The organism is Streptomyces sp. WP-1, from assembly GCF_030450125.1.
Lineage (GTDB): Bacteria > Actinomycetota > Actinomycetes > Streptomycetales > Streptomycetaceae > Streptomyces > Streptomyces incarnatus.
The window spans coordinates 4,005,093-4,119,000 of the sequence record NZ_CP123923.1 but is presented as its reverse complement, the minus strand read 5'-3'; the positions used below and the strand labels follow the sequence as shown (position 1 = coordinate 4,119,000).

Annotated in this window: 102 protein-coding genes, 3 tRNA genes, 1 pseudogene and 1 riboswitch (1 of these 107 running past the window's edge); of the genes and pseudogenes, 64 read left to right on the top strand and 42 right to left on the bottom strand. The window is 71.0% G+C overall.

Annotation, left to right across the window (positions count from 1 at the left end):
* Positions 1-180: 180 nt before the first annotated feature.
* Positions 181-882 (top strand): hypothetical protein, encoded by a 702-nt coding sequence (locus QHG49_RS17880; RefSeq protein ID WP_301490333.1) that lies wholly within the window; start codon positions 181-183, stop codon positions 880-882.
* 81 nt (positions 883-963) lie between these two features.
* Here the strand turns inward: QHG49_RS17880 and thiC are convergent, their stop codons facing one another.
* Positions 964-2,748, bottom strand: coding sequence for a phosphomethylpyrimidine synthase ThiC (thiC, locus tag QHG49_RS17875; RefSeq protein WP_145488747.1), 1,785 nt, complete (start codon positions 2,746-2,748; stop codon positions 964-966).
* Positions 2,741-2,918: riboswitch (TPP riboswitch) on the bottom strand. Its footprint overlaps the gene before it by 8 nt.
* Positions 2,919-2,990: 72 nt before the next feature.
* Here thiC and QHG49_RS17870 point away from each other — a divergent pair.
* Complete coding sequence (locus QHG49_RS17870; RefSeq protein ID WP_301490332.1) at positions 2,991-4,499, top strand: YibE/F family protein; 1,509 nt, start codon at positions 2,991-2,993, stop codon at positions 4,497-4,499.
* Between the two features lie 118 nt (positions 4,500-4,617).
* Here QHG49_RS17870 and QHG49_RS17865 read toward each other — a convergent pair whose 3' ends face one another.
* From QHG49_RS17865 to QHG49_RS17850, 4 genes are all read right to left on the bottom strand, one after another.
* Complete coding sequence (locus QHG49_RS17865) at positions 4,618-5,055, bottom strand: SsgA family sporulation/cell division regulator (RefSeq protein WP_145488751.1); 438 nt, start codon at positions 5,053-5,055, stop codon at positions 4,618-4,620.
* A gap of 98 nt (positions 5,056-5,153) precedes the next feature.
* Complete coding sequence (locus QHG49_RS17860) at positions 5,154-6,014, bottom strand: IclR family transcriptional regulator (protein ID WP_186337917.1); 861 nt, start codon at positions 6,012-6,014, stop codon at positions 5,154-5,156.
* A 199-nt stretch (positions 6,015-6,213) separates the two neighbouring features.
* A complete protein-coding gene (locus QHG49_RS17855; RefSeq protein WP_111585727.1) occupies positions 6,214-6,426 on the bottom strand; it encodes a DUF5326 family protein in 213 nt (70 codons plus the stop codon).
* 152 nt (positions 6,427-6,578) lie between these two features.
* Positions 6,579-6,896, bottom strand: a complete 318-nt coding sequence (locus QHG49_RS17850; RefSeq protein WP_159703016.1) for a cupin domain-containing protein — start codon at positions 6,894-6,896, stop codon at positions 6,579-6,581.
* A 59-nt stretch (positions 6,897-6,955) separates the two neighbouring features.
* Between QHG49_RS17850 and QHG49_RS17845 the strand changes: the two genes are divergently transcribed.
* The 6 genes and pseudogenes from QHG49_RS17845 (at position 6,956) to QHG49_RS17820 (ending at position 11,714) form a co-directional block, all read left to right on the top strand.
* Positions 6,956-7,333, top strand: coding sequence for a phage holin family protein (locus QHG49_RS17845; protein ID WP_301490331.1), 378 nt, complete (start codon positions 6,956-6,958; stop codon positions 7,331-7,333).
* Between the two features lie 7 nt (positions 7,334-7,340).
* Positions 7,341-7,862 carry a low molecular weight protein-tyrosine-phosphatase gene (locus tag QHG49_RS17840; RefSeq protein ID WP_145488757.1) on the top strand — a complete coding sequence of 174 codons (522 nt, stop codon included), beginning with the start codon at positions 7,341-7,343 and terminating at the stop codon, positions 7,860-7,862.
* The gene (locus QHG49_RS17835) at positions 7,859-9,052 is read left to right on the top strand and encodes a cystathionine gamma-lyase (protein WP_301490330.1); all 1,194 of its coding nucleotides are present in this window, start codon (positions 7,859-7,861) and stop codon (positions 9,050-9,052) included. Before QHG49_RS17840 ends, QHG49_RS17835 begins: the two co-directional genes overlap by 4 nt.
* Positions 9,053-9,291: 239 nt before the next feature.
* Positions 9,292-10,196 (top strand): annotated as a pseudogene (locus QHG49_RS17830) (LysR family transcriptional regulator).
* 80 nt (positions 10,197-10,276) lie between these two features.
* Entirely contained in the window at positions 10,277-10,759 is a 483-nt protein-coding gene (locus tag QHG49_RS17825) for an NUDIX domain-containing protein (RefSeq protein WP_037650478.1), read from the top strand.
* 88 nt (positions 10,760-10,847) lie between these two features.
* Positions 10,848-11,714 carry a GNAT family N-acetyltransferase gene (locus QHG49_RS17820; protein ID WP_301490329.1) on the top strand — a complete coding sequence of 289 codons (867 nt, stop codon included), beginning with the start codon at positions 10,848-10,850 and terminating at the stop codon, positions 11,712-11,714.
* A gap of 123 nt (positions 11,715-11,837) precedes the next feature.
* Here QHG49_RS17820 and QHG49_RS17815 read toward each other — a convergent pair whose 3' ends face one another.
* On the bottom strand, positions 11,838-12,257 hold the full coding sequence (locus QHG49_RS17815; protein WP_159703034.1) for a heme-binding protein: 420 nt from the start codon (positions 12,255-12,257) through the stop codon (positions 11,838-11,840).
* A gap of 107 nt (positions 12,258-12,364) precedes the next feature.
* Positions 12,365-13,576, bottom strand: coding sequence for an MFS transporter (locus tag QHG49_RS17810; RefSeq protein WP_301490328.1), 1,212 nt, complete (start codon positions 13,574-13,576; stop codon positions 12,365-12,367).
* 144 nt (positions 13,577-13,720) lie between these two features.
* Between QHG49_RS17810 and QHG49_RS17805 the strand changes: the two genes are divergently transcribed.
* Together QHG49_RS17805 and QHG49_RS17800 are read left to right on the top strand one after the other, a co-directional pair.
* Positions 13,721-14,179, top strand: a complete 459-nt coding sequence (locus QHG49_RS17805) for a MarR family winged helix-turn-helix transcriptional regulator (protein WP_145488768.1) — start codon at positions 13,721-13,723, stop codon at positions 14,177-14,179.
* 9 nt (positions 14,180-14,188) lie between these two features.
* Entirely contained in the window at positions 14,189-14,641 is a 453-nt protein-coding gene (locus QHG49_RS17800) for a GNAT family N-acetyltransferase (protein WP_159703040.1), read from the top strand.
* Between the two features lie 95 nt (positions 14,642-14,736).
* Here the strand turns inward: QHG49_RS17800 and QHG49_RS17795 are convergent, their stop codons facing one another.
* The 3 genes from QHG49_RS17795 to QHG49_RS17785 all read right to left on the bottom strand — a co-directional run bounded on the left by QHG49_RS17795 (position 14,737) and on the right by QHG49_RS17785 (position 17,265).
* Positions 14,737-16,122 carry a serine hydrolase gene (locus tag QHG49_RS17795; protein ID WP_159703043.1) on the bottom strand — a complete coding sequence of 462 codons (1,386 nt, stop codon included), beginning with the start codon at positions 16,120-16,122 and terminating at the stop codon, positions 14,737-14,739.
* Between the two features lie 142 nt (positions 16,123-16,264).
* Positions 16,265-16,459: a DNA/RNA helicase domain-containing protein gene (locus QHG49_RS17790; RefSeq protein ID WP_301490327.1), complete on the bottom strand. Its 195-nt coding sequence runs from the start codon at positions 16,457-16,459 to the stop codon at positions 16,265-16,267.
* A 95-nt stretch (positions 16,460-16,554) separates the two neighbouring features.
* Positions 16,555-17,265 carry a TetR/AcrR family transcriptional regulator gene (locus tag QHG49_RS17785; RefSeq protein WP_301490326.1) on the bottom strand — a complete coding sequence of 237 codons (711 nt, stop codon included), beginning with the start codon at positions 17,263-17,265 and terminating at the stop codon, positions 16,555-16,557.
* A gap of 70 nt (positions 17,266-17,335) precedes the next feature.
* Here QHG49_RS17785 and QHG49_RS17780 point away from each other — a divergent pair, with 70 nt between their 5' ends.
* Positions 17,336-18,451 carry an NAD(P)/FAD-dependent oxidoreductase gene (locus tag QHG49_RS17780; protein ID WP_301490325.1) on the top strand — a complete coding sequence of 372 codons (1,116 nt, stop codon included), beginning with the start codon at positions 17,336-17,338 and terminating at the stop codon, positions 18,449-18,451.
* A 24-nt stretch (positions 18,452-18,475) separates the two neighbouring features.
* Here QHG49_RS17780 and dnaB read toward each other — a convergent pair whose 3' ends face one another.
* Positions 18,476-19,954: a replicative DNA helicase gene (gene dnaB / locus QHG49_RS17775; RefSeq protein ID WP_111585712.1), complete on the bottom strand. Its 1,479-nt coding sequence runs from the start codon at positions 19,952-19,954 to the stop codon at positions 18,476-18,478.
* A gap of 482 nt (positions 19,955-20,436) precedes the next feature.
* Here dnaB and QHG49_RS17770 point away from each other — a divergent pair, with 482 nt between their 5' ends.
* On the top strand, positions 20,437-21,774 hold the full coding sequence (locus QHG49_RS17770; RefSeq protein WP_301490324.1) for an MATE family efflux transporter: 1,338 nt from the start codon (positions 20,437-20,439) through the stop codon (positions 21,772-21,774).
* Positions 21,775-21,903: 129 nt separating this feature from the next.
* Here the strand turns inward: QHG49_RS17770 and rplI are convergent, their stop codons facing one another.
* From rplI to rpsF, 4 genes are all read right to left on the bottom strand, one after another.
* Entirely contained in the window at positions 21,904-22,350 is a 447-nt protein-coding gene (gene rplI / locus QHG49_RS17765; protein WP_037650447.1) for a 50S ribosomal protein L9, read from the bottom strand.
* Between the two features lie 18 nt (positions 22,351-22,368).
* Positions 22,369-22,605: a 30S ribosomal protein S18 gene (gene rpsR / locus QHG49_RS17760; RefSeq protein WP_003949403.1), complete on the bottom strand. Its 237-nt coding sequence runs from the start codon at positions 22,603-22,605 to the stop codon at positions 22,369-22,371.
* A gap of 41 nt (positions 22,606-22,646) precedes the next feature.
* Entirely contained in the window at positions 22,647-23,240 is a 594-nt protein-coding gene (locus tag QHG49_RS17755) for a single-stranded DNA-binding protein (RefSeq protein WP_145488778.1), read from the bottom strand.
* 73 nt (positions 23,241-23,313) lie between these two features.
* Positions 23,314-23,604, bottom strand: a complete 291-nt coding sequence (rpsF, locus tag QHG49_RS17750; RefSeq protein WP_037650441.1) for a 30S ribosomal protein S6 — start codon at positions 23,602-23,604, stop codon at positions 23,314-23,316.
* A gap of 282 nt (positions 23,605-23,886) precedes the next feature.
* On the opposite strand from rpsF, the gene QHG49_RS17745 reads away from it, so the two are divergent.
* The 3 genes from QHG49_RS17745 to QHG49_RS17735 all read left to right on the top strand — a co-directional run bounded on the left by QHG49_RS17745 (position 23,887) and on the right by QHG49_RS17735 (position 26,612).
* Positions 23,887-24,198 carry a hypothetical protein gene (locus QHG49_RS17745; protein WP_145488779.1) on the top strand — a complete coding sequence of 104 codons (312 nt, stop codon included), beginning with the start codon at positions 23,887-23,889 and terminating at the stop codon, positions 24,196-24,198.
* Between the two features lie 177 nt (positions 24,199-24,375).
* Positions 24,376-25,497, top strand: coding sequence for a peptidoglycan bridge formation glycyltransferase FemA/FemB family protein (locus QHG49_RS17740; protein ID WP_145488781.1), 1,122 nt, complete (start codon positions 24,376-24,378; stop codon positions 25,495-25,497).
* 83 nt (positions 25,498-25,580) lie between these two features.
* A complete protein-coding gene (locus QHG49_RS17735; RefSeq protein WP_111585707.1) occupies positions 25,581-26,612 on the top strand; it encodes an alanine racemase in 1,032 nt (343 codons plus the stop codon).
* Between the two features lie 185 nt (positions 26,613-26,797).
* Here the strand turns inward: QHG49_RS17735 and QHG49_RS17730 are convergent, their stop codons facing one another.
* Together QHG49_RS17730 and QHG49_RS17725 are read right to left on the bottom strand one after the other, a co-directional pair.
* The gene (locus QHG49_RS17730) at positions 26,798-28,342 is read right to left on the bottom strand and encodes a glycosyltransferase family 87 protein (protein ID WP_301490321.1); all 1,545 of its coding nucleotides are present in this window, start codon (positions 28,340-28,342) and stop codon (positions 26,798-26,800) included.
* 130 nt (positions 28,343-28,472) lie between these two features.
* Positions 28,473-31,187 carry a transglycosylase domain-containing protein gene (locus tag QHG49_RS17725; RefSeq protein ID WP_301490320.1) on the bottom strand — a complete coding sequence of 905 codons (2,715 nt, stop codon included), beginning with the start codon at positions 31,185-31,187 and terminating at the stop codon, positions 28,473-28,475.
* Positions 31,188-31,582: 395 nt separating this feature from the next.
* Here QHG49_RS17725 and QHG49_RS17720 point away from each other — a divergent pair, with 395 nt between their 5' ends.
* The 3 genes from QHG49_RS17720 to QHG49_RS17710 all read left to right on the top strand — a co-directional run bounded on the left by QHG49_RS17720 (position 31,583) and on the right by QHG49_RS17710 (position 34,788).
* A complete protein-coding gene (locus tag QHG49_RS17720; RefSeq protein ID WP_301490319.1) occupies positions 31,583-32,266 on the top strand; it encodes a PadR family transcriptional regulator in 684 nt (227 codons plus the stop codon).
* 43 nt (positions 32,267-32,309) lie between these two features.
* Positions 32,310-33,392: an inositol-3-phosphate synthase gene (locus tag QHG49_RS17715; RefSeq protein ID WP_145488788.1), complete on the top strand. Its 1,083-nt coding sequence runs from the start codon at positions 32,310-32,312 to the stop codon at positions 33,390-33,392.
* 91 nt (positions 33,393-33,483) lie between these two features.
* A complete protein-coding gene (locus tag QHG49_RS17710; protein ID WP_159703058.1) occupies positions 33,484-34,788 on the top strand; it encodes an MFS transporter in 1,305 nt (434 codons plus the stop codon).
* Between the two features lie 66 nt (positions 34,789-34,854).
* Here the strand turns inward: QHG49_RS17710 and QHG49_RS17705 are convergent, their stop codons facing one another.
* Positions 34,855-36,321: a CCA tRNA nucleotidyltransferase gene (locus tag QHG49_RS17705; RefSeq protein WP_145488791.1), complete on the bottom strand. Its 1,467-nt coding sequence runs from the start codon at positions 36,319-36,321 to the stop codon at positions 34,855-34,857.
* A 279-nt stretch (positions 36,322-36,600) separates the two neighbouring features.
* Here QHG49_RS17705 and QHG49_RS17700 point away from each other — a divergent pair, with 279 nt between their 5' ends.
* The 7 genes from QHG49_RS17700 (at position 36,601) to trxA (ending at position 46,512) form a co-directional block, all read left to right on the top strand.
* A complete protein-coding gene (locus QHG49_RS17700) occupies positions 36,601-38,973 on the top strand; it encodes a DUF6049 family protein (RefSeq protein WP_301490317.1) in 2,373 nt (790 codons plus the stop codon).
* A gap of 46 nt (positions 38,974-39,019) precedes the next feature.
* The gene (gene murJ / locus QHG49_RS17695) at positions 39,020-41,413 is read left to right on the top strand and encodes a murein biosynthesis integral membrane protein MurJ (protein ID WP_159703064.1); all 2,394 of its coding nucleotides are present in this window, start codon (positions 39,020-39,022) and stop codon (positions 41,411-41,413) included.
* A 118-nt stretch (positions 41,414-41,531) separates the two neighbouring features.
* A complete protein-coding gene (locus tag QHG49_RS17690) occupies positions 41,532-43,247 on the top strand; it encodes a protein kinase family protein (protein ID WP_301490315.1) in 1,716 nt (571 codons plus the stop codon).
* 26 nt (positions 43,248-43,273) lie between these two features.
* A complete protein-coding gene (gene sigM / locus QHG49_RS17685; protein WP_301490314.1) occupies positions 43,274-44,047 on the top strand; it encodes an RNA polymerase sigma factor SigM in 774 nt (257 codons plus the stop codon).
* Positions 44,044-45,009: an anti-sigma factor gene (locus QHG49_RS17680; protein WP_301490313.1), complete on the top strand. Its 966-nt coding sequence runs from the start codon at positions 44,044-44,046 to the stop codon at positions 45,007-45,009. Before sigM ends, QHG49_RS17680 begins: the two co-directional genes overlap by 4 nt.
* 146 nt (positions 45,010-45,155) lie before the next feature.
* Positions 45,156-46,127, top strand: coding sequence for a thioredoxin-disulfide reductase (trxB, locus tag QHG49_RS17675; RefSeq protein ID WP_301490311.1), 972 nt, complete (start codon positions 45,156-45,158; stop codon positions 46,125-46,127).
* A gap of 55 nt (positions 46,128-46,182) precedes the next feature.
* Positions 46,183-46,512, top strand: coding sequence for a thioredoxin (trxA, locus tag QHG49_RS17670; RefSeq protein WP_037650402.1), 330 nt, complete (start codon positions 46,183-46,185; stop codon positions 46,510-46,512).
* 60 nt (positions 46,513-46,572) lie between these two features.
* Here trxA and QHG49_RS17665 read toward each other — a convergent pair whose 3' ends face one another.
* The 9 genes from QHG49_RS17665 to rpmH all read right to left on the bottom strand — a co-directional run bounded on the left by QHG49_RS17665 (position 46,573) and on the right by rpmH (position 53,449).
* Positions 46,573-47,190, bottom strand: a complete 618-nt coding sequence (locus QHG49_RS17665) for a GNAT family N-acetyltransferase (RefSeq protein ID WP_159703079.1) — start codon at positions 47,188-47,190, stop codon at positions 46,573-46,575.
* A gap of 197 nt (positions 47,191-47,387) precedes the next feature.
* On the bottom strand, positions 47,388-48,488 hold the full coding sequence (locus QHG49_RS17660) for a ParB/RepB/Spo0J family partition protein (protein ID WP_145488807.1): 1,101 nt from the start codon (positions 48,486-48,488) through the stop codon (positions 47,388-47,390).
* On the bottom strand, positions 48,485-49,558 hold the full coding sequence (locus QHG49_RS17655) for a ParA family protein (RefSeq protein ID WP_301492819.1): 1,074 nt from the start codon (positions 49,556-49,558) through the stop codon (positions 48,485-48,487). Before QHG49_RS17655 ends, QHG49_RS17660 begins: the two co-directional genes overlap by 4 nt.
* 295 nt (positions 49,559-49,853) lie before the next feature.
* Positions 49,854-50,570, bottom strand: a complete 717-nt coding sequence (gene rsmG, locus QHG49_RS17650) for a 16S rRNA (guanine(527)-N(7))-methyltransferase RsmG (RefSeq protein WP_145488808.1) — start codon at positions 50,568-50,570, stop codon at positions 49,854-49,856.
* A gap of 117 nt (positions 50,571-50,687) precedes the next feature.
* Positions 50,688-51,200 carry a R3H domain-containing nucleic acid-binding protein gene (locus tag QHG49_RS17645; RefSeq protein WP_145488810.1) on the bottom strand — a complete coding sequence of 171 codons (513 nt, stop codon included), beginning with the start codon at positions 51,198-51,200 and terminating at the stop codon, positions 50,688-50,690.
* A gap of 15 nt (positions 51,201-51,215) precedes the next feature.
* On the bottom strand, positions 51,216-52,544 hold the full coding sequence (yidC, locus tag QHG49_RS17640; protein WP_145488811.1) for a membrane protein insertase YidC: 1,329 nt from the start codon (positions 52,542-52,544) through the stop codon (positions 51,216-51,218).
* A gap of 3 nt (positions 52,545-52,547) precedes the next feature.
* Positions 52,548-52,922 (bottom strand): membrane protein insertion efficiency factor YidD, encoded by a 375-nt coding sequence (gene yidD / locus QHG49_RS17635; RefSeq protein WP_145488813.1) that lies wholly within the window; start codon positions 52,920-52,922, stop codon positions 52,548-52,550.
* Entirely contained in the window at positions 52,919-53,290 is a 372-nt protein-coding gene (gene rnpA / locus QHG49_RS17630; RefSeq protein WP_111583366.1) for a ribonuclease P protein component, read from the bottom strand. Before rnpA ends, yidD begins: the two co-directional genes overlap by 4 nt.
* A gap of 21 nt (positions 53,291-53,311) precedes the next feature.
* A complete protein-coding gene (rpmH, locus tag QHG49_RS17625) occupies positions 53,312-53,449 on the bottom strand; it encodes a 50S ribosomal protein L34 (protein ID WP_003956500.1) in 138 nt (45 codons plus the stop codon).
* 362 nt (positions 53,450-53,811) lie between these two features.
* Here rpmH and dnaA point away from each other — a divergent pair, with 362 nt between their 5' ends.
* The 9 genes from dnaA (at position 53,812) to QHG49_RS17580 (ending at position 66,855) form a co-directional block, all read left to right on the top strand.
* Complete coding sequence (dnaA, locus tag QHG49_RS17620; RefSeq protein WP_301490294.1) at positions 53,812-55,815, top strand: chromosomal replication initiator protein DnaA; 2,004 nt, start codon at positions 53,812-53,814, stop codon at positions 55,813-55,815.
* A gap of 1,093 nt (positions 55,816-56,908) precedes the next feature.
* Positions 56,909-58,039: a DNA polymerase III subunit beta gene (dnaN, locus tag QHG49_RS17615; RefSeq protein WP_145488817.1), complete on the top strand. Its 1,131-nt coding sequence runs from the start codon at positions 56,909-56,911 to the stop codon at positions 58,037-58,039.
* A gap of 183 nt (positions 58,040-58,222) precedes the next feature.
* Entirely contained in the window at positions 58,223-59,101 is an 879-nt protein-coding gene (gene gnd, locus QHG49_RS17610) for a phosphogluconate dehydrogenase (NAD(+)-dependent, decarboxylating) (RefSeq protein WP_145488819.1), read from the top strand.
* A gap of 81 nt (positions 59,102-59,182) precedes the next feature.
* Positions 59,183-60,304, top strand: coding sequence for a DNA replication/repair protein RecF (recF, locus tag QHG49_RS17605; protein WP_301490292.1), 1,122 nt, complete (start codon positions 59,183-59,185; stop codon positions 60,302-60,304).
* A complete protein-coding gene (locus tag QHG49_RS17600; protein ID WP_145488822.1) occupies positions 60,301-60,837 on the top strand; it encodes a DUF721 domain-containing protein in 537 nt (178 codons plus the stop codon). Before recF ends, QHG49_RS17600 begins: the two co-directional genes overlap by 4 nt.
* Before the next feature lie 422 nt (positions 60,838-61,259).
* Positions 61,260-63,308 carry a DNA topoisomerase (ATP-hydrolyzing) subunit B gene (gene gyrB / locus QHG49_RS17595; protein WP_145488824.1) on the top strand — a complete coding sequence of 683 codons (2,049 nt, stop codon included), beginning with the start codon at positions 61,260-61,262 and terminating at the stop codon, positions 63,306-63,308.
* 42 nt (positions 63,309-63,350) lie between these two features.
* Positions 63,351-65,945, top strand: a complete 2,595-nt coding sequence (gene gyrA, locus QHG49_RS17590) for a DNA gyrase subunit A (RefSeq protein WP_301490290.1) — start codon at positions 63,351-63,353, stop codon at positions 65,943-65,945.
* An 18-nt stretch (positions 65,946-65,963) separates the two neighbouring features.
* Positions 65,964-66,689 carry a DUF3566 domain-containing protein gene (locus QHG49_RS17585; RefSeq protein ID WP_145488827.1) on the top strand — a complete coding sequence of 242 codons (726 nt, stop codon included), beginning with the start codon at positions 65,964-65,966 and terminating at the stop codon, positions 66,687-66,689.
* An 89-nt stretch (positions 66,690-66,778) separates the two neighbouring features.
* Positions 66,779-66,855: transfer RNA gene (locus tag QHG49_RS17580), tRNA-Ile, on the top strand.
* Positions 66,856-67,794: 939 nt separating this feature from the next.
* Here the strand turns inward: QHG49_RS17580 and QHG49_RS17570 are convergent.
* Entirely contained in the window at positions 67,795-71,877 is a 4,083-nt protein-coding gene (locus QHG49_RS17570) for an AAA family ATPase (protein WP_301490289.1), read from the bottom strand.
* Between the two features lie 956 nt (positions 71,878-72,833).
* On the opposite strand from QHG49_RS17570, the gene QHG49_RS17565 reads away from it, so the two are divergent.
* Together QHG49_RS17565 and QHG49_RS17560 are read left to right on the top strand one after the other, a co-directional pair.
* The gene (locus QHG49_RS17565) at positions 72,834-73,010 is read left to right on the top strand and encodes a hypothetical protein (RefSeq protein WP_301490288.1); all 177 of its coding nucleotides are present in this window, start codon (positions 72,834-72,836) and stop codon (positions 73,008-73,010) included.
* Between the two features lie 60 nt (positions 73,011-73,070).
* A complete protein-coding gene (locus QHG49_RS17560; protein ID WP_301490287.1) occupies positions 73,071-73,259 on the top strand; it encodes a ferredoxin in 189 nt (62 codons plus the stop codon).
* A gap of 27 nt (positions 73,260-73,286) precedes the next feature.
* Here QHG49_RS17560 and QHG49_RS17555 read toward each other — a convergent pair whose 3' ends face one another.
* Positions 73,287-74,063, bottom strand: a complete 777-nt coding sequence (locus tag QHG49_RS17555) for a glycosyltransferase (protein ID WP_301490286.1) — start codon at positions 74,061-74,063, stop codon at positions 73,287-73,289.
* A 262-nt stretch (positions 74,064-74,325) separates the two neighbouring features.
* The gene (locus tag QHG49_RS17550) at positions 74,326-74,715 is read right to left on the bottom strand and encodes a DUF6344 domain-containing protein (protein WP_301490285.1); all 390 of its coding nucleotides are present in this window, start codon (positions 74,713-74,715) and stop codon (positions 74,326-74,328) included.
* A 349-nt stretch (positions 74,716-75,064) separates the two neighbouring features.
* Here QHG49_RS17550 and QHG49_RS17545 point away from each other — a divergent pair, with 349 nt between their 5' ends.
* Positions 75,065-75,193, top strand: coding sequence for a DLW-39 family protein (locus QHG49_RS17545; RefSeq protein ID WP_003999697.1), 129 nt, complete (start codon positions 75,065-75,067; stop codon positions 75,191-75,193).
* A gap of 148 nt (positions 75,194-75,341) precedes the next feature.
* The gene (locus QHG49_RS17540) at positions 75,342-76,751 is read left to right on the top strand and encodes a hypothetical protein (RefSeq protein ID WP_370530479.1); all 1,410 of its coding nucleotides are present in this window, start codon (positions 75,342-75,344) and stop codon (positions 76,749-76,751) included.
* Here QHG49_RS17540 and QHG49_RS17535 read toward each other — a convergent pair.
* Entirely contained in the window at positions 76,715-78,073 is a 1,359-nt protein-coding gene (locus QHG49_RS17535; protein ID WP_301490274.1) for a serine/threonine-protein kinase, read from the bottom strand. The two genes, QHG49_RS17540 and QHG49_RS17535, sit on opposite strands and share 37 nt — an antisense overlap.
* 66 nt (positions 78,074-78,139) lie before the next feature.
* The gene (locus QHG49_RS17530) at positions 78,140-78,688 is read right to left on the bottom strand and encodes a DNA-binding protein (protein ID WP_145488836.1); all 549 of its coding nucleotides are present in this window, start codon (positions 78,686-78,688) and stop codon (positions 78,140-78,142) included.
* 180 nt (positions 78,689-78,868) lie between these two features.
* Between QHG49_RS17530 and QHG49_RS17525 the strand changes: the two genes are divergently transcribed.
* Positions 78,869-78,941, top strand: a tRNA-Ala gene (locus tag QHG49_RS17525).
* An 83-nt stretch (positions 78,942-79,024) separates the two neighbouring features.
* Here the strand turns inward: QHG49_RS17525 and QHG49_RS17520 are convergent.
* On the bottom strand, positions 79,025-79,879 hold the full coding sequence (locus tag QHG49_RS17520; protein WP_236576362.1) for a LysR family transcriptional regulator: 855 nt from the start codon (positions 79,877-79,879) through the stop codon (positions 79,025-79,027).
* Between the two features lie 576 nt (positions 79,880-80,455).
* On the opposite strand from QHG49_RS17520, the gene QHG49_RS17515 reads away from it, so the two are divergent.
* The 10 genes from QHG49_RS17515 (at position 80,456) to QHG49_RS17470 (ending at position 89,397) form a co-directional block, all read left to right on the top strand.
* Positions 80,456-81,238, top strand: coding sequence for an alpha/beta fold hydrolase (locus QHG49_RS17515; protein ID WP_167532368.1), 783 nt, complete (start codon positions 80,456-80,458; stop codon positions 81,236-81,238).
* Complete coding sequence (locus QHG49_RS17510) at positions 81,235-82,806, top strand: amino acid adenylation domain-containing protein (RefSeq protein WP_301490273.1); 1,572 nt, start codon at positions 81,235-81,237, stop codon at positions 82,804-82,806. The genes QHG49_RS17515 and QHG49_RS17510 overlap by 4 nt, the downstream gene beginning before the upstream one ends.
* Positions 82,803-83,066, top strand: a complete 264-nt coding sequence (locus QHG49_RS17505) for an acyl carrier protein (protein ID WP_159703115.1) — start codon at positions 82,803-82,805, stop codon at positions 83,064-83,066. The genes QHG49_RS17510 and QHG49_RS17505 overlap by 4 nt, the downstream gene beginning before the upstream one ends.
* Positions 83,063-84,223 carry an acyl-CoA dehydrogenase family protein gene (locus QHG49_RS17500; protein ID WP_301490272.1) on the top strand — a complete coding sequence of 387 codons (1,161 nt, stop codon included), beginning with the start codon at positions 83,063-83,065 and terminating at the stop codon, positions 84,221-84,223. Before QHG49_RS17505 ends, QHG49_RS17500 begins: the two co-directional genes overlap by 4 nt.
* A gap of 235 nt (positions 84,224-84,458) precedes the next feature.
* Positions 84,459-85,649 (top strand): acyl-CoA dehydrogenase family protein, encoded by a 1,191-nt coding sequence (locus tag QHG49_RS17495; protein ID WP_145488845.1) that lies wholly within the window; start codon positions 84,459-84,461, stop codon positions 85,647-85,649.
* The gene (locus tag QHG49_RS17490) at positions 85,643-86,176 is read left to right on the top strand and encodes a flavin reductase family protein (protein ID WP_159703121.1); all 534 of its coding nucleotides are present in this window, start codon (positions 85,643-85,645) and stop codon (positions 86,174-86,176) included. The genes QHG49_RS17495 and QHG49_RS17490 overlap by 7 nt, the downstream gene beginning before the upstream one ends.
* Positions 86,177-86,233: 57 nt before the next feature.
* Positions 86,234-86,650: an aspartate 1-decarboxylase gene (gene panD, locus QHG49_RS17485; protein ID WP_145488848.1), complete on the top strand. Its 417-nt coding sequence runs from the start codon at positions 86,234-86,236 to the stop codon at positions 86,648-86,650.
* 31 nt (positions 86,651-86,681) lie between these two features.
* Positions 86,682-87,416, top strand: a complete 735-nt coding sequence (locus tag QHG49_RS17480; protein WP_301490271.1) for an SDR family NAD(P)-dependent oxidoreductase — start codon at positions 86,682-86,684, stop codon at positions 87,414-87,416.
* A gap of 65 nt (positions 87,417-87,481) precedes the next feature.
* Entirely contained in the window at positions 87,482-88,294 is an 813-nt protein-coding gene (locus tag QHG49_RS17475; protein ID WP_301490270.1) for a phytanoyl-CoA dioxygenase family protein, read from the top strand.
* A complete protein-coding gene (locus tag QHG49_RS17470; protein WP_301490269.1) occupies positions 88,291-89,397 on the top strand; it encodes an alcohol dehydrogenase catalytic domain-containing protein in 1,107 nt (368 codons plus the stop codon). Before QHG49_RS17475 ends, QHG49_RS17470 begins: the two co-directional genes overlap by 4 nt.
* Before the next feature lie 140 nt (positions 89,398-89,537).
* On the opposite strand, the gene QHG49_RS17465 is transcribed toward QHG49_RS17470, so the two are convergent.
* Positions 89,538-90,359, bottom strand: coding sequence for a helix-turn-helix domain-containing protein (locus tag QHG49_RS17465; protein WP_159703130.1), 822 nt, complete (start codon positions 90,357-90,359; stop codon positions 89,538-89,540).
* 130 nt (positions 90,360-90,489) lie between these two features.
* Between QHG49_RS17465 and QHG49_RS17460 the strand changes: the two genes are divergently transcribed.
* Entirely contained in the window at positions 90,490-91,704 is a 1,215-nt protein-coding gene (locus QHG49_RS17460) for an MFS transporter (RefSeq protein WP_301490266.1), read from the top strand.
* A 121-nt stretch (positions 91,705-91,825) separates the two neighbouring features.
* Positions 91,826-92,500, top strand: coding sequence for a beta/gamma crystallin domain-containing protein (locus QHG49_RS17455; RefSeq protein ID WP_301490264.1), 675 nt, complete (start codon positions 91,826-91,828; stop codon positions 92,498-92,500).
* Between the two features lie 150 nt (positions 92,501-92,650).
* Here QHG49_RS17455 and QHG49_RS17450 read toward each other — a convergent pair whose 3' ends face one another.
* Complete coding sequence (locus QHG49_RS17450; RefSeq protein WP_145488859.1) at positions 92,651-93,298, bottom strand: DUF5324 family protein; 648 nt, start codon at positions 93,296-93,298, stop codon at positions 92,651-92,653.
* A 202-nt stretch (positions 93,299-93,500) separates the two neighbouring features.
* Between QHG49_RS17450 and QHG49_RS17445 the strand changes: the two genes are divergently transcribed.
* On the top strand, positions 93,501-94,031 hold the full coding sequence (locus QHG49_RS17445; RefSeq protein WP_145488860.1) for a peptidylprolyl isomerase: 531 nt from the start codon (positions 93,501-93,503) through the stop codon (positions 94,029-94,031).
* 95 nt (positions 94,032-94,126) lie between these two features.
* A complete protein-coding gene (locus tag QHG49_RS17440) occupies positions 94,127-95,044 on the top strand; it encodes a rhomboid family intramembrane serine protease (protein WP_301490261.1) in 918 nt (305 codons plus the stop codon).
* 235 nt (positions 95,045-95,279) lie between these two features.
* Here the strand turns inward: QHG49_RS17440 and crgA are convergent, their stop codons facing one another.
* The gene (gene crgA / locus QHG49_RS17435; protein ID WP_046423655.1) at positions 95,280-95,534 is read right to left on the bottom strand and encodes a cell division protein CrgA; all 255 of its coding nucleotides are present in this window, start codon (positions 95,532-95,534) and stop codon (positions 95,280-95,282) included.
* Positions 95,535-95,685: 151 nt separating this feature from the next.
* Here crgA and QHG49_RS17430 point away from each other — a divergent pair, with 151 nt between their 5' ends.
* The 6 genes from QHG49_RS17430 (at position 95,686) to QHG49_RS17405 (ending at position 99,863) form a co-directional block, all read left to right on the top strand.
* Positions 95,686-96,474 carry a DUF881 domain-containing protein gene (locus tag QHG49_RS17430; protein ID WP_145488863.1) on the top strand — a complete coding sequence of 263 codons (789 nt, stop codon included), beginning with the start codon at positions 95,686-95,688 and terminating at the stop codon, positions 96,472-96,474.
* Positions 96,475-96,495: 21 nt separating this feature from the next.
* Positions 96,496-97,194: a class E sortase gene (locus QHG49_RS17425; RefSeq protein ID WP_301490260.1), complete on the top strand. Its 699-nt coding sequence runs from the start codon at positions 96,496-96,498 to the stop codon at positions 97,192-97,194.
* 61 nt (positions 97,195-97,255) lie between these two features.
* Entirely contained in the window at positions 97,256-97,417 is a 162-nt protein-coding gene (locus tag QHG49_RS17420) for a hypothetical protein (protein WP_046423650.1), read from the top strand.
* Positions 97,414-98,052 (top strand): aminodeoxychorismate/anthranilate synthase component II, encoded by a 639-nt coding sequence (locus QHG49_RS17415; protein WP_086809121.1) that lies wholly within the window; start codon positions 97,414-97,416, stop codon positions 98,050-98,052. The genes QHG49_RS17420 and QHG49_RS17415 overlap by 4 nt, the downstream gene beginning before the upstream one ends.
* On the top strand, positions 98,049-99,101 hold the full coding sequence (locus QHG49_RS17410; protein WP_370530478.1) for a class E sortase: 1,053 nt from the start codon (positions 98,049-98,051) through the stop codon (positions 99,099-99,101). The genes QHG49_RS17415 and QHG49_RS17410 overlap by 4 nt, the downstream gene beginning before the upstream one ends.
* Positions 99,102-99,116: 15 nt before the next feature.
* Positions 99,117-99,863, top strand: coding sequence for a class E sortase (locus tag QHG49_RS17405; protein ID WP_159703151.1), 747 nt, complete (start codon positions 99,117-99,119; stop codon positions 99,861-99,863).
* A 73-nt stretch (positions 99,864-99,936) separates the two neighbouring features.
* On the opposite strand, the gene pknB is transcribed toward QHG49_RS17405, so the two are convergent.
* From pknB to QHG49_RS17375, 6 genes are all read right to left on the bottom strand, one after another.
* Positions 99,937-101,925 (bottom strand): Stk1 family PASTA domain-containing Ser/Thr kinase, encoded by a 1,989-nt coding sequence (gene pknB, locus QHG49_RS17400; protein ID WP_145488871.1) that lies wholly within the window; start codon positions 101,923-101,925, stop codon positions 99,937-99,939.
* Between the two features lie 195 nt (positions 101,926-102,120).
* Positions 102,121-103,596, bottom strand: coding sequence for a penicillin-binding protein 2 (locus QHG49_RS17395; RefSeq protein WP_159703154.1), 1,476 nt, complete (start codon positions 103,594-103,596; stop codon positions 102,121-102,123).
* On the bottom strand, positions 103,593-105,032 hold the full coding sequence (locus QHG49_RS17390; protein WP_159703157.1) for an FtsW/RodA/SpoVE family cell cycle protein: 1,440 nt from the start codon (positions 105,030-105,032) through the stop codon (positions 103,593-103,595). Before QHG49_RS17390 ends, QHG49_RS17395 begins: the two co-directional genes overlap by 4 nt.
* A gap of 27 nt (positions 105,033-105,059) precedes the next feature.
* The gene (locus tag QHG49_RS17385) at positions 105,060-106,622 is read right to left on the bottom strand and encodes a Stp1/IreP family PP2C-type Ser/Thr phosphatase (RefSeq protein WP_186337915.1); all 1,563 of its coding nucleotides are present in this window, start codon (positions 106,620-106,622) and stop codon (positions 105,060-105,062) included.
* Positions 106,623-106,762: 140 nt separating this feature from the next.
* Complete coding sequence (locus QHG49_RS17380; RefSeq protein ID WP_301490249.1) at positions 106,763-107,305, bottom strand: FHA domain-containing protein; 543 nt, start codon at positions 107,303-107,305, stop codon at positions 106,763-106,765.
* 10 nt (positions 107,306-107,315) lie between these two features.
* Positions 107,316-108,191, bottom strand: coding sequence for a DUF3662 and FHA domain-containing protein (locus QHG49_RS17375; RefSeq protein WP_159703160.1), 876 nt, complete (start codon positions 108,189-108,191; stop codon positions 107,316-107,318).
* A 714-nt stretch (positions 108,192-108,905) separates the two neighbouring features.
* On the opposite strand from QHG49_RS17375, the gene QHG49_RS17370 reads away from it, so the two are divergent.
* The 5 genes from QHG49_RS17370 to QHG49_RS17350 form a co-directional block, all read left to right on the top strand.
* Positions 108,906-108,989: transfer RNA gene (locus QHG49_RS17370), tRNA-Leu, on the top strand.
* Between the two features lie 450 nt (positions 108,990-109,439).
* Complete coding sequence (locus tag QHG49_RS17365; protein ID WP_301490248.1) at positions 109,440-110,912, top strand: MFS transporter; 1,473 nt, start codon at positions 109,440-109,442, stop codon at positions 110,910-110,912.
* A 249-nt stretch (positions 110,913-111,161) separates the two neighbouring features.
* Complete coding sequence (locus tag QHG49_RS17360) at positions 111,162-111,695, top strand: MarR family winged helix-turn-helix transcriptional regulator (RefSeq protein WP_301490247.1); 534 nt, start codon at positions 111,162-111,164, stop codon at positions 111,693-111,695.
* Positions 111,696-111,920: 225 nt separating this feature from the next.
* Entirely contained in the window at positions 111,921-113,423 is a 1,503-nt protein-coding gene (locus QHG49_RS17355) for a DUF2252 domain-containing protein (protein WP_159708367.1), read from the top strand.
* Between the two features lie 246 nt (positions 113,424-113,669).
* A protein-coding gene (locus QHG49_RS17350; RefSeq protein ID WP_159703166.1) for a hypothetical protein crosses the window boundary here: on the top strand, positions 113,670-113,908 show its 5' end (the start). It continues 574 nt past the right edge of the window; only the first 239 of its 813 coding nucleotides appear in the window; the start codon lies at positions 113,670-113,672; its stop codon lies off the right edge, out of view.

The window sequence follows — 113,908 nt, the reverse complement described above, 5'->3', positions numbered from 1 at the left end:
GGCGGCCCCCGGCGCACCGGAGTACACACAGGCCGGGACGCAATTTCCGGCAATCCCCTGTCACCACGCGCCGTCACGGCTCTACCATCGGCTTATCCGTAGCAGGCTCCCCTCCGTTTCTGCCCGACGGCTCGCCGCTGCGCGAGCCCCAAGCCCTACGGAGCATCGGGGGATGCACACATGAACAGCCTTCCGCAGCACCTGCGGAGCGAGGACCACCGGGAGTTCGAGCGGCTCCTCGACGAGGTTCTGCGCTCCGCACCGCACCGACCGGAACTGGCCGCCGTGGGACAGCGGCTCAACCCCGCGCAACTGCGCACCATGGCCATCGCCGCGTCCGCGCTCATCACGGCGGCCGCGGCCGTCGAGTACCAGCGCTATGTGCGCGTTCGCGACGAACTGCGCCACCCGGAACAGGCCCTGGGCGCGGCCGATGCCGCCCCCGCCGAGCCGGATCCGGCCGCGACGGATCTCGCCGCCGCACACGGCGCGGGCGCGGTCGCGGTCGTCGCCGTCCTGGCACCGCTGCTGTCCGCGACCGCGGCGGTGATATTCCTGCTCATCGGCTACATCCTGAGAACCCTGGACCCCGGACAGTCCTTCGCCGGCACCATGCTCACCGCCGGCTGGGTGTTCGGGGCCCTGACCGTGGCCGCGCTCCTCGTCGCCGCCGTCGGACTGCTCCTGACCGCCCTGCGCAACGGCTCCTCCCCCGAATCCCGGGCCCGCGACGCCGCCACCGAGGAGGTCGCCAGAGCCAGAACCGCCTGGGAGACCGCCCTTAGGGAACGCGGCATCCTCCCCTTCCTCCAGGAAGCCCTCGCCGACCACCCCGACCACACCGGCTCGGAACACGCCGACCCGGAACACCAGCCGGACTGACCCCACCGGGCGGGGTCCTTCGGCCCGACGAAGCGCCGCTCCGCGGCCGGTGGCCCGGCCGGAGCGGCGCTCACGTCCCCGTCAGTCCGCGATCGGCAGGTACACCCGGTTCCCCGCCTCGGCGAACTCCTTCGACTTCTGGGCCATGCCCTCCTCGATCTCGGTCCGGTTGCCGCCGTGCTCGCGCCGGATGTCCTGCGAGATCTTCATGCTGCAGAACTTCGGGCCGCACATGGAGCAGAAGTGGGCCGTCTTGGCGGGCTCGGCCGGAAGGGTCTCGTCGTGGAACTCGCGGGCCGTGACCGGGTCGAGGGCCAGGTTGAACTGGTCCTCCCAGCGGAACTCGAAGCGCGCGTCCGAGAGGGCGTCGTCCCAGTCCTGCGCGCCCGGGTGCCCCTTGGCGAGGTCGGCCGCGTGGGCGGCGATCTTGTAAGTGATGACGCCGGTCTTGACGTCGTCCCGGTTGGGCAGGCCCAGGTGTTCCTTCGGCGTGACGTAGCAGAGCATCGCCGTGCCCCACCAGGCGATCATCGCGGCGCCGATGCCGGAGGTGATGTGGTCGTACGCCGGTGCGATGTCCGTGGTCAGCGGGCCGAGCGTGTAGAACGGGGCCTCGTCGCAGATCTCCTGCTGGAGATCGATGTTCTCCTTGATCTTGTGCATCGGGACGTGCCCGGGGCCCTCGATCATCGTCTGTACGTTCAACCGGCGGGCGATCCGGCCGAGTTCCCCGAGCGTGCGCAGCTCCGCGAACTGGGCCTCGTCATTGGCGTCCGCGATGGACCCGGGCCGCAGCCCGTCGCCCAGCGAGTACGTGACGTCGTAGGCGGCGAGAATCTCGCACAGCTCCTCGAAGTTCTCGTACAGGAACGAGTCCTTGTGGTGCGCCAGGCACCACGCGGCCATGATGGAGCCGCCCCGCGAGACGATGCCGGTCTTGCGATTGGCCGTGAGCGGTACGAACGGCAGCCGCACGCCCGCGTGGACCGTCATGTAGTCCACGCCCTGCTCGGCCTGTTCGATGACGGTGTCCTTGTAGATCTCCCAGGTCAGCTCCTCCGCCCTGCCGTCGACCTTCTCCAGCGCCTGGTAGAGCGGCACCGTGCCGATCGGGACGGGGGAGTTGCGCAGCACCCACTCGCGGGTGGTGTGGATGTTGCGGCCGGTGGAGAGGTCCATGACCGTGTCGGCACCCCAGCGGGTCGCCCAGGTCATCTTCTCGACCTCCTCCTCGATGGAGGACGTCACCGCGGAGTTGCCGATGTTGGCGTTCACCTTCACCAGGAACCGCTTGCCGATGATCATCGGCTCGATCTCCGGGTGGTTGACGTTGACCGGCAGCACCGCCCGGCCCGCCGCGATCTCCTCGCGGACCACCTCGGGCGAGACGTTCTCCCGGAGGGCCACGAACTCCATCTCGGGCGTGATCTCGCCCCGGCGCGCGTACGCGAGCTGTGTCACCGCCTGCCCGCCCCGGCCCCGGCGCGGCTGACGCGGACGACCCGGGAAGACCGCGTCCAGGTTGCGCAGCCCGCCGCGCGGCGAGGTGTGCTTGATGCCGTCGTCCTCGGGACGGACGGGACGGCCCGCGTACTCCTCGGTGTCGCCGCGGGCGATGATCCAGTTCTCCCGCAGCGGCGACAGCCCCCGGCGGACGTCGGTGTCGACGAGTTGATCGGTGTACGGGCCCGACGTGTCGTACAGCGTGACCGACTGCCCGTTGGTGAGGTGCACCTGACGGACCGGCACGCGCAGGTCGGGGCGCGAGCCCTCGACATACGCCTTGTGCCAGCCGATGGACTTCCCGGCCTCCGAGGACATCTCGTCCTGGACGGAGGCAGGCGTGCGTACGTCCTTGTTGGTCATGAGACCTACTCCCTACGCCGGCATTACCCGGTAACAGGTTCGGCGGTCGACGCAGCGGCTTCCGTCGTCCGAGGTCTCCCGGGGAACATCGCATGTTCCACGTGAAACATCGCTTCTACGGAGGTCAGCGCCCTCTCAGCCCGGTGCTCCGAGCTCCCGCGTGTGCAAAGGTGTCTCCACGCTAGCGTCATCCGTGACGCGATGAACAGTGGGCCCTCCCCGCTTCTTGCGATGATCTGGCGATGACCCGGATGGACCAGCACCCGTACCAGCCGCCCGGCCCGCGTCGGCACGACGGCTCGGAGCCCCCGAGCCAGGGCCAGAACCAGGGCCAGGGGCACCGCCACGGCCATGGCCACGCCCAGGCTCCGGCACCGGCCCAGCCCCCGGTTTCCGCCCGGGCCCACGACCACGGGCGCGGACACGGCCACGGCACGGACCACGGACACGGCTCCGGCCACGGGCACGGTCACAGCCATGGCCCCGCCGCGCCCGTCTCCCGGCATCTGCGCAAGGTGATCGCGGCGATCCTCGTCCCGTTCACCGCGGCGGTCGTGGCCGGTCTGGTGGTGCTCTGGCCCGGCGGCGCCCCCTCGCACAAGCACAGCGGGGTCGGCTTCGACCGGCAGACCCAGCAGGCCACCGTGACCCGGTTGGTCGAGGTGAGCTGCGCCTCGGTGAACGCCGGCGGCGGGGCACCCGGCGGTGTTGCCGCCGGCGGTGCCTCGGCGGGTCAGTCGTCCGGCGGCACCTGCAAGAGGGCGACCGTCCGGGTCGACACCGGCAAGGACAAGGGCCGTACGTTCACCGAGATCGTGCAGCCCGACCAGCCCCGGCAGCTGCACCAGGGCGAGCAGGTGGTCGCCGCCTACGAGCCCACCGCTCCGAAGGACCTCCAGTACTCGGTCGCCGATGTGAACCGCAAGTTCCCCATGGCACTGCTCGCGGGCATCTTCGCGCTCGCCGTCGTGGTGGTGGGCCGGCTGCGCGGGGTCATGGCCCTCGTGGCGCTGGCGGTGAGCTTCCTGGTGCTGAACCAGTTCATCCTGCCCGCGATCCTCCAGGGCTCCAATCCCCTGCTGGTGGCGGTGATCGGGTCGAGCGCCATCATGCTGATCGCCCTGTACATGTGCCACGGCCTGTCGGCCCGTACGTCGGTGGCGGTGCTCGGCACGCTGATCTCGCTGACCCTGATCGGTCTGCTCGGCTCCGTGTTCATCGGCTGGGCCGCCCTGACCGGCAACACGGACGACAGCACCGGTCTGATCCACGGGCTGTACCCGAAGATCGACATGAGCGGTCTGCTGCTGGCCGGCGTCATCATCGGATCGCTCGGTGTCCTGGACGATGTGACGGTCACCCAGACCTCCGCCGTGTGGGAGCTGCACGAGGCCAACCCCACGATGGGCCCGCGCGGTCTGTACCGGGCGGCCATCCGCATCGGCCGCGACCACATCGCGTCCGTCGTCAACACCCTCGTGCTCGCCTACGCCGGTGCCGCGCTGCCGCTGCTGCTGCTGTTCTCCATCGCGCAGAGCAGCGTGGGGACGGTGGCCAACAGCGAACTGGTGGCCGAGGAGATCGTGCGCACCCTGGTCGGCTCCATCGGGCTGGTCGCCTCGGTGCCGGTCACCACCGCGCTCGCCGCCCTGGTGGTGGCGGCCGACCGGAGCGCCCCGGGTGCGGGAGCCTCGACCGGCACCCAGCCCCTGCCGGCCCGTGGCGGCCGGGGGCGGCGCCGGAAGCGGTGAGGCGGAGCGGGCCGCTCGGCAGGGAACCGGTCCTTCTGAGGACCGGGCCGTCTGAAGAAGCGTTACTGCACGGCCCCGTGGCACCGGGCGGAGCGTCCGCGCCCCGTCCCTCGGCGTCTCAGCCCGCGCTCTGCTCCTCGGCGAGAATGCGGTCCAGCGCCTCGTCCAGATGCGCGTCGAAGTCGGCGAGCGCGCCTTCCTGTCCGAGCGGCACCAGCTTGTCCGTGCGATCGAGGAAGGCCACGAGCGGCGCCGCCGACGAGCGGAACAGGGCCTGGTCGCTGCCGACCTGAAGCCTGATCAGCACCTCGCCCAGCACCTCGGCCTCGACGGGGGAGATCCGCACATCCCCCTCCCCGCACGGCCGGCCGACGCCGTCGATCAGCAGTTCCCGACCGAAGACCCAGGTCACCGGGGCATCGCCGGGCAGATGGAAGGTGAGCCGCACGGCGTAGGGATCGCCGGTCTCGTAGCGCAACTCCACCGGAATGCGGAAGGAGAGCTCCTCCGAGACGAGAAAGCTCATCATGACCTCTGCCTGTACGGACTCGCGCATCGCCTACCCCGTCATATGACATCGACTGGCCGGGTTTGATCCCTCTGACCGTGGTAAATCTTGCTGAAAGTACACGGTGGATCACAAGGAGTAAGTTTTCAGATACTGATAGAGAGGGTCAGGGATCCCAGATTCCGCCCGATCTCCGTTTGCAGCCGCTGTACCGCGGGCAACAGCCGGTCGGCCTGATGGACCGGGAGGGAGAGGGCCATGGTGGCCGCGGTCGCGCCGGCCGTGATGGGGACCGCGGCGCAGACCGTGCCGAGCGCGTACTCCTGGCGCTCCGTCACCGGTTCCATGCGCCGCACCCGGGCCAGCCGCCTCAGCAGGGCGTCGCTGTCCCGCACGGTGTAGGGCGTGAGGGCCTGCACCGGATAGCGGGCGAGGTACTCGCGCCGGGCTTCCTCGTCCAGCTGGGAGAGCAGGCACTGCCCGATGGCGTGCGCGTGCCCGGTCTCGCGGAAGTCGGCCCACTCCTCGGCTGCGGGGGACTCACGGGAGTCGGCGACGCAGAGAACCTCGATCTCGCCGTCCCGGTACATCGCGTAGTACATCGGGGCGCCGATGGAATCGCGCCAGTGCGCGAGGGTGTCCGCGACTCTGCCGCGACGTTTCTCCCGCGCCCCGCTGCTGCTCAGCCGCTCGGCCGCGTCGCCGAGGAAGAAGAGACCCTTGTCCCGGCGCAGATAGCCCTCGTGCACCAGGGTGCGCAGCAGGTGGTAGGTGGTGGGCAGGGCCAGGCCGGTCGCGCGGGCGAGCTGCTTGGCCGGGGCGCCGTAGGGATGGGCCGCGACGGTCTCCAGCAGCCGCATGGCGCGCTGCACGGAGCCGATGAGGGTCGCGGGGGCCGGCTGCGGCGGGACGGCCATCCCGGACGGCCGCCGGGCCGGTGGGGTGCGGGGGCGTGGCTGGGCGGGGAGTGCGGGGGTTTTCGCCGGTGCGGTGTCGACCGTGGCCAAGGGTTACTCCGGGAGCGCGTGGGGGCAGCCCGTGCGGGGGCGGGGAGCACGGATGGGTTTCTGCGCCACCCACGGGGCCGCACCCCGTGGGAGTTCCGGACTCTAACCGCCCGCCACCGTGTGCGGCCGGGCTCACGGGGAAACTTCCCTCCCCCGAGGGAACCGGCACCCCCTTACCGGTCACCGGCTCCCGTGCGGCTCACCAGTCGCCGTGCGAGGAGGAGCTGGACATGAACTTGCGCACGATGTAGATCAGTCCGCCGACCAGGGCCACGAAGACCAGCGCCTTGAACAGCAGGCCGATCACGAAGCCGACCACGCTCGCTATCAGGCCGCCGAACACGACCAGGGCGATGACCGGCACCGCGACCCACTTCACCCACCACGGCAGTCCCGCGAAGATCCCTCGCATGGCCCTCGTCCTTCTCGTCTCGTGCGTACGTGTACGTCGCGTACGGTCCCGATGTCCTGCACCCGATGCTAGAGCCGGGGGAGGGTCCGGCGGGGGCCTCGCAGCCCTTGTCCTCCCCTGAGCCGTCCCCTAGGGAATCCGGAGGCCGACCCTCACGCCTCGGGTGGAGAGAAGACGACGAGAACCCTCAGATCCTCGCTGATGTGGTGGAACTTGTGGGCGACACCGGCGGGCACGTACACCACGCTGCCCCGCGCCACCTCGGTCGTCTCCAGGCCGACGGTGATCGACGCCCGGCCGCTGACGACGAAGTACACCTCGTCCTGCTTGTGCGGCTGCTGCGGGTCGTGCGCGCCCGCGTCGAGGGCGTAGAGGCCGACCGACATGTTCCGCTCCCGCAGGAACTGAAGGTAGGCACCCTCGTTGGCGGCGCGCTCCGCCTCCAGGTCATCCAGCCGGAATGCCTTCATCCGCTTCGTCGCCCTCGCCTCGCTGCTCGCTTCCGATCGGGTCTGCCACGATCGGACACATGAAGAACTTCGTAGTCAAGACGATCGTGAACGCGGGCGCCCTTGCGGTAGCCGTCTGGCTTCTCGACAAGATCACCCTGACCGGTGCCGGCACTGCCAAGAAGGCCAGCACGCTGATCGTCGTAGCGCTGATCTTCGGCCTGGTGAACTCGCTGGTCAAGCCGATCCTGAAGGTGCTCACCTTCCCGCTGTTCATCCTGACCCTGGGTCTGATCACCCTGATCGTCAACGCGCTGATGCTGCTGCTGACGTCCTGGGTGTGCGGCAAGCTCCAGTTGAGCTTCCATGTGGAGGGGTTCTGGACGGCCGTGCTCGGCGGTCTGATCATCTCGGTCGTCTCCTGGGCCCTGCACATGATCCTTCCGGACGAGGACTGAGCACCCCATGACCTACCGCGTCTGCTTCGTGTGCACCGGCAACATCTGCCGTTCCCCGATGGCCGAGTACGTCTTCCGCGCGCGGGTGGCGGAGGCCGGACTGGCGGACCGGGTGGAGATCGACAGCGCGGGCACCGGCGGCTGGCACGAGGGCGAGGCCGCCGACCCGCGCACCGTCGCCGTCCTCCGGGACGGCGGCTACGACTGCGACCATGTCGCACGCCGGTTCCAGCCGTCCTGGTTCGCCCGCCGCGACCTCGTGATCGCCCTCGACGCCGGCCATCTGAGGGACCTGCGCCGCCTCGCGCCCACCGAGGACGACGCGCGCAAGGTCCGCCTGCTGCGCGCGTACGCCCGCCGCTCGCCCGGCGCCCTCGCGCCGGACGAGTCCCTGGGCGACGACCTCGACGTGCCGGACCCGTACTACGGAGGCCCGGACGGTTTCGTGGAATGCCTTGAGATGGTGGAGGAGGCGAGCGCCGGACTGCTCGCCGCCGTACGGGAACACCTGGAGGGACGGGCCGCATGAGCGACGCAACCGTGGGCGAGGGGCCCGTGGGCGAGGGGCCCGTGGGCGAGGGGCCCGTGGGCGAGGGGCCCGTGGGTGACGGCACGCGCGCGGTCAGGGCCGGGCTGCCCGAGCCGGTCAAGCACGAGCCGACGCTGCCGGGGCCCGTCTTCGCCGCGCACTTCCATCTGCCGGGCGACGTGGCGGGACCGTACTCCTACGGCCGTGACGACAATCCGACCTGGACGCTGCTGGAGAACGCCATCGGCGAGCTGGAGGCGCCCGGGCGGGCGGACGTCGAGACGCTGGTGTTCGCCTCCGGCATGGCCGCGATCTCCGCCGTGCTGTTCTCCCAGCTGCGCGCCGGGGACGCGGTGGTGCTGCCGTCCGACGGCTACCAGGCGCTGCCGCTGGTCCGCGCCCAGCTGGAGGCGTACGGCGTCGAGGTGCGCACCGCCCCCACCGGCGGAGACGCCCAGCTGGAGGTCCTGGAGGGGGCCCGGCTGCTGTGGATCGAGTCCCCGTCGAACCCGGGTCTCGATGTGTGCGACATCCGGCGGCTGGCGGTCGCGGCACACGCCCAGGGCACCCTGGTGGCCGTCGACAACACCCTCGCCACCCCGCTCGGCCAGCGCCCGCTGGCCCTGGGCGCCGACTTCGCCGTGGCCAGCGGCACCAAGCAGCTCACCGGGCACGGCGACATCCTGCTCGGGTACGTGACCGGCCGCGACGCCGGGGCGATGGCGGCCGTACGCCGCTGGCGCAAGATCGTCGGGGCGATCCCCGGGCCGATGGAGGCGTGGCTCGCGCACCGCTCCCTCGCCACGCTCCAGCTGCGCGTCGACCGGCAGAACGCCACCGCGCTCGCCGTCGCCGAGGCCCTGCGGCAGCGGCCGGAGATCACCGGGCTGCGCCATCCGGGGCTGCCGGACGACCCCGCGCACAAGATCGCCTCACGGCAGATGCGCCGCTACGGCTGCGTCGTGTCGTTCACGCTGCCCACGCGGGCGCGCGCCGAGCGTTTTCTCGCCGCCCTGCGCCTGGTGGAGGACGCCACGAGCTTCGGCGGGGTGCGCTCCACGGCCGAGCGCCGGGGCCGCTGGGGCGGGGACGCGGTCCCGGAGGGCTTCATCCGGATGTCCGTCGGCGCCGAGGATCCCGAGGACCTGGCGGCGGACATCCTGCGCGCCCTGGACGAGTCGGCGGAGTAACCCCGGCCTCTTTGCCGGGGCGCTCCGCAAGGCACCGTACGGCCCGATCTCGTACGACGGTCCGAGCCTCCCCCCTCGTGGCTCGGACCGTCTCCGGTTCCGCTTGCGAAGAACCGTGCGACCAAGGCTAGTTGACTCTCTGTCAGTGTCCAATCACGCTAGCGACAGGGGGCTATCGACATATTTATAGTTGACGCCTGCCGGGGCCGGACGAGGGCGAGGGCAGGGGAGGGCATGCCATGGATCTGGCCTTGCTGCGCACCTTCGTCACCGTGCACCGGGCCGGTTCCTTCACCCGCGCCGCGGCACTGCTCGGCCTCTCCCAGCCCGCCGTCACCTCGCAGATCCGCACCCTGGAACGCCAGCTGGGCAAGCCCCTCTTCCTGCGCCAGGCGCGTGGGGTCACCCCGACCACATCGGCGACGAACTCGCCCACAAGGCCGCACCCCACCTCGACGCGCTGGTGGAGATAGCCGAGGGCCGGGCGGACGACGAGTCCTCGCCGACGACTCTGCACCTGGCCGGGCCGCCGGAGTTCACCGCCGAACGCGCCCTGCCCGCCCTCGCGGAGCTGGCTGGGGAAGGCCGCCGGGGCTTCGCGCTGCGCGCCTCCTTCGGCACCCCGGAGGAGGTTCTGGAGGGACTCGCGGCCGGTCACCACGATCTGGCGATCAGCACCGCCCGGCCGCGCGGCGCCCTGTTCACCGCGACGGCGCTGTGCGACGAGGAGCATGTACTGGTCGCCGCTCCTTGCTGGGCGGGACGCCTCGACCCGGACGCGCTGCGGCTGAAGGGGGCGTCCGCCCTCCAGGATCTGCCCGTGGTCGACGTCCATGAGTCGCTGCCCTTCGTCTCCCGCTACTGGGCCTCCGTCTTCGACGCCCGCCCCACCGCCCCCGGCACGGTCGTCGCCCCCGATCTGCGGGCCGTCCTCGCCTGTGCGAGCGCGGGCGCGGGTCTGGCGGTACTGCCCGGCTATCTCTGCGCGCCGGCCCTCGGCCGGGGCACGGTCGTGGCCCTGCACGAGCCGGTGGTGCCGCCGCTGCGCACCTATTTCCTGGTGGTCCGCACGGGCACGCTCGCCCTGCCGACCGTGGCCCGCGCCCATGAGGGGCTGCTGCGGGCGGCCGCGAGCTGGGGCTGACGACCCGGCACCACACAGCGCGTTCAACCGGTTCCGCTTTGCGATGTTTCACGTGGAACCAGCCGGGCCACATTTCTCCCATGACCGTCCGACCCGTGGTCAAGCGCACCGCCCGTGCCGTTCTGCTGGACGGCGACGACCTGATCCTGATCAAGCGCACCAAGCCCGGCGTGGATCCCTACTGGGTGACCCCCGGAGGCGGGGTCGATCCCGAGGACTCGACCGTCGTGGACGCCCTGCACCGGGAGGTGTACGAGGAACTGGGCGCCAAGATCAGCGATGTGGTGCCGTGTTTCGTGGACACCGTGGAGCACATCGGCGAGGACGGCGGCGCGACCGGCGTGAAGGTGCAGCACTTCTTCGTCTGCCGACTGGCGTCCATGGACCCGTCCCTGCGCCATGGCCCGGAGGTGGAGGAGCCGGCGGGCGAGTACGAGATCGTCCGCGTCCCGTTCACCCGCGTCGGCATCGCGTCCGTCCATCTCGTCCCGCTGTCGCTGCGGCACTATCTGGACGGCAACATCGAGGGGGTACGCGCCATGCACGCCCCCGACCTGGGATAGCAGGCGTGTTCGGCCGGGTGGCCGACGGAGCGATGTTTCACGTGAAACGGGTGGACGGCGGGGGTCTGCTTCGGACAGCCTGACGTGCGTGCCAACTCCTTCCCTCGACGCACTGCCCATCCGTCGTCTGACGCTGCGCGATCTCACCGCCTGCGCCGACCTGTCCGAGGACCGGGGGTGGCCACGCGAGGAACACAAGTGGGGCTTCCTCCTCACCGCCGGGCGCGGCTTCGGCATCGACGACCCTCAGGGCGGTCTCGTCGCCGCGTGCGTCATCACCGAGTACGGCTCCTGGGGACAACCGGAACTCGGCGCCGTCGGCATGGTCCTGGTCGCCGAACGCCACGCCCGCCGGGGTGTAGGCCGTCGCTTGATGCGGCATGTGGTGTCCACGATGGACGGCACCCCGCTGACCCTGTACGCCACGGAGAACGGCCGCCCCCTGTACGAGGAGCTGGGCTTCAAGGTGACCGGCCGGGCGGAGATGCTCAGGGGCCGTTTCACTCCCGGCGGCCCGGACGTCGGGGTCAGGACGCGGGCCGCGACCGCCGAGGATCTTCCCCGGATGCTGCGTGTGGACGAGGAGGTGTTCGGCGCCGACCGGACACCGCTCATCGCCCGGCTGCCGGCCTTCGCGGACCAACTGCGGGTGGCCGAGGAGGACGGCCGGATCATCGGGTACGCGGCCGCGTGGCCCAATATGGACAACCATGTCGTCGGCCCGCTGATCGCCCGGGACACGGAGACCGCCCAGGCGCTGATCGCCTCGCTGGCGGCCGGCACGGACCGCCCGCTGCGCACCGACATCGACGTACGCCACGAGGAGTTGCGGGCCTGGGCCAAGGCCCGGGGGCTGGCCTCGGTGACGTACAACTCCGTGATGGCGTACCGCATCGCGGAGCTGCCGGGCGACTGGACCCGCCGGTTCGCCCCGCTGACGGTGGCCGCCGGCTGAGGCGTCGTACGACGCCGTGTGCGGTCGTACGACCGTGCCACCCGTACGACCGCGCCGCCGTACGACGCCGACAGGCCCCGTCACTCGAAGCGGCGGGGCCTGTGTCCGGTGCGGGCCGGTTGATCAGGCGAGGGCCTGTACGGCAGCGGTGGCGAAGCCGTGGTCCTGCTCCGGGGCGCCGCCACCGACGCCGACCGCGCCGATCAGCCGGCCGTCGCGGTGGACGGGGACGCCGCCCGCGATGAACAGCAGCGGCCGGTCGAGAGCCGTGGGCAGCGTGTGGAAGAGACCGCCCGGCTGGACGGCGTCGACCAGGTCGGCGGTGGGGGCGTTCAGCTGGAGCGCGGTGTAGGCCTTGCGGGTGCTGGTCTCGCCGGAGATCAGCACCGCCCGGTCGTCCCGGCGGAAGGCGAGCAGATGACCGCCGGCGTCCAGGACGGTGACGCTGACGGTGACTCCCGCCTGCTCGGCCGCCCGGCGGGCCGTGGCGACGAGCAGTTCGGCGTCCTCGGTGGTGAGCGGGGCGACGGCGGTGGTGCTCATGGAAGGTTCTCCTCGGGTGTTGCGGTGAGGGGTGTCGCTGTGCGGGAGCCGCATCGTGGTTCGGTGCGGGTGGCCGCGGGCCGCGAGTGGCTGCGGCCCGCGGGGGCTCAGTGGTGGACTGCGGCGGGCCGGTCGGCGGGCGCGGCGGAGGCGGGCGCGGTGGCGCCGTGCGGGGCCTCGCGGCGCTCCAGGGCGGCCGAGAGGACGGCGAGGACCAGGGCGGCCGCGGCGAGCGCGGCACCGACCCAGTTGGGGGCCGTGTAGCCGAGGCCGGCCGAGATCACCAGGCCGCCGAGCCAGGCGGAGAGGGCGTTGCCCAGGTTGAAGGCGCCGATGTTCACGGCCGAGGCGAGCGTCGGCGCGCCGTGGGCGTGGTCGAGGACGCGCTTCTGCAGCGGCGGGACGGTGGCGAAGCCGAGGGCGCCGATCAGGGCGATGGTCACGGCGGCCGCGATCTTGTTGTGGGCGGTCAGCGTGAAGAGGGCGAGGACGACGGCCAGGGCGCCGAGCGAGAGGTAGAGCATCGGCATCAGGGCGCGGTCGGCGAACCTGCCGCCGACGAGGTTGCCGCCGACCATGCCGAGGCCGAACAGGACCAGCAGCCAGGTGACCGAGCCGTCGGCGAAGCCGGCGACATGGGTCATCATCGGCGCGATGTAGGTGACCGCCGCGAAGACGCCGCCGAAGCCGAGGACGGTCATCGCCATGGCGAGCAGGACCTGGGCGTTCTTGAAGGCGGCCAGCTCATGACGCAGGTGCACGCCCTCGGGCCGGGGCAGGTCGGGCACCAGCTTGGCGATACCGGCGAGCCCGAGCACGCCGAGCCCGGCGACGACCGCGAAGGTGACGCGCCAGCCGACGTGCTGGCCGATCAGCGTGCCCAGCGGGACGCCGACGACATTGGCGACCGTCAGGCCGGTGAACATCATGGCGATGGCGCCGGCCTTCTTCTGGGGCGCGACCAGCTCGGCGGCGACGACCGAACCGATGCCGAAGAAGGCACCGTGGGCGAGCGAGGCGATCACCCGTCCGATCACCATGACCGCGAAGGCGGGGGCGAGGGCGGAGAGCAGGTTCCCGGCGATGAAGAGACCCATCAGCAGCATCAGCATCCGCTTGCGCGGGATCCTGGTGCCGAGCACGGTCATCAGCGGGGCGCCGATCACCACGCCGAGGGCGTAGCCGGTCACGAGCAGGCCGGCCGTGGGGATGGAGACGCCGAAGTCGCCCGCGACCTCGGGCAGCAAGCCCATGATCACGAACTCCGTGGTGCCGATTCCGAAGGCCCCGATCGCGAGGGCCAGAAGCGCGAGAGGCATGTGGGGGTACACCTTCCCAGAAGATTGCATGAGCGCTTTGCGTGCCCTGACAATACTTGCAGACGCGCTTTAAATGCAAGAGCTGTCTATTGCGGGCAGTGGTCTACCCTGGGAACAACCACTCCGAGACGGAGGAGAACGCCCATGACTGCGACGGACCCCGCGCTCACCGCCCTCGCCCAGGGCTGGTGCGCCCTCTCTGCGCTGCACGGCCGGATCGAGGCGCACATCGAGCGCGCCCTCCAGGCCGGGCACGACCTCAGCGTGCGTGAGTACTCACTGCTCGACGTGCTGAGCCGGCAGCACGACGGCGAGGGCGGGCATCTGCAGATGAAGCAGGTCGCCGAGGCGGTCGTCCTCAGCCAGAGCGCCACCACGCGCCTGGTGACCCGCCTGGAGGACCGCGGTCTGCTGGAGCGCTATCTGTGCCCCACCGACCGGCGCGGCATCTACACCAACGTCACCGAGGCGGGCCTGCGGCTCCTCGAAGAGGCACGCCCCACCAATGACGGCGCCCTGCGCGAGGCCCTGGACAGTGCTTCCCAGAACCCCGAACTGGCGCCGCTGGTACGGGCGGTGGAGTCGCTGAACGTCCCCGCATAGGGTGCGGTCATGGGAGATCTTGAAATACGGGCCGCGGCCGAGGACGACCTTCCGGCGATCGTCGCGATGCTCGCCGACGATCCACTGGGCGCGCAGCGGGAGTCTCCCGGCGACCTGGCCCCGTACCGGGCGGCGCTGAAGCGGCTGGAGACGGATCCGAACCAGCACCTCGTCGTCGCCGTGCGCGACGGCCGGGTGATCGGCACCCTCCAGCTCACGATCATCCCCGGGCTGTCCCACCGGGGCGCGACCCGCGCGCTGATCGAGGCCGTGCGCATCCACGCGGACGAGCGGGGCAGCGGGCTGGGCACCGAGCTGATCCAGTGGGCCGTCGACACGGCCCGGCGGCTCGACTGCGTGCTGGTGCAGCTGACGTCCGACAAGAAGCGTCCGGACGCCCACCGCTTCTACGAGCGGCTGGGGTTCACCGCGTCGCACGAGGGCTTCAAGCTGCGCCTCTGACGAACTCCGCTCCCACGACGGGGAGCGGACGACGAGAAAGGGGTGCATCGGGTGTTTCACGTGAAACACCCGATGCACCCCCTTCCGCCTTCGGACTAGTCGACGCCCCGCCAGCCCTGCGGGTCCACGCCGCCCGGCACCGGCGCCTCGGGGTCGTACGGCTGCCGGGTGAACACGAACGAGCCGAGGTCGAGGTGGCTCAGGGAGCCGTCCGGCCGCCGTACGGGCCGCAGCAGCTCCCCGGCGTAGTAGTCCTCCAGACCCGTCCAGGTGCCGTCGCCGTTCGGCCGGAAGCGGGACCCACGGCCGCCGCCGGTCAGCGGGCCGAGCGAGAGGTGACCGTCGGCCGTCACCCGCAGGCCGAAGGCACCGGTCCCCCAGTACCACTGCCCGGCCAGCTCCAGCACCGCCGGGTCGACCGCACGCAGCGGGCGCCAGGGCTCGGGGATACGGGGTTCCGCCTCGGCGACGATCCGTACGAGGTCGTCGCCCACCGCGCCCAGGGACGGCCCGCTGGTGCAGTTGGTGAGCACCACCGCGGCCACGTCGTCCTCCAGGCTGATGGTGAGGTTCGCCAGGAAGCCGGGCAGCGAACCGGAGTGGCCGAACAGCAGGTGTCCGTCACGGGCGTGGAGCTGCAAGCCGAGGCCATAGGTGACACCGTCCACCACATCGGCGGCCTCGGCAGGCGCGGCCGGGGTCCGCATCTCGCGCACCGACTCCGCGCCGAGCACCCGCTCGTCGCCGTGGGCCAGGAACACCGCGAACTTCGCCAGGTCCCCCGTGGTCGACCACAGTTGGCCGGCGGACGCCATCCGGCCGAGGTCCTCCACCGGTTCCGGCAGCAGGGCGTCGGCCCACGGGTGCACCGCCCAGCCGCCCGCGTGCGGGGCCTCCGGCCGGGCGGTGGTGCGGTGCAGGCCGAGCGGTTCGAGGATCTCCCGGCGCAGCACTTCCTCCCAGGGGGCGCCGCGCAGTTCCTCCACCAGCGCGCCGAGCACCGTGTAGCCGGTGTTGGAGTAGTGGTGCAGACGGCCCGCGGGGTGCAGCAGGGGCTGTTCGCCGAGCACATCGGCGAGTTCGGGCCGCAGGGAGCCCGGTGTCCGCTCCCACCAGGGCCCGGGCGACTCGGCCGCCACCCCGGAGGTGTGCGCGAGCAGTTCGGCGATCGTGGCCTCCCCCACGCCGGTGCCCGGCAGATGCTTGTCCAGCGGATCGCCGAGGTCGAGGACGCCCTCGTCGCGCAGCCGCATCACCAGTACGGCCGTGAAGGTCTTGGTGATCGAGCCGATCCGGTACTGCACGTTCTCGTCCGGCGCGTGCCCGTCCACCGAACTACGCGCCCCGTGCCACACGGTCTGCCCGCCACGCACCACGGCGGCGACCAACGACGGCGCCCGCCCCTCGCTCTGCGCGACGGCGATCCTGTGCAGCAGCGCGCGCTGGGTCCCCGGGAGCAGCGCATCCTGTGAAGTCGTCATTCCCCCAGTCCACCTGCTGGAACGCCGTGCGTCGAATCCATTTCCGACGCCTGCGACAGGTCGGGCGGGCCCTGCGACAGGCATCGCACCGTACGCCCGCCCGTCTCCTTCACAACCTCACGGCTCGGCCGAAGAGCCCACCTCACGGTCGTGCCGTGTACCGGTCGAACGCCTCACGCACCTGGACCGCCATGCCGGACGGATCAGTGCGGCGAGTGGTGTCCACCGTGTGGACCTCGGACAGCATCGGGAAACGGAGTTCTGCCGACAGCGGTAGCGCCAGGGTGGTCTTCCCGGCCCCGGGCGCCCCGGAGACGAGCACGATGCGACGGGGCACCCGACCGAAGATGCAGGGGCCCACGGCCTTCCGTGACACTCTCTCAGTTTCGGCGCACCTAGGTCAGGTTGTGTGGCATCAAATGCTCTCGCCGACTATGGCCGGTCCGGCTCCTCGGCCGCACGTCGCCTTGAGACGCGGGCCTCGATGCCGTCGAGCAGGAAGTCGAGGCCGATCCGGAAGGTGTGATCGGCGTCCAGGTGGGCGGCGTCGCGCACCACCGTGGCCAGCGAGGGGAACCGGCCGGTGGCGAAGGTCCGCTTCAGGTAGGGCCCGAGTGAGGCCTGCCAGCGCCTCTCGTCCATCCCGCCGGCCCGCTCGGCTCGCCGCTCGGCGATCTCCCGCCGCACCGCGCCGATCACATACGCGTTGACCGCGGCGACCACCGGCATGGCGTCGTCCAGGTCGAAGCCGTCGAGCTGGGCCACCACGGTCTCGCCGTTGGCCAGCGCGTGTGGGCCGAGCTGCGGTCGGCCGCCGAGCAGATCGGCGAGCCATTCGTGCGCGTGGGCGACCTGCCGGGTGGTTTCGGCAAGAGAGCGCAGCATCTCCCGCCAGCCGTCTCCCGTCGGCCGGATCTCGGCATAGGCCGCGTCGACCATCAGGTCGAGCAGCTCCTCCTTGCCCGCGATGTAGCTGTACAGCCGCATCGGCCCGACACCCAGCGCGGTGGCGACCTTGCGCAGCGACACCGCGTCCAGGCCGTCCGCGTCGGCCAGCCGGATCGCCGTTCGCACGATGCGTTCCCGGTTCAGCGGGGCCGGCACCGGTCGGTCCGGCGGCTCCGGCCTCTCCCACACCAACATGCCGCCAACGATACATAGCATCGCTCGATACAGTGTATCGACCAGTACGCCGTATCGGGGAGAGGCAACCATGACCATCGCCATCGTCGGAGCCAGCCTCGGCGGCCTGGCTCTCGCCCGCGTGCTGCACGTGCACGGCATGGACTCCGTCGTGTACGAACGCGAGCCGTCACGCGGCGCGCGCGGTCAGGGCGGCATGCTCGACATCCACTCCGGCCAGCGGGCGCTGCGCGAGGCCGGTCTCCTCGACCGGTTCCACGCGATCGCCCGGGGCGAGGGCCAGGACATGCGCCTCCTCGAACCGGACGGCACCCTCCTGCTCCAGGAGGACACACCCGACGACGCCCCGCTCGACCGGCCCGAGGTCGACCGCGCCGACCTGCGCGATCTGCTGCTGGACCCCCTCCCCGACGACACGGTCCGCTGGGGTCACGCGTTCACCTCCGCCGGCAACGGCCGGCTGGACCTCGCCGACGGCGGCAGTGCCACGTACGACCTGCTGGTCGGCGCGGACGGCGCGAACTCCCGGGTCCGCGCGCTGCTCACCGACGCCCGCCCGGCGCACATCGGCCAGAACGTCGTCGAGGTCGGCATCCCCGACGTCGACCGCACACACCCCGGCCTCGCGGCGATGGTCGGACGCGGCAACTACTGGGTGCTCGGCGACGGGATATCCCTGGCGGCGCAGCGCAACGGCGACGGCCGCGTGCGCATCGGCATCAGCTTCCACAACACCGCCGAGGACTGGTTCGCCACCAGCGGGATCCCGTTCGACGACCCGGCCGCCGCCCGGGCACGGCTGACCGGCCTGCTCTCCGGCTGGGACGCACGGTTCACCGCGCTGATCGCGGCGTGCGACGACGTGATCGTGCCGCGCTCGATCACCGCCCTCCCGGTCGGCCTGACCTGGCCGGCGGCGCCGGACGTCACCCTGCTCGGCGATGCCGCGCATCTGATGCCACCGGTGGGCCAGGGCGCCAACATGGCCCTGCTCGACGGCGCCCTGCTCGGTCTCGCCCTGGCCGCGCACCCCGACGACTTCCCCGCCGCCGTCGCGGAATACGAACGCGAGATGTTCGAACGCACCGGCGCCGCCGCCCGGATGTCCGCGAGGATGCAGGACATGCTGGCGTCGCCGGGCGCCGCCCGGAAGATGCTCGCGTTCTTCCAGCCCGACGGCGCCTGAAACCCTGCGCGTCTCTCGCGTCGGTCAGGTCTGCGCCATGTCCACGAAGCGCGAGTAGTGGCCCTGGAAGGCGACCGTGATGGTGGCCGTGGGGCCGTTACGGTGCTTGGCGACGATCAGGTCGGCCTCGCCCGCGCGGGGGGACTCCTTCTCGTAGGCGTCCTCGCGGTGCAGCAGGATGACCATGTCGGCGTCCTGCTCGATCGAGCCGGACTCACGCAGGTCGGAGACCATCGGCTTCTTGTCGGTGCGCTGTTCGGGGCCACGGTTGAGCTGGGACAGCGCGATGACCGGGATCTCCAGCTCCTTGGCGAGGAGCTTGAGGTTACGGGACATGTCCGAGACCTCCTGCTGGCGGCTCTCGGCGCGCTTGGAGCCGCCGGACTGCATCAGCTGGAGGTAGTCGATGACGACGAGTTTCAGGTCATTGCGCTGCTTGAGGCGGCGGCACTTGGCCCGGATCTCCATCATCGACAGGTTCGGGGAGTCGTCGATGTAGAGCGGGGCGGCCGAGACGTCCGGCATCCGGCGGGCGAGCCGCGTCCAGTCCTCGTCGGTCATCGTGCCGGAGCGCATGTGGTGCAGGGCAACGCGGGCCTCGGCGGACAGCAGACGCATCGCGATCTCGTTGCGCCCCATTTCGAGCGAGAAGATGACGCTCGGCAGGTTGTTCTTGATCGACGCGGCCCGCGCGAAGTCCAGCGCCAGTGTCGACTTACCCATGGCGGGACGGGCCGCGATGACGATCATCTGACCGGGGTGCAGTCCGTTGGTGAGCGAGTCGAAGTCGGTGAACCCGGTGGGCACACCGGTCATCTCGCCGCTGCGCGAGCCGATCGCCTCGATCTCGTCGAGGGCACCCTCCATGATGTCGCCCAGCGGCAGATAGTCCTCGCTGGTGCGCTGCTCGGTGACGGCGTAGATCTCGGCCTGGGCGCTGTTGACGATCTCGTCGACGTCGCCGTCGGCCGCGTATCCCATCTGCGTGATCCGGGTACCGGCCTCGACCAGGCGGCGCAGTACGGCCCGCTCGTGGACGATCTCCGCGTAGTACTCGGCGTTGGCCGCCGTCGGCACGGTCTGGACCAGGCTGTGCAGATACGCCGCGCCGCCGACCTTGTTGATCTCGCCGCGCTTGGTGAGTTCCGCGGCGATGGTGATCGGGTCGGCCGGCTCGCCCTTGGCGTAGATGTCCAGGATCGCCTGGTAGATCGTCTCGTGCGCGGGCTTGTAGAAGTCGTGGCCCTTGAGGATCTCGACGACGTCGGCGATGGCGTCCTTGGACAGCAGCATGCCGCCGAGCACCGACTGCTCGGCGTCGAGGTCCTGCGGGGGCACCCGCTCGAAGGACGAACCGCCGCCGTCCCAGCCGGTGTTGTCCCGGCCCCGGTCGTGCTGCTCGTCACGGCCCCGGCCGCCCTCGGGTCGCCGACGGGAGGCCGGCAGACGATCACTGGGCCCGCTGTCGGCCCACGGATCGTCCAAGGGCTCGGAAATGCTCACCGAGCCACCTCCTCCCGTCGCACGGCGGACCTCGCCGTGTCCTCTTTTGTACGGCACGACACTGACAAATCGAGGGGCCCAACTCCGCTCAAGGCGCGTCGGTTTTGTGCCGTTTCCCGAGCCTCGGAGGCATCGCCTGCCGGGGCCCGGAGAAGGAGCGGGCGCCGGACCACGGTAGGCCCGTCGGCACCGTCAGCCAATCTGGTTATCCACAGGCCATGTGGACGACGACCCCAATGCTGTGGAGAACTCGCCGAAACCTGTGCACGACCCGGTGGACAGCCCTGTGAACAAGCCCTCGATCCCTTCCAGGGCACGTCTCTGACCTGCGGTTTCGGCGTCCACCGGCTGTGCAGAAGAAAAACTTTCCCGGTCGGACCAAGATCGGTTCGAACGGTGCGCGAGCGGACGGCGTCCAGGATCGCAAGTAAGGGTCACAACACAATTGCATCTCTTACCTGTGGACGATTACATTAGCGCCCATGACCCAGGCTCCCGAGATCCCCGAGGCCACCCGCCGGAGGCACGACCGAGAGATCGTCGCGCTGGCCGTCCCGGCCTTCGGCGCGCTCGTCGCCGAGCCTCTCTTCGTCATGGCGGACAGTGCCATTGTCGGCCACCTCGGCACCGCCCAGCTCGCCGGTCTCGGCGTCGCCTCCGCCCTCCTGACCACCGCCGTGAGCGTGTTCGTCTTCCTCGCCTACGCCACCACGGCCGCCGTGGCCCGCCGGGTCGGCGCGGGCGATCGTCCGGGTGCCATCCGCCAGGGCATGGACGGCATCTGGCTGGCGCTGCTGCTCGGGTCCGCCGTCATCGCCGTCGTTCTCCCGCTGGCACCCGGCATCGTGGACCTCTTCGGCGCGTCCACCACGGCCGCTCCCTACGCCACGACCTATCTGCGCATCTCTTCCCTCGGCATCCCGGCCATGCTCATGGTGCTCGCCGCGACCGGGGTGCTCCGCGGTCTCCAGGACACCAGGACGCCGCTCTATGTCGCCGTCGGCGGTTTCATCGCCAACGCCGTCCTCAATCTGACCCTGGTCTACGGGGTCGGACTGGGCATCGCCGGCTCGGCCTGGGGCACGGTGATCGCACAGTGCGCCATGGCGGCCGTCTATCTGGCCGTGGTCGTACGCGGCGCCCGTCGGCACGGCGCGTCCCTGCGTCCGGACGCGGCCGGGATCCGCGCCTCGGCGCAGGCCGGTGTCCCGCTTCTGGTCCGCACCCTGTCGCTGCGCGCGATCCTCATGATCGCCACCGCCGTCGCGGCCCGTCTCGGTGACGCCGACATAGCCGCCCACCAGATCATCCTGTCGCTGTGGAGCCTGCTGGCCTTCGCGCTCGACGCCATCGCGATCGCGGGGCAGGCCATCATCGGCCGCTACCTCGGAGCGGCCGACACCGAGGGCGCCCGCGCAGCCTGCCGACGGATGGTCCAGTGGGGCATCGCCACCGGTGTCGTACTCGGACTGCTGGTCGTCGCGGCCCGGCCGCTCTTCCTGCCGCTGTTCACCGGCGACCCGGTGGTCAAGGACGCGGCGCTGCCCGCGCTGCTGATCGTGGCCTTGTCCCAGCCGATCTGCGGGATCGTCTTCGTCCTGGACGGCGTCCTGATGGGCGCGGGCGACGGACCGTATCTGGCCGGGGCGATGCTGGTGACCCTGGCGGTGTTCGTCCCGGCGGCCCTGCTCGTCCCGGTGTTCGGCGGCGGGCTGACCGCGCTCTGGGCCGCGATGACACTGATGATGACCGTCCGCATGGCCACCCTGTGGTGGCGCAGCCGCTCGGGCCGCTGGCTGGTGACGGGCGCGACCCGCTGACCGTTTCACGTGAAACATCGCCGAGGCACCCCTTCCGGCACGCACCGACAACGGAGGAGGCAACGGAAGAGGGACCGTACCCGCGATGGGTACGGCCCCTCTTCTCAGCTGCTCAGACCGAGCGCTGGGTCACGCGGAGACGACCTCGATGGCGACCTTGGCGGCCACCTCGGGGTGCAGACGCACGGACGTCTCGTGGGAGCCCAGGGTCTTGATCGGGGCGCCCAGCTCGATGCGGCGCTTGTCGACCTCGGGGCCACCGGAAGCCTTGATCGCGGACGCGACGTCGGCCGGGGTGACGGAACCGAAGAGACGACCGGCGTCGCCGGAGCGAACGGCCAGACGGACCTTCACGCCCTCGAGCTGGGCCTTGACCTGGTTGGCCTGCTCGATGGTCTGGATCTCGTGGATCTTGCGCGCACGACGGATCTGCGCGACGTCCTTCTCGCCACCCTTGGTCCAGCGGATAGCGAACTTCCGCGGGATCAGGTAGTTGCGAGCGTAGCCGTCCTTGACGTCGACAACGTCGCCGGCGGCACCGAGGCCGGAGACCTCGTGGGTGAGGATGATCTTCATGAGTCGGTCACCCTTCCCTTATCGCGCGGTGGACGTGTAGGGCAGCAGCGCCATCTCACGGCTGTTCTTCACGGCCGTGGCGACGTCACGCTGGTGCTGCGTGCAGTTGCCGGTCACGCGGCGGGCACGGATCTTGCCGCGGTCGGAAATGAACTTCCGCAGCATGTTCGTGTCCTTGTAGTCCACGTACGTGACCTTGTCCTTGCAGAAAGCGCAGACCTTCTTCTTAGGCTTGCGCACAGGCGGCTTCGCCATGGTGTTTCTCCTGTGTGATCAAGAAGTGTGGGATACGAGCCCTAGAAAGGAGGCTCGTCCGAGTAGCCGCCGCCCTGGTTGCCACCGGAGCCGCCGCCCCAGCCGCCGCCACCCTGGTTGCCACCGGCGGGAGCGCCGGTCGCCCACGGGTCGTCGGCCGGAGCGCCGCCACCCTGCTGGCCGCCACCGGAGCCACCGCCCCAGCCGCCGCCACCCTGGCCGCCACCGCTGCCGCCGCCGTAACCACCCTGGCCACCGCGACCGGCGCCACCGGAGGTCTTGGTGACCTTGGCCGTGGCATTGCGCAGGCTGGGGCCGACCTCGTCGACGTCCAGCTCGTAGACCGTGCGCTTGACGCCCTCACGGTCCTCGTAGGACCGCTGCTTCAGCCGGCCCTGCACGAGCACGCGCATGCCTCGCTGGAGCGACTCGGCGACGTTCTCCGCCGCCTGACGCCAGACCGAGCAGGTCAGGAACAGGCTCTCGCCGTCCTTCCACTCGTTGGTCTGGCGGTCGAAGGTGCGGGGAGTGGACGCGATACGGAACTTCGCGACCGCCGCACCGGACGGGGTGAAGCGCAGCTCGGGGTCGTCGACAAGATTGCCGATGACCGTGATGACGGTCTCGCCTGCCATGGGGGAACCTCTCGGCGGGTTTGCTGCTGGCTGCTTGCTGCTACTCGAATCCCGGGATCAGCTGAGCCGAGGCTCAGTGCATCTCGGGACGGAGGACCTTGGTCCGGAGGACCGACTCGTTCAGGTTCATCTGGCGGTCGAGCTCCTTGACGACCGCAGGCTCGGCCTGCAGGTCGATGACCGAGTAGATGCCCTCGGGCTTCTTCTTGATCTCGTAGGCGAGACGACGACGGCCCCAGGTGTCGACCTTCTCCACCTTGCCGCCGCCATCACGGACGACGGACATGAAGTTCTCGATCAGCGGGGAGACAGCACGCTCCTCGAGATCGGGGTCGAGGATGACCATCACCTCGTAGTGACGCATGTGGAACCCACCTCCTTTGGACTCAGCGGCCACGGTCGTTCCGTGGCAGGAGGGTCTAATGCGTTCGCAACGGTATCGGCCGGCACTGACAATCAGGGGTTTCCACTGACGATCAGGGCTCCGCGAGGATTCCCCGCCGCGGATCCGGGCAGACACCGGTGCAGACGGTACAGACTACCCGCACACCCGCTTCCGGTTGAAATCCGGCCGTGAGGGCCGACAATCTGTACACGTCGGGTGTGTACGGCGCTACGACGCGCCGCCTTCCGCAGGAGGTGCCCCATGGCACAGGCTTTGCAGCCCAACACCGCCGGATCGCTCTTCGCCACCGACGGCAAGTCCCATCCGCTCCCGGACATCCTGATGGCCGTGACGCTGTTCCTGGGACTGCTGTCCTTCATCACCGCGTTCTTCCCCGGCCTGCACCTGCTCACGTCCTGGGCCGGTCTGGTCGGCATCCTCACCGGCGCGTACGGGCAGTGGGTCTCGGTGACCACGCGCGAGCGCTTCGGGCTGATCCTGGGCCTCGGCGCCTCCGGGGTCGGCCTGCTGATCGGCATGTCGCACGGCGGGCTGTTCGGCGGCCTCTTCTGAGGCGTCCCCACCCGGGGCCCCCGCCGCGAAGACGATCTCCGCGGCGGCGGCCCCGCGCGGGCGGGCCCTTCTGAGCCGTCCGCCCCATCGGGGTGCTCACGGGGCGCAGTAGGCTTCGGCGCGAGAGCCGGAGCCCCTGAACCCATGGGGACACACCAGCCCGAGGAGCGCCCCGACATGAGCCTGACCCTGAGGACCATCAGCCGAGAGCAGCATCTGGCATTCATCCAGAGCCTGCCGTCGGCGAGCCACATGCAGGTCCCGGCCTGGGCCGACGTGAAGGCGGAGTGGCGCTCGGAGAGCCTCGGCTGGTTCGACGAGCGCACCGGTCAGCTGGTCGGCGTGGGCCTGGTTCTCTACCGCCAGCTGCCCAAGATCAAGCGCTACCTCGCCTATCTGCCCGAGGGCCCGGTCATCAACTGGTACGCGCCGAACCTGGACGACTGGATCCAGCCGATGCTCGCGCACCTGAAGCAGCAGGGCGCCTTCTCCGTGAAGATGGGCCCGCCGGTGATCATCCGGCGCTGGAACGCCGAGACGATCAAGAAGGGCATCCAGGACCAGGACGTCAAGCGCCTGCGCGACCTGGAGGCCGACTACATCGAGCCGCGCGCCTTCGAGGTCGCCGACAAGCTGCGCCGCATGGGCTGGCAGCAGGGCGAGGACGGCGGCGCGGGCTTCGGCGACGTCCAGCCGCGCTACGTCTACCAGGTGCCGCTGGCGAACCGCTCCCTGGAAGAGGTCCACAAGAACTTCAACCAGCTGTGGCGCCGCAACATCAAGAAGGCCGAGAAGGCCGGCGTCGAGGTCGTCCAGGGCGGCTACCAGGACCTCGCCGAGTGGCAGCGGCTGTACGAGATCACGGCCGTGCGCGACCACTTCCGGCCGCGCCCGCTGTCGTACTTCCAGCGCATGTGGACGGCCCTCAACACCGAGGACCCCAACCGCATGCGGCTGTACTTCGCCCGGCACAACGGCGTGAACCTGTCCGCGGCCACCATGCTGATCGTCGGCGGCCACGTCTGGTACTCCTACGGCGCCTCCGACAACATCGGCCGCGAGGTCCGGCCCTCGAACGCGATGCAGTGGCGCATGCTGCGTGACGCCTACGCGCTCGGGGCGACCGTCTACGACCTGCGCGGCATCTCCGACTCGCTGGACGAGTCGGACCACCTGTTCGGCCTGATCCAGTTCAAGGTCGGCACGGGCGGACAGGCCGCCGAGTACCTCGGCGAATGGGACTTCCCGCTGAACAAGCTGCTCCACAAGGCGCTCGACATCTACATGTCGCGCCGCTGAGCAGCCGGCGTTTGATTCCATAGGGTTCACAGCACTCACACCCCCGTTACACCTCAGCCACGAGAAAGGGTCCGGGTCCGGCCATGGCGCTCACGCTCTACGTCGACACCGCGCGCTGGCGGGCGCACCACAAGCACGTGCAGGAGCAGTTCCCGGGCCTGGTCCCGGTCTGCAAGGGCAACGGCTACGGCTTCGGGCACGAACGGCTCTCCGAGGAGGCCACCCGGCTCGGCTCGGATCTCCTCGCCGTCGGCACCACGTACGAGGCCGCGCGCATCAAGGACTACTTCGGCGGCGACCTGCTGGTGCTGACGCCCTACCGGCGCGGCGAGGAGCCGGTGCCGCTGCCCGACCGGGTGGTCCGTTCGGTCTCCTCGATCGACGGCGTGTACGGCCTGGTGGGCGCGCGTGTCGTCATCGAGGTGATGTCCTCGATGAAGCGGCACGGCATCAGCGAGCAGGACCTGCCGCAGCTGCACCAGGCCATAGAGAACGTCCGCCTGGAGGGCTTCGCCATCCATCTGCCGCTGGACCGCACCGACGGCTCGGACGCCGTCGAGGAGGTCATCGGCTGGATGGACCGGCTGCGCGCGGCCCGGCTGCCGCTGCACACGATGTTCGTCAGCCACCTCAAGGCCGACGAACTCGTCCGGCTCCAGCAGCAGTTCCCGCAGACCCGGTTCCGCGCCCGCATCGGCACGCGGCTGTGGCTGGGGGACCACGAGGCCACCCAGTACCGCGGTGCCGTCCTGGACGTCACCCGGGTGACCAAGGGCGACCGGTTCGGCTACCGGCAGCAGAAGGCGGCCTCCGACGGCTTCCTGGTGGTCGTGGCGGGCGGTACGTCGCACGGGGTGGGCCTGGAGGCCCCGAAGGCCCTGCACGGCGTCATGCCGCGCGCCAAGGGCGTCGCCCGCGCCGGTCTCGCCACGGTCAACCGGAATCTCTCCCCGTTCGTCTGGGACGGCAAGCAGCGCTGGTTCGCCGAGCCGCCGCACATGCAGGTGTCGATCCTGTTCGTGCCCGCGGACGCCGCGGAACCCAAGGTCGGCGACGAACTGGTGGCCCATCTGCGGCACACCACCACGCAGTTCGACCGCATCGTGGACTGCTGACCGGCCGGGCACTACCGGTCCGGGACAACGGAAAGGCCGTACACGGAACTCCGTGTACGGCCTTCCTCATGTCCTCGTTCGCCCTCATGTCCTCGTCGCGGTCGCCCTCATGTCCGCGGTCATGGCCGCGGACAAGAGGCGGTGGGCCGAGGCGGCGGCGTGGGCCGTTCAGCCGAGCCGTTCGCTCACAGCGAACGATGCTGCGGGGGCGCCGTCTCCGGCCTGCCCCACTCCACCTGCGGCGTCCCGTGCGGGGCGGCGTGCCGCGGCGGATGGTCCACCGCGGCGAAGGCGAAGACGTCCTCCGCCCCGTCGAGCACCCCGCCCGAGGGATCGTCGTCCCCGGACCGGCGCACCACGTCCCGCTCCGGCATCAGGATGTCGCGTACGACGACGGCGCACAGGTACAGCGTGCCCAGCAGGTGCAGCGCGATCGCCCACTGGTAGCCGTGCGTCGGCAGTCCCTTGTGGGCGTCTCCGCTGGTCGTGTAGGCGAGGTACATCCAGATGCCGAGGAAGTACGCCACCTCGCACGCCTGCCAGATCAGGAAGTCCCGCCACTTGGGCCGGGCGAGGGCCGCCAGCGGCACCAGCCAGAGCACGTACTGCGGCGAGTAGACCTTGTTGGTGAGGACGAAGACCGCCACGATCAGGAAGGCCAGCTGGGCGAAGCGCGGCCGGCGCGGGGCGGTGAACGTGAGCACGGCGATGCCGAGGGAGCACAGCACCATCAGCACGGTGGCGGCGGTGTTCACGAAGTCGGTGCTGGGCGGGTGGTTCGAGTTCTGGGACCAGATCAGCCAGAACGAGCCGAAGTCGACGCCCCGGTCATGGCTGAACGAGTAGAACTTCGACCAGCCCGGGAAGGCGAACAGCATCACCGGCACGTTCACCACCAGCCAGGCGACCGCCGTTCCCGCCGCCGCCTGTCCGAACTCCCGCCATCTGCCGGCCCGCCAGCACAGCACGAGCAGCGGGCCGAGCAGGAGCACGGGGTAGAGCTTGGCGGCCGTGGCGAGCCCCAGGAGGACGCCGAAGGCGACCGGGCGGCTGCGGGCCCACATCAGCATCGCGGCGGCCGTCAGCGCCACCGCCAGCAGGTCCCAGTTGATGGTGGCGGTCAGCGCCGCCGCGGGCGCCAGAGCGACCAGCAGGCCGTCCCAGGGGCGCCGGCGGTGGGTGCGGGCCGCGCAGACGGCGAGTACGGCCGTGCAGAGCATCAGCATCGCGGCGTTGACGAACCAGTACCACTGCTCCTGGTGCTGGATGCCGCCGCTGTGCGGGGTCAGCCAGGAGGCCACCTGCATGAACACTCCGGTCAGCACCGGGTACTCGAGATAGCCCATGCCGCCGGAGAGGGCGTCCGGGAGCTTGTCGAAGTAGGGCACGAGGTGGTCGGCGAATCCGCGGCCCTGGTAGAGGTGCGGAATGTCCGAGTAGCAGGCCTTCGTGTACTGGGAGCTGGCGCCGAAGAACCAGGCGCTGTGGTAGCACGGCGCCTTCTGGACCAGGCCCAGGGCGAACATGCCGATCGCGACGAGCGCGACGATCCGCACGGGCGTCCACCAGGAGGTTCCGAGCAGGGCGTACCGCCCGATCGGGCCGCCGACCAGCTCACTGCCGGCCGCCGCCACCTCGTCCTCCCTGGTCGGCCGCACCGGCTCCGGCGGGGCGGACCGCTCCGGCTCGGGCTCGTACACGCCCGGGGGTGTCATCTCTGCACTGGGCATGGGCCACATCCTGCCGTACCTCCCCATGAAAACGCGGAGGGCCGCCGCACCTGGTGGGTGCGGCGGCCGATGTTCCACGTGAAACAGGCATGGCGGGCGATATGGCCGCCAACCGGTCGGACCGAGCGGGCTAGCCTTCCGGTCCCCAGATGGTTCCTCCGTTGCCGTTGCCGTTGCCATTGCCCCGGGTGCCGCCGTCGGTGTTGGGATCGGTGGCCGTCGTCGAGGGCGTCGGCCCGCCGTCCGCGCCTCCGGCGCCGTCCCCTCCGGGACCGTTGCCGTTGGCACCGCCGTTGTCGTTGCCCCCGTCGGTGCAGCCGAAGAAGCCGCAGGTCTGGCTGTTCGACGGGCTCGGGGACACGCTGGTGCTCGGCGACGGGCTCGTGGACGGGCTCGTGGACGGGCTCGGCGAGGTCGACGGGGTCGGCGTCGGGCTCGGCTCGGGGTTCAGCGCGACGCCGATGGGCTCGGGCGTCGGGAACGTCAGCGCGGGCTGACCCTCGAGTGCCTGGGTCATGTAGTCGTGGAAGATCTCCGACGGGAACGAGGCGCCGTGGATCTGCTTCTGGCCGCCCGTTCCGTACATCTCCAGGAACGTGCGCTGCTTGTTGTTCGCGTTGTCGTCCAGGCGGAACATGCTGATCGCGGTGGACAGCTGCGGGGTGTAGCCGACGAACCAGGCCGACTTGTTGCCGTCGGTGGTACCGGTCTTGCCGGCCACCTCGCGTCCGGGCAGCCGGGCGTTGGTACCCGTGCCCTTGTCGACCACCGTCCGCAGGACGTCGGTGACGTTGTTCGCCACGTTCGCCGGGTAGGCGTCCTTCGACTTCACCTCGTGGGTGTAGACGACACCGTCCTTGCTCTCGACCTTGTCGACCGAGTACGGGTCGTTCTGCTGCCCCTCGTTGGCGAAGGTGCCGTAGGCCCCGGCCATGCGGATGGCGCTCGGGTCGGAGGTACCGATCGAGAAGGACGGGTAGTTGGAGCTGGCCAGGCTGCTCTTCAGCAGGCCCGCGTCCAGCGCGGACTGCTCGACCTTGTCCAGGCCCACGTCCATGCCGAGCTGCACATAGGCGGAGTTGACCGAGAACTGCATCGCCGTACGCAGGTCGATCTTGTAGTCCGGCGCGTCGCCGGTGGACTCGTCGCCGTCGTTGGTCTGGAGCCACTCCTTGCCGTCCTTGTCCGTCCAGACGGTGTGGTCGTATTTCTCGATCTTGAGCTGGTTCTTGCCGCTGTACAGGCTCTTGGGCGAGGCGATCGTGCGCTGGTCCGGGCCCTGGTCCGCCGGTCCGTGCGGGTCGCGCACCCCCCACTTCATCGAGGCGGCCAGCACGAAGGGCTTGAACGTCGAACCCACCTGGGCGCCGGTCGAGTCGGCGTTGTCGGTGAAGTGCTTGGTCGCGTCCTCACCGCCGTAGATGGCCCTGATGGCGCCCGTCTTCGGCTCGACCGAGGCCCCGCCGAACTGGACGTAGGTGTCGTACTTCGGACGTTCCTTGGGCTTGATGTTCGCCTTCTGGACCTTCTTGATGGCGGCTTCCAGCGCGTTGACCTTCTTCTTGTCGAAGGTCGTGTGGATCCGGTAGCCGCCCTTCTGGAGGTCGTCCGCGGTGACATGGGTCTTGTCACTGTTGTTGATCAGGTAGGACTTGGCGAGGTCGACCAGATAACCGACCTGGCCGCTGAGCCGGCTGTTCGACCGCGGGTTCTGCGAGTGGGGGAGCGTGGTGTACTTGGCACGCTCGGTGGCGCTCAGATGGCCGTACTCGACCATCTTGTCGAGGGTGTCCTGCATCTGCCCCAGGGCGCGCTTCTTGTTCGCCTCGGCCGTGGCGTTGGGGTCGAGGGAGGTCGCGCCGGCCGGGTCGTAGTAGGTGGCGCCCTTCAGCATCGCCGCGAGGAAGGCGCACTGGCCGGGATTGAGCTGCTTGGCGTCGATGTTGAAGTACGCGCGCGAGGCCGCCTGGATGCCGTAGGCGCCGCGGCCGAAGTACGCCGAGTTCAGGTAACCGGCCATGATCTTCGGCTTGGACACCGTGGTGCCCACCTTGATCGCGACGAAGATCTCCTTGAACTTGCGGGAGAGGGTCTGCGACTGGTCGTCGAGCATGGCGTTCTTGACGTACTGCTGGGTGATCGTCGAACCACCCTGGGTCTGGCCGCCCCGGGCCATGTTGAAGACCGCTCGGGCGATACCCGACGGGTCCACGCCGCTGTCGGTCTCGAAGGTCTTGTTCTCCTGGGAGATGACGGCGTACCGCATCTCCTTGGGGATGTCCTCGTAGTTGATGATCTGCCGGTTGGTCTCGCCGCCGGTCGCGACCATCACCGATCCGTCGGACCAGTAGTAGACGTTGTTCTGCGCCTGCGCGGTCTTGGCCACGTCGGGGACGCTCACCATCGCGTACCCGAGGCCGGCGACGGCCACGATGCAGCCGACGAAGCCGATGAACATGCCCGACACGAGCTTCCAGGACGGCACCCACCGGTGCCACCCGTACTTGTCCGCGCGGGGATAGTCGATGATCCGCTTCTTGCCGGGCGGGGCCGTACGCCCCCGACCGCGTCCGGGTCCGGACGGACCGCCGGGACCGCCGGGACCACCGCGGCGGCCGACCGCGGGCTCGGCTCTGCGGCGTCCACCGCCGCTCTTCTGGGCCGCGCGCCGGGCCTCGGCGCGACCGCCGAGCGGCCGCCCCTCGTCTCCCGGAGAGTCGGCAGGCGATCCGCTGGCGCCTCGCGGTGCCGCGCGGCGGCCGGGGGACGAACCGGGCTGGCCGCGTCGGGCCGCGGCACGTCCGCCTCCCTGCGGCTGCGGCGGTTTGCGACGGTGCTCGCTCATCGAACGATTACTCCTCGGGCAGGCGCACCCTTGCGCGCCTGGACTGGCGGCTGGTTTCCGGGCCCCCCGACGTACGGATGTGGTCGGTCGCGCATTCACCCGTACTGCACCGGGGACGACGACGCCCCCCAGGCGTCGCATGGTTCCCGGTGGTCTGCATGCCGCACAGACTACGCACCGCCAAAACCCGCCGAGCCCCGAAGTTCACCCCAAACCAGGCAAGTTGCCTCCTACGAATCGGTTATGTGATCCCGTTCACCACCGTCCCTCTTGTCGCACGCGTGACGCCGTTCTATCGTCTTGATGTATCGAGTCGATACATCAGCGCGAGATAAAGACGCTGAGAAGGCACTGGGAGACCTGCGGTGGGAGCCGCGGGCCGGGAGGAGGCGACGATGAGCCGGCGCTCCGGCATCCTCGAGTTCGCCGTGCTCGGCCTGCTGCGCGAGTCCCCTATGCACGGTTACGAGCTGCGTAAACGACTCAACACGTCCCTGGGTGTGTTCCGCGCTTTCAGCTACGGGACCCTGTATCCCTGCCTCAAGACGCTGGTCGCGAGCGGCTGGTTGACCGAGGAGCCGGGCAACACCCACGAGGACGCCCTCGCCGCTCCCCTCGCCGGACGCCGCGCCAAGATCGTCTACCGGTTGACGGCGGAAGGTAAGGAGCACTTCGAGGAACTGCTCTCGCAGACCGGTCCCGACGCGTACGAGGACGAGCACTTCGCCGCACGGTTCGCTTTCTTCGGGCAGACCTCGCGCGATGTGCGCATGCGCGTGCTGGAGGGCCGGCGCAGCCGGCTGGAGGAGCGCCTGGAGAAGATGCGCGCCTCCCTGACCCGGACGCGGGAGCGCCTGGACGACTACACACTCGAGCTCCAGCGCCACGGGATGGAATCCGTGGAGCGCGAAGTGCGCTGGCTGAACGAGCTCATCGAGAGCGAGCGAGCCGGACGGGACCTGAGAAGGCCCGCGTCCGGGGGGCCCGCTCAACAGGACAACACCACTGGATCGACGGGCGGCCTGCCCCGTCCCGGGAGCACCTCCCGGACGGATCCGCCCGGCGACACCGCCACGTGAGTCCCAGTCAGGGCCTCACTCGTACACACAGGGAGCAACCGGAATGGGTTCGGTTCGCGTAGCCATCGTCGGCGTGGGCAACTGCGCCGCGTCGCTGGTGCAGGGAGTCGAGTACTACAAGGACGCCGACGCGGCGGCCAAGGTCCCCGGCCTGATGCACGTGCAGTTCGGTGAGTACCACGTACGCGACATCGAGTTCGTGGCCGCGTTCGACGTGGACGCCAAGAAGGTCGGCCTCGACCTCGCGGACGCGATCGGCGCCTCCGAGAACAACACCATCAAGATCTGCGACGTCCCGAACAGCGGCGTCACCGTGCAGCGCGGCCACACCCTCGACGGTCTGGGCAAGTACTACCGCCAGACCATCGAGGAGTCGGAGGCCGAGCCGGTCGACGTCGTCCAGATCCTGAAGGACAAGCAGGTCGACGTTCTGGTCTGCTACCTGCCGGTCGGCTCCGAGGCCGCGGCGAAGTTCTATGCCCAGTGCGCCATCGACGCCAAGGTCGCCTTCGTCAACGCCCTCCCGGTCTTCATCGCCGGTACCAAGGAGTGGGCGGACAAGTTCACCGAGGCCGGTGTGCCGATCGTCGGTGACGACATCAAGTCCCAGGTCGGCGCCACCATCACGCACCGCGTCATGGCGAAGCTGTTCGAGGACCGCGGTGTCATCCTGGACCGCACGATGCAGCTGAACGTCGGCGGCAACATGGACTTCAAGAACATGCTCGAGCGCGAGCGCCTGGAGTCCAAGAAGATCTCCAAGACGCAGGCCGTCACCTCCCAGATCCCCGACCGGGACCTCGGCGAGAAGAACGTCCACATCGGCCCGTCCGACTACGTGGCCTGGCTGGACGACCGCAAGTGGGCCTACGTCCGCCTCGAGGGCCGTGCCTTCGGCGACGTCCCGCTGAACCTGGAGTACAAGCTCGAGGTCTGGGACTCCCCGAACTCCGCCGGTGTCATCATCGACGCCCTGCGTGCCGCGAAGATCGCCAAGGACCGCGGCATCGGCGGCCCGATCCTCTCCGCGTCCTCGTACTTCATGAAGTCCCCGCCGGTGCAGTACTTCGACGACGAGGCCCGCGAGAACGTCGAGAAGTTCATCCGTGGTGACGTCGAGCGCTGACTCGACACGGAAATCGCTCCTGCCAGGGCTGTGAAGTGAAGGTCCCCGGGTCCCGACCCGGGGACCTTCCGCATATGTGAGGCTGTGCCCCATGCCCGTCGTCCGTGATCTGCGCGCCCTGTTGCGCCTGCGGTACTTCCGGCGCCTGCTGTACGTCCGTCTGCTGTCCCAGGGCGCCGACGGCGTCTACCAGGTCGCGCTCGCCGCCTACGTCGTCTTCTCCCCGGAGAAACAGACCTCGGCGGCCGCGATCGCCTCGGCGATGGCGGTGCTGCTGCTCCCCTACTCGCTCGTCGGCCCCTTCGCGGGCGTCCTGCTGGACCGCTGGCGGCGCCGTCAGGTGTTCGTCCACGGCAATCTGCTGCGCGCCCTGCTGGCCGTCGGCACCGCCGCGCTGATGGCGGGCGATGTCCCGGCCTGGCTCTTCTACGTCTCCGCGCTGTGTGTCACGGCCGTCAACCGCTTCATCCTCGCCGGGCTCTCCGCGGCTCTGCCCCGCGTGGTCGACGCCGAACGCCTGGTGATCGCCAACTCCCTGTCCCCGACCGCCGGCACGCTCGCCGCCACCGCCGGGGGTGGGCTCGCCTTCGGGGTACGGCTGCTGTCCTCGGGCTCCGACGCCGCGGTGGTGCTGCTGGGCGCCCTGCTCTATCTGTGCGCGGGCCTGGTCTCCCTGAGCATGGCGCCCGCCCTCCTCGGCCCCGACCGGCAGCAGCTGCAACCGCATCTGACGACCGCGCTCGCCGACACGGCACGCGATCTGCTCGCCGCCATCCGGCATCTGGCCGCACCCCGGCGCCGGGAGGCGGCCTGGGCGCTGGCCTCGATGACGCTGATGCGCTTCTGCTACGGCGCGCTCCTCGTCCTGCTGCTCATGCTGTGCCGCTACACGCTCTCGTCCGGCCCCGAGGAAGGGCTGCGGCTCCTCGGTCTGGCGCTGGCCCTGTCCGGTGCCGGGTTCTTCGCGGCGGCCGCCGTGACGCCCTGGACGGCGGGACGGCTGGGGCCGCTGCGCTGGATCGTGGTGTGCTCGGCGGCGGCCGCGTTACTGGAACCCGCGCTCGGCCTGCCGTTCACCACCGCACCGCTGCTCGCCGCCGCCTTCGTGCTGGGGCTGATCACCCAGGGCGCCAAGATCGCGACCGACACCATCGTCCAGTCCCATGTGGACGACGGCTTTCGCGGGCGGATCTTCTCCGTCTACGACGTCCTCTTCAATGTGGCCTTCGTCGGCGCGGCCGGGGTGGCGGCCCTGATGCTCCCGCCGGACGGCAGATCGCCCCTGCTGGTCGTCCTGGTCGCCGTGATCTACGCGTTCGTCGCCGTGCTGCTGGCGTACTTCGAACGGCTGCTGCGGGAAGCCGGAAAAGAGAAAGAGGGTCGATGTTTCACGTGAAACATCGACCCTCGGCACGGTCGGCCCGGCGGATGTTTCACGTGAAACAACGGCCGGGCCGCACCCTCACTCCTGTCCGGCCCACCACTCCTTGAGCGCGGCCACCGCGGCCTCGTGCTCCATCGGCCCGTTCTCCAGGCGCAGCTCCAGCAGGTGCTTGTACGCCTTGCCGATCACCGGGCCGGGAGTGACGCCCAGGATCTCCATGATCTGGTTGCCGTCGAGGTCCGGGCGGATCGAGTCCAGCTCCTCCTGCTCCTGAAGCTGGGCGATGCGCTCCTCCAGGCCGTCGTAGGCCCGGGACAGCGTGGCCGCCTTCCGCTTGTTGCGGGTCGTGCAATCGGAGCGGGTCAGCTTGTGCAGACGGTCCAGCAGCGGGCCCGCGTCACGGACGTAGCGGCGGACCGCCGAGTCCGTCCACTCCCCGGTGCCGTAGCCGTGGAAGCGCAGATGGAGTTCGACCAGCCGTGAGACGTCCTTCACCAGCTCGTTGGAGTACTTCAGGGCGGTCATGCGCTTCTTGGTCATCTTGGCGCCGACCACCTCGTGGTGGTGGAAGGAGACCCGGCCGTCCTTCTCGAAGCGGCGGGTGCGCGGCTTGCCGATGTCGTGCAGCAGCGCGGACAGCCGCAGCGCGAGATCGGGACCGTTCTCCTCCAGCGCCATCGCCTGTTCCAGAACGATCAGCGTGTGCTCGTAGACGTCCTTGTGCCGGTGGTGCTCGTCGCTCTCCAGGCGCAGCGCCGGCAGCTCGGGCAGCACATGGGCGGCGAGCCCGGTGTCCACGAGCAGGGTCAGCCCCTTGCGCGGGTGGTCGGAGAGGATCAGCTTGTTCAGCTCGTCCCGGACTCGCTCCGCCGAGACGATCTCGATGCGCCCGGCCATGTCCGTCATGGCGGCGACGACCTCGGGAGCGACCTCGAAGTCCAGCTGGGCGGCGAACCGGGCGGCCCGCATCATCCGCAGCGGATCGTCCGAGAAGGAATCCTCCGGCGTGCCCGGCGTCCGCAGCACCCGGGCCGCGAGGTCCACCAGACCGCCGTACGGATCGATGAACTCCTTCTCCGGCAGGGCCACGGCCATCGCGTTGACCGTGAAGTCCCGGCGGACCAGATCCTGCTCGATGGAGTCGCCGTAGGAGACCTCGGGCTTGCGCGAGGTGCGGTCGTACGCCTCCGACCGGTAGGTCGTGATCTCGATCTGGAAGGTCATGTCGGTGTCCCCGACCCGGGCGCCCTTGTGCGCGCCGACGGTGCCGAAGGCGATCCCCACCTCCCAGACCGCGTCGGCCCAGGGCCGGACGATCTTCAGCACGTCCTCAGGACGGGCATCGGTGGTGAAGTCCAGATCGTTGCCGAGCCGGCCGAGCAGTGCGTCGCGCACCGAGCCGCCGACCAGGGCGAGGGAGAACCCCGCCTCCTGGAATCGGCGGGCGAGATCGTCGGCGACCGGCGCCACCCGCAGCAGCTCGGTGACCGCGCGCTGCTGGGCCTGGCTCAGGGCGGAGGGAGTGTCTTCGTTGGGGTTCGGCACAACAGAAGAGGGTACGTGCCCCGGGCGCTCCGGGGCGCCCCCATTCGGCCCGGGACCCGGCCCGCAGCGGGCCGCGGACGGCTTCCGGCATACCCGTGCAAGCCCAGCTCTTGCGGCGTACGGCGCCTCTCCCCTCGATACTGGATATAGAGGACGGGCCGTCTCCGTCCAGCGATCTTGTGACCTGGTCCGCGGCACTTCCGCTCGGCGCACATCGTTACCATGCGGGGACGCACATTCCGACGACCACTGAGACGACGACGAGGGACGGGCGAGCGCGTGGCCGAGGCGGCTGACTTCCAGGGGACCAGTGCCTCACCCGCGCGCCGATGGCTGCGGCGCACCGGAGCCCTGCTCGCCGGGGCGCCTCTGCTGGCCGGGCTGCTCCAGCTGCCCGCCGCCGCGCCGGCCGCCGCCGCCTCCGGGGACCCGGTGTCCGTCTCCGTGGACTCGATGAGTCCCAACGCCCCCACGGACGGCGACACCCTCACCGTCTCCGGCACGGTGACCAACAACGGCAAGCAGGCCGTCACCGGTGCCCATGTGGGTCTGCGGGTCGGCCCGATACTGAACACCCGCTCCGGGATCAGCGACGTGGCCCAGCACCCCGACGAGCTCCAGGGGATCAGCGGCTCCGAGGTCGGTGACAAGTACGCGCAGAAGTTCGCCGAGCTGGCGCCGGGCGTCGCCGAGCACTTCAGCATCTCCGTGCCGGTGGACAAGCTCGACCTCGGTGCGGACGGTGTCTACGAGTTCGGGGTCGCCCTGTCCGGGCAGACCTCCGCCCAGCCCTGGCAGCAGGTGCTCGGCGTGCAGCGGACGTTCCTGCCCTGGCAGCCGTCCGACGCCGACACCAAGACCAGGACGACGGTCCTGTGGCCGCTGCTGTCCACCGTCCACATGACGGCCAAGACGGGCGCCGGCGAGCTGCAGACGCCGGTGTTCTCCAACGACGAGCTGGCCAAGGAGCTCGCGCCGGGCGGCCGGCTCGACCAGATGGTCGGCCTCGGCAAGGACCTGGACGTCACCTGGGTGATCGACCCCGACCTGCTGGCCTCCGTGGACGCCATGGCATCGGGCAACTACCGGCTCCAGGGGGACGGCGACACCACGGTCGCGGGTCCCAAGGAGCACCAGGCGCTCGCCAAGCAGTGGCTGGCGAACCTCCAGAAGGCGGTGGTGGGCAAGGAGGTCGTCGCGCTGCCCTTCGCCGACCCCGACCTGGCCTCCCTCGCGCACCGCGGCACCAGCGTCACCGGCTCCCTCAGCCACCTCAAGGACGCCACCGACGTCGCCGCCACCACCGTGAAGACCGTGCTCCACGTCACACCGAGCACGGATTACGCGTGGCCGGTGAACGGCGCCGTGGACCCGTCGATCATGAGGGTCGCGACCTCAGCGGGCGCGGACCGGGTGATCGCCCGCAGCGACAGCCTCCAGGAGACGGCCGGGCTGTCGTACACGCCCTCCGCCGCGCGCCCGGTCGGCGGGGGCACCACGGCGGTCGTGGCCGACGCCAAGCTGTCCACGGCCTTCGAGGACGATCTGACGAAGGCGGGCTCTTCCACGCTCGCCGTGCAGGAGTTCCTGGCCCAGAGCCTTGAGATCAACGCGCAGACGGACCAGCAGCGCAGCATCGTGGTCGCCCCGCAGCGCCTGCCCACGGCGGCCCAGGCGAAGGCGATGGCCGCGGCCGTGCGGGCGCTCCAGGGCGGCACCTGGTCCCAGGCGCAGGACCTGACGGCGGCGGCCAAGGCCAAGCCCGACCCGGACGCCACCACGCGCATCCCGTCGACCTCGGCCTACCCGTCGTACCTGCGCCGCCAGGAGCTGCCGGCCTTGGCCTTCCAGCAGATCGCCCGGACCCAGGACAAGCTCGACGACTTCCAGGTGATCCTCTCCGACCAGTCCCGTGTGGTCACCCCGTTCGGGCGGGCCATAAACCGCGGGATGTCCACGTCGTGGCGGGGCCAGAGCGGGGACGGGGACGGCTTCCGCAGCGGCGTCGAGGCGTGGCTGGACGATCTGGCCGGGCAGGTCAAACTGATCGACAAGTCCGAGACCAAGCTGTCCGGACGCAGCGCGACCATCCCGGTGACCGTCCAGAACAACCTCGTACAGCCGGTCGGCCATCTGGTGCTGCGGCTCACCTCGACCCAGCCGACCCGACTGAAGATCGGCGGCAAGGCGTACTACGAGCAGTCCGTCGACATCGCCGGCGGTCACGCCCAGTCCGTGAAGTTCAGCACCTCGGCCAACGCCAACGGCCGGGCCACGGTGATCGCCCAGCTGTACACCGAGGACGGCCAGGAGTACGGCGCCCCCGTCAGCTTCGATGTGAAGGTCACCGAGGTCACCCCCACGGTGATGCTGGTCATCGGCGGCGGTGTGCTGCTCCTCGTCCTCGCCGGCTTCCGGATGTACACCCAGCGCAAGCGGGCGGCCGCCCGCCAGGCCGGAGAGGGCGGCTCGGGCGCGGCGGGGGAGCACTCCGACGAGCCCGGGAACCCCGACGCCCCCGGGGATCGTCTCCCGGGGGAGCCCGACTCCGCCGCGGGGGCAGACGACCCGGAGCAGCCGAGTGACCCTGCGCCGGACACCGCACCGGAAAGCACCGACCCGTCCGGGACGGGTGAGAGAGTGGACCGTTGAGCGATGTCGTGGCCGGTGGGCCCGGGACGATGAGGTGGGGTAAGGCATGAACGCGCCGTACGACGGTGACCGCGGCCAGGGCGCGGCCGGCTCGGGCTACCCCGAGACGCCGCCCGAGCCCGGCCAGGTGCCGCCGCAGCAAGCGGCGGACATGTACCTCCAGGACGCCTACGACCAGGATCCCTACCGGGCACACGATCTGACCGCCCAGGACCCCGTCGCCGAGGCGCTCTACGACCGTGCCGCGCACCCCCCGCCACCCCCGGGCACCTACGAGCAGCCGCTGTACGGGCAGCCCGCCCAGTCGCCGTACGCGCCCGACCCGCGGGTGTGGGCGCAGACCCCGGCGCCCGAGCCGGACGGCGCGGCGCCCTACATGCCCTACGGCGACGACCCGCGCACTACCCAGTTCGTGGGCGTGGACGACCTGGTCTCGAACTCCGGCGAGGAGTACCACGAGCCGGACGCGTTCGCGCATCTCTTCAAGGACCAGCAGCAGAGCCGCGGGCACGCGCCGGTGGACTCCCCGGGCGTCCCGGGACCGGCCGCCGCGCCGAGCACGGGCGCCGCGCCCGGCGGTCAGTACCCGCCGGCCTACGGCCGGCAGCCGCAGCAGCAGAATCCGTACGCCGGGCAGGGGCACCCGGCCGCGCCCGCCGCGCCCTACGCCTCCGCCCAGAACCCGACGCAGCCCCCGGTGTCCGCACCGGTCGGGGCCCCGGTTCCCGGCGTCCCGTCCGGGTCCGGCCCGGCCGAGACCGTCATGGCGCCCGTGGCCTCGGTGGCGACCGCCCCGCCCGCCAAGAAGGGCGGCAAGGTCGGCGGGCTGATGAAGTCCAGCGCCGTCATGGCGGCCGGCACCCTGGTCTCCCGGCTCACCGGCTTCGTCCGCTCCGCGCTGATCGTCTCCGCGCTCGGCCTCGGCTTCCTCGGCGACTCCTTCCAGGTCGCCTACCAGCTGCCGACCATGATCTACATCCTCACCGTCGGCGGCGGCCTCAACTCGGTGTTCGTGCCGCAGCTGGTCCGCTCGATGAAGGAGGACGAGGACGGCGGCGAGGCCTTCGCCAACCGCCTGCTGACCCTCGTGATGGTGGCGCTGGCGGCGCTGACCGCTCTCGCGATGTTCGCGGCGCCCCTGCTGGTCCGCCTGATCTCCAACCCGGTCGCCAGCAACCCGGCGGCCAACGAGGTCGCGGTCACCTTCACCCGCTACTTCCTGCCCTCGATCTTCTTCATGGGCATCCATGTGGTGATGGGTCAGGTCCTCAACGCGCGCGGCAAGTTCGGCGCGATGATGTGGACCCCGGTCCTGAACAACATCGTCATCATCGTGACGCTGGGCATGTTCATCTGGGTCTACGGCACCGCCGCCCACTCCCACATGACGGTCACGAACATCCCGCCGCAGGGTCAGCGCCTGCTCGGCGTCGGTGTGCTGCTCGGCCTGGTCGTGCAGGCGCTGGCGATGATCCCCTATCTGCGCGAGACCGGGTTCCGGATCCGGCCGCGGTTCGACTGGCGCGGCCACGGCCTGGGCAAGGCGGCGGCGCTCGCCAAGTGGACGTTCCTGTTCGTCCTCGCCAACCAGGCCGGCGCCATGATCGTCACCCAGCTCTCCACGGCGGCCGGCAAGGACTCCAACGTCTCGGGCACCGGTTTCGCCGCCTACGCCAACGCCCAGCTGATCTGGGGCCTGCCGCAGGCCATCATCACGGTCTCCCTGATGGCCGCCCTGCTGCCGCGCATCTCCCGCTCGGCCTCCGAGGGCGACGGCGGCGCCGTACGCGACGACATCTCCCAGGGCCTGCGGACCACGGCGGTCGCCATCGTGCCGGTCGCCTTCGGCTTCGTGGCGCTGGGCATCCCGGTGTGCACCCTGATCTTCGGCAGCTCGGGCACCAGCTCGGCCACCAACATGGGCTACATGCTGATGGCCTTCGGCCTCGGCCTGATCCCGTTCTCGGTGCAGTACGTCGTCCTGCGCGCCTTCTACGCCTATGAGGACACCCGCACCCCCTTCTACAACACGGTCATCGTCGCCGCGGTCAACGCGGGCGCCTCGGCCCTGTGCTACGTCCTGCTGCCGGCCCGCTGGGCGGTCGCCGGTATGGCGGCCGCGTACGGTATCGCCTACGCCATCGGCGTCGTCGTCGCCTGGCGGCGGCTGCGCAAGCGCCTCGGCGGCGACCTGGACGGCGCCCGGGTGCTGCGGACGTACGCCCGGCTGTGCATCGCCTCGGTACCGGCGGCCCTGCTCAGCGGTGCGGCCTGCTACGGCATCGGGCACACTCTCGGCCAGGGCGTCATCGGCTCCTTCGCGGCGCTGGTCGCCGGCGGGGCCGTACTGCTCGGTGTCTTCTTCGTCGCCGCCCGCCGGATGCGGATCGACGAGCTCAACTCGCTCGTGGGGATGGTGCGCGGGCGTCTGGGCCGTTGAGGCGGGGGTAAGCGCACAACCATCGTCCGCCGCCGTGTGTCGTGCATAGCGGCAGACTGTGGGCACAATTGGGTTCGGCGTCGGACAGCGTGCAACGGATGGGGAGGCAGGGACGACGGTGGCGGAACGGAGCACGGCTGCCGTCGACGTGGCAGACAACAGCGGCGAGCAGCCGCTGACCGCGAAGGCGGACCAGTCCACGGCCGACGGGGTGGCCAAGAGCCCGGAGCGGGACACGGACGGCAGTGAGGGGCAGGGGAACGGCGCGGAGGGTTCGCTCAAGCAGGCCTCGCCGCCCGAACTGCACAGCGGTCACAAACTCGCCAGACGCTACCGGCTGGAGGAGTGCGTCACCCGACTGGACGGATTCAGCAGCTGGCGTGCGGTCGACGAGAAACTGCGCCGCGCCGTCGGCGTCCACGTACTGCCGGCGGACCACGCACGGGCCCGTTCGGTCCTCGCCGCGGCCCGGTCCTCCGCGCTGCTCGGCGACCCGCGCTTCGTCCAGGTCCTCGACGCCGTCGAGGAGAACGACCTCGTCTACGTCGTCCACGAATGGCTGCCCGACGCCACCGAGCTGACGACGCTGCTCACGGCCGGTCCGCTGGAGCCGCACGACGCGTACCAGATGGTCAGTCAGGTGGCCTCCGCCATGGCCGCCGCGCACCGCGAGGGCCTCGCCCATCTGCGGCTGAACCCCAACGCGGTGCTGCGCACCTCGACCGGCCAGTGGCGCATCCGCGGCCTCGCGGTGAACGCCGCGCTGCGCGGCATCAGCTCCGAGACCCCGCAGCGCGCCGACACCGAGGCGATCGGCGCCCTGCTGTACGCGGCGCTGACCCAGCGCTGGCCCTACGAGGACGACGCGTACGGCCTGTCGGGCCTCCCCAAGGACGTCGGCCTCGTCGCACCGGACCAGGTGCGGGCCGGCATCCACCGCGGCCTGTCCGAGCTGGCCATGCGGGCGCTCGCCAACGACGGGGCCACCGCGTCCCGGCACGAGGCGCCGTGCACCACGCCGGAGGAGCTGGTGAAGGCGATCGGCGAGATGCCGCGCATCCGCCCGCCGGAGCCCGCGTTCACCACGCCGCCCGAGTACCAGCGCACGACCTACCAGCAGGGCACCTACGGCCGTCCGGCGCCGCACCCCGGCGCCGCCCAGCCGATCGCGGCTCCGCCGCCCCCGTTGCAGAGCCGCACCGGCAAGGCGCTGAAGTGGGCGGTCTCCGCCCTTCTCATCGCCGCTCTCGGCCTGGGCAGCTGGCAGTTGGCGGACGCCCTGATGGACCAGGGCGGCAAGTCCAACGACACCAACAAGAGCCGCACCACGGACGGCGGCGACAAGACCGCCAAGCAGCCGGCGGCACCGATAAAGATCCAGGGCAGCCAGGAGTTCGTCGCCGAGGGCGATCCCCAGAGCGCCGCCAACGTCGCCAAGACGTACGACGGCAATCCGTCGACCTACTGGAAGACCAAGTCCTTCAACGAGGGCCCGCCCATCGCGCCGCTGAAGCCGGGCGTCGGCATCGTCTACGACCTCGGCTCGGCCACCCAGCTCGACAAGGCCACGCTCAGCCTGCGCTACGGCGGCGACCACACCACGGTCGAGCTGTACGCCGCGGACTCGCTGACCCCGCCGTCGCTGGACTCGATGACCCGGATCGGCACGGTCACCACCACCGGCACCACCGCTACCGTGAAGGTCACCAAGCAGCTGAAGACGCGGTACGTCCTCGTCTGGCTGACCGCGCTGCCGAACTCCGGCTATGACTCCACGCTCTACTCCAGAGCGGGATACAAGCAGGCCATCGGCGAAGTGCAGTTCACGGGCTGACGTCTCACCCGGACCGGAGGGGACAGATGGCGGAGGACGCCGGATACGACGGGGTGAGCGACCAGGAGCTGCTCACCCGCCATGTGCAGGGTGACACCGACGCCTTCGGAGAGCTCGTACGGCGGCATCGGGACCGGCTCTGGGCGGTCGCGATGCGCACGCTGGGGGACCGCGAGGAAGCCGCCGACGCGGTACAGGACGCCCTGGTGTCGGCCTACCGGGCCGCGCACACCTTCCGGGGCCAGTCGGCGGTGACGACCTGGCTGCACCGGATCACGGTGAACGCCTGCCTGGACCGCGCCCGCAAGGCGGCCTCCCGCAAGACCGCCCCGGTGGACGACACCGAGCGGCTGGAACAGCTGCTGGAGCCGCACGAGTCCGCGTCCGCGCCGGCCGAGCGCAATGATCTGCACCGCCAGCTCATCGAGGCGATGGGCACCCTGGCGCCGGAGCAGCGGGCCGCGCTGGTCCTCGTGGACATGCAGGGCTACCCGGTCGCCGAGGCGGCCCGGATCCTCGATGTACCGACGGGCACGGTGAAGAGCCGGTGCGCCCGGGGCAGAGCCCGGCTGCTGCCCCTGCTCGCCCATCTGCGCCCCGGCCGCGGCACGGAAGGGAGCCGGGGCACCGAAGAGGACCGGGGCGCGGGTGCGGGCCGTGGGACGGAAGAAATCAGTTCTGGCCGGAACCGGGTGGAAGGGACATCCGTCCCATCGGCAGCGGGGGCTTCCGATGCGAGCCTCCCGTACGCGGGACCGACCGATTCAGCCGTAGCGAAGGGCGGAGGTGGGCGAGCGTGACATCGACGACGGACACGGCCGGGCACCCGGACGTCACCGAGATCTCCGACCTCGCCGAGGGACTTCTCCCGCCCGAGCGCGGTACGGACGTACGACGCCATCTGGGCGCCTGCGAGGTGTGCGCGGACGTCTACGCCTCCCTGGAGGAGATCCGGGGGCTGCTGGGATCCGCGCGGGCGCCGGAGCCCATGCCGGTCGACGTGGCCCAGCGCATCGACGCCGCCCTGGCCGCCGAGGCGCTGCTCAACGCTTCCGGGCCGGACTCCACGGACCATGTTTCACGTGAAACATCGACGCCCGGCGAGCACGGAACCGCCGCTCCGGCCGATCGCCCCGCCGGTCCCCCTATCGGCCGTCCCGCCGGCCGTCCCGGCGATCCCTCCGTCGGCCGTCCCGTCGGCCGCTCGCAGGCCGCGACCGGGCCGGGCCGGAAGAAGAGCGGGCCCGGCCGTCGCCGCAGGGCCCTCGTGCTGGGCGGCGTACTGACCGCCGCCGTCCTCGGTGCCGGTGCGCTGGTGCTCCAGTCGCTCGGCGGCAACACCTCCTCCACGACGGCCAAGGCGAAGCCGAGCGCGTCGGCCGTCGCCTTCTCCGGGAGCAGCGTCCAGAACCAGGTACGGGACCTGCTGTCCACGAAGAGCCCGCAGCGGGAGGACGGCCAGCGGTCGCGTTCCGGGGACAGCTCCGGGCAGAACACCCCGCAGACGGGCGAGAGCGCGAACACGCTCCTCCAGCACCAGGTCGCGGTTCCCGACTGCGTCCGACGGGCGGTCCCCCGGGGCGGGCAGGCCCTGGCCGCGAAGGCCGGTACCTACGCCGGGAAGAGCGCCTATCTCGTCATCCTCCCCGACCCCCAGGACCGTGCGCGTGTCACGGCCTATGTGGTCGACGCCGCCTGTGTCGGACAGCAGCCGGTCTCCGCCGGAAAGGTTCTGCTGAAGCAGCCCGTCGCCCGTCCCTGAGGCCGGGTCCCGGTCGGCCTCCCCTGCACGCGTGTGCCCGGACACAACGGGAATGCGCGCCCCGTAGGATCCGTTGGGTGGGGTGGGAGTCCCGAAAGGGACTTTCACCGGTCGACTGACGCAGACCAGAGACGAGGAATCTAGCCGTGAGCGATGTCCGTAATGTGATCATCATCGGCTCCGGGCCCGCAGGCTATACGTCGGCGCTGTACACCGCCCGCGCATCGCTGAAGCCCCTGGTGTTCGAGGGCGCCGTCACCGCCGGTGGCGCGCTGATGAACACCACCGAGGTGGAGAACTTCCCGGGCTTCCGTGACGGCATCATGGGCCCCGACCTCATGGACAACATGCGGGCGCAGGCCGAGCGCTTCGGAGCCGAGCTGATCCCGGACGACATCGTCTCGGTCGACCTCACCGGGGAGATCAAGACCGTCACCGACACCGCGGGCACGGTCCACAAGGCCAAGGCCGTCATCGTCACCACCGGCTCCCAGCACCGCAAGCTCGGCCTCCCGAACGAGGACGCGCTGTCCGGCCGCGGTGTCTCCTGGTGCGCCACCTGTGACGGGTTCTTCTTCAAGGACCAGGACATCGCCGTGATCGGCGGCGGCGACACCGCGATGGAGGAGGCCACCTTCCTCTCGCGCTTCGCCAAGTCCGTGACGATCGTCCACCGCCGGGACACGCTGCGCGCCTCCAAGGCGATGCAGGAGCGTGCCTTCGGCGACCCGAAGATCAAGTTCGTGTGGGACAGCGAGGTCGCCGAGATCCAGGGCGAGCAGAAGCTCTCCGGCCTGAAGCTGCGCAACCTCAAGACCGGCGAGCTGTCCGAGCTGCCGGTGACGGGCCTGTTCATCGCGATCGGCCACGACCCGCGCACCGAGCTGTTCAAGGGTCAGCTGGACCTCGACGAGGAGGGCTACCTCAAGGTCGCCTCCCCCTCGACCCGCACCAATGTGACCGGTGTCTTCGCCGCCGGTGACGTGGTCGACCACACCTACCGTCAGGCGATCACCGCGGCCGGCACCGGCTGCTCCGCCGCCCTGGACGCCGAGCGCTTCCTCGCCGCTCTCGCGGACGAGGACCAGGCCGAGCCCGAGAAGACCGCCGCGCTCTGACGCTCCTTCTCAGCTTTCTCCCCCTCCCGCCCCACGATCAGTTAAGGAGCCCAGCGTGGCCGCCCTGAAGAACGTGACCGACGCCTCCTTCGACGAGGACGTCCTCAAGAACGACAAGCCCGTCCTGGTGGACTTCTGGGCCGCTTGGTGCGGTCCGTGCCGTCAGATCGCCCCCTCCCTGGAGGCGATCGCGGCCGAGCACGGCGACAAGATCGAGATCGTCAAGCTCAACATCGACGAGAACCCGGCCACGGCCGCCAAGTACGGCGTCATGTCCATCCCGACCCTGAACGTCTACCAGGGTGGCGAGGTCGCCAAGACCATCGTCGGCGCCAAGCCCAAGGCCGCGATCGTCCGCGACCTCGAGGACTTCATCGCCGAGTGATGTTTCACGTGAAACATGAAGGGGCCGACCTCCACGGGTCGGCCCCTTCGTCTGTGCCCGCTACAGCGGCCGCAGCGCCGGTTCCTTCTGGACCGCGCCCAGCAGCCGGTCGATCGCCATCTCGACGTCCTCCTTCCAGGAGAGCGTCGATCGCAGCTCCAGCCGCAGCCGGGGATGCACGGGATGCTGCCGTACCGTCTTGAAGCCCACAGCCAGGAGATGGTCCGCCGGCAGCAGACAGGCGGGCTCCTTCCAGCGGGCGTCCCCGAATGCCTCTATGGCCCTGAAGCCCCGGCGCAGCAGATCCTTGGCCACCGTCTGCACCAGCACCCGGCCGAGCCCCTGACCCTGATAGCCGGGCTTGATGAAGGCCGTGATCAGCTGGACGGCGTCCGGTGAGACCGGGCTCGTGGGGAAGGCGGCCGAGCGCGGGACATAGGCGGGAGGGGCGTAGAGCACATGGCCCACCGGTGCGTCATCGACGTAGACCACACGGCCGCAGGAGCCCCAGTCGAGCAGGACGGCGGAGATCCAGGATTCCTTCTCCTCGGCGGCCGTGCCGCCTTTCACCGCCGCCTCACCGCTGACGGGGTCCAGCTCCCAGAAGACACATGAGCGGCAGCGTTGGGGCAGGTCCTGAAGGTTGTCCAGCGTGAGCGGCACCAGCCGACGCCCCATGAAGGCCCTTCCTCGCTTCCCTCACCGGCCGCCGCGGCGCGAGCGGCCGTTCGAGCACTGCGCTCCCTGAGCACTGGCATCGTATCCACCCTGCGATTCGCTCGATACTGCCGCAAAGCAAAGAGCGGGCCGTGTTCCGGTACCCACCGGACACGCCCGCTCCTCGCATGATCCCGGGGGATCGAAGCGTCCAGGGATCAGTCGTCCTGGTCCTCTTCGCCGTCTTCCCGGAGGTCGCTCGGCAGGACCCGGCCCTCGCCCGGGGCGAGAGTGCCCAGGATCCGCTGGAGGTCGTCCATGGAGGCGAACTCCACGGTGATCTTGCCCTTCTTCTGCCCGAGGTCGACCTTCACCCGGGTCTCGAAGCGGTCCGACAGCCGGGTCGCCAGCTCGTTCAGCGCCGGGGAGAGCCGGGAGCCGGCCCGCGGTCCCTTGGGGCGCTGCGGCTTCTGCGGCCGGGAGCCCATGAGGGTCACGATCTCCTCGACGGCCCGCACCGACAGCCCCTCGGCCACGATGCGATGGGCCAGCCGGTCCTGCTCCTCCGAGTCCGCCACGGACAGCAGCGCCCGCGCGTGTCCGGCGGAGAGCACCCCGGCGGCGACCCTCTTCTGCACGGTCGGCGAGAGCTTCAGCAGCCGCAGGGTGTTGGAGACCTGCGGACGGGAGCGCCCGATCCGGTCGGCCAGCTGGTCGTGCGTGCAGTTGAAGTCCTTGAGCAGCTGGTCGTAGGCGGCGGCCTCTTCCAGCGGGTTCAGCTGTGCGCGGTGCAGGTTCTCCAGCAGCGCGTCCAGGAGGAGCTTCTCGTCGTCCGTGGCCCGGACGATCGCCGGGATGGCCTCCAGACCGGCCTCACGGCAGGCGCGCCAACGGCGCTCGCCCATGATCAGCTCATAGCGGCCGGGGCCCAGCTGCCGTACGACGACCGGCTGGAGCAGGCCGACCTCCTGGATGGAGGTGATCAGTTCGTGCAGAGCGTCCTCATCGAAGACCTCGCGCGGCTGGCGCGGGTTCGGCGTGATCGCGTCTAGGGGGATCTCGGCGAAGTGGGCGCCCACCGGAGGCGCAGGCGTCTCCGCGGCCGGGGCCGCCGATCGCTCCTCGGTCTCCTGGGCGGGCGACGGCAGCGTGGCCACCTTCGCCGCGGCCACCCCGCGCTCCGCCGTCAGGACCGGAACGCCCCCGGGAGAGGCGGACGCACCGCCGCCCAGCGCGGCCGGTACCGGGTTCTTCTCGACCGGGGCAGGAGGGATCAACGCGCCCAGTCCTCGGCCCAACCCCCTCCGTCGCTCACTCACTGGATCCCCTCCACCATGCTCGGGTCGCTCTGGGCGCCGATGTGGGCCTGGCTCGCGTCATAGCTGATGCCAACGCCCCTCAGCGCGATTTCTCGGGCCGCCTCAAGATACGAGAGGGCGCCGCTCGATCCAGGATCGTAAGTCAGCACCGTCTGCCCGTAGCTCGGCGCCTCGGAGATACGGACCGAGCGGGGAATGCTCGTCCGCAGCACCTCCTCGCCGAAGTGGCTGCGCACCTCTTCCGCGACCTGGGAGGCGAGACGCGTCCGGCCGTCGTACATGGTGAGCAGGATGGTCGATACATGCAGGGCGGGGTTGAGGTGCCCCCGCACCAGATCGACATTGCGCAGCAGCTGGCCCAGGCCCTCCAGCGCGTAGTACTCGCACTGGATCGGGATCAGGACCTCTTGGCCCGCGACCAGCGCATTGACCGTCAACAGGCCGAGCGAGGGCGGGCAGTCGATGAGGATGTAGTCCAACGGCTGCTCATACGCCTGGATCGCGCGGTCCAGCCGGCTTTCGCGAGCCACCAGGGACACCAGCTCGATCTCCGCACCGGCGAGATCGATGGTGGCCGGGGCGCAGAAGAGTCCTTCGACGTCCGGTACCGGCTGGACGACCTCGGCGAGCGGCATGCTCTCCACCAACACGTCGTAGATCGACGGAACTTCGGCGTGATGGTCGATCCCGAGGGCCGTGGACGCGTTGCCCTGGGGGTCCAGGTCGATCACCAGCACACGGGCACCGTGCAGAGCCAGCGAGGCGGCAAGATTGACGGTCGTCGTCGTCTTGCCCACGCCACCCTTCTGGTTGGCGACCACCATGACGCGGGTCTGCTCCGGTCGCGGCAGACCTTCGCCGGCGCGCCCGAGAGCCTCCACGGCCAGTTGGGCCGCACGACCGATGGGGGTGTCGTCCATCGGGGGCGGTGTTTCACGTGAAACATCCGCCCCCGTCGACTCGGTTCGGGGACCGGGGACCGGATCGGTCATCGGTCCCGCGATGTTGGCGTCGGACCGCAAGGATTCACTCTCCTCGACTTCAGGCTCGCAATGAACAGAGCCTCCCATGCCTTCGGGGTCGTGAACCAGTGAGGCCGGGTCTTCTGTGGAGAAATCCACCTCTGTGGACAACTCCGTGCCCTCTGCGGGGGACGGAGTCGGCCGGACGGAGGGGACCGAGCCTCCTTTGAGGGAACCGAGAGGCTTCCGGTCGCGGGGTTCGGCCGCGCGGCCGCGACTGATGATGCCGTGCAACAGTGAGCGACGTTTCACGTGAAACAACGATGCACAGCACCGGCGACCGGGGCCTTGCGACACTCCGTCGTGCGTGGGCGGGCAGCTGGTGGGAGTACGGCCAGTCGGCTCAGCGGCGCCGGCGGGCGCGTCCCGTGCGCGCGGCCTTCGCCCGCTTGGCGGCGAAGCGCACACCGCCGGGGCTCTCCCCGACCTCGACCCGGACCACCGTCGACAGCGGGTCCACGATGCCCTCGCCCACATGGAGGATCGAGGTCTCCACCGCACCGAGCTTGCTCAGCGCGGTGGCGGATGCCTTCAGCTCCTCCTCGGCGGTGTCGCCCTTGAGGGCCAGCATCTCGCCGTACGGGCGCAGCAGCGGGATCCCCCAGGTGGCCAGGCGGTCCAGCGGGGCCACGGCGCGGGCGGTCACCACATGGACCGGCGTCAGCTTGCCCAGGACCTCCTCGGCACGTCCCCGCACGACGGTGACATGGTCGAGGCCGAGCAGTTCGACGACCTCGGTGAGGAAGTTGGTGCGCCGCAGCAGCGGCTCCAGCAGGGTGATGTTGAGATCCTCGCGGACCAGGGCCAGCGGGATGCCCGGCAGCCCGGCACCGGAGCCCACGTCGCAGACCGTCACGCCCTCGGGGACGGCCTCGGAGAGCACCGCGCAGTTCAGGATGTGCCGCTCCCACAGGCGGGGCACTTCCCGCGGGCCGATCAGGCCACGCTGCACACCCGCCTCCGCGAGCAGCTCCGCGTAGCGCACCGCATCGGCGAAGCGATCACCGAATACTTCGCGCGCCTGCTCGGGCGCGGGGGGAAGCTCCGCTGCCTCCGTCACGGGGACCGTCCTTCCGTACAGCGCCGGCGCTTCGCGCACCGGCCACCAGAACTACCAGGCTGACAAAGTTCGGCCCCGTCTGCTCAACAGACGGGGCCGGTGGAACAAGGGGGCCGATCAGGCGGGCAGCACGACGACGAACCGCTGCGGTTCCTCGCCCTCGGACTCGCTGCGCAGCCCGGCGGCCTTGACCGCGTCGTGCACGACCTTGCGCTCGAAGGGGGTCATCGGCCGCAGCTTCACGGGCTCGCCGGAGCTCTTCACATCGGCGGCAGCCTTGGCGCCCAGCTCGGACAGCTCGGTCCGCTTCTTGGCCCGGTACCCGGCGATGTCCAGCATCAGCCGGCTGCGGTCACCGGTCTCTCGGTGCACGGCCAGACGCGTCAGCTCCTGAAGCGCCTCCAGCACCTCGCCGTCACGGCCGACCAGCTTCTGCAGATCCCGGCCGCCGCTGTCGCTGATGATCGACACGGCGGCCCGATCGGCCTCGACATCCATGTCGATGTCGCCGTCGAGGTCGGCGATGTCCAGCAGACCCTCCAGGTAGTCCGCCGCGATCTCGCCCTCCTGCTCCAGGCGGGAGAGGGTGTCTGCCCCCTCGGCAGCGGCGGAGGTGGTGCCTTCCGTCACGGGCTGGGCTCCTTCTTACTTCTTGGACGGGGACTTGGGACGCTGCGAACCGCCCTTGCGCTGGCCGCTCTGGGCCTTGCTGCGGGCGCCCGTGCCGGGCTTCGAGCCCTGCTGGGCAGCGGCGGGCTTGCTGTCCTGCGGCTGGTCGGTCTTCTCCAACGAGGTGGGCTGCTCGGAGGAGTCGGAGGTCTCAGCGGAGTCGGTCTTCTCCAGGGACGGAGAGTCGCCGGTCTGCTTGGTCCCGCCGGACTGACGCTGGGCCTTGCTCTGGCGCTTGGGCTGCTGGCGCCGCGCTGCTGCGGTACCGGCGGCGGTGGTCACACCGTCCTCGGTCCCCGCCTCGGCCTCGGTCGCCACGCTCTTCACCACGGTGCCGTCCGCCTGGGCGGCGAGGCCGGCCTTGTTCAGGGAGTTGATGAACTTGCGCTCGAACTCGTTGCGCTCGCGGCCCTTGGCGACGATCGCCTTGATGATCGCCTTCTCGCTGCGGCGGCCGACCTTGCCGTGGTGCGTGACGTGCTTGGTCAGGCGCTCCAGGTACGCGGCCTGGGCCTTGGAGCCCGGGGTCGGGTTGTTGCGGATGACGTACATCTGCTGGCCCATGGTCCACACGTTGGTGGTCAGCCAGTAGATGAGGACACCGACGGGGAAGCGGATACCGAAGAAGGCGAACATGATCGGGAAGACGTACATCAGCATCTTCTGCTGCTGCATGAACGGCGTCTTCACCGTGGTGTCGACGTTCTTCGTCATCAGCTGGCGCTGCGTGTAGAACTGCGACGCCGACATCAGGACGATCATGATCGCGGTGACGACGCGGACGTCGGTCAGCGAGGCGCCGAGCTTCTGCACCGTGTCGGCGCCGTCCAGGAACTTCGCGGCCAGCGGGGCCCCGAAGATATGCGCCTGGCGGGCGCTGGCGAGCAGATCGGAGTTGATGTAGCCGATCTTGGTGCCCGAGGCGATGCCGTTGAGCACGTGGTACAGGGCGAAGAAGAACGGGGACTGCGCCAGGATGGGAAGGCACGAGGAGAGCGGGTTGGTACCCGCCTCCTTGTACAGCTTCATCATCTCTTCGGACTGACGCTGCTTGTCGTTCTTGTAGCGCTCCTGGATCTTCTTCATCTCAGGCTGGAGCGTCTGCATCGCGCGCGTCGCCTTGATCTGCTTCACGAAGAGCGGGATCAGGCAGATGCGGATCAGGATCACCAGGGACACGATGGACAGGCCCCAGGCCCACCCGGTGTCAGGCCCGAAGATCGCCCCGTACACCGTGTGGAACTGGACGATGACCCAGGAGACGGGCCAGGTGATGAAACTGAAGAGGCTGGCAATCGTGTCCACTAATCATGCTCCTTGGGCATGGGACGAGGTCTCTGCGGCCGGGCTCGGAGGAAGCTCGGAGACAAAGTCCTCGGGCTTCGCTTCGGTGGCCGGTTCGGCGGCGGAGGGCCCGCCCCGGCGTGCGCGCCAGGCGTCGCGCAGCATTTCGTGCCACCGCGGACGCTTGCGCGGCGGGACATGGTCCACGCCGCCCAGCGACCACGGATTGCACCGGAGGATGCGCCAGGCGGTGAGTGCCGTGCCCTTGATCGCACCATGCCGGTCGATGGCCGTGTAGCCGTAGTGGGAGCACGACGGGTAGTACTTGCAGACCGGCCCGAGCAATGGACTGATCGTCCACTGGTACAGCTTGATCAGAGCCAGCAGCGGGTACTTCATCGCGTGCCCCCTCCCAGCAGCCGCCGTAGGGCGGCATCCAGGTCTTGGGCCAGCTGTGCATGGTCGGCGTCGCCCGCCCCGGGCAGCGCTCGTACCACTACCAGGCTACCGGGGGGAAAAAGTACGACTCGGTCACGCATCAGATGACGCAGTCTGCGCTTCACTTTGTTGCGCACGACCGCGCCACCCACGGCCTTGCTGACGACGAAACCCGCACGCGTCGGAGGAGCGCTCTCCCCAGGCGCGTGCGGGTCCGTGGCACCGCTACGAAGGTGGACGACGAGGGTCGGACGACCAGCCCGGCGACCTCGTCGTACAGCGGTCGCGAAGTCCTCGCGCCGCCTCAGCCGGTTTTCGGTGGGCAGCACGATGTCATGACCTGACCGTGATCAGGCGGACAGACGGGCGCGACCCTTGCTACGGCGGGACGCGAGAATCGCGCGGCCGGCACGGGTGCGCATACGCAGCCGGAAGCCGTGGGTCTTCGCGCGACGACGGTTGTTCGGCTGGAAGGTGCGCTTGCTCACTCGGGGGCTCCAGAAAGAATCGGTAGTGGCGGGGTGCCGTCCTGGCTGTCACCGTGCGCCCACGAGTAGCTCGCGTCACGCCCGATTGCACCGCTTCCCGATCACCTGACGCGATCTGTGCCCATCGGAGGCAGGCGGCAGCAGCCATCGACAACTCGACCTGGGTACGGTACGCGGGACTACGCCATCCGGTCAAACCGAGTGCCGCTGGGAGACACTGTCCACAGGCTGGGGACAACAACTTGAACCCTACCGGCCGCGCTGACTACCGTGGCTGGACTCCGATTCGTTCTTTTGTCCCCCGCCCCGGCGGGTTCGCCCCGCCGACCACCCGAAATTCACCCCGTGAGAGAGCGTGCCCTGTGGCTGACGTACCTGCCGATCTTGCCGCAGTGTGGCCACGCGTACTGGAGCAGCTCCTCGGGGAGGGCCGCGGCCAGGGTGTCGAGGTCAAGGACGAGCACTGGATCCGCCGCTGCCAGCCGCTCGCGCTGGTCGCGGACACCGCTCTGCTCGCCGTGCCGAACGAATTCGCGAAGAACGTACTGGAGGGCCGTCTCGCACCGGTCGTCAGCGAGACGCTGAGCCGCGAGTGCGGCCGACCCATCCGGATCGCGATCACCGTCGACGACTCCGCGGGCGAGCCCCCGGCCCCGAGCGCGCCGCAGCCGGCCCCCTCGCGCTACGAGGAGCCGGAGCTGCCCTCCGGTCCGTCGTACGAGGGCTACGGCCGCCACCGCGCGGACCAGCACCAGGGCGGCGAACCGGCCTCGCGCGGCGACCAGTTGCCCACGGCGCGCCCGGCCTACCCCGGCGAGTACCAGCGTCCGGAGCCCGGCGCCTGGCCGCGCGGCGGACAGGACGACTACGGCTGGCAGCAGCAGCGGCTCGGCTTCCCCGAGCGCGACCCGTACGCCTCGCCGTCCTCCCACGGGCACCCCCAGGACCCCTACGGCCCGCCGGTCCACGACTACCGCCAGCAGGGCATGGACCGGCCGCCGTACGAGCAGCAGCACGGCGAGTACGACGGCCCGCGCGACCGGGACCGCGGAAACCGTGGGGAACGGGGTGAGCGCGGGGAGTACGAGCCCTCGCGCCCCGACTACGACAAGCCGCGCCCGGAGTACGAGCGGTCCGACTACGACCGCCCCGACTACGAGACCTCGCGCACCGAGTACGACCAGCGCGACCCGGTCCGCCGTGAGCTGCCCGAGCAGCCGATGGGCGGCGGGCCCGCGCACCGCGGCGGCACCGGCCGGCCGGACAGCTCCCCGGCGGGGACGTCCGGGGCACCGGCCGCCAAGCCCGGACCTCCGGGCGGTCCCGGTGAGCCGACGGCGCGGCTGAACCCGAAGTACCTCTTCGACACGTTCGTCATCGGCGCGTCCAACCGGTTCGCGCACGCGGCCGCGGTGGCGGTCGCGGAGGCGCCGGCGAAGGCGTACAACCCCCTGTTCATCTACGGGGAGTCGGGGCTCGGCAAGACCCATCTGCTGCACGCCATCGGGCATTACGCGCGCAGCCTCTACCCGGGCACGCGGGTGCGGTACGTCAGCTCGGAGGAGTTCACCAACGAGTTCATCAACTCCATCCGCGACGGCAAGGGCGACAGCTTCCGCAAGCGGTACCGGGAGATGGACATCCTGCTCGTCGACGACATCCAGTTCCTCGCGGACAAGGAGTCGACGCAGGAGGAGTTCTTCCACACCTTCAACACGCTCCACAACGCCAACAAGCAGATCGTGCTCTCCAGCGACCGGCCGCCCAAGCAGCTGGTCACGCTGGAGGACCGGCTGCGCAACCGCTTCGAGTGGGGCCTGATCACCGACGTGCAGCCGCCCGAGCTGGAGACGCGGATCGCGATCCTGCGCAAGAAGGCGGTCCAGGAGCAGCTCAACGCGCCGCCGGAGGTGCTGGAGTTCATCGCGTCCCGGATCTCGCGGAACATCCGTGAGCTGGAGGGCGCGCTGATCCGGGTGACGGCGTTCGCCTCGCTCAACCGGCAGCCGGTGGATCTGGGGCTCACCGAGATCGTGCTGAAGGATCTGATCCCGGGCGGGGAGGACTCCGCGCCGGAGATCACGGCCACGGCGATCATGGCGGCGACCGCGGACTACTTCGGGCTGACCGTCGAGGATCTGTGCGGGACGTCGCGGGGGCGGGCGCTGGTCACCGCCCGGCAGATCGCCATGTACCTGTGCCGGGAGCTGACGGATCTGTCGCTGCCGAAGATCGGCGCGCAGTTCGGCGGGCGCGACCACACCACCGTCATGCACGCCGACCGGAAGATCAGGGCGTTGATGGCCGAGCGCCGGTCGATCTACAACCAGGTGACGGAGCTGACGAACCGGATCAAGAACGGGTAGCTGCCGCCGGGCTCGGCCGGCCTGGCGTCGGGGGCGTCTTCGGGACTGGGGTCCCGGGGGCGCCTTTTCGTATGTACGGGCTTCTGGGGCGGGGCAGAGCGTCCCCAGGGGGGCGTCCCGGGAGACGAGGGCGTCCCGGGAGGCGGGGGCGTCCGGGGCGGACCCGGTGCGGCTCCAGGTCGCCCCAGCACCGGCGAGTGCCGCCTCCATAGGCGGCGCCGAGGTCACCGGAGCGACCTGGAGCCGCACCGTCGGACTGCTCGGTTCCCGTGCTCAGGGGTGCCCGTCACCGCCGCCGGGGCGGTCCACTCGCCACCCCGGTCGTCATCGGCTGTTCGATTTCTCGCCGGGTTACGGCCGCCCTCCACAGATTTGGGGACTTTCTTTCTTCCACACGGTGGGGATGGTGAAGTTGTCCCGAGCTGTGTCCACAGGGAGGGCGGGAAGATCGCGTCGGTGCAGCTCAGGTGGCTGTGGAATCGTGGACGACGATGATCCACAGGCTGTGGACGACGAGATGATCCACAGGCTGTGCAGAAAGTTGTCCACCGGCAACCCACAGGCTGGGGGCGGTTGTCCCCAGTGTGGCGGGGCTTCTCCACATGGCTGTCCACTGTTCGGCAACGCGACGCACCCTCTCACCGCGTCGAGTGAAAGGCGTCACACAAAGGTGCCGGGTTGGGGTGTGGGAAACCTGGGTATTCCTGGGGACACAGCTGGGGAGAACTGCCCTCGTCCTGTGGGCGAGGTGTGCAGAACTTTCTGTTCTCCACAGACACCCCGGGTTGTCCACCGCCTCCATACACAGGCCCGGTGGACAAAAAACAGGCGCTGAGCTGGGCAAACGTGGTTATCCACGGTATCCACAGGCCCTACTACTACTCCCAACTAGAGAGAGTTCGGCAATCGCTTTGAAGCGGGGGCTGTGCACAACTCGCTGTTTCGAGCCCGACTGCCGCTCGGACCGACTTGACCCCGACGGGCACCTACTGTCAGTGCGGTGCGTCAGACTGGTCCCCGGTGTCCTTCCCTTCGCAATGGGCGGTGACACCGAGTCGGAGGACTCAGAAGCAACAGCAGGAGGCGGCTTACGGTGAAGATCCGGGTGGAACGCGACGTACTGGCGGAGGCAGTGGCCTGGGCGGCACGCAGCCTGCCTGCCCGTCCGCCGGCGCCTGTGCTCGCCGGCCTGCTGCTGAAGGCCGAGGACGGCCAGCTGAGCCTGTCGAGCTTCGACTACGAGGTGTCCGCTCGGGTGAGCGTCGACGCCGAGGTCGAGGAGGACGGCACCGTCCTGGTCTCCGGCCGGCTGCTCGCCGACATCTCGCGTGCGCTGCCCAACCGGCCGGTGGAGATTTCCACAGACGGTGTACGGGCGACCGTGGTCTGTGGATCGTCCCGGTTCACGCTGCACACCCTCCCGGTGGAGGAGTACCCGGCGCTGCCGCAGATGCCGAACGCGACCGGCACCGTGCCCGGCGAGGTCTTCGCCGCCGCCGTGTCCCAGGTGGCCATCGCCGCGGGCCGCGACGACACGCTGCCCGTGCTCACCGGTGTGCGCATCGAGATCGAGGGCGACACGGTGACGCTGGCGTCCACCGACCGCTACCGGTTCGCGGTCCGCGAGTTCCTGTGGAAGCCGGAGAACCCGGAGGCGTCCGCGGTCGCCCTGGTGCCCGCCAAGACGCTGCTGGACACCGCGAAGTCGCTCGGTGCGGGCGACAGCGTGACGCTGGCCCTGTCGGGCTCCGGCGCGGGCGAGGGCCTCATCGGTTTCGAGGGCGCGGGCCGGCGTACGACCACCCGGCTGCTCGAGGGCGACCTGCCCAAGTACCGGACGCTGTTCCCGACCGAGTTCAACTCGGTCGCGGTGATCGAGACGGCGCCGTTCGTGGAGGCCGTCAAGCGTGTCGCGCTGGTGGCCGAGCGGAACACCCCGGTGCGGCTCAGCTTCGAGCAGGGCGTGCTGATCCTGGAGGCCGGTTCCAGCGACGACGCACAGGCTGTGGAGCGGGTCGACGCGCAGCTGGAGGGCGACGACATCTCGATCGCCTTCAACCCGACGTTCCTGCTGGACGGCCTGAGCGCCATCGACTCGCCGGTGGCGCAGCTGTCGTTCACCACGTCCACGAAGCCCGCGCTGCTCAGCGGCAAGCCGGCGCTGGACGCGGAGGCCGACGAGGCCTACAAGTACCTGATCATGCCGGTGCGGCTCAGCGGCTGACCGCGGCCGAGCGTCGTCCACAGGTGTGCACGGTGCCGGGCGTCCACGAGGGCGTCCGGCACCGCCGCCAGGTGGCGCCGGATGAGCGCCGGAGCCCACAACTGTGCGTGAGCGGGGCCGTTTAGGCTCGGGGCGGCACTCCCGTGCCCCAGACGCCAGCAGCGACCCTAAGGAACACAACTGATGGAGCTCGGTCTCGTCGGCCTCGGCAAAATGGGCGGCAACATGCGCGAGCGGATCCGCCGCGCGGGCCACACCGTCGTCGGATACGACCGCAACCCCGACGTCGCGGATGTCCACAGCCTGGAAGAGCTTGTGGGCAAGCTCAGCGCCCCGCGCGTGGTGTGGGTGATGGTCCCGGCCGGCGAGCCCACCCAGTCGACCGTCGATCAGCTCGCCGAGCTGCTGGAGCCGGGCGACGTGGTCGTGGACGGCGGCAACTCCCGCTGGACGGACGACGAGAAGCACGCCGGGGAACTGGCCGCCAAGGGCATAGGTTTCGTGGACTGCGGCGTCTCCGGCGGCGTCTGGGGCCTGGAGAACGGGTACGCGCTGATGTACGGCGGCGACGCCGAGCACGTCGCCCGGGTGCAGCCGGTCTTCGACGCGCTCAAGCCGGAGGGCGACTTCGGCTCGGTGCACGCCGGCAAGGTCGGCGCGGGCCATTTCGCGAAGATGGTCCACAACGGCATCGAGTACGCCATGATGCAGGCCTACGCCGAGGGCTGGGAGCTGCTGGAGAAGGTCGACTCCGTCACGGACGTCCGTGAGGTCTTCCGCTCCTGGCAGGAGGGCACCGTCATCCGCTCCTGGCTGCTCGACCTCGCGGTGAACGCCCTGGACGAGGACGAGCACCTGGACGGCCTGCGCGGTTACGCGCAGGACTCCGGTGAGGGACGCTGGACGGTGGAGGCCGCGATCGACAACGCGGTGCCGCTGCCCGCGATCACCGCGTCGCTGTTCGCGCGGTTTGCCTCCCGCCAGGAGGACTCGCCGCAGATGAAGATGATCGCCGCGCTGCGCAACCAGTTCGGCGGCCACGCCGTGGAGAAGAAGCCGTAGAGAAGAAGTAGTCCACAGGGTCGCCCCGCGATCCACAGCCCGTTCGTCGCGCGGAAGCGGAAGGAGGCCGGCGCACCGACCATGCACGTCACGCATCTCTCGCTGGCCGACTTCCGTTCCTACGCGCGGGCCGAGGTCCCGCTCGACCCGGGCGTCACGGCCTTCGTCGGGCCCAACGGCCAGGGCAAGACCAACCTGGTGGAGGCGGTCGGCTACCTGGCGACCCTGGGCAGCCACCGCGTCGCCTCCGACGCGCCGCTGGTGCGCCTGGGCGCCGAGCGGGCCGTGATCAGGGCGCAGGTCCGCCAGGGCGACCGGCAGCAGCTGATCGAGCTGGAGCTGAACCCCGGCCGCGCCAACCGCGCCCGGATCAACCGGTCCTCGCAGGTCAGACCCCGGGACGTGCTGGGCATCGTACGGACCGTGCTGTTCGCGCCCGAGGACCTCGCCCTGGTGAAGGGGGACCCCGGGGAGCGGCGCAGGTTCCTGGACGAGCTGATCACCGCGCGCTCCCCGCGGATGGCCGGGGTGCGCTCCGACTACGAGCGGGTGCTCAAGCAGCGCAACACGCTCCTGAAGTCCGCGGCGCTCGCGCGCCGGCACGGCGGGCGGACCATGGACCTGTCCACCCTCGACGTGTGGGACCAGCACCTGGCGCACGCCGGGGCCGAGCTGCTCGCCCGGCGGCTCGATCTGATCGCCGCGCTGCGGCCGCTGGCCGACAAGGCGTACGAGCAGCTGGCCCCCGGCGGCGGCCCGCTCGCGCTGGAGTACAAGCCGTCCGCGCCCGGCGAGGCCCACACCCGCGAGGACCTGTACCCGCAGCTGCTCGCCGCCCTGGCCGAGGCGCGCAAGCAGGAGATCGAGCGGGGCGTCACCCTCGTCGGTCCCCATCGCGACGATCTGGTGCTGAAACTCGGCCAGTTGCCCGCCAAGGGGTACGCCTCGCACGGCGAGTCCTGGTCGTACGCCCTCGCCCTGCGCCTCGCCTCGTACGAGCTGCTGCGCGCCGAGGGCAACGAGCCCGTCCTCGTCCTGGACGACGTCTTCGCCGAGCTGGACGCGCGCCGCCGCGAGCGGCTGGCCGAGCTGGTCGCGCCCGGCGAGCAGGTGCTGGTCACCGCCGCCGTGGACGACGACGTCCCGCAGGTGCTGGCCGGGGCGCGGTACTCCGTCTCGGGCGGGACGGTGGAACGCGTATGAGCGGCGAGAAGGACGGCCCCCGGAAGAGCGGCGAGCCCTCCGGGGTGGACCTCGCGCGCGTGGCGTTGCGCGCGGCGAAGGAGCAGGCACGCGCGCGCGGTGACGCGGCCCGGCAGAAGAAGCAGGCCCGGCGGGGCGGCGGACTGCGGTCCGGGGCGCGGGCCGACGGCCGCGACCCGATGGCGCTCGGTTCGGCGATCAACCGGCTGATCACCGAGCGCGGCTGGGAGACCCCGGCGGCCGTGGGCGGGGTGATGGGCCGCTGGCCGCAGATCGTCGGCGAGGACCTGGCCAAGCACTGTGTGCCGCAGCGCTACGACGAGGACGAGCGGGTGCTCGTGGTGGCCTGCGACTCCACGGCCTGGGCGACCCAGCTGCGGCTGCTCGCGCCGGCCCTGGTCGCCCGGCTCAACGAGGATCTCGGCCATGGCACGGTCCGTTTGATCAAGGTGCACGGCCCCGGCGGCCCGGCCCGCCGCTACGGCCCGCTGCGGGCCCCGGGAAGCATGGGTCCGGGCGACACCTACGGGTGACGTACCTCACGTCACGGCATCTCGCCACACCCCTCTGGCCTGCGGGTTCGCCCGTCCCGCGCCCGTGTGCGCGCGGGCGCGGGACGCGTACTGACCCTGGAGTAGCCAAGGGTTGACGGCCCGAAGCTCTGAGTGCCGCTGTGAGGCTCTTGGAGCCCCCTTCCGTATATCGGTACCCGGCCGAGACCGGTTCAGGGCGGCACATGGGGACTCAGGTACCCGCAAACCCCCATCGATGTCAGCGCTACCGGTAGACTGGAAGCCAATCCCGCCCCAACGTGGGGACCGCCCGGGAAAAGCTGAGCAACGCTGATCAAGGCTTACCAACGCAACATGCCGCAGCCGCTCCGGCAGCCTTCCCCCACCGGGGGTGCTCCCCAGGAGCCCGGCTCGTGCTGTGCCAGTGCCAGAAAGGGCGCTTCGTGGCCGATTCCGGCAACCCCAACGAGAACATCCCGTCCACCGACGCCGGCGTGCACGCCGAGGTCCCCGCTACGACGGCCTCGTACGACGCCAGCGCCATCACCGTGCTCGAAGGGCTGGACGCGGTCCGCAAGCGGCCCGGCATGTACATCGGCTCCACGGGCGAGCGCGGACTGCACCACCTGGTGTACGAGGTCGTCGACAACTCGGTCGACGAGGCGCTGGCGGGCTACGCGACCCTCATCGACGTGACGATCCTCGCCGACGGCGGCGTCCGCGTCGTCGACAACGGCCGCGGCATCCCGGTCGGCATCGTGCCGTCCGAGGGCAAGCCGGCCCTGGAGGTCGTGCTGACCGTGCTGCACGCGGGCGGCAAGTTCGGCGGCGGCGGCTACGCCGTCTCCGGCGGTCTGCACGGTGTCGGCGTGTCCGTCGTGAACGCCCTGTCCGGCAAGGTCTCCGTCGAGGTCAAGACCGACGGGTACCGGTGGACGCAGGACTACAAGATGGGCGTGCCCACCGCCCCGCTGGCCCAGCACGAGGCCACCGAGGAGACCGGCACGTCGGTCACGTTCTGGGCCGACCCGGAGATCTTCGAGACCACCGAGTACTCCTTCGAGACGCTGTCCCGGCGCTTCCAGGAGATGGCCTTCCTCAACAAGGGCCTGAACATCAGGCTCACCGACGAGCGTGAGTCGGCGAAGGCCACCAGCGGCGCGGACGAGGCGGGCGCCGACGAGAAGGCCGAGGTCAAGTCGGTCACGTACCACTACGAGGGCGGCATCGTCGACTTCGTGAAGTACCTCAACTCCCGCAAGGGAGAGGTGGTGCACCCCACCATCATCGGCCTGGAGGCGGAGGACAAGGACAAGAGCCTGTCCCTCGAGGTCGCGATGCAGTGGAACAGCGGCTACAGCGAGGGCGTGTACTCGTTCGCCAACATCATCCACACGCATGAGGGCGGCACCCACGAGGAGGGCTTCCGCGCCGCGCTGACGTCGCTGATCAACAAGTACGCGCGCGACAAGAAGCTGCTCCGGGAGAAGGACGACAACCTCACCGGTGACGACATCCGCGAGGGCCTGACCGCGATCATCTCGGTCAAGCTGAGCGAGCCGCAGTTCGAGGGCCAGACCAAGACCAAGCTGGGCAACACGGAGGCCAAGACCTTCGTGCAGAAGGCGGTCTACGAACACCTGAACGACTGGCTGGACCGCAACCCGAACGAGGCCGCGGACATCATCCGCAAGGGCATCCAGGCCGCCACCGCGCGGGTCGCCGCCCGCAAGGCCCGTGACCTCACGCGCCGCAAGGGCCTGCTGGAGTCGGCGTCCCTGCCGGGCAAGCTGTCCGACTGCCAGTCGAACGACCCCACCAAGTGCGAGATCTTCATCGTCGAGGGTGACTCCGCCGGCGGCTCGGCCAAGTCCGGCCGCAACCCGCAGTACCAGGCGATCCTCCCGATCCGCGGCAAGATCCTCAATGTCGAGAAGGCCAGGATCGACAAGATCCTGCAGAACCAGGAGATCCAGGCGCTGATCTCCGCCTTCGGCACGGGTGTGCACGAGGACTTCGACATCGAGAAGCTCCGCTATCACAAGATCATCCTGATGGCGGACGCCGACGTCGACGGACAGCACATCAGCACCCTGCTGCTGACCTTCCTGTTCCGCTTCATGCGGCCGCTGGTCGAGGCCGGGCACGTCTACCTCTCGCGGCCGCCGCTCTACAAGCTCAAGTGGGGCCGGGACGACATCGAGTACGCCTACTCGGACCGCGAGCGCGACGCGCTGATCGAGATGGGGCGCCAGCGCGGCAAGCGGGTCCGCGAGGACTCCATCCAGCGCTTCAAGGGCCTCGGCGAGATGAACGCCGAGGAGCTGCGTGTGACCACGATGGACCAGGAGCACCGCGTGCTCGGCCAGGTCACCCTGGACGACGCCGCCCAGGCCGACGACCTGTTCTCGGTGCTGATGGGCGAGGACGTCGAGGCGCGCCGCCAGTTCATCCAGCGCAACGCCAAGGACGTCCGCTTCCTCGACATCTGAGTCGGTCTCAGCTGACCGCACAGGGAAGGATCTTCACCAGCAATGGCCGACGAGAACACTCCAGTCACCCCCGAAGAGGGCGGCGAACTCGCCATGCGTGTCGAGCCCGTCGGGCTCGAGACCGAGATGCAGCGCTCGTACCTCGACTACGCGATGTCCGTCATCGTCTCCCGCGCGCTGCCCGACGTCCGGGACGGCCTCAAGCCCGTCCACCGGCGCGTGCTGTACGCGATGTACGACGGCGGCTACCGCCCCGAGCGCGGCTTCTACAAGTGCGCCCGTGTCGTCGGTGACGTCATGGGCAACTACCACCCGCACGGCGACTCCTCCATCTACGACGCCTTGGTGCGCCTCGCCCAGCCGTGGTCGATGCGGATGCCGCTGGTGGACTCCAACGGCAACTTCGGCTCCCCGGGCAACGACCCGGCCGCGGCGATGCGCTACACCGAGTGCAAGCTGGCGCCGCTGTCGATGGAGATGGTCCGCGACATCGACGAGGAGACCGTCGACTTCACGGACAACTACGACGGCCGCTCCCAGGAGCCGACCGTCCTGCCGTCCCGCTTCCCGAACCTGCTGATCAACGGCTCGGCCGGGATCGCGGTCGGCATGGCGACCAACATCCCGCCGCACAACCTGCGCGAGGTCGCGGCCGGCGCCCAGTGGTACCTGGAGAACCCCGAGGCCTCGCACGAGGAGCTGCTCGACGCGCTCATGGAGCGCATCAAGGGTCCCGACTTCCCGACCGGCGCCCTGGTGGTGGGCCGCAAGGGCATCGAGGAGGCGTACCGCACCGGGCGCGGCTCGATCACGATGCGCGCGGTGGTCGAGGTCGAGGAGATCCAGGGCCGGCAGTGCCTGGTGGTGACCGAGCTGCCGTACCAGGTGAACCCGGACAACCTGGCGCAGAAGATCGCCGACCTGGTGAAGGACGGCAAGATCGGCGGCATCGCGGACGTCCGCGACGAGACGTCCTCGCGCACCGGCCAGCGCCTGGTGATCGTCCTGAAGCGGGACGCGGTCGCCAAGGTCGTGCTGAACAACCTGTACAAGCACACCGACCTCCAGACGAACTTCGGCGCCAACATGCTGGCGCTGGTCGACGGCGTGCCGCGCACGCTGTCCCTGGACGCGTTCATCCGGCACTGGGTGACGCACCAGATCGAGGTCATCGTGCGCCGGACCCGGTTCCGGCTGCGCAAGGCCGAGGAGCGCGCGCACATCCTGCGCGGTCTGCTGAAGGCCCTGGACGCCATCGACGAGGTCATCGCGCTGATCCGGCGCAGCGAGACCGTCGACGTCGCGCGCACCGGCCTGATGGGCCTGCTGGAGATCGACGAGATCCAGGCCAACGCGATCCTGGAGATGCAGCTGCGGCGCCTGGCGGCCCTGGAGCGGCAGAAGATCGTCCAGGAGCACGACGAGCTCCAGGCGAAGATCCACGAGTACAACCAGATCCTGGCCTCCCCGGTGCGCCAGCGCGGCATCGTCAGCGAGGAGCTGGCCGCGATCGTCGAGAAGTTCGGCGACGACCGCAAGACCAAGCTGATCCCGTACGAGGGCGACATGTCCATCGAGGACCTGATCGCCGAGGAGGACATCGTCGTCACCGTCTCGCGCGGCGGTTACGTCAAGCGGACCAAGACGGACGACTACCGGGCGCAGAAGCGCGGCGGCAAGGGCGTGCGCGGGACGAAGCTGAAGGAGGACGACATCGTCGACCACTTCTTCGTCTCCACCACGCACCACTGGCTGCTGTTCTTCACCAACAAGGGCCGGGTGTACCGGGCCAAGGCGTACGAGCTGCCCGAGGCGGGCCGGGAGGCGCGCGGCCAGCACGTGGCGAACCTGCTCGCCTTCCAGCCGGACGAGGCGATCGCCGAGATCCTCGCCATCCGGGACTACGAGGCGGCGCCGTACCTGGTGCTGGCCACCAAGTCCGGCCTGGTCAAGAAGACGCCTCTGAAGGATTACGATTCGCCCCGCTCCGGCGGTGTGATCGCGATCAATCTGCGGGAGCGCGAGGACGGCGGCGACGACGAGCTGATCGGCGCCGAGCTGGTCTCGGCCGACGACGACCTGCTGCTGATCAGCAAGAAGGCGCAGTCGATCCGGTTCACCGCCACGGACGAGTCCCTGCGCCCGATGGGCCGCGCCACCTCCGGCGTCAAGGGGATGAGTTTCCGCGAGGGCGACGAGCTTCTCTCGATGAATGTGGTGCGACCCGGTACGTTCGTGTTCACTGCCACCGACGGCGGGTACGCGAAGCGGACCCTCGTCGACGAGTACCGCGTCCAGGGCCGCGGCGGCCTCGGCATCAAGGCCGCCAAGATCGTGGAGGACCGCGGTTCGCTCGTCGGGGCGCTGGTCGTGGAGGAGACCGACGAGATCCTCGCGATCACTTTGTCCGGTGGTGTGATTCGCACGCGAGTCAACGAGGTCAGGGAGACGGGCCGTGACACCATGGGCGTCCAGCTGATCAACCTGGGCAAGCGCGATGCCGTGGTAGGTATCGCACGTAACGCCGAGGCGGGGCGCGAGGCGGAGGAGGTCGACGGCGAGGACGCCGACGACATCACCGCCGAGGAGACCCAGGCCACCGGCACGGACGAGGGTGAGGCGCCCTCGGCCGAGTAGCACGAGGAGTGAGTCATCGTGAGCGGAGCCACGGGCGCCGGATCGGCCGGTACCTCCACGGGTACGGAGACGGACGGCGGCGGCCGTGGCTCCGCCGCGCATGCGGGGACGGCCACCGACCCGCAGACGACCAACCTGAAGCCGGTGCGGGCGTCCGCGGCGGACGCCTCCGGCACGTCTGCACCCCAGGGGGGAACTGTGACGGACACCCGAGGCCCGGCCGCGGCCGGGGAGGCGCAGTCGGCGTCTCCGCTCCCCGGGGAGCGCCGCCCCGAGCAGCCCGGCGGGCCGTACCACCCGCCGCAGGCCTACCCGGCGCAGCCGGCGGCCGGCGGGGTACGGCGCCCCCGCACCGGGGTGCGTACCGCGCCACGCACCCGTAAGGCGCGGCTGCGGGTGGCCAAGGCCGACCCGTGGTCGGTGATGAAGGTCAGCTTCCTGCTCTCCATCGCGCTCGGCATCTGCACGATCGTCGCCTCGGCGGTGCTGTGGATGGTCATGGACGCGATGGGCGTGTTCTCCACGGTCGGCGGGACGATCTCGGAGGCGACCGGCTCGAACGAGGCGAACGGCTTCGACCTGCAGTCCTTCCTCTCGCTTCCGCACGTCCTGATGTTCACGACGATCATCGCGGCCATCGATGTCGTCCTGGCCACCGCGCTGGCCACGCTCGCGGCCTTCATCTACAACCTCTCCGCGGGCTTCGTCGGCGGCGTCGAGCTGACCCTCGCCGAGGACGAGTGACGCCCCCCGGTAACCGATTTTGGGACTGACGTGGTCGTGCGCTAATCTTCAGGAGTCAGCGCGCGGGACACACACCCGCAAAGCGCGGCGGGGCTATAGCTCAGTTGGTTAGAGCGCATCCCTGATAAGGATGAGGCCACAGGTTCAAATCCTGTTAGCCCCACCAGCACGAAGACCCCCGGTCCATCTGGACCGGGGGTCTTTGACATGTACGGCTGACCTCAACGGCGAAGTACCGATGACGAAGCGCCCGTTCGGCACCATGGCCGCTGCCACCGCGGTGCTTGGAACCGCCCTTCAGCGTGCTGATGTAGGTCACCTCAATTCTGACCGTGGTGACGTGGGTCCGTGACGGGCGGCCGCATGTGAGCTGAAAGGGGCTGAGGGAGGGCGTTGATCTCGGTTCCCTCCGGGTGCGGCAGGTCGGCGGGCACGATCAGGTGGGTGCCGTTCTGTCCGGGGCTTCCGAACTGGCGGATGACGAAGTAGCTCGTCCTGCCGACCAGGTCGGACGGGCCCTCCTCTGCCGGCCGGCCTCGGCACGGGCCCGGCGCCGCCGTCCGCCCCGTACGACCGCCGCGACAGGGGCCGTCCCGGTCTCGATCCCCCGCGCCGCGTCCGCGAGGAGGAGGGTGATCCTGCCCTTGGCCATGCCGTGTTCGTTCCCGTCCGTGTGTGTCCTGCCCGCTCTCCCTGCGGGACCGCGTCGGCCGGCGGCGGGACGAGGCGCGGCTTCGCCATCCCCTTGGCCGTATTGCTCTTGACCGTGCCGAATTGCTCTTGACCGTGCCGACGGAGCAGCCCATCGCCTGTGCGGCCTGGGTGATCCGGTCGCCGCGGTCGGCCTCCTCGCGCCGGGCATAGGCGTCCGGGTCGTCCGCCGCGTCGACTCTGTGCCAGGCAGTGCGGGCCCGCTCCAGCGTGGACTGGGCGGGATCCTCGGCGGAGTGCCGCTCCCCGGTGAGGAGAAAGGCCGTCCGCACGGGCATGAAAAGACCCGATCGCTGGCGACGGGGGATGCACCAGCGATCGGGCTATGGCCAAGGGTAACAAGGTTGTCGGTCGTGTGGAGCCAAGTCGGAGGGAAAAAACGGAAGTTGGCCGATCAGTGGTCGCACGGAGGGTCGTAGGACAGGCGCGGAAGGTACTCCTGCCACTTGGCGGGGGTCAGGACGTGCCGGGTGACCGAGCAGATGTGGTCGATGGCCGTGCCGGCGTCCAGATCCCACAGGCGGACCGTGTCGGGGCCGCTGGAGACGCCGAGGACGCGGCTGCCGGGGCTGAAGGACAGGAAGGTGCCGGTCTTGGCGTTGGGCGTCATGGACTGGCCGATCGGCCGCGCCGCGGTGGGGTCGGTGACGTTCCACAGCCGGACCGTGTTGTCGTCGCCGCCGCTGGCCAGCGTCTTGCCGTCCGCGTCGAAGGTCAGCGAGGTGACCGCCTCGGTGTGGCCGGTGAGCGGGTCGCCCAGCGGTTCGACCGAGGCCGGGTCGGTGACGTCCCACAGCCGGACCGTGTCGTCGTCGCTGCCGCTGGCCAGTGCCTTGCCGTCCGGGGTGAAGGCCAGCGCGTTGACCGGGCCGGCGTGTTGGGTGAGCGGGGCGCCCAGCGGTGTGACGGAGGCCGGGTCGGTGACGTTCCACAGCCGGATGGTGCTGTCCGCGCTGCCGCTGGCCAGGGTGTGTCCGTCGGGGCTGAAGACGAGCGCGTTGATGTAGCCGTGGTGGCCGGCCAGCGGCGCGCCCAGCGGGGCCGGGCGGGCCGGGTCGGACACGTTCCACAGCCGTATCGTCCGGTCGTCGTTGGCCGTGGCCAGGGTCTTCCCGTCGGGGCTGAAGGCGAGGGCGTTGGGGCCCATGAAGCGGGTCCGCAGCGGCAGCGGCGGGCCGGGCTGGAAGGGGTGGGCCGGATCGGAGACGTTCCACAGGTACACCTTCTGCTCGCCCGTGAGGACGGCCAGGGTGCGGCCGTTGGGCGAGAAGACGAGGGTGTCGGCGCCGTCGCCGCTGAAGAACGGCGGGCCCAGCCGCACCGGGCGCCCCGGGTGCGCCACGTTCCACAGCCGCAGCCGCCCGTCGCGCGCGGTCGTGGCCAGCATCCGCCCGTTGGGGCTGAACGCCCCGCTGCGGCCGATCATGTCCGAGGTCGGGATCGACCATAGGCGCACCTTGGCGTCCCCGCTGCCGGTGGCGAGGGTGCGGCCGTCGGGGCTGAAGCCCAGCGCGTACATCTCGCCGCTGCTGCCCGCGAGGGGCTCGCCGATCTGCGAGGGGGAGTTTGGGTCGCTGACGTTCCACAGGCTGGCCGTGCTGTCCGCGCTCGCGGCGGCGAGCCGCCCGCCGTCGGGGCTGAAGGCCACCGACCAGACGGGCCCGGTGTGCCCGGTCAGGGGCGCGCCGAGCGGTTTCGCCGCGGCCGGGTCGGTGACGTTCCACAGCCGTACGGTGTCGTCCGCGCTGCCGCTGGCCAGGGTGTGCCCGTCCGGGCTGAACGCGACCGAGTGCACGATGTCGGTGTGGCCGCGCAGCACGCCCAGCGGGGCCGGCCGGCGCGGGTCGGTCACCTTCCACAGCCGGACCGTGCGGTCGTCGCCGCCCGCCGCGAGGGTGCGCCCGTCGGGGCTGAAGGCGACACTGCGCACGGCCGCGGTGGGCCCGCGCAGCACGGCGAGCGCGGTGGGGTGCGCCGGGTCGGCGACGTCCCACAGCCGTACCGTGCCGTCCTCGCCCGCGGAGGCGAGGGTGTGCCCGTCGGGGCTGAAGGCGACCAGGTAGATGGTGCCCGAGTGGCCGGCCAGGGGGGTGCCGAGCGTGGTGGGGCGGGCCGGGTCGGCGACGTTCCACAGCCGGATCGTGCCGTCGTCGCCCGCGCTGGCCAGCACCCGCCCGTCGGGGCGGAACACCGCGCTGCTCACCCAGCTGGAGTGCCCGGTCAGGGGCCCGCCGAGGGGGCGGGGCCGGGCCGGGTCGGTGACGTTCCACAGCCGTACGGTCCGGTCGTAGCTGGCCGTGGCCAGGGTGTGGCCGTCGGGGCTGAAGGAGGTCAGGTAGACGGCGCCGGTGTGGCCGGACAGCGGGGTGGCCAGCGGCGCGTTCACGATGGAGATCAGCCTGCTGTACGCGCCCTTGTCGCCGGGGCGCAGATGGTGGGCGACCAGGTCCAGCTGGGCGGCGAGCGAGGGGTCGGTGCGCTGCACCCGGTCCGCCTCGGCGAGCACCTGTTCGAAAACGGCGTCGTCGCGCTGCTGCCAGGCGATCACCGCGGAGCCGCCCGCGACCAGCGCGAGCACCACCAGGGCCGCCACCGCCGCCCGGCTCAGCCACACCGTGCGCTTGCGCAGCCGTACCGAGGCGGCCAGGAACTCCACCGCGCTGCGGGTCAGATACGTGTCGCCCGCCGAGCGCGCCCAGGCGCGGGCCTGTTCGAGCCGGGAGCCCCGGTACAGCAGCGAGCTGTCCCGCTCCGAGTCCTCCCAGGACCGGCCGTCCTCCTCCAGGCGCTGGCGCAGCAGATGGTCGTTGCGGTTGTCGTCGATCCAGTGCCGCAGCCGGGGCCAGGCGTGCAGCAGCGCCTCGTGGGTGATCTCCACGGTCTCCGCGTCCAGCGTCACCAGCCGGGCCCGGACCAGCGCCTCCAGGGACTCCTCGGTCTTGCCGGGGTCCGCCGACTCCTGGGCCAGCTGCCGCCGGGTGCCGCGCCGCCGGGTGGCCACGGTGTCCTCGCCGAGCCGCACCAGGCGCAGCAGGAGCAGCCGGGCGGCCGTACGGGCGGCGGGGTCGAGCCCCGACCAGGCGCGTTCGGCGGTCGCGGCGACGGCGCCCTGGATGCCGCCCGCCGCGCGGTAGCCGGCCAGCGTCAGCCTTCCGCCCTTGCGGCGCTGCCAGGTGGCCAGCAGGGCGTGCGAGAGCAGCGGGAGCACGCCCGCGTCGTGCGCCCCGCGCGGGCCGTCGGCGCTCACCTCGCGCACGATCAGCTCGGCGAGACCGGGCTCCAGCTCCAGGCCCACCGCCTTGGCCGGACCGGTCACCGCGTCGCGCAGCTCGCCGCTGGTCAGCGGGGAGAGCACCATGTGCCGGTGCTGGAGCGCGTCGGCCAGTTCCGGGTAGCCGAGGCACTGCTCGTAGAAGTCGGCCCGTATGCCGAGCACCACCAGGACGGGGGCGGGTCCGGACGCGCCGAAGGGCGGGGTGCAGGCGGCGTGCAGCAGCTGGATGAAGGTACGGCGGTCCGCCTCGTCCGGGCAGAGCGTGAACGCCTCCTCGAACTGGTCCACGATGATCACCGGCCGGACCCCCGGCGGTGCCTCGCGGCTCGCCCACGCGGTGGCCGCGGCCCGCGCGCCGCGCACGATCCGGGGCGCCTCGGCCCCCGCGGACACGGTGCCCTCGGCGGTCTCCTGGCGGGCCGTGGCCGCCCGCTCGGCCGCGCGCGCCTCGGCGGCCACGGGGGCGAGATCGGGGATACGGCGGATCAGCTCGGCGAGCGGATCGGCGCCGGGCACCAGCTGGACGACGGGGGTGCGCTGTCCGGGCTCGCCGTCCGGCCGCGGGGTGGGCCCGGCGTCGGCCAGGGCGCCGCCCGCGATCGCCGGGACCAGGCCGGCGTTCAGCAGCGAGGACTTGCCCGCGCCCGAGGCGCCGACGAGCATCACCAGGCCGCCGGTACGGTCCGCCGTGCGCAGCTGGGCGATGATCGCGTCGGTGCTGCGCTCCCGGCCGAAGAACCAGCGCGCGTCCTTCTGCCGGTAGGGCGCGAGCCCCCGGTACGGGCACACGCCGCCGGTGACGGGCGGGGCCTGGGCGGGTGGCCGGCCGTTCTCCTCGGCGGGCGAGGCGGGCGGCGCGGCGCGGTCGCCCACCGGGTCGGCCAGCGCGCGCTCCCACTGGCGCTGCCAGTGGGCGAGGTCGTACAGGCCCGTGGAGACCGGGTGCGGGCGGGCGCGGCGCGCCTCCGGGATCAGGATCTGGAGCACCGCGGCGAGCGCGGTGAACTGGGCCGGCACGTTCTTGGCCCGCCGCCAGTCGCTGATCCGCTGCGCGGACACCCGTACCGGGCGGCCGCGTTCGTCGACCCGCTGCAACCGGCCGACCGCCTCGGCGACGCTTTTCAGGGGAGGGTTTCCGGCCTCCTTGTAGAGCAGCGCGAGGCGCTCGGCGAAAGCTGTGCGTGCCCCTGAGTCGGAACCCAAGGCCCCACCCCTCACTTCCCCCCGCCTGTGGACGTCCGGACCGGAAAACTCACCTTATACGGCTGACCTGCGGATAAGCCTCGCTCCGGAGACCGGGATCTCCTCCCCGGTGGCCACAAATGGCAGGATCGCAACCCCGGTAGCGGAACCGTCACACACCGTCCGGACAGGCCAACGGCCCGGCGCTCGGAGAGACACCTCATGGCGTTGCACATTTTCGGTCGACTTCCATCGAAAGCCGCGAGCGGTCGGCGATCGGGCATCTGATCCGCCCCGGCCGACCTACCCCCACTTCCCGCCCCCACACCCCACGACCTTCCTCGCTCTTCGCCACTCCTCGTCTCTTCAACGCCTTTCATGCTTCGATCCGCGCCATCACGCCGACGAGGCGCGGATCGACGTCCCGCACCGCCCGGCACCGGTCCCCACGAGGGGAGGGACCGGTGCCGGCGGGCAGGGGACATTTCCGTCGCGGTACACCTGGATATCTGATGGGCCGTCAGTTACGGTCGCGGGCACCGGCTCTTCCCGAAGGGGTGTGTGCCATGCCCGAGCCTTCCCCGTGCCCGCCCCCGCCCGGCGCCCCGCGCTGGGTCGCGATGGTCCACGAAGCCGCCCGGGACTCCTGGGCCCCGGCCGCGCAGTCCCCGTACCGCACGCCCGTGCTGTACGCCGTCGGAGAGATGACCCGGACCGCGCGGGCCCGCGGGGACGAGCTGACGCTCGCGCTGTGGGGACCGCGGGGCGGGGGCTGGGGGCTGTACGACGGCCCGGAAGGGAGGGCGGCAGCCGTCGAGCGGTCGGCCGTACGGGATGAACCGGTCGTCCGGGATGAACCGGTCGTCCGGGATGAATTGGTTGTACTGGATGAATCAGCTGCAAGGGACGAACCGGCTGAACCGGCTGAGTCGCGTGAACCGTCTGAAACATCCGAACCGGACAAGCTCGCCGAACGCATGACGAACCGTCGCCACCAGGTGCTCACCGCCGCCCTGAGCCGGGCCGGACTGTACGACCTCGCCCCCGAGGACGGCGCGGCCGTGCGGGCGCTGGCCGGCCGGCTGGACGAGCCCACGGTCCGCCGGGTCGCCCACTGGCTCGCGGCCGCGGCCGGTGCCGGGGCCGCCGGTTGAGTGCCCGCCCGGCCGGGCAGTGACGTCCTGGAACTCGAAGTGCCCAGGGCTGGAGGACGTATGAAGGTCACCGTCGACCGCGCCGCGTGTTACGGATCGGCGGAGTGCGCGTTCCGGGCCCCGGCCGTGTTCGCCTTCGAGGACGGCTACGGCGTGGTGCTCCCCGGCAAGGAGGACGCCGCCGACGAACCGGGGGTCCGGGAGGCGGCGGAACGGTGCCCCTCGCAGGCGATCGTGCTCGGCGACTAGGCGCGCCCATCGGGGGGAGTACGACGGTTACGGCGCCGGATACGTCCAGCCGAGGCCGGCCAGTGCGCGCGCCCTGGCCTCCACGACCGCCGCGCGTGCCGTGCGCTCGGCGGGGTCGGTGTGGGACGACTGGCCGGTGACCTGGCCCTCCCACTTGCGGTAGAGCAGCCCTGGCTCGGCCGAGAACCAGCCGCGGCTCACCGCGTCCAGCGCCAGCAGCAGCCCGGTGTCCTCGGAGGCGGGCAGCGCCATCCAGCCGCCGAGCGCGGCCAGCAGCTCCCGGCGCACGCACAGGGTCGCCGGGTGGACCGGGGGCCGGAAGTCGTTCGCCTTCCAGTGCCGCAGCACGGTGCCGCGTTCCAGCGGGCCCTCGTCCGGGTCGCCGGGGAAACCGGCCGTGGAGCCGTCGGGCAGCAGGTCCAGCACCCGGCAGGTGGTCCAGCCGAGGCCGGGACGCGCCTGGAGCACGGCGAGATCGCGGGCGAGCGCGCCCGGGGTGAGCCGGTCGTCGGCGTCCAGGACCTTCACATACGCGCCCCGCGCGTGCGCCAGCGCGATCGTGCGGGCGACCCCCGGACCACCGGGTCTGCCCTGGTGGAAGACGACGCGCGGGTCCTCGGGGACGTACGGGCGGACCTCGTCCGTCGTGCCGTCCTCCTGGATCACCCACTCCCAGCGCGCGCCGCCGGGCAGTTCCTGCGCGCACAGGGACGCCCAGGCGTCCGGCAGGAACCGGGCCGAGGGGGCGTGGACGGCGGTGACGACGGTGACAACGGTGGCGCGCCGGGTCACGGCAGCACTCACCACCTCTCAAAGACCTCTCCGGGATGTCGCGGCCATCGTCTCAGGCCCCGCCCGGCGCGGCTCCGGCCCCTGTCCGCCCCTTGTTCGTGCCTGTCCACCCCCTCTCCACCCCTGTTCACCCCTGTTCGCCCCCTGTTCGTTCTCCGGGAGAACGCGCGAGACCCCCGGCCGTGTGGCCGGGGGTCCTTCCGTGTCGACCGTGCGTACGCAAGTCGCCGAGTTGTCGAGACGTCGCGGTGCCGAGGAGGAGAGGAGGGCCGGTTCAGCAGTCGAGCGACGCGGAAGGCTCTCTGGCCTCCGTCTCCCCGGTCCGTTCCGTCTCCTGCGTCTCGCGGGCCTTCTGTGTCTCGTGGCCCTCCGGTGTCAGCTCGCTGTCGTCGAGGGACCGGTGCCGGCAGCTGGGGGATTTGCCGTGGGCCTCGGCCCGGATCCGCTGTTTCATCGTGGGGGGCAGGGCCTTGGTGGAGGACCAGTGCCGTGGTGCCGGGATCGCCGGGGCCGTGCGGGGCGCGGTCTCGGTGCGGGGGCTCTCGGTGCGCGGCGCGGCGGCCGCGGGGGCGGTGGCGGCGCTCACGAGTCCGAGCGTCGTGCACAGCGCGAGAAAGGCGGTGACGATGGCAGTCCACAGCTTCATGACCTTGTTCCGGTCCATGGCCCCTCACTTTCGGGTTGGGCGATTTGCGTACTTTCCTCATGATGTGTATGTGGACCGCGAAGTGGTGGACCGACGCCCGTGGCGCGGCGTTGTTCTGATGAACACCACCCGGATGGCCGTAAGAAGGTCGGAAAACCCCTAAATCGCGGTCAGGGTGCGCGAAGGGGGAGCAAAGTGACCGTCCGTGGGGGTGTGATCACCCTCCGATCGGAACGGTGTCCGACCTGCGCTATTGCGCTGGCGGGCACCGGAGTTGGGGCCGGACGCAGGTCACCGATCGATATCGGCCGGTGTGTATAGTCGGGCGCCAGAGGTCCCCTACGTCAAGGAAAGACGAGGTCGCGCGGTGAAGAAGCTGCTCCTGGTCGCACTGGCCGCCATCGGCGGGCTCCTCGTGTACCGCCAGATTCAGGCGGATCGCGCCGAGCAGGACCTGTGGACGGAGGCGACTGACTCCGTGCCCACGGGTTCGTGAGTCCGATTCCCGAATTTCAGCAGACCCCGGTCGCACCAAGCGACCGGGGTCTTTGCTTGGGGTTGCGGGGTCCTGGGGGGTGCGGTACGCGTGGCCGCGCCGGGCGGCCGGGGGCGGGGTCTTTCGGCCGGTCCCGCGCATTGCCCTGATGCCACGGTGGCCGCCGGGGCAGGATGGGCCGCCAGGACGTGACGTCGGAGGGGTGCACGTGGGGCGGCTCAGGCGCGGGGTACGGGGGCACGGACGTACGGCGTGGATACGGCGCGGCGGGCGCCCGGCCGCCGTACTCCTGGCACTGGGGCTGTGCGGAACGGGACTGCTCCCGGCCGCCGCCGCGTCGGCCGCCACCGGCCCCGGGGCCTACGCCTTCGCCCCCGGCGCCCGCACCGTGGAGGGCACGGCCTCCGCCGCCGGCGCGCCGCGCCTGGACCCCGGCCGTGTCTACCGCGGCTCGCTGCCCGCGCACGGCCGCCTCACCTACCGCCTCGACCTCGCCGACGCCACGGCCACGGCGTACGTCCCCGTCACCGCCGTACCGCCCGCGCACACCGAGGTCACCTCCACCGACGGCATCCGGGTCTCCGTCCGGGACGCGCACGGCACGGCCTGCTCCTTCGCCACCGCCCGCTTCGGCGCCGGGCTCAGCCCGCGTCCGGTCACCGCCCTCGGCAAACGCGAGGCGGGCAGGGCGCTGTGCCAGGGCGCGGGGACGTACTCGGTGCTGGTCGAACGCCTCGACACCGGGGGCGCGTCCACGCCCTGGGACCTGGAACTGGCCCCCGTCACGGAACCCCGGCTCGCCTCCCCCGGTCCCAGCGACGCGCCCCGGACCTGGGACTCCGCCTCGCCCGAGCCGATCACCGGCGAGGCCCGCGAGCGCGCCGGCGGGGCGGGCTTCACGGCGGCCCGGGCGGTGGGGCCGGGGGTCTGGCGTACCGCCCTCGTGCCCGGCCGGACCGTGTTCTACAAGGTGCCGCTCGACTGGGGCCGCCGGCTCCAGGCCTCCGCCGAACTGGGCGGCGCGCCGGGGCACGGGTACGTGGGCGGCGCCCTGGACCTCTCCCTGTACGACCCGGTCCGGGGCCTCGCCGACGATGTCTCCCTCGGCTACACCGGCGTCCGCAAGCCCGTCGCCCTCGCACCGCTGCCGCCCGTCGAGTACGCCAACCGCTACGCCGCCCCCGCCGCCGTCGGCGCCCTGCGCTTCGCCGGTGACTACTACCTGGTGCTGCACCTCAGCGAGCGGCTGGGCGACACCTTCGGGCAGGGGCCGTACGAGGTGACGTTGCGGGTCCGCGTGGACGGCCGGGCGCACGCCGGGCCGGGGTACGCCGGGCGCCCGCGGCCGGCCGGCGTCTTCACACCGACGGATCAGGACGAGGCGGCGATGCCGATCGCGGACGGCGGGGGCGCCGGGGGCGGCGGCTCCCTGGAGATGAAGGCCGTCGCGGCCGGCGGGATCGGGCTGGGGACCGCGCTGCTGCTGGTGCTCGGCGGTTGGACGCTGGCGGCCCGGCGGGCTCAGACGCGGGTCAGCGCCCAGAAGCCCACGGCGTAACAGGCCAGCGCCAGCAGCAGGATCGGGACGACGGCCTTGGCCGGGGGACCCGGACGGCGCCGGGCGCGGCGACCGTGGGGGGCCGGGGTACGGGGCGTGAGGGGTGGGGAAGCCGGGGCCGCCTGGGGGGTTTGGGTGGCCGGGGTGGTGTAAGCGGCGGTGATGCTGTCGCCGGGGTGCGCGGGCGCGGGGTGCGTCTGGTGGGTGGGGTGTGCGGGCGGTGGCGGCCAGGAGCCGTACGACGGTGTGGGTGTGGGGGGTGTGGAGGGCGGCGGCGGTACGGCGGGCGGGGGCGGTGTGGGGTCGAGGGCCGGGGGCGGGAGGCGGAAGCTTCCGGTGTCCGACAGCGAGCCGGTGTCCGTGTCCGGCAGCGGGGCGGTGCCCGGCGAGGAGCCGGTGACCGCGTCCGGCGGCGGGGCGGTGCCGGGCCTCCGCGCGTTCTTCAGCGGGCCGTTCGGGCCGAAACCCTGCGGCAGGGGTGGGAGTTGGTCGAAGATCTCGATCGGCTCGTCGTCCAGGGACGGCTCCGGCAGCAGCTCGATGACCCCGGCGAGCGACTTGCGGGCCCCCGTGGCGGAGCGGTACCGGGCCTGTGGATCGGGCTGGAGCAGCGTGGCGACGACCTCCCACAGCGGCCCGGGGATGCCCTTGGGCGCGCCCGGGGTGCCGTGCTCGGTGAAGTACCGCACGAGTTCCCCGGCGTCGGGTCTGGCGCCTTCGAGCAGATAAACGGCGACGAGGCCCACCGCGAACAGGTCGGCGGTGAAGTCCGGGTCGGAGCCCGCCAGTTGTTCCGGGGCGAGATAACCGGGCGTGCCCACCACGAGGTTGGTCTCGGTCAGCCGCGGCTCCCCGAACCGCATGGCGATGCCGAAGTCCCCGAGCCGCAGCCGGGGCCGGCCCGTACCGGTCGCCTCCAGAAGGATGTTGGCGGGCTTGATGTCCCGGTGCACGACGCCCTCCGCGTGCACGGCGGCGAGTCCGGACAGCAGCTGGTCGAGCAGGACGCAGACGAACGCCGGCGGCAGGGGGCCGTAGTCGTTGACGAGGCGGACGAGGGAGCCGCCCGCGACCAGGTCCATGGTGAGCAGCACCTGGTCGTCGTCGGCGGCCCAGCTGGCCGGGGCGAGGACATGGGGATGGTCGATGCGCAGGGCCTGTTCGCGCACGAAGCGCAGGAGGGAGTGGGCGTCGCGCTGCTGGAGCACCTTGGCGGCCACATAGCGCCTGCGCCGGTGGTCCCAGACGCGCCATACGTCGCCCGCGCCGCCGCGCCCGATCGGGTCGGCCAGTTCGTACCGGCCGTTGAACATCTCACCCATGACTGCCGCAGCTCCTCCCCCTCGGGCCCCCGCCCCTCCCGGCCGCCTCCTGCGCCGGGCGGGCGCTCAGTTCTGGTGCGACTGGTAGTGCGCGACCGCGTCGGAGGTGCGGCCGGCACCGTAGACCCGCAGGAACTCCGCGAGTTCGGGCTGGGTCGGGGCGAGCGCGTCCGCCGCCTCGATGATGTCGCTCGCGGCGGCCACCGAGCGCAGCAGCGACTGGATCTCGCGGACGACCCGCTTGACGGTGGGCGCGCCCGAACCGTTCGTCGTGTGCGTGGTGTTGCTCAGCACCGAGCCCCCCTGGGACTTCTTGATCTCGTCCATCCGCGCGGTCGCCTCGGCCGCGCTGACGCTGCCGTCCGCCACCTGTGCCGCCAGCTCCTGGAGCAGCTGCACCCGCTGGACCACCGCGGGGTTGCCGATCTTGGCGCGCTGGCCGCTCATCAGCTGCGAGAGCATCGGGGCGGACAGCCCCAGAACCGCCGCGAGCCGGGCCTGGTTGAGCCCGAGATCGTCGATCAGCTTACGGAAGAGCGCCCCCAGCGGCTCCCCGTACCAGTTCCGCTGAAGCTCTCTCGCTCTTGCGGTGGCTTCCTGCTGTGCGGCGTCCATTGCGTCTCCCCATCGCTTCCCCTGAAAACCGCGGTTCGCTGTAGCGAACCACGGTTGAGCATCTTACGGAGCGTGGTCATCCGCGGGGACCCCCAATCTTTTTGCGGGATACGGGGGGTGACCCGGTACTCTGGTCCCGGCACCGGCTGGGACACCCCCTCCGGAGGCCACTCCCTTCCCGGGGCCTTAGCTCAGTTGGTAGAGCGCCGTCTTTGCATGGCGGATGTCAGGGGTTCGACTCCCCTAGGCTCCACTTCTCAAGGGCCCTCTGACCTGTGGAAACACTGGTCGGAGGGCCCTTTTTCGCGTCGGGCCCGGGGCGTGGCGCGGAGGCCGCTACGCCTGCAACTCGTCGGCCGCCCGCCAGGCCTGGTCGGCGAAGCGTGCGGCCTGGGGGTGGGCGCCGTGGGACGGGTGGGCGAGGTAGGCGGGCACGGCGGGGGCGCCCGTCAGCGGGACGAGGCGGACGGCGGGGTGGGTGTAGCGGCGGGCGGCGGAGACCGGTGCGGTGCCCACGCCGAGGCCGACGGCCACCTGCTCCAGCCACTCGTCGAAATTGCGGCACTCGGCGCCGACCGTCGGCCGGCGTCCGGCGGGCCACATGTCGGGGAAGGTGGTGCCGCTGACGGTGTTGATGATCAGCGGGAAGTCGGTGAGTTCCGCCCAGTCCAGCTCGGTGCGTTCGGCCAGCCGCCAGCTCGCGGGGACGGCGGCGATGCGCTCCTCCTCGTACAGGCGCAGGCCGCGCAGTCCCTTCGGTACCGACGCGCTGCGCAGCAGGCCGAGGTCGGCCTCGCCGGTGTCGAGTCCGGCCTGGGGGGTGTCGCAGCGGATGAATTCGACGCCGACCCCGGTCTCCTCGCCGAACCGGGCTGCGAGCCGGGACAAACCCTCGGGAAGTCCCCAGCTGAACCCTATGCGCAGTTTCTCCCCCTGCTGTAAATCCCGCAGTGTCGAATCGAGCTGGCGCAGCAGGGGGGCGAGGGATTCCTGGAGGGCCTTGCCTTTCTCGGTCAGCTCCGTTCTGCGTGTGCTGCGCTCGAAGAGCTTCACACCCAGGGATTGCTCCAGCGCCCTGATGTTGCGGGTCAGGGTCGGCTGGGTGAGATGCAGACGGCGACCGGCAGCCGTGAATCCCCCTTCCTCCGCCACGGTCAGAAAGCATCGCAGGTGGCGCAGATCGATGTTCATTCCTTGAGTGTATAGGTGGTGCATCAATGTTATTTCTCCACCCGGGGTGCAGTGTCTAGTCTTCTGGGTGTCGCCGAGCGGGCGGGGTGCCGGATAAGTGCGGGCGCCCGGACGCCGGTGTGTAGTCGAACTTTCAACGGGGGTTGATATGCGAGGAGCGTTCGTGCGCGCCGTGGACCGGCCTGGCACAGGAACGTCAAAGAGAAGGTAAAGCGACGCGTGGCCGACCGGACTGTCCGAATGGTGTCCGTGGCCCGAAATACGCTTCTTTGCGGCCCTTGAGGCCCTTTCCAGCAACAGTTCTCGGCCGCGCGGCCCATCGGTGGCGTGGAACGTCCGCATGGGCATTCCGGCGTCAATCGATGCGTCGGCCGGCCGTCATGCGCTGTGCCGGGCCGTGCCAATTTTTCACTGCCGTTCAGGCAGTTATCACCTTCATTGTCTCCGCTGCCGAGTTTTCCGGTGCGCCGATCGAATTTTCCCTGCCCTGTCGCAGGTCTTCGTGATGCGCCGCCCCCCTGGGCTCTACGGGAATTCTCGTTCTGCTGCCGTAGATCACTGAGAAGGATTTTCGCTGTGCCTGTAATCGATACGAGCAATGGTCCGCTCGAACACGTCCTCATCGACGGCGACCCGGACCTCGCGCCCCTGGTCTTCCTGCACGGCGGACTCGGCTGCCTCGCGGCCTGGGGCCGCTTCCCCGCCCTGCTGGCCGAGGCCACCGGGCGCCGCGCCCTGGTCTACTCCCGCCACGGCAGCGGCGGCAGCGGCCCCGACCCGCTGCCCCGCACCCCCCGCTATATGCACGAGCACGCACAGACCGTGCTGCCCGAACTGCTGGACGCGCTGGACCTGCGCCGCCCCGTCCTGGTCGGCCACAGCGACGGCGCCTCCATCTCCCTGCTGCACGCCTCGGCGCACCCCGTCGAAGCGGTCGTCGGGATGGGCCCGCACATGTACTTCGAGGACGCGAACCGCGTCGGCATCGAGAACGCCCGCGCCGCCTACGAGGCCGGTCCGCTCGCCCGCAAGATGGCCATGGTGCACGACGACCCGCAGGGCGTCTTCGACCGCTGGAGCGGCGTCTGGCTGTCGCCCGCCTTCCGCGACTGGTCCATCGAGGACGACCTCGACATCACCGCCCCGGTGCTGATGATCCAGGGCGACGCGGACGAGTACGGCTCCATGGCCCAGGTCGACGCCGTCGAGCGCGCGGTCGGCGGCCCGTTCCGGCGGCTGGTGCCCGAGGGCTGCGACCACTACCCCCACCTGGTGTGCCCGGACCTGGTCGTCGAGACCGTCCGCGGCTTCCTCGCCGAGCACACCGAGGCCGCCCGGCCCGCGGAGGCCGCCCGATGACCACGGGAACACCGGTACGCCTCGACGCCCTGCTGGCCCGCTCCGCGCGCGTCCACCCCGACCGCCCCGCCCTGGAGGGGGCCGGCGAGCAGTGGTCGTACGCCCGGCTCGACCGCGCCGTCGACGCGTTGGCGCACCGGCTGCTCGCCACCGGTGTGGCCCCGGGCGACCGGATCGGTGTCTACGCGCCCAAGACTCCGGCCACGGTCATCGCCCTGTACGCGGTGCTGCGGGCCGGTGCGGTCGCCGCGCCCCTCGACACGGCCGACCCGCCGGAACGTACCGCCCGCATGATCCGCAACGCCGGGCTGTCCCTGCTGCTGACCTGCGACCGCGCCCTGGCCGGGGCCCACCGCGCCGCCGCCCGCGCCCGCGACGGCGTGCCGGCCGGCGAGACCCCCTTCGAGCACGGGCTGCACGGGCTGCGGATCCTCGGCGCGCACGAGCGGCCCGCGCCGCTGCCCCCGCCCACCGACGCCGGCGGCTACATCCTCTTCACCTCGGGCAGCACCGGCTGGCCCAAGGGCGTGCTGCTGTCGCACGAGAACGTCGCGCACTACGCGCTGTGGGCCGCCGGGGAGTTCGGCCTCACCCCCGAGGACCGGATCGGCTCGCAGGCCGCCCTCACCTTCGACCTGACGACCTTCGACCTGTTCAGCGCCGCCGCCGCGGGGGCCTGCACGGTGCTGATGCCGGACGTGCTGCGGGCCTTCCCGCGTGATGTCGTCGGCTGGCTGACCGAGCAGCGCATCACCGCCTTCATGGCGGTGCCGTCCCTGTACCACAACATGCTCCAGCAGGGTGGCATCGCCGACGCCCCGCCGCCCGCCCTGCGGATCGCGGCCTTCGGCGGCGAGGCGTTCGCGCCCGAACTGCTGGAACGGTATCTGCGGGCGCTGGACGGGGTGCCCTTCTACAACCTGTACGGGCCCACCGAGACGAACGCCTGCACCTACCACCGGGTGCCGGCCGACTGGACCGCGGACCGGGAACTGCCCATCGGGCGCGGCATCGGCGGTGTCCACATCGAGGTGCTCGATGCGGCGGGCCGGCCCACCGACGGCGAGGGCGAGATCCACATCGCCGGGCCGGTCGTCTTCCAGGGGTATCTGCGCGGCGGCGCGCCCGACGACCCCACCGTCACCGTCACCTGCCGGGACGGCGTGGCCCGCCGGGCCTACCCCAGCGGCGACATCGGCCGGATCACCGCCGACGGCGTGGTCTTCCTGCGTGGAAGGCGCGACAACCAGGTCAAGCGGCGGGGCCACCGCATCGACCTGATGGACGTCGAGAACGCCGTCCTGGAGCTGCCGCACGTGGCCACCGCCGCGGTCGTCGCCAAGGAAGGCCCCCACGCGGGCCAGATCTGGGCCTACGCGCAGACCGACGCGTCCGAGCGGGAGGTCCTGGCCGCCCTGCGCGACGTACTGCCCAAGCGGATGCTCCCCGACCGCGTCGTCCCGCTCACCGCTCTGCCCACCACCAGCAGCGGCAAGGTCGACCGCCGCGCCCTCGGCGCCGCCGACCACACCGCCGCCCCCGCGCTCCTGGAGGAGATCACCGCATGAACAGCGTCGAAGAACTCTGCACCCTCATCGGCAGCCGCATCACCTGGGGACGCGGCCAGGACGCCCGGTCCCTCGACGCCGACACCCCGCTGCTGGAGATGGGGCTCGTGGACTCGCTGGCGATCATGGAGATCGTCACCGCGCTGCACAAGGAAGCCGGCATCGCGCTGCCCGACACCGAGATCGTCGCTGCCAACTTCCGCAGCCCCAAGGCACTTTGGGCGGCCATCGAGAACCTCTCCGGCGAGGGCCGCAAGTGAGTGCGGCGGCCCTCGCGGCACTGCGCACCGGGGCGCCGGAGACCGAACGGCTCGTCGACAGCTGCCGCGACCTCGCCGTACCGGTCGTCGAGCGGATCGCGGACGAGGACTTCACCGCCCAGTGGGGGGCCATGGCCGACCTCGGTGTGCTCCGGCTCGCCGGGCCGCAAGCCCCGGCGCCGGGCCCGGTCAGCCGCTCGCTCGCCATGATCGAGGGCATCGGTCTCGCCGGTGCCGATCCGGGACTGGTCTACGCGCTGGCCTCGCAGCTCTTCGGGATGCAGTTCCCGCTGCGGGACGCCCTCGGCGCGGACGCCTGGCGCCCGGTCGCCGACGTCCAGGAGGGCGGGAAGCTGCTGTGCCACGCGCTGACCGAACGCGGCGGCGGCAGCGACCCGTTCTCCATGCGCACCCGGGCCCGGCGCGAGGGCGACGGCTTCGTGCTGGACGGCGCCAAGACGTTCATCACCGCCGCGCCCGTGGCCGACTGGGCGATCGTCTTCGCCCGCACCACCGAGGGGCGCTCGCCGTTCGCGCTGTCCGCGTTCCTCTTCCCGCTCGACCTGCCGGGGATCCGCCGGGGCGAGACCTTCGCCAAGACCGCGCTGCCCACCGTGCCGATGGGTGAACTCCTCTTCGAGGACGTCCGGTTGCCGGGCAGCGCGCTGCTCGGCGAGGAGGGCTCCGGCCTCGCGGTGATGGCCTCCACCACCGCCTGGGAACGCTCCGTCATCCTCGGCTACGCCCTCGGCCCGATGCAGCGCCTGCTGGCCCGCACCGCCGACTGGGCCGCCGGCCGCGAGCACTTCGGCCGCCGGATGGGGGCGAGCCACCAGGTCGCCGCCCGGATCAGCGACATGGCCATGGCCCTGCACCGCTCCCGCGTCCAGCTCTACGCGATGGCCGCCCGGCTCGACGCCGGTGTCCCCGCGCGGCAGCTGGCGACCGAGGCGGCCCTCACCAAGATCTCCGTCTCCGAGGACTACGTACGGATGACCGAGCACGCCGCCGCGCTGTCCGGCGTCCGTGCCTTCCTCCCCGGCTTCGACCTCGCCGCCGACCTGGCCGGCCCCATGGCGGCCCTCACCTACGCCGGTCCGAACGACCTGCTGCGGGTGGGCGTCGCACGGCAACTGGGTCTGCCGGTCGAGAACTGACCGGCCGAGACCGTCCGGGCGAGATCCGTCCGGGCGAGATCCGTCCGGGCGAGATCCGATCGGCCGAGATCCGATCGGCCGAGATCCGATCGGCCGAGACCGGCCGTACGAGATCCGACCGGGCCAGATCCGACCGTACGAGATCCGACCAGACCAGGTTCGACCGTACGGGATCCGACCGTCGAGACCGACCGGCAGAGACCCGACAGGCCGACCACCGACCCGAAGGACTTCGATGACGCCCCCAACCCCACTCGACAGCCTGCTCAAACTCGCGGCACGCACCGGTGAGCGGATCGCCCCGCTCGCGGCCGCCACCGACGCCGGACACGACAACGGCCACGAGGCCTACCGCGTCCTGCGCGAGTCCGGACTGCTCGCCCTGCTCGTGCCGCACGAGGCGGGCGGCGCCGGCCTGGGCTTCGGCGACTACTGGCGGGTGCTGGCCGAACTCGGCGCGCACCACGGCGCCGCCGCCCTCGGCCTCAACATGCACCACGTCGTCATCGGCGCGCTCGCCGACGCCGCCGGCACCCGGCTGCCCCCGGCCGCCGAGACGTTCCGCGCCTGGATGCTGGAGGAGGTCGTAGGCGGCCGCAAGCTGTTCGCCTCCGCCACCTCCGAGGCCGGACGCGGCGCCAAACTCCGCGGGATGCGGACCCGCTACCGGCTGTCCGACGACGGCACGCACTACATCCTCAACGGCACCAAGCACTTCGTGTCGCTGGCCGGCGCCGCCGACTACTACGTCGTCGCGGCGGCCGCCGACAACGGCGACGAGGAGACCGGCGAGGCCTCGCACTTCGTCGTCGCCGCCGACGACCCCGGCGTCAGCTTCGGCACCGCGCACCACATGTCGGCGATGTACGGCACCAGCACCGCCCCGATGACGCTGGACGAGGTCCGGGTGCCCCGCTCCCGCCTCTACCTCGGCGTCGAGGGCATGTCCCTGTTCAAGGTCGTCCGCGAACCGCACTGGATGATCGCCGGCTACACGGGCGCCTACCTCGGGATCGCCGAGGCCCTCTTCCGGCACACCGTCGACCATGTCACCGCCTCCCCCGCCCGCGCCGACTCACCCGTCGTCCAGCAGGAGCTGGGCCGGATGTCCGCCCGGCTGCGGGCCGCCCGCGCCCTGGTGCACGAGGCCGGTGACCTCGTCACCGCCGAACGCGGCAGCCTGGAGGCCAATGCCATGGTGCACGCCGCCAAGTACGTGGTCGGCGAGGTCGGGCCGCGGCTCGCCCAGGACGCGCTCAGGCTGTGCGGCTCGGCCGCGGTCAGCCGCAGCCATCCGCTGGAACGGCTGATCCGCGAGGCCCAGTTCGCCCACGTGATGCCGGCCAAGCCACAGGAATGCCTGGAATACCTGGGCAAGGCCGCGGTCGGCGTCAACCTCTACGACGCCCGGGCGTTCGCATGGTGACCCCCGTCCAGGACGACCGCGCCGTCACCGACCGCGCCGTCACCCACGACGCCTTCCGGGCCCTGATGGGCTCCCACCCCAGCGGCGTCGCCGTCATCACCACCGCCGACGCGCAGGGCGTGCCGTACGGCTTCACCTGCACCGCCCTGTGCTCGCTCTCCCTCGCCCCGCCGCAACTGCTGGTCTGCGCGGGCAACAACGGGAGCACCCTGCCGGTCCTCACCGCACGCGGTGCCTTCACCGTCAACTTCCTGCACGGCAGCGGGCGGCGCGCCGCCGAGGCGTTCGCCGGACCGGCCGCCGACCGGTTCCGCACCGTCCCGTGGCGGCCCGCGCCCGCCACGGGCCTGCCGGCGCTGACCGAGGACGCGCACGCCACCGCCGAGTGCCGGGTCGCCCGGCTCGTCCCGGCCGGCGACCACACCGTCGTGATCGGCGAGGTGCTGGACATCCAGACCCACGCCCCGGCCGCCGAAGAGCCGCCGCTGCTGTACGGCAGGCGCCGCTACGCCACCTGGCCGGCCTGACCGGGCCCCGCGCCACCGGCCGCCCCGCACCCACCCCCCCCAATCCGAGGAGTCCGCATGTACCGCACCCTGATGAAGTCGAAGATCCACCGCGCCACCGTCACCCAGGCCGACCTGCACTATGTCGGCTCGGTGACCGTCGACGCCGACCTCATGAAGGCCGCCGACCTGATGGCGGGCGAGAAGGTCGACATCGTCGACATCGACAACGGCGCCCGGCTGTCCACGTACGTCATCGAGGGCCCCGCCGGCTCCGGCGTCATCGGGATCAACGGCGCCGCCGCCCGCCTCATCAGCCCCGGCGACCTCGTCATCCTCATCGCCTACGCCTCCATGACGGACGCCGAGGCCGCCGCCCTCGTCCCGCACGTCGTCTTCGTCGACGAGCACAACGCCATCTCCGCCGTGGGCGGCGACCCGGCCGAGGTGCCCGAGGGCTCGGGCCTCAAGCGCGGCGACCTCGTCGCCGGCTGATGGCCGGCGCGCGCCCCGCGAAGGGGACACCATGACGATCTCCGTGGTGAGCGGCGGCACCCGCGGCATCGGGCGGGCACTGAGCCTGCGGCTCGCGTCCCTCGGCCACCGGGTGATCGCCCTCTACCGTGGCGACGAAGCCGCCGCACAGGACATCGCCAAGGCGGGCGAGGGCCGGATCGAGCCGCTGCGCTGCGATCTCACCCGGCCCGCGGAGATCCGGACCGTCTGCGAGCGGATCACCGGCACGTACGGCCCGCCGTCCGTGCTGGTCAACAACGCCGGGGTGAACCGCGACCGGCCGTTCTCCTCGATGACCGCCGAGGACTGGGACACGGTGCTGGCCACCAACCTCTCCGGTCCCTTCCACCTCACCAGCGCGCTGGCGCCCGCGATGCTCCGGGCGGGCGGCGGCAGCATCGTCAACGTCGCCTCCACCACGGCGATCCGGCCCCGCCGCGACGGCGCCAACTACTGCGCGAGCAAGGCGGGCCTGCTCCAGCTCACCAAGTGCCTGGCCCTCGAACTCGCCCCGCACATCCGGGTGAACGCCCTGCTGCCCGGATTCACCGACACCGAAGAGGTCACCGAGCGCTACCGCCTCGACGACCCGGAGCGGCTGGCCGCCGTCCTGGACACCATCCCCGGTGGCCGGCTCGGCACGGCCGAGGACATGGCCGACGCCCTCGAATTCCTGGTGACCGCGCGCGGCGGCTACGTCACCGGACAGCAACTGATCGTCGACGGCGGCCACTTCATGGGCTGACTCCCCGCCCCGCCCGGCCCGACGGATTCCCCACCTCTTCCCTCACCTCTCAGGAGAAGATGCGCATGCGACTGACCCAGCACCAGGCCGACCAGTACCACGAGCAGGGTTTCCTGCTGCTCGACTCGCTCCTCGCACCGCGGGAGGTGGAGTCGCTGCGCGCCGCCTTCGAGCGCGACGCGCGGACGCCCGGCCCGCAGGTGGTGACCGAGGACGGCGGCACCCAGGTGCGCGCGGTGTACTCCTCGCACCAGCGGCAGCCCGAGTACGCCGGTCTGATCCGCGACCCGCGCCTGCTGGAGCCCGTGCAGCAGCTGCTCACCGAGGACGTCTACGTCTACCAGTTCAAGATCAACGCCAAGCCGGCGTTCGGCGGCGACAAGTGGGCCTGGCACCAGGACTTCCTCGCCTGGCGGCTCGCCGACAACCTGCCCGCGCCGCGCCAGGTCAACATCGGTGTCTTCCTCGACGACGTGAACGAGTTCAACGGCCCGGTCATCTTCCTGCCCGGCTCGCACCGCGACGGGCTCGTCCACGAGGGCCGCTCCGCCGCCGCCCGCTCCGAGCAGCACCTCGACCCCGACGACATCTCGCTGTCACCGCGCCAGCTCGCCGAGCACGTCGACCGGCACGGCATGACCAGCCCCAAGGGCCCGGCCGGCTCCGTGGTGCTGTTCTCCCCGGAGATCGTGCACGGTTCGTCGCCCAACATGTCGCCGTACGCCCGCCGGCTGCTGATCGTCACCTACAACGACGTCGCCAACCCGCCGCGGCCCACGAGCGAGCCCCGCCCGGACTACGTGGTGTGCCGCGACACCGAGCCGCTGCGTCCGCTGGCCGCGCCGTTCTCCCGGACCCTGAGCGCGGTGACGGCATGAGCGGGCGCACCGGACGCGCGGTCGTCCTGGAGGAGTTCGGAGAGCCGCTGCGGCTGCGGGAGTTCCCGCTGCCCGCGGCGCCCGCCGGCGGCATGGTCGTCGCCTGCGGGTACGGCGGTGTCTGCGGCACGGACCTGCATCTGCGCGAGGGCCACCTGGACATCCCCGTCCCGCTCGTCCTCGGCCACGAAGGGCTCGGCGTCGTACAGGAGCTGGGCGAGGGCAGCCACCAGGACGCCACCGGGGCGCCGCTCGCGGCCGGCGACACGGTGATGTGGGCCTCCTCCATCGCCTGCGGTGTCTGCCCGCCCTGCCGACTGCACCGCGAGCCGACCCTGTGCGAGCGGCGCCGCACCTACGGCGTCAACCGGGCCCTCGCCGACGGCCCGGAACTCTCCGGGGCGTGGGCCGACCACATCGTGCTGCGACCCGGCACCACCGTGATCAAGGTGCCGGACGGCACCGACCCGCTCGCCGCCATGTCGCTGGCCTGCGCCGGGCCCACCGTGGCGCACGCGCTGTACGAGAGGCGGCCGGTGCGGCTGGGCGAGACCGTGGTGGTGCAGGGCAGCGGCCCGGTCGGGCTGGCGGCGGCCGCGTTCGCGCAACTGGCCGGTGCCGCCAAGGTCGTGATCGTCGGCGGCCCGGCCGCCCGGCTGGAACGGGCCGCCGCGGCCGGCATCGGTGACGTCCATCTGGACATCGCCGGCGCCGCCGACCCCGCCGAGGTCCTGCGGGCGGCACGGGCCGCGGTCGGCGGGGACGGCGCCGATCTGGTGATCGAGTGCGCGGGCGTCCCGGCCGCCGTCGGACAGGGCCTCACCCTGGCCCGCCGGGGCGGCAGTTACCTGGTCATCGGCCAGTACACCGACGCCGGGGACACCCTGATCAACCCGCACCAGATCGTCCACCGGCAGCTCGACGTCGTCGGCTCCTGGGCGTTCACCGGCGCCCATCTCGTCGAGTACGTCCGCCTGTTGCCCGCCCTCACCGGCCGGTTCGACCTCGCGAGCCTGGTGACGCCGTTCCCGCTGGAGCACCACGCCGACGCACTCGCCGCGGTCGCCGACGGATCGGTGATGAAGGCGGTGCTCACGTCCTGACGAGGACGGTGTTCCCGCCCTGACGAGGTCGGTGTTCCCGCCCTGACGAGGTCGGTGCCCACGTCCCGACCCCTCCCACCCGCCGTTCACCGTCCCCGGCCGCCCCGCGCGGTGCGCCGGGGGCGGTGAGCGGCGCCGGTTCACCCCGTGAGCGTCTCCAGCGCCTCCTTCGTCGCCCGGTCGTCGGGCAGGTAGGCCAGCAGGTGGTGGCCCGGCTCGTCCACCGCGGCGAGCTTCACGTACCGCAGCCGCAGATCCCCGGCCACCGGGTGCCGGAAATGGCGTACGGCGGGATGGAACGCCGAGGTCTCCCGGCGGCCGTACCAGCGGGCCGCGTCCGGGTCGGCCAGCAGTTCCTCGGTGATCTCCGCGTACCGGCCGTCCTCCGGGTGCCGGGCGGCCTTCGCCCGGAACTGGCCGAGCAGGCTCCGCGCCTCCTGCTCCCAGCTGGCCAGCAGCGTCCGGCTCGGCGGCCAGCGGAACACCAGCCACAGCAGATTGCGCTGCTTGGGCGCCAGCCGCGCCAGATCGGTGAGCAGCGCCGTGTACCCCGCGTTCCAGGCGAGCAGGTCCCAGTGCGGGTCGAGCACCGCGGCCGGGTTCGGCGCCAGCGACTCCACCAGCGACAGCAGATTCCGCGACACCCAGCCGGGCGGCCGCTCGGCCGGCCCCGTGTGCTCCACGAACGACAGCACGTGCGCGGTCTCGTCCGCGTTCAGCCGCAGCGCCCGCGCCACGGACCGCAGCACCTGTTCCGAGGTGCGCACCCGGCCCTGCTCCAGCCACGCGTACCAGGACCGGCTGACCCCGGCCAGGGCGGCGACCTCCTCGCGCCGCAGCCCCGGCGTACGGCGCCGCGGCGAGCCGGGCAGCCCCACGTCGGCGGGCTGCAGCCGCTCGCGGCGGGAGCGCAGGAAGGCGCCCAGTTCCCGGCGTGGTCCGTCGGGTCCGCTGCCGTGCACGCCCCCGCACCTCCCCACGCCGCTCCCAGGCTGTGAGTAAGGGTAATCGGCTACGGGGTCGTCCCGGCCGGCCGCGGTGGTGAGCTGGATCTTGTCCGATCACACCGGCAGGCACGACACAAGGAGTCTCATGGAGACCGCCGATTCACCCCGCACCCCCACCCGCCCCGCGCCCCCTGCCGCCGGCGACCCGGCCGCGCGGGCGATACCCGCCGCCTCGTTACGCCTGCTGCGCACGGCCGGTTTCGTCAGCAACTTCGACCGCTTCTGCATCACCCCGATGCTGCTGCTCATCGGCACCCAGCTCGGTGTCCCGCTGACCACGGCGATGCTCGCCGCCAGCGGCTACTTCCTCGCCTACGGCCTGATGCAGCCGGTCTGGGGCCTGGCGAGCGACCGGCTCGGCCGGGTGCGGGTCATGCGGATCTCGCTGGTCGGGGCCGCCGCCGCCGCGCTGCTGTCGGTGCTCGCACCCGACGCGACGGTGCTGATCGTGGCCCGCGTCGCGGCCGGCGCGTGCTTCGCCGCGTCCATCGCCGCGTCCATCACGTACGTCGGGGACACCGTGCCCGCCGCGGTACGCCAGCGCCCGCTGAGCGAGCTGATGACCGCGTTCGCGCTGGGCACCGCCGTGGCCACCGTCGTCGCCGGGGCGCTCGCGCACTACGTCAGCTGGCGGCTGGTCTTCGCCCTCCCCGGCGTGATCGCCGCCTACCTGGTCCTCGCCCTGCGCCGGCTGCCGGAACCGCCGCGAGCGGTGCCCGGTGCGCTGCTCGCCCCGTTCAAGGTGGTGCTGAACTCGCGCTGGCAGTGGTTCGTCATGGCCGTCGCGATGCTCGAAGGGGCCGTCCTGCTGGGCTTCCTGACGTACATCGCGCCCGCGCTGGAGGCCCGGGGCGCCTCGGCGACGCTGGCCGGGGCGGTGTCCGCGCTGTACGGCGTGGGGTCGATGTCGGCGGCGCAGATCGTCAAGCGGCTGGTCGGGCGCTGGACGCCGGTACGGCTGATCGTGGTCGGCGGGGTGCAGATGGCGGTGGCGTTCGGCCTGGCCGCGGCCAGCCTGTCGGTGCCGGCGCTGGTGGGATGCGCTCTGCTGCTCGGCGGCGGCTGGTCCTTCATGCACTCCACGATCCAGTCCTGGGCCACCGCCCTGTCCCCGGCCGCCCGTGCCACCGGCGTCGCGATGTTCGGCGTGGCCCTCTACGTCGGCAGCGCCCTGGCCAGCGCCCTCGCCGCCGGGGCCGCGGAACGCCACGCCTACCAGGGCATGTTCCTGACGGCCGCGATCCTCAGCGTCCCGCTGACCGTGGCCGCCGCCGTGGGCCGCGCAAAGTACCGGAACTGACCGGGACGCGCACGCCGGGTTCCGCCGACCGGGGGGCTTTGCGGGGGCGGCGCGGGGTGTCGGCCGGTGGGCGGTGCCGGACATCCCTTAGCAAGAGGTCGTGAGATTTTCTTCGGATGCGATGAGACCACGACTGCGGGGCCGCGTCGGTGCCGTGCTGACGGCGCTGCTGGCGGCCCTGTTCGCCGCCCTCCGCCCGGCCGGTCTCGCCGCCCTGTCCGTGCGTGCCGTCGCACCGGCCCGGGACACCGGCCGCCGGGGGCGGCGGGAACACTCCCTCGGGACCGGCGGCGGCACCGGCGGCGGCGCATCGACCGGAGCGTTCCCGCCCGGCCGGCGCGTCCTCGCCTCGCCGCCCCGGTCACGGTCGCCGTCGGGCGGGACACCGGTCCCGAGGCGCGCCGGATCACCGCGCGCCCTCGCACGGGAGGAACCGCGCATGAGGAAGTGGCGAGGGGCTTTCGTCGCCGTGGCGTCGACGGCCGCACTGCTGGCCGGGGTCGTGCCCGCGCACGCGACGAACGAGGTCAATGTCTTCGACTGCCAGGCCGACTTCGGCAGCCAGTACTTTCACCTGGGCATCCGCAACCCCAACGGCACCGGCACCACCCGGTGCTTCGCCAACGCGGGCGACCTGGACATCGGGCAGGGCGGGGTCGAGCAGTTCAGCAGCGGGAACAACGCGGGCTGGTTCGACTACGAGCCGGGCGACGGCTATGTCTACCGGCACTCGTTCGGCAAGGGCGAGTCCACGTACCAGGCGTACGGCTACGTGACCCACCTGCACATCAACTGACCCGTCGCGGCGGATGTTTCACGTGAAACGGGCCCCCTCCGGCGGAAGAAGCCCGTTTCCGGGTGAACACCCAGGGCTGCTCAGGACTGCCCAGGACTGCTCCGGACTACTAAGGGCTGCCCAGGACTGCTCCGGACTACTAAGGGCTGCTCAGGGCTGCTCCTCGTCGCCGCTGCCGTCCACCGAGCCGAGACCGCCCGGCTCGGGGACCTCCGTCGCGGCCGGCGGCTCGACCAGCCATTCGGGGTTGGCCTGGCGCTCCCACCACTTCCACGCCGCGAAGGCACCGCCCGCGACCAGCGCCGCCAGTCCCACCATCTTCGCGGCGCGGCCGGCCCGGCACCTGCGCGCGTTGCGCCGGGCGAGCTTCTGGATGTCGCGCGCGGAGACCTGGCCGCGCAGCGCGACCAGCGCGGCGGCGCCCCGGGCCGCGGCCTCGTCCGCCACCGGTCCGGCGGCGGCCACCGCCTGCTCGATCCGGGGGCGGGAGTACTCGGCCGCCTGCCGGGCTGCCTTGCGGGTGCGGCAGGCCGCCTCCTGCGCGGCGAGGTCCACCTTCGGTGGGACATAGGTGCGCCGGGCGTGTTCCAGGCGCGGGGCCAGCTGGGCGTTGTACTGCGCGCGCGCCTGCTCTGCGGCCCCCGACACCACGGGCGCGAGCCGTACGCGTGCCTCCTGCGCGTAGAACGCGGCACGCTCCTTGGCCGTGTCGGCGTAGGGCGCCACCACGTCCGCGGCGTGCAGCACGCTGTCCTTCGCCGAGCCGGTCGCGGCGCGCACGCTGTCAATGCGGGTCACGGGTTTCCTCCTCGTCGGTGGCGTACGCAATTCGACTTTCCACCCTTTTACGGATCATGCCTGCCAACGGTCCTCGCGGCATGCGCGGACGGGCATATGGGTGCCGCGATCTCCTTCGGTCGGCCGACTGGCGCCGCCCGTACCCACCCATGCGAGGATCGGAGGTCACAGGAAGACGACAGAAGACGACGGAAGGCAGATCGTGGCTGAGGAGCTTTACGCCACCCTGAAGACCAACCACGGCGACATCGAGGTCCGGCTGTTCCCGAACCACGCGCCGAAGACGGTCAAGAACTTTGTCGAGCTGGCCAAGGGCGAGCGCGAGTGGACCCACCCGGCGTCCGGCAAGAAGAGCAACGACCCGCTGTACGACGGCACGGTCTTCCACCGTGTCATCAGCGGCTTCATGATCCAGGGCGGCGACCCGCTGGGCTCCGGTATCGGCGGCCCGGGCTACAAGTTCGGGGACGAGTTCCACCCCGACCTGTCCTTCAACAAGCCCTACCTGCTGGCCATGGCCAACGCCGGTCCGGGCACCAACGGCTCGCAGTTCTTCATCACCGTGGCGCCGACCAGCTGGCTGACCGGCAAGCACACCATCTTCGGCGAGGTCACCGACCCGGCCAGCCAGAAGGTCGTGGACGAGATCGCGGCCGTGAAGACCGGTCGCAACGACCGTCCGGCCCAGGACGTCGTGATCGAGTCGGTCGTCGTCGAGACCCGCGAGAGCTGACACCACGCCCCACGGGGAACCAAACGCCCCGCTCGTCCGTAAGGATGGGCGGGGCGGGGTATGTGCCGGGGGAGTGCCAGAGGAGCGAGGGGATCATGGACCACGTCGTAAGCAGCGCGCCGGACGCCCGGAGCGTGCCCGTGTGCTACCGGCACCCGGACCGTGAGACCGGGGTGCGCTGCACCCGCTGTGAGCGTCCCATCTGCCCCGAGTGCATGGTCAGCGCCTCCGTCGGTTTCCAGTGCCCCGAGTGCGTCCACGGGGGCGGTCCCGCCCACCAGCACACGCCGGGCGGTGGCGCCGGACGCACCATGGCCGCGGCCCGCCCGCGCACCGTGGCGGGCGGCACCGTGACGGCCGACCCCCGGCTGCTCACCAAGGTGCTGATCGGGATCAACATCGCCCTGTTCCTGGTGCAGCTGGCTGTCGGCGAGGGCTTCACCCAGCGCTTCGAGGTGATCGGGCAGGCGTACACGCCCCTGATCCCGGGGGTGCAGGGCATCGCCCAGGGCCAGTACTACCGCCTGCTGACCGCGATGTTCCTGCATGCCGGGTTCACGCATCTGCTGTTCAACATGCTCAGCCTGTGGTGGATCGGCGGCCCCCTGGAGGCGGCGCTCGGCCGCGCCCGCTATCTCGCCCTGTACGCCGTCTCGGGCCTCGCGGGCAGCGCCCTCACCTATCTGCTCGCCGCCCCGAACGCGCCCTCGCTCGGCGCCTCCGGAGCGATCTTCGGCCTCTTCGGCGCCACCGGCGTGCTGATGCGGCGGCTCAACTACGACATGCGGCCGCTGTTCGCGCTGCTGGTGATCAACCTGATCATCACCTTCACCCCGGGCTTCAACATCGCCTGGCAGGCACATGTCGGCGGCCTGGTGGCGGGCGTCGTCACCGGTTACGCGATGGTGCACGCCCCGCGCCGCCACCGGGCGCTCGTCCAGTACGGCACCTGTGCGCTGGTGTTCGTGGTGGTGGCCGTTCTCACCCTGGTCAGGACGGCTCAGCTCACCTGATACCGAACCGTTGTCCACAGCGGGTGGCGGATCTTGTGCACACCGTGCGGTATCAACTGCGCGAGTTACCGCTCGGATGTGTTTTCGCAGGTCGACTGGGGTGCGAACTAATGTGTGGCAACCGGTACGGCAGTCGTACCGGCGTCAACGCTCGATGAGTTATCCACAGATCGTAGTCTTTTCCCCAGGGGGTTGTGGAAATCCTCGGGCCTGTGGATAACTCAGCGGAGCCGTGCTACTTCCACTGCGTGGAGACGCCGAACCCGGCGGCGATGAAGCCGAAGCCGACCACGATGTTCCAGTTGTCCAGCGCGTCGATGGGCAGCGAGCCGTCGGTCACATAGAAGACGACGATCCAGGCCAGGCCGATGACGAACATGGCCAGCATGACCGGGGCGACCCAGCCGTGGCTGTTCAGCTTGATCGCCGCGGCCTGCTTCGCCGGCGGCGGCGTGAAGTCGGCCTTCTTGCGGATACGTGACTTCGGCACGAGGGTCTCTCCTGTCGATGCGCTGCGTGGCCGCGCAGGTAACTGGTCGGGCTCGGGCAGCGTACAAGTGGCCAACATGACGACTCTGTGTGCTCCCCCGGGCGTCCGTTAGCGTAGTGCTTCCGTGGCGCCGAAGGAGAGCAAGGGTACGTTGAGCAATTCTGCCGACTCCCCCGGTACGGGAGCAATGGGTTCCGGCCCCCGTCGCGGGCCGCGGGTGCGCCCGGTGCGGATGCTCACCGCGGCCGTCTTCGCGCTCGCCGGCCTGATCTTCTTCACCAGCTTCGACACGGCCAAGGGCACCGACATCCGTCAGGACGGCTCCCTGCTGAAACTGTCCGACCTGATCCAGCAGCGCAGCCGCAAGAACAAGGACCTCGACGAGTCCAACGCCTCCCTGCGCGACGGCGTGGAGTCGCTGGCGAAGAGCGACGGCGGCAGCACCAAGGCCCAGGACCGGCGGCTGACCGGCCTGGAGAAGAGCGCGGGCACCCAGGAACTCACCGGCAGGGCCGTCACCGTCACCCTGAACGACGCCCCGCCCAACGCCACCGCCAAGCTCCCCGGCTACCCCCCGCCGCAGCCCGACTACCTGGTCATCCACCAGCAGGACCTCCAGGCCGTGGTGAACGCCCTGTGGCAGGGCGGCGCCAAGGGCATCAAGGTCATGGACCAGCGGCTGATCTCCACCAGCGCGGTCCGCTGCGTCGGCAACACGCTGATCCTCCAGGGCCGCGTCTACTCACCGCCGTACAAGATCACGGCGATCGGGGACCCGGGGCGGCTCCAGCAGGCGCTCGCGGACAGCAAGGCGATTCAGACCTACATGGTCTACGTCAACGTCTACGGCCTCGGCTGGAAAGTCGCCGACGACGGCACGGTGACTCTTCCGGGTTACTCCGGCACAGTGGACCTGCACTACGCGAAGCCCGTGCAGTAGCCGCCCGCCCAGGAGCCGCCGGTGCGCCTGATCGTGAGGACTCTCAGCGAGCTGTGCGTCACCGTGGGCACCCTGATCGTGCTCTTCGTCGCCTACGTCCTCTTCTGGACCGGCGTACGGGCCGACGGCGCCATGGCCGGCCAGATCGACCAGCTGCACCGGCAGTGGTCCACGGGCAGCGTGCCGGCCGCGACGGCCACCGCCGCTCCGGGCGACCCCGCCGCCGCGCCCCCGCCCCCGGCGCCGTACCGCTACGGCAAGCCCTTCGCGATCATGTACATCCCCCGGCTCGGTTCCACGTGGAACAAGCCCGTCCTCGAAGGCACCGGCCGGGACGTGCTGGCGAAGGGGCTCGCGCACTACAGCGGCACCGCCCGGCTCGGCCAGGTGGGCAATTTCGCGGTGGCCGGGCACCGGCGCACGTACGGCGATCCGCTCGAGGACTTCCCCCGGCTGCGGCCCGGGGACGCGGTGGTGCTCACCGACGGAACCACCTGGTTCACGTATCGGATCGACAAAGGGCCCTACAAAACCGTCCCGACCGACATCGGCGTCATCGACCCTGTGCCACGGAAGTCCGGCTACCCGCGTCCGGGCCGCTATCTGACGCTGACCACGTGCGATCCCGAATGGGGCCACAGTCACCGGCTGATCGTCTGGGCGCATCTGGACTCCACCCGGCCTGTGGAGTCAGGCGAACCGGACGCGCTGCGCCGCTAGTCTGGTGACGTACGGCGTGTGTCTGGTGCCGTAGGGATACGGAAGGGACGGCAAGGACGGCATGTACGGCTGGTTCTGGCGGCATCTGCCGGGAAACGTGTGGGTGAAGTTGCTGGTCTCCGTCGTCCTGGTCCTGGCGGTGGTCTACGTCCTGTTCCAGTACGTCTTCCCGTGGGCCGAGCCGCTGCTGCCCTTCAACGATGTGACGGTGGACAACCAGTGAGTGCGCGCATTCTCGTCGTGGACAACTACGACAGCTTCGTCTTCAACCTCGTCCAGTACCTGTACCAGCTGGGCGCCGAGTGCGAGGTGCTGCGCAACGACGAGGTGTCGACCGCGCACGCGCAGGACGGCTTCGACGGCGTCCTGCTCTCACCCGGGCCCGGCACCCCCGAGCAGGCCGGGGTCTGCGTGGAGATGGTCCGGCACTGCGCGGCCACCGGGGTGCCGGTCTTCGGCGTGTGCCTGGGCATGCAGTCGATGCAGGTGGCGTACGGCGGCGTGGTGGACCGGGCGCCCGAGCTGCTGCACGGCAAGACCTCCCCGGTCGAGCACGAGGGCAAGGGCGTCTTCGCCGGGCTGCCCTCCCCCTTCATCGCGACCCGCTACCACTCCCTGGCCGCCGAGCCCGCGACGGTCCCGGCCGAGCTGGAGGTCACGGCCCGCACCCACGACGGCATCATCATGGGCCTGCGCCACCGTGAACTGCCCGTCGAGGGTGTGCAGTTCCACCCGGAGTCGGTGCTGACCGAGCACGGCCACCGGATGCTGGCCAACTGGCTGGCGGAGTGCGGCGACCAGGGTGCCGTGGCGAGGTCGGCGGGGCTCGCCCCGGTGGTGGGCAGGGCCACGGCGTGACCGCCCTGCGCCCCGAGCGCGAGGACTTGTACGGCGACGGGGAACCGTACGAGTCCCGCGGCGGTGCGCCCGACGAAGCTCCCTTCGACGCGGAGACGATGGCCCTGCGGGTCGCCGAACCGCCGTCCACGGGCCCCACAGGGGCCTCTGGAGCCCCAGCGGCCCCCTCCGGCCCCGCACCCGCCCCCGGTGGCCGCGCGGCCCGCAGAAAGGCGGCCAAGCGGCGCGGCGGGCGCCGGGAGCGGCCGGCCCCGGACGCCGCTTCCGGGAGGTCCGCCGCCGCGCCCGCGCCGACGGCGTCCCCCGCCCGGACCGAGGACGATCCGGACCGCCCGCCGACCCGGGTCGAGGCCCGGCGGCGGGCACGGCTGGCCAAGCCGGGGCCCGGGGTGGTCGCGAGCCGCGCGATCGGTGAGGTGTTCATCACCACCGGCGTGCTGATGCTGCTGTTCGTCACCTACCAGCTGTGGTGGACCAACGTCCGCGCGCACGCGCAGGCCGGCAGCGAGGCCCATCAGCTCCAGGACGACTGGGCGAACGGCAAGCGCAACCCGGGGGTCTTCGCGCCCGGGCAGGGCTTCGCCATCCTGCACATCCCCAAGCTGGACGTGGTGGCGCCGATCGCGGAGGGCGTCAGCACCACCCGGGTCCTCGACAAGGGCATGGTCGGGCACTACGGCGAGGCGCCGCTGAAGACGGCGATGCCGGACGCCAAGACCGGTAATTTCGGGCTCGCGGCGCACCGCAACACCCACGGCGAGCCGTTCCGCTACATCAACAGGCTCACCCCCGGCGACCCCGTGGTGGTCGAGACCCAGGACACGTACTTCGTCTACAAGGTGACGTCGACCCTCCCGGTCACCTCGCCGTCCAACACCAGCGTGCTGGACCCGATCCCGAAGGGCTCGGGCTTCACCAAGCCCGGCCGCTACATCACCCTGACCACCTGTACACCCGAGTTCACCAGCAAGTACCGGCTGATCGTCTGGGGCAAGATGGTCGAGGTACGCCCCCGCAGCAAGGGCAAGCCGGACGCGCTCATCGAGTAAGGGCTAGGAACCACTGTGGCAGCGACCGCCGACGAGACCGAAGAACACACTGCCGCGCCCGACCCGGAGCCCGCCGGGCGGCGACGTCCGGGCAGGATCGCGCAGGCCGTCAGCGTCTTCGGTGAACTGCTCATCACCGTGGGCGTGCTGCTCGGCCTCTTCGTCGTCTACTCGCTGTGGTGGACGAACGTGCTGGCGGACCGCAAGGCCGACAAGGAGGCCGACAAGGTGCGCGAGCACTGGGCGCAGAGCACGGACGCGCCCGGCGCGCTGGACACCAAGGACGGCGTCGGCTTCCTGCACGTGCCCGCGATGGAGAACGGCTCGGTCCTGGTCGAGAAGGGCACCAGCACCGACGTCCTCAACAACGGTGTGGCCGGCTACTACACCGACCCGGTCAAGGCGATGCTCCCGACGACCGGCAAGAAGGGGAACTTCACCCTGGCCGCCCACCGCGACGGCCACGGCGCGAAGTTCCACAACATCGACAAGCTGAAGAAGGGCGACCCGATCGTCTTCGAGACCCGGGACGACTGGTACGTCTACAAGGTCTCCTCGATCCTCCCGGAGACCTCGAAGTACGACGTCGGCGTCGTCGACGCGGTCCCCAAGGAGTCCGGCTGGAAGAAGCCCGGCCACTACATCACGCTGACCACCTGCACCCCCGTCTACACCTCCCGCTACCGCTACATCGTGTGGGGCGAACTGGTCCGGGTCCAGAAGGTCGACAGCAGGCGGACGCCCCCGGCGGAGCTGCGCTGAGTGCTCCGCCGGGAACGCGCGTGGGCCCCTGCCGGAGTCTTCCGGCAGGGGCCCACGCGCTCGTACGACCGTGTCAGCCGTCCATGCCTCCGAAGAGGTTGCCGCCGCCGTCGTCACCGTTGTTGCCCTGGTTGCCCCCGCCGATGGTGGTCACATCGATGGACTGACCCTGGTCGACCTGGGTGCCGGGCGCCGGGTTCGAGTTGATGACCAGCGCGTTGTCGTCGTTCGCGCCCGTGACGTTGCCGAGCGACAGGCCCGCCTGGGCGAGCATCTGCTTCACCTGGCCGAGCTTCTTGCCCTGGATGCCCGGGACCTGGACCTGACCGCTCTGCGCCTTGCCGACGTTGACCGCGATCGGCGTGTTCTTGGCGACCTGCTGGCCGGCCGGCGGGTTGATCGACAGGACCTTGCCGTCGTCGTCCGCGTTGTCGGTCGGCTGGTCGTTGCAGGTCGGCACCAGGCCCATGCCCTGGAGCTCGGCCTTGGCGTCGTCACAGGACTTGCCGACGACATCGCCCGGGATGGTCACCTTCTCCTCCGCCTTGGCGACGGTGAGGGTGATCGTGGTGCCCTTCTGCTTCGCCGTTCCGCCCTGCGGGTCCTGGTCGGTGACCACACCCGGCGGCTGGGTCGACACCACGTCCTTGCGGTCGACGTCGAAGCCCTTGTCCTTGAGCTGGGCCTCGGCCTTGTCGAACTGGATGCCGCGGACGTCCGGCACGTCCACCTTGGGGGCGCCCGTGGAGATCACCAGGCCGACGGTGGTGTTCTTGTCGACCTTCGCGCCCTTCGCCGGATCCTGCGAGCACACCATGCCCTTGGGCTGGTCCTCGCAGGCCTTGCGGCCGGAGACGGTGACCTTCAGATCGACGTTCGCGGCGGTGTCGCGGGCGTCCTTCTCGGACAGGCCGACGAAGTTGGGCACCAAGGGCTTGTCGTCCACGCCGTGCCCGCTGAACGCGTACTTGCCGATCAGGATGGCGCCGATCAGCACCAGGACACCGGCGACGATCAGCAGGATCGTGGAGGTGTTCGACTTCTTCGGCTGCTGGCGGCGCCGGTCGGGGCGGTCGTCGTAGCCGAAGCCGTCGTCGCCGTTCATCGGCGGGAGCATGGCCGTGGCGGCCGCGGGCGACTCCGGGCGCAGCGCGGTGGTCGCCTGCTCGTCGCCGTAGCCGGCGTAACCGACCGCGCCCAGCGCGGCGGTGGCGCCGACCGGCTGGCCGTCCAGGCACGCCTCGATGTCGGCCCGCATCTCGTCGGCCGACTGATAGCGGTAGTTCGGGTCCTTGACCAGCGCCTTGAGGACGATCGCGTCCATCTCGGGGGTGATCTCGGGGTCGAAGACGGAGGGCGCCTGGGGCTCCTCGCGGACGTGCTGGTAGGCCACGGCCACCGGGGAGTCGCCGACGAAGGGCGGCCGGACCGTCAGCAGCTCGTAGAGGAGGCAGCCCGTGGAGTACAGGTCGGAGCGGGCGTCGACCTGCTCGCCCTTGGCCTGCTCGGGGGAGAGGTACTGGGCCGTGCCGATGACCGCCGCGGTCTGCGTCATCGTCATGCCGGAGTCGCCCATCGCACGGGCGATGCCGAAGTCCATGACCTTGACCTGACCGCCCCGGGTCAGCATGACGTTGGCCGGCTTGATGTCGCGGTGGACGATGCCGTTGCGGTGGGCGTACTCCAGGCCCTGGAGGATGCCGATGGTCATCTCCATGGCGCGCTCCGGCAGCAGCTTGCGGCCGGAGTGCAGCAGCTCACGCAGGGTGGAACCGTCGACGTACTCCATCACGATGTACGGGATGGAGACCCCGTCGATGTAGTCCTCACCCGTGTCGTAGACCGCGACGATCGCGGGATGGTTGAGCGAGGCGGCCGACTGGGCCTCCCGGCGGAACCGGGCCTGGAAGGACGGGTCGCGCGCGAGGTCGACGCGCAGCGTCTTCACCGCCACCGTGCGGCCGAGCCGGGTGTCATGCGCGAGGTGGACCTCCGCCATGCCACCACGGCCGAGCACGTGGCCCAGCTCGTACCGGCCGCCGAGGCGACGCGGCTCTTCCATAGCTACCTACCAGCCCTCTCCGTCGGTCCCGGCCGTCACATCGCTGCGCGCCGGGGCTGCCGTCCGGGCCTACGGTACCCGGCTCCCTTTGTATGACCTGGACAAGCCCGGATCCCGATATCGGACCGGTATCGCAACGTGCGTCCTTATGAAGCTGATGTGATGGTCGTCACTTCCGGTTGTCACTTCCGGTCGTCACTTCTTGGAGTTGATGACCGCCTCCATCACCTTCTTCGCGATCGGCGCGGCCAGGCCGCCGCCGGAGATGTCGTCGCGGTTGGCGTGCTCGTCCTCGACGACCACGGCCACGGCCACCGGGGAGCTGCCGTCGGGGAGCCTGGCGTAGGAGATGAACCAGGCGTACGGGTTGGCGCTGTTGGCCACACCGTGCTGGGCGGTACCGGTCTTGCCGCCGACCTTGATGCCGGGGATCCGGGCGTTGGTACCGGTGCCCTTGTCGACCACGGTCTCCATCATCGACTGCAGGAGCTGCGCGTTCTGCGCGGACAGCGGCCGGCTCATCTCCTGCGGCTTGGTCTTCTCCACCGGGTCGAGGTTGGAGGCCTCCAGCTCGTCCACCATGTACGGCTTCATCAGCCTGCCGTCGTCGGCGACCGCCGAGGCGACCATGGCCATCTGGAGCGGGGTCGCGGCGGTGTTGTACTGGCCGATGGAGGACAGCGCGGTCTGCGAGGCGTTCATCTTGTCCGAGAACACCGAGGCGTTGGAGCGGACCGGGGTGAACTGCTGCGCGTCGAAGCCGAACTTCTTCGCCTCCGCCAGCATCTTGGCGTTGCCGAGGTCGGCGCCGATCTTGCCGAAGACGGTGTTGCAGGAGTACTGGAGCGCGACCCGCATCGGCGCGTCCTTGCAGGGCAGGTTGCCCTCGTTGTTCAGCGGGGTCGTGGTGCCCGGCATGATGTACGGCAGCGGCGAGTTGGTCTTCTGGTCGGGCGAGGTGTACAGGCCGTTCTCCAGCGCCGCCGCCGCGGTGACCACCTTGAAGGTGGAGCCCGGCGGGTAGGTCTCGCGCAGCGCCCGGTTGAGCATCGGGTCGGCCGGGTCGTTCTCCTTCAGGAGCTTGTTCCTGGCCTTGGCGTCGGCGTCGGTGTTCCCCGCGAAGGACGAGGGGTCGTACGACGGGTACGAGGCCAGCGCCAGGATCTTGCCGGTGGCCGGGTCGAGCGCGGCGACCGCGCCCTTGCCGCCGACCGCCTTCAGACCGTTGTACGCGGCCTTCTGCGCGGCGCCGTTGAGCGTGGTGACGACATTGCCGCCCTGCTTCGGCTTGCCCGTGATCATGTCCAGGGTGTTGCGGAAGAAGAGCCGGTCGTCGTTGCCGGTGAGGATGCCGTCGTCCAGGTTCTCCAGCTGGGTGCCGCCGAAGGCCTGGGAGGAGAAGCCGGTCACCGGGGCCCACATGGGCCCGTTCTTGTAGGTGCGCTTGTACTTGAAGTCGCCGTGCTTGACCTCGGTCGAGCCGGTCACCGGGTTGCCGTCCACGATGATGTCGCCGCGCGGCGCGGAGTAGCGCTCGATGGCGACCCGCCGGTTGAGCGGGTCGGTGCGCAGGCTGTCGGCCTTGACGTACTGGAGGTAGTTGTCGCGGACGAGCAGGGCCAGCACGAGCAGGCCGCAGAAGATCGCGATCCGGCGCAGGGGCTTGTTCATGACGGGCGGACCACCTGGGTCATCTCGGCGTCGGGGTTGGCTGCGGGGGCGGGTGCCGGGCGGCGTGCGGTGTCGCTGATGCGGATCAGGACGCCGATGAGCGCCCAGTTGGCGATCACGGACGAACCGCCGTACGCGAGGAACGGCATGGTCATACCGGTCAGCGGGATGAGGCCCATCACACCGCCGGCCACGACGAAGACCTGGAGCGCGAAGGCGCCCGAGAGGCCGATGGCGAGCAGCTTGCCGAACGGGTCGCGGGCGGCGAGGGCGGTGCGCACGCCGCGCTCCGCGATCAGGCCGTAGATCAGCAGGATCGCCATGAGGCCGGCCAGGCCCAGCTCCTCGCCGAAGGTGGCGAGGATGAAGTCGGAGTTGGCGGCGAACTTGATCAGCTCGGAGTGGCCCTGGCCCCAGCCGGTGCCGAGGGTGCCGCCGGAGCCGAACGCCCACAGCGCCTGCATGGCCTGCTCGGAGTGGCCGCCGACGCCCTGCTGGGAGAGCTTGTACTCCTTCAGCGGGTCGAGCCATGCCTGCACACGCATCTTGACGTGCGGCTCGAAGCTCGCCACGCCGACGGCGCCGGCCGCGGACATCAGCAGACCGAAGACGATCCAGCTGGTCCGCTCGGTGGCGACGTACAGCATGATCACGAACATGCCGAAGAACAGCAGCGACGTACCGAGGTCGGTCTCGAAGACCAGGATCAGGATGGACATCGCCCAGACCACGAGGATCGGCCCGAGGTCGCGGCCGCGCGGCAGGTAGAGGCCCATGACCCGGCGGCTGGCGAGGGCCAGCGCGTCGCGCTTCACCATCAGATAGCCGGCGAAGAAGATCGCCAGCACGATCTTGGCGAACTCACCGGGCTGGATGGTGAAACCGCCGACGGAGATCCAGATCTTGGCGCCGTAGACGTTCAGGCCGAGGCCCGGGACCAGCGGGAGCAGCAGCAGGAGCAGCGCGCACATCATGGAGATGTAGGTGTAGCGCTGGAACGTGCGGTGGTCCTTGAGGAAGTACAGCACCGCCACGAACAGGGCGATGCCCATCGCCGTGTACATGAGCTGGTTGGTCGCCTTGCCGCCCGCGACATGGATCTGCTGGAGCGCCTTGGACTGGTCCAGGCGCCAGATGCAGACCAGGCCGAGCCCGTTGAGCAGGGTGGACAGCGGCAGCAGCAGCGGGTCGGCGTACGGGGCGAACTTCCGTACGACGAGATGGGCCACGCCGGCCAGCAGGCCGAGGCCCAGGCCGTAGCTCAGCAGCCCGGCGGGCACCTGGTTGTCGATGGCCAGGCCCACGTTGGCGTAGGCGAACACCGGGATCAGCACCGCGAAGACCAGCAGGGCCAGTTCGGTGTTGCGGCGGCTCGGCGCGCCGATCGCGCCGATGGTGGACGTGTGGTGCGTCGGCGAGTTAGTCGTACTGCTCATCGTGTGACAGGGCCTCTCACGGCTTGCCTACTGCTTACCGCACAGCGAGACGACCTTCTGCTCATCCTCCGAGAGGGTGGGGCCGGGGCTGGGGGTCGCGGACGGGGTCGTGGACGGAGACTTCGAAGCTCCCGGCGTGCCCGTGGACGGGGACGTCTTGGGGTTCGTGGTCGCGGTCGTCTGGGTGAAGGCGGCGGTGCTCACGGTGCCGGTGGCGCCCGTGTCGGACTTGGTGCCGCTGGACTTGCCCGTGTGCGGCTCGCCCGGCTGGGTGCGCTCGGCGTCCTGGCGCTCCGTCTCCTTCTTGCAGGCGGAGGCCTGCACGGCCAGTTCCTGGATCTTCGACCGGGCGTCGTCGAGGCCGCCCTCGGCGATCGTGGCCTTGACCTGCTTCTGCTGGTACGACGGCAGGTACTTGAGTTCGATCTCCGGGTGGTCCTGCTGCATCTTCGACAGCGACACCCAGGCCAGGTCCTGGCTGATCCCGCGGTACAGCGCGACGTGCTCCTCGTTGGCGCCGACGTAGTACTGCGTCTGCGTCCAGCGGTAACCGCCGTACAGGCCGCCGCCGATGACCGCGAGGGCGAGGGCGCTGTACAGCGACGCCCTCAGCCATCTGCGGCCCTTGCGCTTGGTGAAGTCGCCGTCGGCGTACTCGTCGAAGCTGCCGGTCGGGACGTAGCCGGTGCTGTCGCCGGAGCCGGGCGGGCCGAACTCGCCGCCGCCGTTGCCCTGGCGGCCCAGGTGGGAGGCGCGGCCGGCCGGGGTCTGCATGATCCCGTTGTCGTGCAGATGGCTCTGGTTCTCGGCGACCGCGCCGACCACGACCGGCTGGTCGGACAGCTGGCCCGCGAGCGTGTCGCCGGTGTCCAGGTCGAGGACGTCGGCCACGATCACGGTGATGTTGTCCGGGCCGCCGCCGCGCAGCGCGAGCTGGATCAGCTCCTGCACGGTCTCCTGCGGGCCCTGGTAGCTGGCGAGGGTCTCCTCCATCGTCTGGTGGGAGACGACGCCGGACAGGCCGTCGGAGCAGATCAGGTACCGGTCGCCGGCGCGCACCTCGCGGATGGACAGGTCGGGCTCGACATGGTCGCCGCTGCCGAGGGCACGCATCAGCAGCGAGCGCTGCGGATGGGTGGTGGCCTCCTCCTCGGTGATCCGGCCCTCGTCCACGAGCCGCTGCACCCAGGTGTGGTCCTGCGTGATCTGGGTGAGCAGCCCGTCGCGCAGCAGATAGGCGCGGGAGTCGCCGACGTGCACCATGCCGAGCCGCTGCCCGGTCCACAGCAGCGCGGTCAGCGTGGTGCCCATGCCTTCGAGCTGGGGGTCGTCCTCGACCATGGAGCGCAGCTGGTCGTTGGCGCGCTGCACGGCCACGCCGAGGGAGGTGAGGATGTCGGAGCCGGGCACGTCGTCGTCGAGCGTGACCAGGGTGGAGATCACCTCGGAGGAGGCGACCTCGCCGGCCGCCTGGCCGCCCATGCCGTCGGCGATCGCGAGCAGGCGGGGGCCGGCGTAACCGGAGTCCTCGTTGCCCTCGCGGATCATGCCCTTGTGCGAACCGGCGGCAAAGCGCAGTGACAGACTCATGCGCACCTCGCCCGTCGGCTCCGAATGCAGCCGGTCGTGTCGAGCCACACTGCCCACCCTCCGGTCGGGAGCGCGGCGGGGACCGGAAGGCGGTCCGCCGCCGCGTGCTCGCTCCGCTCGCGCTCACTCATGATGTAGCACTACTTCCGCAGCTCGATGACGGTCTTGCCGATGCGGATCGGCGCGCCCAGCGAGATCGGCGTGGGAGTCGTCAGCCGGGACCGGTCCAGGTAGGTGCCGTTGGTCGACCCCAGGTCCTCGACGATCCACTGGCCGTCGCGGTCGGGGTAGATCCTGGCATGGCGGCTGGAGGCGTAGTCGTCGTCCAGCACGATCGTGGAGTCGTGCGCCCGGCCCAGCGTGATGGTCTGGCCCTGGAGCGTCACGGTGGTGCCGGCCAGTGTGCCTTCGGTCACGACCAGCTTGCTGGGGGCGTTGCGCCCGCGCCGGCCGCCGCCACCACCGCCGCTCTGCTGGGCGCGCTGCTGCGGGGGCGCGGCCTGCTGCCGGGCGGCCTGGCGGCCGCTCGTGGGCTGGGCCCGCCCGGCCTCCCTCCGCGATCCGCGCTGAGTGACGCGCGTACCGAACAGGTCGCTGCGGATGACCTGCACGGCCACGATCACGAACAGCCACAGTACGGCCAGGAAACCCAGCCGCATGACCGTGAGGGTCAGCTCTGACATTGCCCCCGCTTCACCCTTCGGCTTGCCTATAGATAACGGTGGTGCTGCCCACGACGATCCGCGAGCCGTCGCGGAGCGTAGCGCGGGTGGTGTGCTGGCCGTCCACCACGATGCCGTTGGTGGAGCCGAGGTCCTGGATCGTCGAGGGCGTTCCGGTCCGGATCTCGCAGTGCCGGCGGGAGACGCCGGGGTCGTCGATCCGCACATCGGCCTCGGTGCTGCGGCCCAGCACCAGGGTCGCCCGGGAGATCTGGTGGCGGGTGCCGTTGATCTCGATCCAGTAGCGGGTGCGTCCGCCGCTCATCGGGGCGGCCGCGGGGCGCTGGGTGGCGGGCTGCGGGTAGCCGTAGCCGCCGGGGCGGGCGCCGGGCGGCGGGGCGGCGGGCATGGGGGGCGCGCCGGCGGGCATGGCGGGCGGATAGCCGTACCCGTCCTGGCCGCTGCGGCCCGGGGCCGCCGCGTGGCCCTGTCCCTGCGCTCCCTGTGCCGAGGGGCCCGCCTGCTGGTCGCTGGAGGAGGCGAGGGTGCGCGAACGCACCCGGTAGAGGCCGGTGTCCAGGTCCTCGGCCTTCTCCAGGTTCACCTTGATCGGGCCCATGAAGGTGTAGCGCTGCTGCTTCGCGTAGTCACGCACCATGCCGGCCAGCTCGTCGCCGAGCTGCCCGGAGTAGGGGCTGAGGCGCTCGTAGTCGGGCGCGCTGAGCTCCACGATGAAGTCGTTGGGTACGACGGTGCGGTCGCGGTTCCAGATGGTCGCGTTGTTGTCGCACTCCCGCTGGAGCGCGCCCGCGATCTCCACGGGCTGGACCTCGGACTTGAAGACCTTGGCGAAGGTGCCGTTCACCAGACCTTCGAGACGCTGCTCGAACTTCTTCAGGACTCCCATGGGGCACCTCCTCCGTCCCTTGTCGGTTCCTTGCCCTGCTCTGTGTGGTGCGTGTGGTGCTCTGTGCGTTGCCCTGCCCGGTACCGCCGGTACTGCTTACTGATCGTATCCACGCCCCCGGCAAACAGCCGGTTCCCCCAGCGGCTCCGCTTGGAACTCCTCCCCGGCATGGATCGTAGAGCCGGGCGAAGACCAGTGTCCCGCACCCGGCCCCGCCCCCGCCCCTCTCCTGGGGAGATGGCCGGGACCGGTACGAGGTTGATACGTGAACCGGGACTCCTTGATACGCGGTGAAACGGCCGGGCGCTGTGCGGATGGTCACGGGTGTGGGGACGGTCACGGTGCGGGTCGGCCGGGTGGGGTGGGGCGGGGTGGCGGGTGAGTGCGACCACGGGGGCGGCCGGGGCGTGGAGGGGGCGCGGGCGGCGTGCGAAGGGGGCGTGCGGATGGCGCCTTGTCGGCGATGGTCTTCCGGTGGCGTTCTTCCGGTGGCGTTCTTCCGGTGGCGTTCTTCCGGTGGTGGTCTTCCGGTGGTGCTCTTCCGGCGGTGTTCTCCGACGGGGCGGGCCGGGGCCGGCCGGTGCGGGGTGACTGCGGAGGGGCTGGTCAGGGGCCCTGGGAAAGGGATGTGAACCCACCCCGTACGACGTGCTAATGTTCTGCATGTCGGAAGGGGCCAGCCCGAAAGGGCAGAAGCCGGAAGACACACCCAATGCGCGGGTGGCGGAATAGGCAGACGCGCTGGATTCAGGTTCCAGTGCCCGAAAGGGCGTGGGGGTTCAACTCCCCCCTCGCGCACAGAGGGAATGGGCGGCATCGCGATGGCGATGCCGCCCATTCCTCTTTTTTACGTTCTTATCCGGCGCTGACCGCCCCGCCGGGCGTGGCGAACGAAGCCCGGCCGACGGTGAGTCGCCGGAGCGCGGGCCGTGTGAGCAAGCTCTCAGGGGCGTTTGACGGCGTTCGGCAGGCATCCCTCCCCTTGCCGCCTGCCGCCTGCCGCCTGCCGCCTGCCGCCTGCCGCCTGCCGCCTGCCGCCTGCCGCCTGCCGCCTTGCCGTTTGACGAGGCATCGGAAACCTGACCCACCGAAAAAGCACTCACCCACCCCAGGAGCTCGTCTGGTTGCCCGGGTGTCGCCTAGGAGGGGCGAGGGTCGCTCCTGTGGGTGGTGCCGGGGGGCCTTTCCGGGGGAGGGGCGAGATAGGACGCTAGCCAAGTATTTCGGTGACCGTTGTAATCTGGAGGCATGGTCACCGACACGCGACCGCGCCCGTCCGTACGGCGGGGGTTCGCGCTGCTCACCTCGGAGCGGCCCCGCCCCGAGGCGATCCGCGCCCGGCCGAACGGCTGGTGGCTGGCCGTGGCCGCGGTGTGCTTCGGCGCGTTCATGGGCCAGCTGGACGCCAGCATCGTCACGCTCACCTACGGCGGGCTGCGCACCGGCTTCGACGCCTCGCTCGCGGCCGTCGAGTGGGTCTCGCTGGCCTATCTGCTCGCCCTGGTGGCGCTGCTGGTGCCCGCCGGCCGCCTTGCCGACGCCCACGGCCGCAAACTGCTCTACCTGTACGGCTTCGCCGTCTTCACGCTCGCCTCCGCGGCCTGCGGCTTCGCGCCCTCGCTCTGGGCCCTCGTGGCGTTCCGCGTGGTCCAGGCGGCCGGCGCGGCCATGATGCAGGCCAACAGCGTGGCACTGGTGACCACCAGCGCGCCCCGCGAGCGGATGCGCGGCGCGCTCGGCGTCCAGGCCGCGGCGCAGGCCCTGGGGCTGGCTTTGGGTCCGACGGTCGGGGGCGCCCTGGTGTCCACCCTGGGCTGGCGCTGGGTGTTCTGGGTGAACGTGCCCGTCGGTGTCGTCGCGCTCGTCGGCGGCCACTATCTGCTGCCCCGCACCCGGTCCCGTACCCGGGTCACCCGCTTCGACTGGCCGGGGCTCCTGCTGCTGGCCGTCGCCACCACCGGCACCCTGATGGGCGTCTCCGCGGCCTCCGGGCTGCCGGTGCCCGGCTGGGGCGTGGCCGCGCTGTTCGTCGTCGCGGCCGGCGCCGGACGGGCCTTCGTACGACGCCAGCGGCGGGCGGCCGCTCCCCTGCTCGACCTCGCCCTGCTGCGGGTACGGGCGGTGGCGTACGGCCTGGCGGGCGCCCTGAGCGGCTACCTGGTGCTGTTCGGGCCGCTGGTGCTGGTGCCCGTCGTGCTCACCGCGCGGGGCGTGTCCGAGCTGACGGCGGGGCTGGTGCTCACCGCGCTGCCGGCCGGGTTCGCGCTGGCCGCGACGGGGTGCGACCGGGTGCTGCCGCGCGGCCTCTCGGACCGGGGGCGGTGCCTGGCCGGGGCGGCGGTCTTCACGGCGGCGTCGGCCGCGCTGCTGGTGGTGCCGCCGGGGATCGGTGAGCTGGTGCCGGTGCTCGCGGTGACCGGGCTGGGGCTGGGGATGTTCACCCCGGCCAACAACGCGCTGATCATGGGCGCGATACCCGCGCGGTCGTCCGGGACGGGCGGGGGGCTCGTGAACATGACCCGGGGGCTGGGAACGGCGCTCGGGGTCGCGCTGGTCACGCTCGCCTTGCAGGCGGGGGGTGGCGGGAGCACGGGCCGGGACGGGATCCGGGCGGCCGTGGTGGTGCTGGTGGTGGCGTCGGTCGTGGCGGTGGGGGCGGCTTGGTTCGGGGCGAGGGAGGGGGTGAGGGGTGGGGTGCGGGAGGGGCGTGAGGGGGTGTGAGGGGGCCCTGGGGGAGGGGCTTCTTGAGGGGGTTTCGGGGGTGGTGTCGGGGGTGGTGTCGGGGTCGGAGTCGGGGTGATGCCGGAGTTGCGGGGGCGGGTGGGCGCCGGGGGCGGAGGTGGGGTGAGGCCGGGGCCGTGTCGGGTGATGTCGGAGTCGGGGGCAGGTGGGTCTCGGGTCGGTGTCGGGGGTGGTCCGCGCCCTGGACGGCCCGGCCGTTCGCGGAGTCCGCCCGGCTACGCTTTCCGCATGTCCGCGCAGTCACGCCCCGATGTCTCCGCGCCCGGCCCCGTCGGACAGGCGGGTTCCGCCCCCGCCGCCCAGGCGCCCGAGGCCCGTCTGCTCACCGAGGCCGTCACCCGGCTGCGCCGCGCGCTGCGCTCCTCGATCCGCACGGACTACCCGTGGGAGACGCTCCCCATGGCGCAGGTCGAGCTGCTCCAGGTGCTCGGCGAGCACTCTCCCGCGCGGATCAGCGACCTCGCCGCGCGCCGGCGCCTGGCGCCGAGCACGGTCAGCGGGCTGATCGGTCAGATGATCAGCGCGGGGCTGGTCGCGCGGGACGTCGATGCCGCCGACCGCCGCGCCTCCGTCGTCACCCTCACCGACGCGGGCCGCGAGAAGCTCGCGGCCTGGACCACGGCGCATGAACGCCGCATCGACGCCGCGCTCGGCGCGCTCGACGACGACGCCCGCGCGGCCATCGGGAACGCCCTGCCCGCGCTGTTCCAACTGGCGGAGAACCTGGGCGGGGAGGCGGGGGACGGCGCGTCGGTGCGGTGAACCGGCTGCCGGGGTGCCGGGCTTGCCCGTGACGGGCGGGTGGGCCGGCGGGTGGGTCGGCGGGGCTGCCGCCCGAGCGGGTCGGCGAGGGGCCTTCGAGCGAATCGGCGAGCGGCTCGACGGGCGAATCGGCGGGCGAATCGGCGAGTGGGTTTTCCACAGCGGCCGGGTTGTCCACAGGGCTGACGCGGTTTCCCGGGGCGGCTGTACGGTCTTGCCGAGTTGATGTTCGTCGTGATGCGTACGGGGGAGGCGGTCGCTGTGGCCGGGAGCGGTGCGGGCGTGGTGAGTGAGCCGCGGCAGGGCAGGCGCGGGGAGCCGGGGGAGCGGTCCGAGGGCGGGGCGCGCAGACTGCCCCCGGTGCGCGGGTTCGCCGAGTGGCCCCGGCAGGGTTCGCCCAAGGAGGAGGGCAAGGCGCTGCGCACGAGGGTGCCGCGCCGCGACCACGCCCTCTTCGCACCGGACGCCGCCCGCCCGGACGCGGTGAGCGCCGTCGTCGAGTCCAACGCCGGCCGGATACCGGAGCTGACCCCGATCCGCGTGGGCCGGATGGCGGCCACTCCCTTCGCCTTCCTGCGGGGCTCCGCCGGACTCATGGCGTACGACCTGGCCCGCACCCCCGTCACCGGGGTGGGCGCGCAGCTCTGCGGTGACGCGCACGCCGCCAACTTCGGGCTGTACGGCGACGCCCGCGGCGGTCTCGTCATCGACCTCAACGACTTCGACGAGACCGTGCACGGCCCCTGGGAGTGGGACCTGAAGCGGCTCGCCACCTCGCTGGTGCTGGCCGGTCGCGAGGCCGGCGCCGACGAGGACACCTGCCGTGCCGCGGCGCGGGACGCGGCGGGCGCCTACCGCCGCACCATGCGGCTGCTGGCCAAACTCCCGGTGCTGGACGCGTGGAACGCCATCGCGGACGAGGAACTGGTCTCCCACGCCGACGCCCACGACCTGCTCGGCACCCTGCAACGGGTCTCGGAGAAGGCGCGGGCCAACACCAGCGGCCGGTTCGCGGCGAAGTCGACCGAGCCGCACCCGGACGGCGGGCGGCGCTTCGTGGACGCCTCGCCGGTGCTGCGCCGGATACCGGACGGCGAGGCCGCCGCGGTCGCCTCGTCCCTGGAGGAGTACCTCACGACCCTGTCCGAGGACCGCCGCCCCCTGCTCGCCCGGCACACGGTGCACGACGTGGCCTTCCGCGTGGTCGGCACCGGCAGCGTCGGCACCCGTTCGTACGTGGTCCTGCTCCTCGACCACCGCGAGCACCCGCTGGTCCTCCAGGTGAAGGAGGCCCGCCCCTCCGCGCTGCTCCCACATCTGTCCGCGGCCGGCTTCGAGGGCCGGCCGGTCGCGCACGAGGGCCGCCGGGTCGTCCTCGGGCAGCAGCGGATGCAGGTGGTCAGCGACACCCTGCTGGGCTGGACCACGGTCGACGGACGGCCTTTCCAGGTACGGCAGTTCCGCAACCGCAAGGGCAGCGTCGACCCCGCCGCCCTCGCCGCCGACCAGGTCGACGACTACGCCCGCATGACCGGCGCCCTGCTGGCCCGCGCCCACTCCCACAGCGCCGACCCCCGTCTGATCGCCGGCTACTGCGGCAAGAACGAAGACCTGGACGACGCCATCGCCGCCTTCGCCCTGACCTACGCCGACATCACCGAGTCCGACCACGCCACCCTGATCACGGCCATACGCACGGGCCGCATAGCGGCGGAGCTAGGCGTGTAGGGCCTCGACTCCTCCCGCCCGGGGGCTGGGCTTTCTCGGGGGCGCCACGGCAACCCCCCGAGGGGCGCGGGGAACTGCGCGCCCAGCCCCAACGCACCCGCACCCGCACCCGCCGACGAGTCCGCCCGCCCCACGACGATCCGCCACCCCCCGCCACCAGCACACATCCACACCGACCCGCACCGACCCGGCCCCGCCCCCTCCGCCCCCCGCTCGAAGCCGAGCGCAGCGACTACGCTGGGGCGGGTGACCACCCCGGAAGCCGAACAGCCCCACGCCCCCCGCCCCGAGGCGCGGCTCGAACAGGCCGTACGGGCCGCCGAGCAGGCGTTGATCGAGTACGAGATCGCCGTGGAGACCTTCCGCGTCGAGGTCGAGAACTTCTCCCGGCTGCACGAACAGCGGCTCGGCCCGCTCTATCTGCGCCTGGAGGAACTGGACGCCGAGATCGCCGAGGCGACCGCCGCCCGCACCGGTGACCCGGA

Excerpts from the sequence above, each read along its gene's own strand:
- QHG49_RS17730 (WP_301490321.1), bottom strand. The coding sequence starts at position 28,342 with ATGCCCAGTGCAGAGATGACACCCCCGGGCGTGTACGAGCCCGAGCCG.
- gnd (WP_145488819.1), top strand. The coding sequence starts at position 58,223 with ATGGAGCTCGGTCTCGTCGGCCTCGGCAAAATGGGCGGCAACATGCGC.
- QHG49_RS17805 (WP_145488768.1), top strand. The coding sequence starts at position 13,721 with ATGACTGCGACGGACCCCGCGCTCACCGCCCTCGCCCAGGGCTGGTGC.
- QHG49_RS17850 (WP_159703016.1), bottom strand. The coding sequence starts at position 6,896 with ATGAAGGCATTCCGGCTGGATGACCTGGAGGCGGAGCGCGCCGCCAAC.
- QHG49_RS17740 (WP_145488781.1), top strand. The coding sequence starts at position 24,376 with ATGAGCCTGACCCTGAGGACCATCAGCCGAGAGCAGCATCTGGCATTC.
- QHG49_RS17380 (WP_301490249.1), bottom strand. The coding sequence starts at position 107,305 with ATGTCAGAGCTGACCCTCACGGTCATGCGGCTGGGTTTCCTGGCCGTA.
- QHG49_RS17810 (WP_301490328.1), bottom strand. The coding sequence starts at position 13,576 with ATGCCTCTCGCGCTTCTGGCCCTCGCGATCGGGGCCTTCGGAATCGGC.
- QHG49_RS17835 (WP_301490330.1), top strand. The coding sequence starts at position 7,859 with ATGAGCGACGCAACCGTGGGCGAGGGGCCCGTGGGCGAGGGGCCCGTG.
- yidD (WP_145488813.1), bottom strand. The coding sequence starts at position 52,922 with ATGAAGTACCCGCTGCTGGCTCTGATCAAGCTGTACCAGTGGACGATC.
- QHG49_RS17865 (WP_145488751.1), bottom strand. The coding sequence starts at position 5,055 with ATGCGCGAGTCCGTACAGGCAGAGGTCATGATGAGCTTTCTCGTCTCG.
- QHG49_RS17665 (WP_159703079.1), bottom strand. The coding sequence starts at position 47,190 with ATGGGGCGTCGGCTGGTGCCGCTCACGCTGGACAACCTTCAGGACCTG.
- QHG49_RS17735 (WP_111585707.1), top strand. The coding sequence starts at position 25,581 with ATGGCGCTCACGCTCTACGTCGACACCGCGCGCTGGCGGGCGCACCAC.
- recF (WP_301490292.1), top strand. The coding sequence starts at position 59,183 with ATGCACGTCACGCATCTCTCGCTGGCCGACTTCCGTTCCTACGCGCGG.
- panD (WP_145488848.1), top strand. The coding sequence starts at position 86,234 with ATGTACCGCACCCTGATGAAGTCGAAGATCCACCGCGCCACCGTCACC.
- QHG49_RS17395 (WP_159703154.1), bottom strand. The coding sequence starts at position 103,596 with ATGAACAAGCCCCTGCGCCGGATCGCGATCTTCTGCGGCCTGCTCGTG.
- QHG49_RS17440 (WP_301490261.1), top strand. The coding sequence starts at position 94,127 with ATGGACCACGTCGTAAGCAGCGCGCCGGACGCCCGGAGCGTGCCCGTG.
- QHG49_RS17845 (WP_301490331.1), top strand. The coding sequence starts at position 6,956 with ATGAAGAACTTCGTAGTCAAGACGATCGTGAACGCGGGCGCCCTTGCG.
- QHG49_RS17855 (WP_111585727.1), bottom strand. The coding sequence starts at position 6,426 with ATGCGAGGGATCTTCGCGGGACTGCCGTGGTGGGTGAAGTGGGTCGCG.
- rpsF (WP_037650441.1), bottom strand. The coding sequence starts at position 23,604 with ATGCGTCACTACGAGGTGATGGTCATCCTCGACCCCGATCTCGAGGAG.
- QHG49_RS17800 (WP_159703040.1), top strand. The coding sequence starts at position 14,189 with ATGGGAGATCTTGAAATACGGGCCGCGGCCGAGGACGACCTTCCGGCG.
- QHG49_RS17825 (WP_037650478.1), top strand. The coding sequence starts at position 10,277 with ATGACCGTCCGACCCGTGGTCAAGCGCACCGCCCGTGCCGTTCTGCTG.
- rpsR (WP_003949403.1), bottom strand. The coding sequence starts at position 22,605 with ATGGCGAAGCCGCCTGTGCGCAAGCCTAAGAAGAAGGTCTGCGCTTTC.
- QHG49_RS17385 (WP_186337915.1), bottom strand. The coding sequence starts at position 106,622 with ATGAGTCTGTCACTGCGCTTTGCCGCCGGTTCGCACAAGGGCATGATC.
- murJ (WP_159703064.1), top strand. The coding sequence starts at position 39,020 with ATGAACGCGCCGTACGACGGTGACCGCGGCCAGGGCGCGGCCGGCTCG.
- QHG49_RS17880 (WP_301490333.1), top strand. The coding sequence starts at position 181 with ATGAACAGCCTTCCGCAGCACCTGCGGAGCGAGGACCACCGGGAGTTC.
- QHG49_RS17505 (WP_159703115.1), top strand. The coding sequence starts at position 82,803 with ATGAACAGCGTCGAAGAACTCTGCACCCTCATCGGCAGCCGCATCACC.
- QHG49_RS17785 (WP_301490326.1), bottom strand. The coding sequence starts at position 17,265 with ATGTTGGTGTGGGAGAGGCCGGAGCCGCCGGACCGACCGGTGCCGGCC.
- QHG49_RS17565 (WP_301490288.1), top strand. The coding sequence starts at position 72,834 with ATGACGAACCGTCGCCACCAGGTGCTCACCGCCGCCCTGAGCCGGGCC.
- gyrA (WP_301490290.1), top strand. The coding sequence starts at position 63,351 with ATGGCCGACGAGAACACTCCAGTCACCCCCGAAGAGGGCGGCGAACTC.
- QHG49_RS17715 (WP_145488788.1), top strand. The coding sequence starts at position 32,310 with ATGGGTTCGGTTCGCGTAGCCATCGTCGGCGTGGGCAACTGCGCCGCG.
- QHG49_RS17770 (WP_301490324.1), top strand. The coding sequence starts at position 20,437 with ATGACCCAGGCTCCCGAGATCCCCGAGGCCACCCGCCGGAGGCACGAC.
- QHG49_RS17840 (WP_145488757.1), top strand. The coding sequence starts at position 7,341 with ATGACCTACCGCGTCTGCTTCGTGTGCACCGGCAACATCTGCCGTTCC.
- QHG49_RS17460 (WP_301490266.1), top strand. The coding sequence starts at position 90,490 with ATGGAGACCGCCGATTCACCCCGCACCCCCACCCGCCCCGCGCCCCCT.
- QHG49_RS17870 (WP_301490332.1), top strand. The coding sequence starts at position 2,991 with ATGACCCGGATGGACCAGCACCCGTACCAGCCGCCCGGCCCGCGTCGG.
- QHG49_RS17455 (WP_301490264.1), top strand. The coding sequence starts at position 91,826 with ATGAGACCACGACTGCGGGGCCGCGTCGGTGCCGTGCTGACGGCGCTG.
- QHG49_RS17480 (WP_301490271.1), top strand. The coding sequence starts at position 86,682 with ATGACGATCTCCGTGGTGAGCGGCGGCACCCGCGGCATCGGGCGGGCA.
- pknB (WP_145488871.1), bottom strand. The coding sequence starts at position 101,925 with ATGGAAGAGCCGCGTCGCCTCGGCGGCCGGTACGAGCTGGGCCACGTG.
- QHG49_RS17535 (WP_301490274.1), bottom strand. The coding sequence starts at position 78,073 with ATGGGTGAGATGTTCAACGGCCGGTACGAACTGGCCGACCCGATCGGG.
- QHG49_RS17550 (WP_301490285.1), bottom strand. The coding sequence starts at position 74,715 with ATGGACCGGAACAAGGTCATGAAGCTGTGGACTGCCATCGTCACCGCC.
- QHG49_RS17475 (WP_301490270.1), top strand. The coding sequence starts at position 87,482 with ATGCGACTGACCCAGCACCAGGCCGACCAGTACCACGAGCAGGGTTTC.
- QHG49_RS17560 (WP_301490287.1), top strand. The coding sequence starts at position 73,071 with ATGAAGGTCACCGTCGACCGCGCCGCGTGTTACGGATCGGCGGAGTGC.
- QHG49_RS17520 (WP_236576362.1), bottom strand. The coding sequence starts at position 79,879 with ATGAACATCGATCTGCGCCACCTGCGATGCTTTCTGACCGTGGCGGAG.
- QHG49_RS17600 (WP_145488822.1), top strand. The coding sequence starts at position 60,301 with ATGAGCGGCGAGAAGGACGGCCCCCGGAAGAGCGGCGAGCCCTCCGGG.
- QHG49_RS17815 (WP_159703034.1), bottom strand. The coding sequence starts at position 12,257 with ATGAGCACCACCGCCGTCGCCCCGCTCACCACCGAGGACGCCGAACTG.
- rplI (WP_037650447.1), bottom strand. The coding sequence starts at position 22,350 with ATGAAGATCATCCTCACCCACGAGGTCTCCGGCCTCGGTGCCGCCGGC.
- QHG49_RS17355 (WP_159708367.1), top strand. The coding sequence starts at position 111,921 with ATGTTCGTCGTGATGCGTACGGGGGAGGCGGTCGCTGTGGCCGGGAGC.
- QHG49_RS17420 (WP_046423650.1), top strand. The coding sequence starts at position 97,256 with ATGTACGGCTGGTTCTGGCGGCATCTGCCGGGAAACGTGTGGGTGAAG.
- QHG49_RS17390 (WP_159703157.1), bottom strand. The coding sequence starts at position 105,032 with ATGAGCAGTACGACTAACTCGCCGACGCACCACACGTCCACCATCGGC.
- QHG49_RS17495 (WP_145488845.1), top strand. The coding sequence starts at position 84,459 with ATGACGCCCCCAACCCCACTCGACAGCCTGCTCAAACTCGCGGCACGC.
- QHG49_RS17375 (WP_159703160.1), bottom strand. The coding sequence starts at position 108,191 with ATGGGAGTCCTGAAGAAGTTCGAGCAGCGTCTCGAAGGTCTGGTGAAC.
- QHG49_RS17725 (WP_301490320.1), bottom strand. The coding sequence starts at position 31,187 with ATGAGCGAGCACCGTCGCAAACCGCCGCAGCCGCAGGGAGGCGGACGT.
- QHG49_RS17780 (WP_301490325.1), top strand. The coding sequence starts at position 17,336 with ATGACCATCGCCATCGTCGGAGCCAGCCTCGGCGGCCTGGCTCTCGCC.
- QHG49_RS17470 (WP_301490269.1), top strand. The coding sequence starts at position 88,291 with ATGAGCGGGCGCACCGGACGCGCGGTCGTCCTGGAGGAGTTCGGAGAG.
- QHG49_RS17490 (WP_159703121.1), top strand. The coding sequence starts at position 85,643 with ATGGTGACCCCCGTCCAGGACGACCGCGCCGTCACCGACCGCGCCGTC.
- sigM (WP_301490314.1), top strand. The coding sequence starts at position 43,274 with ATGGCGGAGGACGCCGGATACGACGGGGTGAGCGACCAGGAGCTGCTC.
- QHG49_RS17510 (WP_301490273.1), top strand. The coding sequence starts at position 81,235 with ATGACCACGGGAACACCGGTACGCCTCGACGCCCTGCTGGCCCGCTCC.
- QHG49_RS17360 (WP_301490247.1), top strand. The coding sequence starts at position 111,162 with ATGTCCGCGCAGTCACGCCCCGATGTCTCCGCGCCCGGCCCCGTCGGA.
- QHG49_RS17530 (WP_145488836.1), bottom strand. The coding sequence starts at position 78,688 with ATGGACGCCGCACAGCAGGAAGCCACCGCAAGAGCGAGAGAGCTTCAG.
- QHG49_RS17755 (WP_145488778.1), bottom strand. The coding sequence starts at position 23,240 with ATGGCAGGCGAGACCGTCATCACGGTCATCGGCAATCTTGTCGACGAC.
- QHG49_RS17710 (WP_159703058.1), top strand. The coding sequence starts at position 33,484 with ATGCCCGTCGTCCGTGATCTGCGCGCCCTGTTGCGCCTGCGGTACTTC.
- QHG49_RS17720 (WP_301490319.1), top strand. The coding sequence starts at position 31,583 with ATGAGCCGGCGCTCCGGCATCCTCGAGTTCGCCGTGCTCGGCCTGCTG.
- QHG49_RS17655 (WP_301492819.1), bottom strand. The coding sequence starts at position 49,558 with ATGGGAGGCTCTGTTCATTGCGAGCCTGAAGTCGAGGAGAGTGAATCC.
- QHG49_RS17365 (WP_301490248.1), top strand. The coding sequence starts at position 109,440 with ATGGTCACCGACACGCGACCGCGCCCGTCCGTACGGCGGGGGTTCGCG.
- QHG49_RS17540 (WP_370530479.1), top strand. The coding sequence starts at position 75,342 with ATGCCACGGTGGCCGCCGGGGCAGGATGGGCCGCCAGGACGTGACGTC.
- QHG49_RS17795 (WP_159703043.1), bottom strand. The coding sequence starts at position 16,122 with ATGACGACTTCACAGGATGCGCTGCTCCCGGGGACCCAGCGCGCGCTG.
- thiC (WP_145488747.1), bottom strand. The coding sequence starts at position 2,748 with ATGACCAACAAGGACGTACGCACGCCTGCCTCCGTCCAGGACGAGATG.
- QHG49_RS17745 (WP_145488779.1), top strand. The coding sequence starts at position 23,887 with ATGGCACAGGCTTTGCAGCCCAACACCGCCGGATCGCTCTTCGCCACC.